We start from the raw sequence: 115,058 nt of genomic DNA on the forward strand, positions 1-115,058 counted from the left end.
GTCGATCCGAACCTCGACCCGAACACACCGGCGCCGAACATCGACCCCGATCCGCTGCCCGACGATCTGCCCGACGACCCGCAGCCGCCCGCCGGCGATCCGCCCGCGAGCCCGCCGCCGATGCAGGCGGCACCCGTCAAAACTGATGCATCATCCCCACATACGCGCCGGTCTGCGAATCGCCGACAAGCGGATTCGTATTGCTGCTCGAATCGCGCGGCGACGCCTGCAGCGAGAAGTTGGAATTGCTGCCGTTGCTCACATAGCCGACGGTGCCATACAGGAAGGTGCGCTTCGTGATGTTGTAGGTCGTGCCGAGCAGATACATCATTGCGTGACCGGAAGGATCGTGCGCGGCATCGCCGGTGCCGGCGCCGACATGGATGTAGTAGCCGCCGGCGGTCACCGCCCAGCGCGATTGCGGGCTGTAGGTCGCGCCGAGCCAGTAGTGATCGGCCTTATCGGCGACCCCGGCCGGCGAGTCCGGCGCCGAGTAATGCGTATAGGCGCCCTGGATCTTCACCTCCTGCAGATGCACGTTCGCGCCGACGAAATATTCGCGCGACGCCTGGAAGATATTGCTGAAGCGCCCGCTGTTGTCGCGTAACTCGTCGTAGATGCCGCGCATGTCGAACAGCGGCGAATGATAGGTCAGCATGATGCCGTTCGAGCGGCCGAATTCGCCCGGCGCGCCGCTGTTGAACGCGCCCGGCTGATTGCCGAACGCGTATTGCCCCTGCACGTCGAAGCCCCAGAACACCGGGCTCTTGTATTCGATGTTGTTGCTGGTCTGCTGCCAGTTGCGCCCGCGCACCAGCGACGCCGACGAGAACGCCTGCTGCACGAACGGATCGAATTCCCACACGCCGTCGCTGTCGATAAACAGATTGCGGCCGGCCTGCAACGTGCCCCACTGCTGGCTTTTCAAACCGGCGAACGCGCGCCGCGACCATAGCCGGCCGCCGCTGGTGGTGCCGTCCATCACCTGCAAGCCGGTTTCGAGGTTGAAGATCGCGGCGAGACCGCCGCCGAGATCCTCGCTGCCTTTCAGGCCGAGCATGCTGGTGCCCCAGTCGCCGCCCTGCGCGCGCCAGCGGCTCGCACTGCCGCCCGCGCCGTCGTTGATGTGATTCATGTATTCGAGGCCGCCGTCCAGACGCCCATACAGCGTTACGCTGGTTTGCGCGTGGGCAGTGGACGCCGCGGCCAGCGCGCCCGTCAGCAGCATGGAGTGAATGATGATCGGTCGTTTCATCGAATTGTCGTGGTCCGGTTGGCGCGATGCATGGAAGATCGAACGCTGCCCACGATAAGATAGCCGTCAATTCGGTCAGCGCCAAACCGAAATGCAGGGTTTGGCTTCCACATTCGAGTTTATTCGTCGAGTTTATTCGCAATGAGTTCGCCCGTTCCGATCGCTCCAGAAGACAGCAACGACGACGACTATCTCGGCGTGTATCGACGCGAGAACGCGGACGGCACCGAGTGGTGGCGCGTGAGTATCGGCGAGCGGCCGGCCACGTACCGGCTCGAACATGGGGTGGATGGCGACGCGGACACGGCCGGCGGCGGCGCCGTCGATATCGATCTGGTCGTCGATGCGGAGAACCTGCGCGCGAAACTGAAGAAGTGGCGGCGTGAAGACTTCGTGCGCGACAACGAAGACGCGGCGGACGACGGCGACGCGCCGTCGCGCATCGCATTCATGCCGGAGTTACAACGCGCGTCGGCCCGCATGCTCGCAGCGCGACGGCGCGAAACCGAGGCCGCGGCCGCAGCCGCACAGCAAGCGGCCAATCAGGGCGCGCACGAAGCAGCCGCCGACAGCTCACCGCAAAGCGTGCGCATCGGCACCGTCGAAGTCCCGTACGGCGCCGCCCACCCGCTGGTGCCGCGCATCAACCCCGCCTATCTGTTCTCGCCGCGCTTTCACGATATCGTCGCGGACATTGTCGAGAATCGTCGCGTGATGCTGATCGGCCATACCGGCGTCGGCAAGACCAGCCTGATCGAACAGATCGCCGCGCGCGCCCGGCATGGCGTGCTGCGCTCGAACATGAATGGCCAGACCACGGTCGGCGATTTCGTCGGCTTCTGGACCGTCAAGGGCGGCGAGACCTTGTGGGTCGACGGCGTGCTGCCGACCGCGATGCGCGAGGGGCTATGGCTGATCGTCGATGAAATCGACTTCGCCGAGCCGTCCATTCTCGCCGCGTTGACCGCGGTGCTCGAACCGCACGGCGCGCTGGTGCTGAAGGAAAAAGGCCACGAGATCGTCGCGCCGCATCCGGACTTCCGGTTGTTCGCGACCGCCAACGCGGTCGGCGCGATGAGCCAGTTCCGCCATCTGTACCAGGGCGCGAATCTGATGAACGAGGCGTTTCTCGATCGCTGGCGCGTGTACCTGCTCGACTATCTGACGCCGGCCGAGGAAACCGACGTGCTGCTGCGCACGCTCGCGCCGCACCTGACGCGTCCGCTCGCCGCCACCCTCGCCGCGATCGCCGCCGACTGCCGCGCCGCGTTCGCGCGCGAGGACCTTGCCAGCGCGTTCTCGACCCGGCGCCTGCTCGACTGGGCCGAGCTGATGCTGCGCACTGGCGACCCGGAACGCGCGGCGGGCCCGGCGATCTACGCGAAGGTCAGCCCGGAGGACGCCGCGCTGATTCGCGGGATCGTCCGTCATCACATCGCGCCGGCGGGCTGAGCGGCGCGCGCATCGGCCCCCTGCGTTTTCACACCGGCGATGAACCCACGGCACCCCGCTCACCTGCAACGCGACATCCAGGGCTTCTCATTCGAATCGACGCTCGGCAAGGTCGCGCGCGTGCTGACCGGGCAGTACGGCGTGAGCGTCGTGTTCAGTCCGGAGGGGCCGCGCGTCGAGCCGGGCCGCATCGTGATTCCGGACTACGAAGCGCACGGCGGCGTCGAGCGCGACGTGCTGATCGGCTATCTGGACCTGCTGGTCGCGCGCGCGAAGCATGCGTCGCTCGCGCAACTCGATGCGCTGCCCGCCGGCATCGCCGCGCAACTCGCGCAGGTGATCGACGATCGGCGCGTGTGCGCGCAACTGCTCGACGAATATCCGGGCGCGCGCTGGTTCATCGGCAAACTGCGCGAGCATGCGGCCGGGCGCGTGCGGCAGCGCTGGCCAAAGCTGCATTGGCGCGACCGGCTCGCGTGGCTGATCGAACGCGCGCTGTGGGACGAGGCGCCGGCTCGTAGCGAAGCGAGTCCGTCGCTGCTGGCCGCGTTGCACGCCGCGCACGATCTGCTCGACGACGCGCGCGCAAGCGGCTCGACCGCCCGCAGCATCGCGCTCGCGCACGAACTCGTGGCCCGCGTGCGCTCGCTGTCGGCCGGCGATGTCAACAACATGATGTTCACGGCCGGCCCGGCGGAAGACCTCGATACGCAAACCGCTACGGCCTCCGAATCATCCGGCGAGGCTGACGACGCGCGGCCCACCGGCGACGGCGCCATGCCGCCCGCCGAGTCCGAACACCCGGCCGGCGCGCCATCCGACAACCCAATCGGCATGGGCCAAACCCTCGGCGACGGCCACCAGCAGCCTTCCCGCGACGCCGCCGCGACCGGCAAGCCCGGCGCGCATCCCGCCCGCCTGCTGCTATCGATCCCGCTCGCCACCGAATTCGACGTCATCACCGATCTCACCGGCCAGGGCGACAGCGCCGCGTGGCGCACACTGCGCGCACAGGCCCGCGCGGACACCGCGCCGCTAAAACAGAAACTCGAACGCGCGCTCTGCGCCGACGAACGCATACGCTGGCGCCGCGACCAGGAACGCGGCGAGCTCGACCGCAGCGCGCTCGCGAAACTGGCGACCACGCCCGGCTATCGCACGCCGTTCCGCACCCAGCGCGTCACGAAGGGGCGCGACGTCGCGGTGAGCCTGCTGATCGACCGCAGCGGCTCGATGGCGGGCCGCAAGATCGAACTCGCGCGGCTGTGCGCGAGCGCGCTGTGCGATGCGCTGACGCAACTGTCGTTCGAATGCGAAGTGCTCGGCTACTGCTCGCTCGAAGCGCCGGAAATGAAGCAGCTGTACGAACGCCAGCGCGCGGCCGGCGCCGACCTGCGGCGCTACAACCGCTTCGTCGAGCGGCTCGATCTGAAGGTGTACAAACGGTTCGGCGCGACCGATCTGAGCGGGATCGCGCGGATCGATTGCGGACACGAGAACCCGGATGGCGAAGCGCTCGCGTGGGCGGCGACGCGGCTCGCCGCGCAGCCCGCCGCGCGCCGCATTCTGATGGTGTTTTCGGATGGCTATCCGTCGACCGGCGACGGCGATCCACAGGTGTTGCGCAGCGATCTGCGCGAACGCGTCGCCGCGATAGGACAACGTGGGATCGAACTGGTGGGAATCGGCGTGCTGACCGACGCGGTCGAGGACTTCTATCCGCGCAACGTGGTGATCAGCCGCCTCACCGAGCTGCCGTCGACGGTGTTCTCGGTGCTCGGCGCGATGCTGCTCACGCGCTGAGCACCGCGCGAGACTTGAGCCGGACAGCGGCCCCGCCCTCGCGGCGCTAGTGCGCGGCCGGCGGCATCGTCGCGATCGGAATCAGGAATTCCGACACGCCGGTCAAAATGATCTGCACACCGATGCACAGCAGCAAAAACGCCGACACCCGCAGCGCGACCTTGGTCCCTTCCACGCCCAGGTAGCGCGGGAACACGGTCGCGCGGCTATAGACCAGATACACGGTGGCCGCCACCAGCAACGTGATCGCGACCGACGCGATGCTGGACGCGACGAACGCCGACAGCTTGTGGGTGCGGTTCGCGGTCAGCGCGATCGCGGTCGCGATCGAGCCGGGCCCGGTGGTGAGCGGGATCGTCAGCGGAAAGAATGCTTTCGACATCGCGTTCTCCGCGTCGACGCGTTTCACGGCGGTCTGATCGGCCGCCGGGGTGTCCGGCGCATTGAGCATCTGCCAGCCGCCGACCGCCAGCGCGAGCCCGCCGCCGATCCGCAGCGCTTCCATCGAAATACCGAAGAAATGCAGCACCGGCGTGCCGATAAAGAACGCCACCAGCAGCACGCAGGTGGCGTTGATCGCGATCTTGCGCGCGAGCGCGGTGCGCTCCTCGCTCGTCAGCGATGCGGTCCGGTCGAGAAACACGAACGCGCCGCCGATCGGATTGATGATGCTGATCAAGCCGGTAAAGCCAAACAGAATGTCCGAGATCAGGCTTTCGACCATTTACGTGTCCATGTGTCCGCGAGTGAGCGTTGCTGAAGCCGGCGCGCCACGCGCGGTCCGGAAAATGCTGCAGTGCTGGCAGATGATATCGCGCCGCGCCGGCCGCACAGCAAAAAACCGCATCGCGCGCAATCTCCTCGGGCGAGCGACGCGCGCAGTACCCCGCCTTGCAGCGCAGCAATCCGCGCAAAAAGATGCACACGCAACTTTCGTTAAGCCGACATTTATTTTGATCGACTTTACGGGGCGCGAGTATCAGGCATACAGTCTTTCGCGAAGCCGGACTTTCACGACACCAATTCCTACGAAACGATTACTAGTCGAGGAGCTGCCCTCATGTTGCTTCGTGTACTCGCCGCACTGCCGTTCATCGGCATGCTGGTCGGCATAGCGTTTGTCAACCGTGTCGAGCCGCTGGTGCTCGGCATGCCGTTCGTGCTGGCCTGGATCGTGATGTGGGTGATCCTCAGCTCGATCATCATGGCCATCGTCTACAAGCTCGATCCGTCCAATCGTCATGTCGCCGTCGACGGCGAGGAGGTCCGCCCATGAGCGCACTGATCATCATCGCGGCGGTCACGCTGTTTGCGCTGTTCCTCGGCGTGCGCGCCAGACGCGGCCATGACATGAGCCTCGAGCAGTGGAGCGTCGGCGGCCGCAGCTTCGGCACCGCGTTCGTGTTCCTGCTGATGGCCGGCGAAATCTATACGACCTTCACGTTCCTCGGCGGCAGCGGCTTCGCGTACGGCAAGGGCGCGCCGGTCTACTACATCCTCGCGTACGGCACGCTCGCGTACATCCTGTCGTACTGGATGCTGCCGCCGATCTGGCGTTACGCGAAATCGCACCGCCTCGTGTCGCAACCGCACTTCTTCTCGCGCAAGTACGACAGCCCCGCGCTCGGCACGCTGGTCGCGCTGGTCGGCGTGGCCGCGCTGATTCCGTATCTGGTGCTGCAGCTGAAGGGCCTCGGCATCATCGTCGCGACCGCGTCGTACGGCGCGATCTCGTCGACCGCGGCGATCTGGATCGGCGCGGTTGTCGTGACCTCGTACGTGATCGTGTCGGGCGTGCGCGGCTCCGCGTGGAACTCGGTGGTCAAGGATCTGCTGATTCTCGCGATCGTGCTGTTCCTCGGCATCTATCTGCCGCTGCACTACTACGGCAGCGTCGGCGAAATGTTCCGCGCGATCGACACCGCCCGTCCCGGCTTCCTGACCTTCCCGGCGCGCGGCTCCAGCGTGATCTGGTTCCAGTCCACGGTGCTGCTGACCGCGCTCGGCTTCTTCATGTGGCCGCATACGTTCGGCTCGATCTTCACCGCCCGGGACGAGCGCATCTTCCGTCGCAATGCCGCGGTGCTGCCGCTCTATCAGCTGATTCTGCTGTTCGTGTTCTTCGTCGGCTTCGCGGCGACGCTGCGGGTGCCGGGCCTGAAAGGCGCGGACATCGACCTCGCGCTGTTCCGCCTGTCGCTGCAGACCTTCGATCCGTGGTTCGTCGGCGTGATCGGCGCGGCCGGGATTCTGACCGCGCTGGTGCCTGGCTCGATGATCCTGACCTCGGCCTCGACGCTGCTCGCCAACGACGTCTATCGCGGCATGCTCAATCGCAACGCGTCGGATGCGACCGTCGCGACGCTCGCGCGGATGATGGTGCCGGTAGTCGCGCTGGTCGCGGTCGGCTTCACGCTGAACGGCGGCGAGACGATCGTCGCGCTGCTGCTGATGGGCTACAACTTCGTGACTCAGCTGTTCCCGGCGGTGATCTGCAGCCTGTTCCCGAACAATCGCGCGACCAAGCAAGGCGCGTTCTGCGGGATCCTGGCCGGCGTCGTGGTGGTGGCGCTGACCACGATGCTGCACTGGAGCGTCGGTCAGCTGATGCCGTTCCTGCCGGAGCCGCTGAAGGACGTGAACATCGGCTTCCTCGCGCTGTTCGTGAACGTGATCGTGTTCGTGATCGTCAGCGCGGTCACGCAGCCGCGCGCGGCCGAGCAGAAGAGCCACGCGTCGGTGCATTGAGGACAACGCATCGATGTCTTACGTTCTGTACTACTCGCCTGGCGCGGCCAGCATGCCGGTGCACTGGATGCTGGTCGAACTGGGCGTGCCGTTCGAGGCCCGCCTCACCGATATCGACGCGGGCCGCCAGCGCGACCCCGAGTATCTGCGGCTGAACCCGGCCGGGCGGGTGCCGACGCTGGTGGTCGACGGCGTGCCGCGGCACGAGTCGGCCGCGCTGCTGATGCTGCTCGCCGAGCGGCATCCGGACAGCGGTCTCGCGCCCGCGCCCGGCACCGCCGAGCGCGGCGCGTGGTTCGAATGGATGGTGTTCCTCGCGAACACGCTGCTGCCGGCGATGCGCGACTGGTTCTACGCGGCCAGCGACGGCGATCCGGCCGGCGCCGAGGGCGTCCGCGCGCTCGCGTGCCGGCGCATCGAGAATGCGTGTGCGCGGCTCGATGCGCATTTCGCGGACGGGCACGAGTATCTGGTGGGTGGGCGGCTCAGCACCGCCGATCTGCTCGCGCTGGTGCTGCTGCGCTGGACCCGCAATATGCCGCGGCCGGCGACGAGCGGCTGGCCGCATCTGGCCGCGTATATTCAACGGCTGCGCGCGTTGCCGTCGTTTATCGAGGTCAATGAGCGGGAGGGGTTGACGGAGTGGCGGAACGAAGATTGAGATGCACCGCCCGATCCGGCTCGACCTGAAAACCGCCTGTCCGCTTGCCGGCTCGAGTCCGGTCCCCTGCACCAACGCGCCGCAGCGCGTTCAGTTGCGCATCGCCTCGCCTCACGCCGGCGCCTGCCGGCCGCCATGCGTCGCGAACGCATAGCCGTTCTTGCCGCCGCGCTTGACCTGGTACATCGCCGCATCGGCGACCGCGAGCAGGCGCCGGTGATCGTCGACATCGTCGGGAAAACTGGCGATGCCGATACTCGCTCGCACCAGCCCCAGACCCATTTCCTCATCCGTGTCGATCACGCAGGCGATCAGCCGGCGCGCGATCTCGGCCAGTTCCCCCTGACTCGAAAACGCCGGCACCAGCACCGCGAATTCGTCGCCGCCGATCCGCGCGACCAGATCCGTCTTGCGCACCGACGCGAGAAAGCGCGCCGATACCGCGGCGAGGAATTCGTCGCCCGTCCGGTGACCGTATGAATCGTTGACCTGCTTGAAGCCGTCGAGATCGACATACAGCACGGCCATCCGCGCTTCCGCGAGCGGGCCCGGCGCGTCGCCGGCGGCGCCGTCGAGTGCGGTCTGCAGCTTGCGGCGGTTCGGCAGACCGGTCAGCGCATCGTGCAGCGACGCGTGCTCGAACTCGTGCGACTGGCCGACCAGCTGCCGGTTGCGCTTCGCGTACATGCCGAGCGCGCTGAACAACATCAGGAACAGCAACGCGGCTAGGGCGATCAGCACGCGCGCGACGTGAGTGACGCGCAAACGTAGATCGGCGCTCGATGCATCGCGTTGCGCGCGCCAGTAGGCGGCGACGCCGCGCAGCACGATGGCGGCGTCGGCGGTTGGGGCGGGGCTCGGGTTGGGAGGTGGGCCCGTGCCGGGGGACGGCCTTCGGTCTGCGCCCCCGGCTCCGCTTCGGCCTGCGTTTTCGCGCGGGGGCGCGGCGGCGCCCGTGTCGCTGCGCGGCGTCGCGCCCGCGGCGGCCGCGGCCATCAGCTCGCGCGGCACATGCGGCGCCGGCGCCGGACTCGCGTTGACGAGCGCGGCGAACGACGCGAAGTGTCGCGCGTATTCGGCGCGCGCGTCGCCGTATCCCTTCGCGAACTCCGTGTCGTGTCTGGCCAGCGCGGCGGGCACGCGCTGCCACACCGCCCACTGCTCGCGCGCGCTGTCGGCGCGCGCGGCCGCGTCGAGCACGAGCGCCGCGTACTCCTGCCGCAACTGGTCGGAAAGCACCATGCGGACCTGGGTCGCCAGATACAGCAGGCCGATCTGCAGACACACCAGCGCGACCACCGCGATGCTGGTGGGACCGGGCCGGATCAGCCATGCCGGCAGGCGCGCGCGGGCCGGGGAACGTGCGCGCGCGGCGTCGTCGGGAGTGCCGGGCGCGCCGCTGGCGCGCTTACGGATGCGAGTAGATGTCCTGTTGCTGGCGGCCACTGTGATGTTGACGGTAGCTCGCGCGGCGGAAGAACTGGCCCACCCGCGCAAACAGATTGGTCGAGTGCTTCGCGTTCGACGGCGCCGCGCGCCGCTCCTGCGCGAGTCGCGGGTCCTTCGCCGGACGCGCGTTCGCCGGTTGTTGTGCCGCGGCGACGTTTGCGGCGTTTGTGGCGTTTGCGGCGGACGGGTTGAGCGGAGACGGCGGGTAGAGGTCGAGGGCTGTCGGTGCGTCGGCTGGGTCGGAACTACTAGTGGCCGTGTTGTAAGCGGTAGTGTCGGCGGTGCTCGTACTGTTGCTGGCGAGGCTGTCGGGCGGGTTGTCAGTCGTGGCGGCGAGCGTGCTGTCGGTGGGTTGGCCTGTGGCCTGATCGGGCCGACTATCGGCAGTGTTATTAGCCGCGTTATTGGCCGGGCGCTCGGTCATGGTGTCGGATACCGTCGTACCCGGCGCATCCTGGCTGATCTGCCCGGCCCACGCGTCCCGCCCGGTGCGGTTTTCATGCCGGCCCGCGAGTTCGAGGTTTCCGGCGCTTGGCGTGGGCTGCGCCGCCGCAACCGCGGGCGGCGTAGCCACGCGCACCTGCCCCGCGGTCGATGACCCGAGTGCCGCGCGCGCACTCGCGATCGCGTCCGCATAGGTCTGCTGGTCGTGATTGAACCAGACGCTGTAGGCGACCGTGCCCATCACGCCGAAGGTCAGCGCCGTGGCCGCCGCGATGCACAACGCGAGACGCCCGAAGCGCGGCGGCGCTGGCCTCGTCGCGCGCGATCCGTAGAAGTCCGTATCGAAATCCGGGCTCTCCGCAGTGGAACGACGCAGCTCAATATCGTCGAGATCGGTAGCCATCGCACACGCTCCAGGGTTCTGTCACATCCGGCTGATTCCCGTTTCAAACGCCCCGCCCGGCCGCGCGCCGGATCGGCTGAAAAAAACGTGCAACGCAGGTAAAAGCTTCAATGGCAGCCACCCGCGAGATGCCCCGCATCGGCCCGACACGCGCAATGCGACGGGCTTTCGGCGAAATGCGCCAACGACGCCGCCCTGTGGTGAGCAACAATTACGCCTGTCAGGCCGCATGCGCCAGAGCGATGTGGCGGGTCGCTTGAAACAGGTTGGGAAGCCCGCGCGCCCGGGGTAGCCTGCGCAAGGGCCGGTCGCGTTGGCGCCGCGCCGGCTGCCGAAATTGTCGTCGGCTAGTGGTAAGGTCACGTCCGCGCGTCGCGCGAAGCCGTGCGATGCGCGCTTCCCAGTCATCGTCAGCACAAAAATCATGTCCAACGTGTATCTGCACAAACCTCTCACACCGTGGCACCGTGCGCTCGCGCGTTTTTCGCTGTCGGAGACCGCCAAATACGCGAAGCTGACGCTCGGTCTGTGGATCGGTTTCGGCATTCCGTACCTGCTTGGCTATCCTGACGCCGCGGTGCCGCTGGCCGGTTCGACGATGCTGACGCTGGCGCTCGGAAGCTCGATTTCGGCGGCCCGCAGCTACTTCTACAAACGGGTGTTTTCGAACGTGGTCGCGATGCCGATCGGCACGCTGCTGATCTGGCTGACCGCGCCGCATCTGTGGCTCGGCGCGGCGCTGTTGCCGGTGGTGATTTTCAGCATCGTCGCGCTGCGGCCGTCGCTGTTCCAGATGACCAGCATCACGGTGCCGATCACGCTGGTGCTGTACACCGGCGAGCACCTTCCGCTGCTCGAACAGCGGCTGATCGGCGTCGTGCTCGGCATGTTCCTCGGCTTCGTGTTGCAGCAGATCGCATTTCCGCCCGATCACGGCTTCTGGGCGAACACGCTCGTCAACGACGGCAATGACCAGGCGACCAGCGTGGTCGGGCAACTGGCCGAAGGCAAACTCGACAAGGCGCAGATCAAACCGGCCGCCGCGAAGCTGCGCGCGCTGAGCACGAACCTGAAGCAGGCGCATCAGCTGCTGAAGAACGACCTCGATCAGGCGTGGGTGTCGCCGCATCTGGCACGCAACGAGGTGCGGCTGCCGGTGTTCGCCGCTTATCAGGAGACCTTCGATTCGCTGGTCAACTTCCTCGAAACGATGGACACGTTTCACGACCAGTTCGCCGCGCTCGATGCGGGCTGGCGCGAAGCGTTTCTCGCGCGCCTCGCGGTCCTCGTGAATACGCACCGGCAACTGGCCGAGGCGGCGGATTTGCGGGTCGAGCATGAAGCGCTCGCGTCGCCGCCGTTGCAGATGGAGGATTTGCGGCAGTTGACTGAGGATTTGCCGGCGTCGAGTGTGTTTACCAGTGTGTATCTCGGTCATTTGACCGGGTACGGGATCATGCTGTGCCGGTTGAGTGATATGCATGCGGCTTGAGAGGGTTTCGCATTACGCTTAGTGCAGGGCAATTAGCAGAAAAAATAAAAATCCCGCCACCGGCGGCTGATTGTCGATTTAGTGCACCTAAAGTAATATTTCCACCGTCAATCCCACGGAGACCCGGAATGGTGAAGGCGGCATTGAAAGTCATCGGAAGACCGATTTGGAAGCGAATGCAATTCCGTATCAATGCCGCGATCGACAAGCGCGTCGAAAATGATCGTGCCGAGGTAGTCCAACTCAGACAGCTGGCGAGCGACCTGAAAAAAGAAATCGATTCGCTGCAGATCGAAAAAAACCAGATCGTCCTGCATGCCGATCTCGACCAAAGAATTGCTGAAATGGTCCGGAACGTCGATCTCGACAAACGGATTGCCGACATGATCGGGCAGCGGATTTTCGTTCCGCCGCACGCACCGGCTGATACCGGCATCCCGTTCATGCGAAATTCGACCTGCTCGGTATCCGATCTGATGCATCCCAAATACGAGGAAATATGCAGGCGAATTAAATTCCCGCCGCATTTTCATCGAAAGCTTTGGGAATGGGTATTCGTTATTCACCACCTCGAACAGCAAGGGATGCTGACCGCCGGAAAGCGGGGCTTATGTTTCGGCGTTGGACAGGAACGTCTACCGGCTCTGTTCGCCAGCTACGGATGCGACATCATTGCGACCGATGCACCTCCCGAAATTGGTGTCGCGAACGGCTGGGCGGAAACGGGACAGCATTCCAACGCGCTGGAAGAACTGCGCTGCGGCGAAATCATTGACGACGCCGAATTCGACAGGCGTGTCTCCCACCAGTTTTGCGACATGACGGCGATCCGGGACGATCTGACGGGCTTCGATTTCACGTGGTCGTCCTGCTGTTTCGAGCATCTGGGAGACCTCGAGGCCGGCATTCAGTTCGTGATCAACAGCGTGGAGAAAACGCTGAAACCGGGCGGCGTTGCAGTCCACACGACCGAATACAACCTGCTTTCGAATGACGAGACGCTCACGAGCGGACCCACCGTCATCTATCGCAAGCGAGATATCGAAGATCTCGCATCGAGATTGCGCGCCCGCGGACATGATGTTCAGCCGATCATCATCGCCCCGAACGATTACCCGCTCGATTTTCACGTCGATGCGCCGCCGTATATCGGCAACCCTCACCTTAAACTGCGGCTGGCCGAACACACGGCGACGTCGATTGGCCTCGTCATCAGAAGATCGATGAACTAGCTTCGGAAAGTTGGGGGTTGTGACGGCTTGATGGGTTACGACGGGGTTATTGTCGATGCCGTTACTGAACTTGCCGGAGTCGGGTCGCGAGACCCGACGTCGTGACGGGGCCATTTGCGGTAAATCCGGCAGCACCAGCCAGGCGCATCGATTGCTCGCTAGCGTGGTTCACCACTTAACGATCCTTTTCAGTTTGTCAGTCGTTTGTATGCTTCCATAGCGCCCCAGACCAAGGCGGAGGAAGCATGTCGTTTCCTGAATGGGGTTGTTCGTATAACGCGCTGCACGTGCCCCTCACGAGCGACTGGCAATGCTCGCTGGTGCCGGCTTGCGAAGTCGAGGACGTGGATCGCGGCTGGCAGCTCTCATATGAGGAGCGCCAGAGAGTGCGCAAGGAACGCGAGGAACAGATCGAACAGGACCGGCAGGATTTCGACCGGCTCTTCCGGGTTTCCACTTGTCGTCACGCGGCCCGCTCCTGTAGCGACTTCGCCACTTATGCGGCATTTATCAGCGAACACCTTCGCATCTCGGGCTTGAGCGCGCCCGTCGATGGCGATGGCGTGACACGCATTCTTCGCGATGCGGTACGCGATGGCCGCCTCGTTCCGGCTATCAATCGCGCGTGGCGCGGCAGTCGACGGGTTGCCCGGCCCTACGGGCCGCAGAGCTGGCCAAAGCGAGCGCCGGATCCGCAGCCGACTGTCTATGCCCTCCGTGACGGCCAGTTCATACCGCTCGACGCAAACGGACGCATGATCGATCGCACGCCATATGTTCCATCCAACGGTGGGTTTGATTGGCTTGGCGCGGTCGGAGCAATGTCGGGGGTGGCACTCGGCAGCGCGGGGCCTGGTTTTAATGGCAGTGACGGCGCGAACGCGACACTACTCGGCGATGCGCAGCCGTTCGAATATGGTTCGAGCGCGGAAATCGGCGCTACGACCGAAATCGCAGCGCGCGGCGTCAGGATGACCGGCAACAAGCCCGGCGGGTATCGCCTAAACCCCAATGGCCAGGACGTAGACTACTTTGATTCTCATGGCAACATATGCGCGCAATTTCACGCGAGCCACGGTGATCCTCATGGCCATAATTTCGATTGTGGAATTAGAGACGACACGCACCTCCCGATGTCGCCGATAAACTTTGATTGATGAGAGGTCATACTGTGGTCAATGAATCCAGCACGTGGGGTTGGGAACTCGCCGAAAACAACGATCTTTTGCTTAAGGCCTTCGGCTATTACCCTTCGTTTCATGATTCGGCGGTCGTGAGCGTTCGGTTCCTGAGAAACCGGCGCAGCCATGAAAGTACGACAGGTGAGCGGTTGCCACATGGACAGATGCGCTACCTTCTCGACATTCAGTTAGAAATATTGCATGGCCGCTATTGCGCTCCCCCCGAGAAAGGGAAAGCCGATTATCTGGTCATCGTTGACCTCCTGGATATCCGAAATTCGGAGATCGACGTAAACGTGATGCTTGAAGATGCCGCAATTGCCGACATCAATCTATTCGCTGCGCCGGGCGGACTAGTAGGCTTCGATCTGATGCCGAGCATTGGGCTTGATATCAAGGTGACCTGCAAGAACGTGGCTGTTGCGGGTATCAAACCATATCAGCGCACCGATTTTTAGCCCTTGGGCGCCGCGTGCTCATCCGCCGTGCGCCCATCGGATCACTGCACGGTAATAGTCGCCTTCATATTCGGATGAATGCCGCAAAAAATCTTGTACACCCCCGGCTTATCGAATTTGAACTGATACGTGTCGTTCTGATCCAGCGCGGCCGAGCGGAACATGCCGGCATCGTTGACGACCGTATGCGGCTCGCCGTCCAGGTTCTTCCATGTCACCGTGGTGCCGGCCTTGATGGTCAGCGCCATCGGCGTGAACATGAAGTTCTTGATCGTGATCGCGTTCGGCGTGTCCGCCACGGTTTGCGCATGCGCGGGCATCGGCATCGACATCGTGGTCTGCGCGACCCCAGCCGCCGCCGACATGGCCAGAATCGCAAGACTCCCCAGCGCCACCGGCAGCGCGCGGCTTATCAGATTGAATAACATCGCGGATCTCCTCAAGAGCGTTTAAAAAGCGCATGCGCTCAGGCAAGCGTGGTGTCGTCGAGCGTCGCCTTCAGCGGATGACGCGCGATGCTGACGCTGGTCACGCCCAGCATCTTCGGCAACTGGTCGCTCGCGACTTTCAGCGGCCCCGGGCCTTCGCCCTGACCGGCGACGGGCTGCGGATACGCGGTCGAACGCGCGGTATGGAACGTGACGTTGCCCTCCACTTTCGTGACGATCTGATGGATATGGCCGTTCAGCACCGTCACCGAACCGAAGCGCTTCAGATAACTCATCGCCTGGCCGGCGTCGCCGGTGCCCCAGCCCCACGGTTCGTAGATCGTCCACATCGGCATGTGCGCGAAGACCACCACCGGCGTGCTCGACGAGCGTCCCTTCAGATCGTTTTCGAGCCATTCGAGCTGCTCGTCGCCGAGACCGCCCAGGCCGTTCGGCTTGAAATGCATCACGTTGACGAGGCCGACGAAGTGCACGCCCTGGTGATCGAAGCTGTAATAGCCGCGGTTCTCCGACGCCTTGCCGAAGCGTTTGAAGTATTCGGTGCCGGGGCCGTCGGTGACGTCGTGCTCGCCGGGCACCGTGTGCAGTTCGGGGATCTTGAGCCCGCCCAGCAATTGCGCGGCGAGATCGAATTCGGACGCTTTGGACAGATGCGTGATGTCGCCGGTGTGGATCGCGAGCGGCGGGCGGGCCGGCATCGCGTTGACCAGATCGATCGTTTGCTGCAGCGTGGCGGCGACGTCGGGATTCGCTTCCTTGTTGAAACCGATGTGGGAATCGCTGATCTGCAGGAAGAGCGGCACGCCGGCCGCCGTGTTCTTCGCATCGGCGGCGAGCGCCAGTTCGACCGGCGTGAGCACGCCGCCCGACAGCATGAAGACGGTGCCGAGACCGCCGAACGCAAGGCATTTCAGCGCGCCGCGTCGCGCCGGATCGAATGAATGATGTGACGACATGGTGACCACCTCACGATAGGAATTCGCAGAACCGCAGCCGGTTCGTGAGGCATGACTGATGTCGTGGGGGTTTTATTCCCGGGTAGTGCGAAGTGCGTAAGGTGGTGTTGCGCGCGCGGGCCGGCAAGCCTGGCGCCGCGGTGCGTGTTGTTGATGGTGGTTAATTGAAAGGCGACGGTTAGCGCGCGGACAACTGACTCGCGCCGAGTTAGCCGAGTTAGCCGAGTTAGCCGAGTTAGCCGAGTTAGCCGAGTTAGCCGAGTCAGCCGAGTCACCCGCCGCTGCCTCAGCCCTTCACCGCCGCAACGATCCGTGCGCGCATCGCGGCATCCGGCAACGGCCCCGAGCCGGCGCGCACGTTGTCCGCCATATATTGCGGCCGCCCGGTGCCCGGAATCACGACCGTCACCGCCGGATGCGCGAGCACGAATTTCAGCAGCAGTTGCGCCCAGCTCGTGCATTCGATCTCTGCCGCCCACGCGGGCAACGGCGTTTTCATCACGCGCGCGAGCAGCCCGCCGCCGCCGAACGGCTGATTGATCACCACGCCGATCCCCAGCTCCGCCGCGAGCGGCAGAATGCGCTGCTCGGCGGCGCGGTCGTCGGCCGCGTAATTGATCTGCACGAAATCGGGTTTTTCGCTGCGCATCACGGCGGCGACCTGGTCGAACGCGCTCGACGTGTAGTGCGTGATGCCGATATAGCGAATCCGGCCCTGCGCCTTCCACGCGCGCAACGTCGCGATCTGCGTGCGCCAGTCGAGCAGGTTATGGATCTGCATCAGATCGATACGCGCCTGCTGGAAGCGCTCGAACGACTGCTCCATCTGCGCGATACCGGCCTCGCGCCCTTCGGTCCAGACCTTGGTCGCGACGAACGCGCGGCGATGCGCGTCGAGCTGCGTGAGCAACGCGCCCGCGACCGCTTCGGACGAGCCGTACATCGGCGACGAATCGATCACCGAGCCGCCCGCCGCGAACAGCACGCGCAGCACGTCGGCGAGTCGCGCGCGATCGTTCGGGTCGTCGCCGACATCGAACGTGCGCCAGGTGCCGCAGCCGATCACCGGCAGACGCTCGCCGCTCGCGGGGATCACGCGCTGGTTCATCTTCGGCAAAGCGGTGAGATCGGGCAGCGTTTCGGCGCGCGCCGCCGCGCCATGCAGCAGCGGCGGCAACGCAAGCGAAACCGGCACGCCCAGCGCGCCGCGCAGAAACCGGCGCCGGCTTTCGGGATTCGATCGCAGTGTCATAACTCGAGGGCGCCACGCGCTCGCGCCACCAGCAGTTCAGGAAACGCCCACGATACTGCAATCCCGCCGACGCCGCGCGTCCCGTCACGCGTGCGCGGCAGCCTGCTCCGCGCGCTCGGGAAACGGCTTGCGCCATGCGTCGAACTCGTTCAGCTGATCGTGCCAGCGGCGTACTTCGGGAAATTCATCGAGCGGCATCGCCGCGCTTTGCGCATACGGCAGCGTCACGCCGACCGAAAAATCCGCCACCGACAACGCGTTGCCAAGCAGCCACCTGCGCCCCTTCAGATGCTGATCGAGCACCGCCGCATGCTGGCGGAAGAAGCGTTGCGATTCGGCGACTTTCGCGTCGTCCGGCGCGCCGAGCCCGACCCACTTCTTGATCAGGTGTTCGAAGTAAAGCGCACCCGCATGCCGGTACAGATGCTGGCTGTTCCAGCTCATCCAGCGCACCACGTCGACCTGCTCTCCGGCATCGCGCGGCCACAGCGGCGAGTCGGCGCGCTGCGCGAGATGGCAGATGATCGCGTCGGCTTCCCACAGCTTGCGCTCGCCGTCGACCAGCACCGGCACCTTGCCGTTCGGATTGATCGCCAGATAAGCGGGCTGCGTGTGTTCGCCGCGGCGCAGATCGACGAAGACGTAGTCGATTGGCAAGCCTAAATATCCGGCCACCGCACAGGCTTTGCGCGGTGCGAGCGTTTCGGCGTAATAGAGCTTCATGTAGACCTCGGTGTGGATGGAAGGAAGCGAAGCGCGCGGCACCGCTCAACCGGTCTCGCTCGCCAGCTCGCCAAGCAGCGCGTCGAGCTTATCGAACGCACCGCTCCAGCCGATCCGGTGGCCGTCGCGCGCGGCTTCGTCGAAGAACTGCGCGTGCGTGAAGTTCAGCTCGGTGCCGCCGTCGATTGCGCGCAACACGATCGTCACCAGCGACTGCCGCTCCGGCAGCGTGACCCACTGCCACGTGAACACCAGCTTGCGATCGCGCTCGACCTCGCGGTATTCGCCACGACAGTCGTGCGTTTCGCCGTCCAGCGTCTGGAACACCACACGAAAGCGCCCACCCACGCGCGGATCGGCCTCGGCGCTGAGCACCGGACCGCCGTCCGGTCCCCACCAGCGCGCCATCAGTTCGGGCCGCGTCCACGCCGCGTAGATTCGCGCAGGCGGCGCCTTCAACTGCCGCACGATCGTCAGACTGGGTTTGTGCTCGATCATTCGTCCGCTCCTTCGACAAGATCGGTCAGCCGGTCCAGACTCGCAGACCAGAAGCGCTCGTAGCGCCTGAGCCACGCCATCGCCTCGGCCATCGGCGCGGCCACGAGTTCGACCGACACGGTGCGACCGCTCTTCGTGCGCGCGATCAGCCCGGCCTCGCTCAACACGTCGAGATGTTTCATCACCGCCGGCAGCTTCACCGGCAACGGCCGCGCGAGTTCGCTGATCGACAGTCCTGGCTCGCGTTCGAGACGCGCGAGGATCGCCCGCCGCGTCGGGTCCATCAACGCGGCAAAGGTTCGGTCGAGTTGGCTGACTGGATACTTCACCATGCGGTGAACTATAGACGCCAGGTCGCCGAGGTCAAGGTCTTTTTCGCGAGCGGGGGGAAGAACGCGGCTGCGCAAAGCCACGTAGAAGGAAGGAACAACCGCTGGGGAAGCGGCGCTGGATCAGCGCCGCTTTAGCGCCGCAATCGATGCAGCATTTAGCGCAGCCTCAATGCTGCACTTCGCTCTCTTCGCCGTAACGCATCCCGTGCGCGGCGATCAGCCGGTACAGCGTCGCGCGCGAAATACCGAGTTCGCGCGCGGCATCGGCCGAGCGTCCGCGATGCCGCAACAGCGCGAGTTCGATAGCCTGGCGCTCGGCGGTTTCGCGCGCCTGTGCGAGCGTCGCGCTGGACGTGCGCGCATACGCGGACAGTTCGAGATCGTCGGCGGTGATCGAGCGTCCTTCCGACATCACGATCGCGCGCCGCACCCGGTTGATCAGCTCGCGCACGTTGCCCGGCCAGTCGTAGCCGTGCATCGCCATGATCGCGTCGGGCGAGAAGCCGTACAGGCGCCGGCTCGCATCCTTGCGATAGCGTTCGAGCACGTACAGCGCGAGCAGTTCGATGTCCTTGCCGCGCGCGCGCAGCGGCGGCTCGTCGATGCGCAGCACGCACAGCCGGTGGTACAGGTCGGAGCGGAAGCGCCCTGCTTCGATCGCGGCCTCGATATCGACGTGGGTCGCGCAGATGATCCGCACGTCGACCGCGATCGAGCCCTGGCCGCCGAGCCGGTCGATGGTGTTTTCCTGCAGGAAGCGCAGCAGACTCGCCTGGCTCTCGTACGGCAGATCGCCGATTTCATCGAGAAACAGCGTGCCGCCGTGCGCGCTCTCGACACGGCCGACGCGCCGCTGGTTCGCGCCGGTAAACGCGCCGCGCTCATGACCGAACAGCTCCGACTGCAACAACGCCGGCGGAATCGCGCCGCAATTGATCGCGACGAACGGCGCTTTGCGGCGCGCCGAGCGCGCGTGAATCGCCGCCGCCGTCAGTTCCTTGCCGGTGCCCGACTCGCCGGAGATGAACACCGGCGCATCGGTCGCCGCGACCTTGTGAATGGAGCGGAACAACGCGAGCATCGCATCGCAGGTGCCGATCATTTCGCCTTCGGCGCTCGACGCATCGAGAAACGTGGGCTCGCCGAGCGCGATCATCCCGCACGCGTGACCGACGGTATCGACGATCCGCGTATTGGCCGCGGGCAGCGTCACGTAATCGAAGCAGTAGTCGCGCACCAATCGGCGCGTGGTGGGGTCGTCGAGTTGCGGGGTTTCGGCCATCGCAACCCAACCGACGTTCGGCAGCGCGAGGCACGACTGCAACGCGTGGGCATCGTGCGATTCGAGCACGCTGGCGAGATCGACGAGACCGCCGGCCGGCGCTCCGTCCTGCACCGCGTGACGCACGTTGTGCAACGAGTCGATAACCTCGACTGCCCAATCTCGTTGCTGGATATCCGCGAGCAATTGCGGAGCCGGGTCGCGCGTGAAATAGATCACGCGCCTCGGGTAGGCCTTCACTTTCTGCATTTTTGCATCTCCTGCTGCGCGCCGAAGCCGCTTGCCTGCCGCGTCGTTGCGGTGGTCCCCGATCTCGTGTTCAGTCCGCCTCGCGGCGGGACTCTCGGCAGGGAGCAGCTCGTGGGGGGTGGCGCACAGGCCGACAACGGCCCGCTGTATAACGAATGACGAATCGATCATACGTGGCGTTGTCGAGCCTTCCACACGTTCTGACGATATTTAATCTTTGGTTTCGCTATTGGGATGGCGGCATCTTGCGAAGCGTTTTCGACCGCGCCGGCGCTCAGCCTTCGATTTGACATTTATCAAATCGCAACCATCGCTGATACATATTTTGGCGTACCTGTAGGCATTTTTTTGCACGCAGCGGTGCTCGCCCGAAGCTACTTCACCCCGGGCGCCGCACGCCGGATCACTGAGCTACTCAGCCCGCGGCTCACACAGTTTTCGCCCGCAACGGCCTGAAGAACCTGCGAATCTCGGCGGCCAGCAACGCGGGCTGTTCCAGCGCCGCGAAGTGGCCGCCCTCCGCCATCTCGCTCCATTGCACGACGTTGAAGGTCCGTTCGAGCCAGCTGCGCGGCGGATGATTGATCTCGTGCGGAAAGCGCGCGAAACCGAGCGGCGTATCGATTCGCTGGCCGGCGGCGAAACGCATCGGCTGCAGACGGTTCTCCCAGTACATCTGCATCGCCGGACCGATGCACTGCGTAAACCAGTACAACGAAATATTGGTGAGCAGCTCGTCCTTCGTGAACACGCTTTCGACCTCGCCGCCGCAATCGCTCCATGCGCGAAACTTCTCGCCGATCCATGCGGCGAGCCCGAGCGGCGAATCGTTCAGCGCGGCGGCGACGGTCAACGGTTTGGTGCCGTGCAGATGCGCGTAGCCGCCTTCAAGCGCGGCCCAGTCGTTCTTTTCGCGCAGATAGTCGTGTTCGGCCTGGGTCAGCGGCTCGCGGCCCGCATCGATTGCCGGCTCGTACGAACTCGGCAGGAAGTTCAGATGCACGCCGTCGACCGCATGCGGATGACGCGCGGCCAACGCGATCGATACGCCCGCGCCGAGATCGCCGCCCTGCGCGCCGAACTGCCGGTAGCCGAGGCCGCGCATCAGCGCCGCCCACAAATCCGCGACCTGAAACGCGGACATCCCCGCTTGCGCGGGCGCCGGCGAAAACGTGAAGCCCGGCAGCGACGGCGTGACGACGTCGAACGCATCGGCGGGATCGGCGCCGAACGCGGCCGGGTCGCACAACTGGTCGAGCAGCGCGCGAAACTCGCAGAACGAGCCGGGCCAGCCATGCGTGATCACCAGCGGATAAGGTTTGAATCCCGGCACGTTGCCGGTGCCGCGCCGATGCACGAAGTGCACGGTCTGGCCGTTCACGTCGGCGAGAAATTGCGGCAACTGGTTCAGCCTGCGTTCGGCTTCGCGCCAGTCGAACTGTTCGGCCCAATAGGTCGCGAGCTCACGCAGCCAGCCGGGATCGGCGCCCTGCTGCCACGCGGGCGCGGGCGTGGCGGGTGCCCAGCGGGTCGTGCGCAGGCGGCGGCGCAAATCGTCGAGCTCGCGATCGGCGATGGCAATCTCAAACGGGTCTATCTGCATGGCGGCGAGTCCGGTAAGGAGGGGCGCGAACGGCGAACGGCAGACTGCACCGCCATCCTACCCGCGCCGGGCGAAAGCCCGATAATGAGCGTCCAACTTTTCACTTCCCGCTTGCCACTCACACGAAAGGAGATTGACGCGATGTCCGCTGCCGAATCCAAACTGCCGCGCGTGCTGCTGACCAACGACGACGGTATCGACGCGCCCGGCCTCGCCGTGCTCGAAGCCGTCGCCGCGCAAATTGCGCACGAAGTCTGGGTGGTCGCGCCCGAGCACGACCAGAGCGGCACCTCGCATTCGGTCAGCCTGCACTCGCCGCTGCGCGTGAGCCGCAAGGGCGAGCGCCGCTTCGGCGTGAGCGGCACGCCCGGCGATTGCGTGGTGATGGGGGTGCGCCACCTGATGCGCGACGCGCCGCCTTCGCTGGTGCTGTCGGGCGTCAATCGCGGCGCCAATCTCGGCGTCGAAACGATGTTCTCGGGCACCGTCGGCGCGGCGATGACGGGGCTGCTGCTCGGGCTGCCGTCGTTCGCGCTGAGCCAGGCCTTTCGCGACCGCGAACAGGTGCGCTGGGACACCGCGCGCACGCTCGCGCCCGGCGTGATCCGGCAGTTGCTGGCGATCGAGCACGCGGCGCCGACCTGTCTGAACATCAATTTCCCCGACGTCGACGCGGCCGCCGCCGGCCCGCTCACACTCACGCGGCAAGGAGTCGGGCTGGTCGAGGGAATCGACGTGGAGCCGCTGGTGGACCCGCGCGGGATCGACTATCACTGGTTGAGGTTTCAACGCGGCGCCCGCGCGGACGATCCCGACAGCGAAACCTCGGCGATCGCGGCGGGCCGGGTGGCGGTCACGCCGCTCGCGTTCGAACGCACCGACGACGCCACCTTCGCGCGGCTCGCGGCGGCGCTGCGCTAGGCGCGTTCACGGATGGTCGTAAATCGACTGGCCGGGCATCCCGCCGGGGCTCGGATTCGGATTGCCGAACGCCGGCATGGTGCCGTCCTTGCGGGCGCGCGCCAGTTCGGCGACGACCTCGGCGCGGGTCTTCGGCCGATTGTTCGCGTACACGGGATGGAGCCGCTGACGATCGTTCAGCAGCCACGCCTGGCTGAGCCCCGATACCGGCCCGGACGGCGGCGCGGCGCGCGGCGGCCGCTTCGGAAAGCTCGCTGCGCGTTTGACCTGTTCGCGCAGCGCCGCGCGGCTATCGCGCGACGGCGCGCTCTTCACGGCCGGCGCTTGCAGCGAGCCGGCCGAGCGCTGCGCGAGCCCGGTCTCCGGCGGCGCCTGCAACGGCTCGGCGTCCACGCGCGGCTCGACCGGCTCCAACGGATTGATCGCGCTCACATCGCTGCGCAGCGTGCTCCTGCGCTGCACGTGCGTGTGCTCGGTGGCGTCGTCGAGGCTGAGCACACGGCCGGACGCGGCGGTGCCCCGGATGCTGTCACCGGACAGGATCCGCAACTCGTCGCCCGACAGCCAGCCGCCGTCGGACTGCGTAACGTACGCGCCCAGCGCCAACGCACCGACCACGAGACCGGTAAGCACCGCCATTCTTTGTTCGCTGTACAAGACTGACTCCCCCTCTCCTGAGCCGGCGTGCAAGCTGCAACCTTCCACGCCAAGTCTGACCGATCTCCCGCCGCCAGTTTTCGCTTTATGCGTATCAAACGACGAATCGTCGGTTGCGGCCGTGGGTGTGTCCGAAACTGACGGCGCGCGAAAACCACTTCGCAAAAAACGGACCCGTCCCGCCGAACCGCTTCAGTTCGCGTCGCCCCAACAGTCCGGGTATTCACCGATACTGCGCGCGCCAACTAATAATATTATTCATAGCGATTTCTTTGCCTCACCGACACGCCCTCAAAGCGGTCGGCGCTATGCGCTTTTAATAATAATTATGACCATCAATTAAGCGGGGACCTCAGGAGATAAAGGTGCGTAATTACTTTGTGCTGGCGACGCTCGCGATGCTGAGCGCGTGTGGCGGCAACGACGGGTCGAACCCGGTCGCGTCCGCGAACAAGCAGGTCAATGCGGTCGATGCGACCGCCGCTTCATCGGCGTCGAGCGCCGACGCGGCCGATGTGAAAAACGAGTTCAAGCACGCCGGGCCGCTGCCGGTCGGGATGAAAACGACCACCCCGGCGGTCGTGATCGCCGATCCGACGCTGAACCTCGCGCCCTACACGCCGCCGGCCGCGCCCGCGCCGACCGCGACCACCACGCTGCAATTCGGCGACTTCACGCCGTACCTCGCCCCCGGTTCGGCCAGCACCTGGCACGCGGGCGCGAGCCCCGCGACGATCGCGATCGATGCGCCGCCCGCCAACGGCACCGGCGCCGGCGACAAGGCCGTCGCGATGGCCAGCAGCTACGCGAGCGCATCGTACGAGGCGGACGTGACGGTCAGCGATCCGGTCGGCACCGGCGCGGCCAACGCGGGCTTTATCGTGCGCACCACCAATCCGACCGCCGGCGGTCCGGACAGCCTGACCGGCTACTTCATCGGCCTCGACACCGGCACGCACACGGTCGTGGTCGGCCGTCAGAACAACAACTGGACCAACTTCATCCAGTACCCGGTCGCGTCGGTGGTCGGCGGCAGCACCCATCACCTGAAGGTGACGACGAGCGGCAACGCGATCCTCGTCGACCTCGACGGCACGCGCGTGATCAGCGTCAACGACGCGACCAATGCACTGCCCGCGGCGTTCCAGAAAGGCAGCTTCGGGCTGCGCCGTTTCGGCGTCGGCGCGTCGTTCAGCAACATCAAGATCAGCACCTATCCGACCGTCACCTCGCCCGCCTACGACTTCTCGAAGGTGGTCGGCGCGGTCTACGTGCCGTCCAACGCGGTCAACGCGATCGACTTCTGGCAGAACTACGACCCCGAGATCGTCAACCGCGAGCTGACCTACGCGCAGACCTACGGGATGAACACGATCGCCGTGTATCTGCACTACCTGACGTGGGCCAACGATCGCGTCGCATTCCTGAGCAAGTTCGAGAACCTGCTGACGATCGCCGCGCGTCACGGCATCAAGGTCTCGCCGATCTTCTACGACGACTGCTGGGACGCGAATCCGCAGTACGGCCCGCAGGCCGCGCCGGTGTGGGGCGTGCATAACAGCCGCTGGGTGCAGTCGCCGGGCACGCCGGTCGAGCAGGCGTACTTCCAGCCGAGCGCCGCGAACTCGGCGATCACCTACAAGCAGAGCCTCGCGAGCTACATCACCGACTTCGTCGCGCCGCATCGCAACGACTCGCGCATCATCTTCTGGGAGACGATGAACGAGCCGGGTTGCAGCGGTAACGGCTCGCTGCAGAACACCCGCGCGGTGCTGATGAACGATGCGCGCATCGCGATCCTGAACGCGGGTGCGACGCAGCCGATCAACGCGCCGCAGGTGCAGGAAGACGAAGGCACGTACTTTTCGGACTTCTATGCATTCCATCCGTACAACAACCCGTACACCGGTCCGGCGAACGGCAGCAGCATCAGCGCGCTGAACTCGGAAACGCTGCAACGCGGCTTTACCGGCACCGCGGGTCAAACGATGCCCGGGATCGTCGCGAACTATGGCGGCAGCACTGGCTTCGTCGTGTGGGAGTTGATGATCGGGCGCACCAATACGCGCTTCCACTGGGGCCAGGTGCCGGATGCGCCGGCTACCGTCGAACCGGCCACGCCGTTCCAGGGCACCATCTACCCGGACGGCCACCCGTGGCAGACCTCGGAAGTGCAGGCGCTGACGGGCGGCTTCGACGTCAAGCTGCCGGTGCTGCAGGTCGCGTACTACAACGACCCGACCTTCGCGGCGGCGCCGGTGAAGACGTCGATCACGCCGATGATCGACTTCGATCTGAACACCGAGCGCGGCACCGATTCGCCTGACGCGTCGGCCGGCGTCAACGCAACCAACTACGGGGTGCGCTGGACCGGGGCGATCCAGGCGAGCGAGAACGGCAACTACACGTTCACGGTCAATAGCGACAACGTTGCGCGGGTGTGGATCGACGGCAACAAGGTGATCGACAAGACCTCGACGACGCAAGGCAGCGCGTCCGCGAAGGTGAAGTTCAGCGCGAATCAGCGCTCGACGATCAAGGTCGAATACGTGCACGGCACCGGCGCGGCGAGCATGCATCTGCTGTGGTCGAACCCGTCGGCGAGCGGCCCGACTTCGCTGCGGATCGTGCCGTCCGATTCGCTGGTGACGACGAACTGATAGCAGGCGCCGGCCATGTAAGAACGGCCGGCAAAAAGAAAACGCGGCGCCCGAATTATTCGGTGCGCCGCGTTTTTTTATTGCGTGTCTGAAAAGCGCTTTTTACCTGCGCCGGCCGTCAGCCTCAGCCGTTAGACGGCATAAATTTCCGGATTGTCCGCGAGCGGCAAAAACTTACCGGTCTGGCCGTCGAGCGCGGACATCTCGCCGCTTTCGATATTGAAGATCCAGCCATGCAGGCGCAGCGTTTTGTTCACCAGCCCGACCGCGACCGACGGATGCGTGCGGATGTTGCCGAGCTGTGCGATCACGTTGTCCTGCACCAGCGCGGCGAGCCGCTCCGCATCGGAGCAGTAATGACGCGACGCATTGATCGCCTTGGCGGCATCCGCGTGACGCAGCCAGCTCTGGACCGCCGGCATGTGTTCGAGATTCGTGCAGGTGGAGATCGCGGTCATCGCGCCGCAGTTCGAGTGGCCGCAGATCACGATGTCGGTGACGTTCAGCACTTTCACCGCATATTCGACGGTCGCCGACACGCCGCCCGGCTCCGGCCCGTACGACGGCACGATGTTGCCCGCATTGCGGATCACGAACAGCGAGCCGGGCTCGGTCTGCGTCAGCAGCTCGGGCACCACGCGGCTATCCGAACAGGTGACGAACAACGTGCTGGGACTCTGCGCGGTCGACAAACGCTTGAACAGCGCGCTTTGTTGCGGAAAGACCTCGCGTTGAAAGCGGATCAAACCTTCGATGATTTCCTGCACGATATGCTCCAGAAAAGCGAAGAGACGATTTGTTGGTTGCCGCGACTATACCGCAGCCGCCCTCTCGCCGCGCGAATCGTCGTGCTAATCGCGGCGCGCAATGAGCGGCCGGCGCATGACGCGCGTCGATAAAAAAAGCCCCGGCTGTTGCCAGCCGGGGCCAACTCTCTCGCTACACACCGGAGACGATGCGTGCACTGCCTACTGTACCGATGCGGGCGACGCGGATATAGACGCTAGCGTGGAAGAGTCCTTTCCACCGGTATCCGGATCAATGCAAAATCGCCGCCACGCGCACCGATCCCGCAACGATCTCAGCGCGCGGCCACGCCGCTGCCGCTGGCTGCGACTGCCGGGCGGCCCGCTTCTACCGCGCCCGCCGCCGGTCCGCCATACGCGTTAGCGGCGGCGTTCTGCGCGGCGACGCGGGCTTCGGCCTCCTGAACAGCTTCCGGATAGTGAGCCTGATCGCCGTCGCCGACGTGATAGCCGTTGTGCTCGAGCTGGATCAGTTCGGCGCGAACCTGAGCGCGCGTGACCGGCGCATTCGACTGTGCAAAAACGGTAACCGAGGAAACGAGCGAAATGCCGATGACAGCGGCCTTGAACAAACACTTCATGATGAAACGAGCTCCGTAGATTGAGGGGTCCGCGGCGGCCGTCTGGCGTTCTGGTTACGCTGGGCCGCTGGTGACACTCAATATAGGCGCTGCTTTTCGATTGAATAACGGCCGTGCGTCGAACGGAATGTTCCCGATTCTGGAGAAGTGGATCAACGTGCGGGTTCAAGTGAGCGCCCCGGCCGCGCTGCGGGCTTCGGGTGCCTGATGCGCGCGGCAGCCGTTGCGGCTCCGCGCGCCGGATCGCGTCGACTAGTCGAAGTCGCGCGTTTCGAGTTCCACGGACCGCCCGCCATTACGTTCGAGCACCTTCTTCGTAGCATTTTCAATGCGCGCGCGGTTCGCCTCGAAGGTCCCCACCAGATCGTGGGCCGACGGGCTGCCGTTGCCGAAATGGTCGTTGAGCGCGTCGAGCGACACGCTGCACCATACGTCCTTCCCATCCACATTGGCCTCGTAGGCGACGCGCGCCGCTGCCACCACCTCCCGGCGTCCGGTGAATTCGATCCTCATAATGGTCCTCCATGTGTCAAAGGGAATTCTGACTACGCAACGCACGTGCCATCCCGGACCGAGGCTTCCGGCCCGCGAGCGACAGGCGCGCATTCTGCACACGGTGCATCCTCGATTGCGGCCGTCTCGCGCGACCGCGCCGCTGCGCCGCGGCAAAGCTTCCTCGGGCCGCCGCCGGACGCGTACAACACATCGATACTACGCTTTTCGCGTGGCGCGCCGGGTAATCTGGTCTGGACTACGAATGGCCGGGCGCCGCGCCGCCCGCGCAAACGGCACTTGAAATAAACATCCGCGCAACCCAGAATGGCGCCACGCTACGCAAGCACACACAAAAAGAACACTGAGAGAAGGCGATCAAATGGATCGTATCGAACCCGCATTCGGAGCGTCGGGCCGCGCTCCGCGCACGGCCGGTTTTGCCGCATCGGCTACATCTCCCGCGGCAGCGGCAGCCGACGCGTATGCCGTCGCCCCCGACGACCCCGCACCGGTGTTCCGCGTGCGTTACTCGATCGGCCCACGCCGGCCCTGTCCGCTGACGGCGCTTCGCAATGCATTCGGCATGAAGGGCGATCTGTCGATCAACGGCGACTTCGTCACGCTGCATCGCTCGAACAACAGCGAACCGCGCACCTTCTACCGCGCCGACATCTTCGACATCGAATTTCGCGAGCGGCGGGTCGGCTTCGATCTGCACCTGAGCGCGCACGACATACAGCATGTGAGTCTGAAAGCGCGCAACGTCGCGCAAGCGCAGCGCCTCGTTCAGGCGCTGCCCGCGCAGATGACCGCCCGCTTCGCGGCCGAACGCGTCGCGCTCACCACGTTCCCGCAGCGGCTCGCAGCGTTGACGCCGGTGCCGTGGTTCACCTACGCGCTGATCGCGCTGAACGTCGCGATCTTCTTTGCGATGTGCGCGAGCGGTGTCAACGCGATACGCCCCGACCACGCCGCGCTGCTCGCGTGGGGCTCGAACTTCGCGCCCTATACGATCGCCGACGAGCCGTGGCGCCTGCTCACTTCCGCGTTCATTCACGTCGGCTTTGTGCATCTGCTGTCGAACATGCTCGTGTTGTGGCTGCTTGGCCGCACCACCGAACGCCTGTACGGCAATCCGCGTTTTCTCGCGCTCTACCTGTTCGCCGCGGTGACCGGCGGCATCACCAGCCTTCTGGTGCATCCGGCGGTCAACAGCGCCGGCGCGTCCGGGGCGATCTTCGGCGTGGCGGGCGCGTGGCTCGCGTTCGTGCTGCGCTATCGCCGCGAGTTGCCGGCCGAGCTCGCGGCGCGCAACCGCCGCGCGATCGTCGTGTTCATTCTGTTCAGCCTGTATAGCGGGCTGCTGCAGCATCGCGTCGACAACGCCGATCATATCGGCGGACTGCTCGGCGGCATGCTGATCGGCGCGCTGCTCGCGCGGCCTCTGGCCGGCGACGCGCGCGAGCGCAGCTCCAGTGCCAGCGCGATTGCGGCGAGCGCGGCAGCGATGCTGTCGCTCGGCGCGCTCGCGTATCCGCTCACGCATCTGAGCCCTGCCCGCCTTCAGGAAGCCAACTTCGACAGACTGCTGGTCGAATTGCAGCCCGCGCAACAGAAGGCCGTCGCGGACGCACGCGCGTGGAGCCGTTCGCGGATGGCGTCGCAACTCGAACGGGACGCGGCGTCGAACCGGATCATCACGCAGATCCTGCCCGAATGGGATGCGATCTACGCGAAGGTCGACAGCGCGCCGCTGCCGCCGCACTCGCGTTATCTGCCGCTGCGCGCGGCGTTGCTGCGCTATCTCGACGACAACCAGCGGATGTACCGGCTCGCGGCGGTGCTGCTCGCGCATCCGCAGGAACTGGATGCGGCGGCGTTCGCGCCGATCCGTGCGCTGGCGCAGGACGCGCGCGAACAGGCCGCGCAGATCAGGCAGTTCGCCGCGCAGGCGCACCCGAAATAAACCGTTCGGCGCGGGAATAAGCCGCGCGTCCTCCTCGTTCAATCAGCGTAACGGCTCTCGACGAGGAGTACGGCCATGAAGTCCCTACTTGCTGCTTTAGGGGTCCTGACAGGCGGCGCGGCCATCGCGATTCTCGCGTCCTGCGGAGGTGGCGGCGACTCCAACGGTTCGGGCCCGCCCGCCCCGTCGATGTTCAGCGCCACGGCGCTCGTATCGGACGGCGCAGTGCCCGCCGCGCACGTCGACACGAATCTGAAAAACGCGTGGGGTGTCGCCTTCAATCCGAAAGGCTTCGTCTGGGTCGCGGACAACGGCACCGATGTCGCCACGCTGTACGACGGCAACGGCGTGCCGCAAACGCTGGTCGTCGCGATACCCGACGGCACGAACGGCTCCGCGGCGCCGACCGGCATCGTGTTCAACGGCACCTCCGGCTTCACCGTCGCGCAGAACGGCAAATCCGGCGTCGCCGCGTTCATCTTCAGCGGCGAAGGCGGCACCATCACCGCATGGGCGCCCGCGGTCGGACCGACCAATGCGTTCGTCATGTACGACGACGGCACCGGCGGCGCCGTCTACAAAGGTCTCGCGCTCGCCACGCTGAACGGCGGCAATTTCCTGTACGCGACCGACTTCCACAACAACAAGATCGACGTGTTCGACAGCACGTTCGCGAAGATCAACCTGCCCGGCAGCTTCAAGGATCCGGCGCTGCCGGCCGGGTTCGCGCCGTTCGGCATCCAGGCGATCGGCTCGAACCTGTACGTCACCTACGCGATGCAGGACACCGCCAAACACGACGACGTCGCGGGCGCGGGACTCGGCGTCGTCGATGTATTCGACACCGCCGGCAATCTGAAGCAGCGCTTCGCGACCGGCGCCGCGCTCAACGCGCCGTGGGGCATCGCGCTGGCGCCCGCGGGCTTCGGCTCGATGAGCGGCGCGATCCTGATCGGCAATTTCGGCGATGGCCGGATCAACGCGTTCAATGCGGCGAACGGTCAATCGCTCGGGCCGCTGAACGGCAAGGACGGCAAGCCGCTGGTCGAGCCCGGTGTATGGGGGATCGCGTTCGGCAACGGCCTGAACAATCAGCCGGCCGCGACGCTGTTTTTCGCGGCCGGTCCGAACGACGAAGCCGATGGCCTGTACGGCAGGATCGATCTGCTGCCGGCGTCGAGCACGGAGACCAGCGGCGGGTCGGGGTCGGGTACCAGCAGCGGGGGCGGCGTGAGCGTCGGAATGTAGCGCGCACGATGGCAAGGATGCCGAAGCATCATGCAAGCAGCCGCAGCGCCTGTTCGATCGACAACACCGTGCTGCGCGAATCGAACGCGGTCGCGAACAGGTGGTCGTGGACCACCTGATCCGGGTCGTAACAGCAGTCCTTGACCGTGTACAGGCGGAAGTCCGCGTCGCTCGCGTACGAGAGCGACGACAGCACCACGCCGGTCGAAGCAATACCGACCATGATCAGCGAATCGATCCCGCGCGCGGCGAGACGTGCCTGCAGATCGGTGCCGAAGAATACGCTCGCGCGCTGCGCGGCGATCAGCGGTTCGTCGGCCCGTTGAGCCAACTCGGGCGCGGTGCGGTCTTCGACAAACAGACCGAGCCGCTTGATCCCCTGACCATTGCGGTTCAGCGGACTGACTTCCGGATAGCCGGGACTAAAGCGCAGATTCGCGAAATAGACGGCGACGCTTTTCGCGCGGGCCGCGTCGCACAAGCGCCGGGTATTGGCGAGCAACGCCGGCGCGACCGCCGGAAAGAGTCCGAGAATGTCGGTCTGGTAATGCATGACGAGCAGCGCGGTGTGCGCCGGCCTGATAGATGGGATTTGAGGTGGGATTTGCTCGCCTGGATCGAGTGTTCCGGCGCTGACGTCCGGGTGATTGGCGATGCCGTCGGGACTTGCGTTGCCTGTCATTACGTCACCTTTGTGCGGGTTCACGTGCTGTGGTCGGAACGGCTGCTGCGAAGTCGTTCCGATCATACTGGAATGCTTTGCGCGAGCTAAACTATCCGCCGTTCGCCGGCACCGCTGCACGGGCAGTGGATCACTAGCGACGCACATCGCACATCAGGAGACAGGCATTCAAATGACGCTTTCGACGAGAAAATTGGGACGTACCGGCTGGACTGTGTCCGAGATCGGTTTCGGCGCATGGGCTATCGGCGGCTCGTGGGGCGATGTCGCGGAAGACGACGCGAAGGCCGCGCTGAACGCCGCGCTCGATAACGGCGTCACCTTCATCGACACCGCCGACGTCTACGGCGACGGCCGCTCGGAGCGCATCATCCGCGACGTACTGCGGCAACGCGGCGGCGACCGTCCGGTGGTTGCCACCAAGCTCGGGCGCCGGCTCGACCCGCACGTGACCAGCGGCTATCTGAACAAGCGTGAACTGGCGGGTTTTATCGACCGGAGTCGCGAGAACCTGGGCGTCGATACGCTCGATCTCGTGCAACTGCATTGCCCGCCGAGCGAGGTTTATTACCGTCCCGAAGTATTCGATGCGATGGACGAGTTCGTCGCCGACGGCAAGATCCGCTACTACGGCGTGTCGGTCGAAAAGGTCGAGGAAGCGCTGAAGGCGATCGAATATCCGAACGTGGTGTCGGTGCAGATCATCTACAACATGTTCCGCCAGCGCCCGGCCGATCTGTTTTTCAGGCAGGCGCGCGAGAAGAACATCGCGGTGATCGCGCGGGTGCCGCTCGCCAGCGGGATGCTTACCGGCAAGCTGTCGGCGCAGTCGACGTTCGCGGCGGACGACCATCGCGCGTTCAATCGGCACGGCGAGGCGTTCGATGTCGGCGAGACGTTCTCCGGCGTGCCGTACGACGTCGCGTTGCAGGCGGTCGACGAACTGCGCGGGCTGGTCCCCGTGGATGCGTCGATGGCGCAACTGGCGCTGCGCTGGATTCTGATGGAAGAAGCGGTCTCCGTGATCATTCCGGGCAGCAGGAACGCGGCGCAGGCTGAGTCGAACGTCGCGGCGGCCAATCTCGCGCCGCTGTCCGATGCCGTGATGCAGACTGTGCGCGAGGTTTATCGGCAGCATATTGCGCCGCATGTGCATCAGCGCTGGTAAAAACGTGGGCGGCCCACGCATCTGAATGGCCTGGCCGGATCGTCTAGCAGGATTCGGCCAAGCTTCCGAAAAGGTCCGCCGAAACGCTATCGCAAGCAGCGCGCGCACTGGACCTTTCAATTTGAAAACCCTATAAAAACAACGTGCACGCGCATTCGAGGACCCGAGAGCCGACGCGCTCCGCCTCGCCCCGATCCACTGCCACCTCGAAGACATCGATCGCCTCCGGGTAACGGTCTGCCCGGGCGATACCGCACGCCTGTCACTTGACCGCACACGTCATCGAAAACAGTGTGGAGGTTGACGATCATGAAGAACAACAGCAATGCCGGCCAGTCGCTCGCCTGGTTGCTGGCGGGAGTTGTTATGGGATCCTATGCGTTGGGCGCGGCGGCCCAGACGCTGCCCAAGCGCGGCACCATCGAGGCCACCTATACGGCGGCCGGCGCCGATGTGAGGAACATCAGCGTCAGCGGCGACGATGCGGTCTATCTGTTCGAGGCGACGCTGCTGATGGCGCACAACGGCAATTCGCCTTTGATGCAGAACGTGACCGCGCGCTGTGTCGAAGCGGGCTTCAGCGCCGGCACCGCGACCGGCTACTGCGTGTACGCGGACAAGGACGGCGACAAGTTCATCGAAGCGTTCACCTATCAGGCCGGCTCGACCACCGGCAAGGGCACGCTCGGTTCGGGCACCGGCAAATACAAGGGTATCGAAGGACAGTTCGACTGGCAGCAGGTGCGCGCGTTGCCGTCGGATAAAGGTACTTATAACTACGTCGGCAAGAAGACCGGGAGTTATCGGATTCCGTGAGTTGTCGCGGCGAGCCGGGCTGGGTGCCGTGGGTCGCCGTTTTTTTTCTTATTCCGCGAAGACTTCCTGCAAGGTGCGAAGACTGTAGGACAACGTATCTGCACCTACCGAGCCTTCTTTCTTGATCAGGCGTATCTTATCCACCGCACGTATCTGGTCCAGAAGAATCAAGCCTTGCTTGCGCTTGAACGTAACCGGTACTCGAAAAGGCGCCGGACGTCCCTTCGAGGTCATGGGCGCGACGATGACCGTTCGCAAGTGGTCGTGCATTTCAGGCGGCGAAATCACTACACAAGGGCGAGTCTTTTGAATCTCACTGCCCAGGGTCGGATCGAGCGCGACCAACCAGACTTCCCCGCGGATTACCATGCCGACTCCGCGTCGTCGGCATTCGGAAATTCACCCATTACCAGAGCATCATCGCCGCTTTCCGCGAGAGCCTTGCTTGCCTCGGCCCAACCTTCGCGAACTTTGTGCCTAGGACGTCGCAAGATAATCGAGTCGTTCTCGACTTCCATCTCCACTTCGTTTTCCAGCCCCAGTTGCGCCAGAACCGGCTTCGGGATCAGCACTCCCTGCGAGTTCCCCATGCGACGGATCGTCGTTCTCATAGCACCTCCGTTGGAATCACAATGTTATTACACTTCAAATCGAATGTAAACACAATGTTATTACTCGGCATCGGGTGCAGCTTCGGAAGCCTCTTTCTGATACAACGTCGAATCCGCAAACCCCTCCGCCGCCAGCACCTGGCCCACCAGAATCAGCGCGGTCCGCTCGATCGCACTGCCCTGCACTTTCGCGACGATATCGTCGAGCGTGCCGGTGATCTTCTCTTCATCCGGCCAGCTCGCGCGATAGACGACCGCGATCGGACACGCGCCGCCGTAATGCGGCCGCAATTCCTCGACGATACGCGCCAGATGCCGCACGCCCAGATGAATCGCCATCGACGCGCGATGCCGCGCCAGATCGCCCAGTTGCTCGCCGTCGGGCATCGTCGTCTTGGTCGCGTAGCGCGTCAGAATCAGCGTCTGCGACACGTCGGGCAGCGTCAATTCGCAGCCGAGCGTCGCCGCGCAAGCGGCCGTCGCGGTCACACCCGGCACGATTTCGTAAGGAATCCACAACTCACGCAGCCGCCGAATCTGCTCGCCGATCGCGCCATACAGCGACGGATCGCCCGAATGCACACGCGCGACGTGCTGCCCCTTCGCATGCGCGGCCGCCAGCAACTCGACAATCCGGTCGAGATCGAGTTCGGCGGTATTGACCACCAACTCCGCGCTATGCCCTTCGAGCACCGCCGCCGGCACCAGCGAGCCCGCGTACAGGATCACCGGGCAACTACGCACGAGGCGCTGCCCTTTCACCGTAATCAGCTCCGGGTCGCCCGGACCCGCGCCGATAAAAAACACCGTCATTCAGGACTCCAATTATTCAATGCCATGTTCGCCGAGCCACGCGCAACGCGTCCTGCAGCTCGGCCAGCCCGGCGAATTCGCGCTCGACCGAAGGCAACGCCGGCCGCCGCAGCATCACGACCGGCAAGCCGCGTTCGCGCGCAATCTCGAGTTTCGCTTCGGTCGCGCCGCCGCCGCTGTTCTTGCTGACCACCACGTCGAAACCTTGCAACGCGAACAGCGCGCGTTCGCCGTCGAGCGTGAACGGCCCGCGCGCCGCGAGTATCCGCGCGCGCGGCGTATCCGCCGGGCCATCGAGGCAGCGCACGGTCCAGAACTGATGCGGCGGAATTTCGTCGAGATGCGCGAGCGGTTCGCGCCCGAGCGTAAACAGCGGGCGCCGGAACAGCGCGAGCGCGTCGATGAGTTCGTCCCAGTCGCCGACCATGCGCCAGTCGTCGCCGGCTTGCGGCTGCCATGCGGGACGACGCAGCGCCCAGCACGGCACGCCGGCCGCGCGGCTCGCGTGCGCCGCATTCGCGCTGATTTGCGCGGCATACGGATGGGTCGCATCGATCAGGAGACCGATGCGTTCGTCCGCGAGATAACGCGCGAGCCCTTCGCTGCCGCCGAATCCGCCGACGCGTACTTCACAGCGCAGATCGTCGGGCACCTTGCCGAGACCGGCGAGGCTGTACACATGCGCGGGCCCGAGTTGGCGCGCGAGCTTCAGCGCGTCGCCGGTGCCGCCGAGCAGCAGGATTCGCGTCATCGCGCGACTCCGACCACGTTGCCCTGGCGGTCGATCGCGAAGATTTCGACGCTGACCTGGGGCGGAACGATATCGCGCGCGACGGCCAGCGCGCGCCGGCAAACGATCTCGCCGAGCGGCACCTGCTGCGCGTGCGCCAGCGCGAGTGCCTGCTGGCTCGTGTTGGCCGCGCGCATCGCCGCCTGCAACGCGTCGTCCGCGCCATGCTCCGCGGCCCACGTCGCGAGCTGTTCGAGATCGATGCTGGAATTGCGGCTGTGCAGATCGAGGTGGCCGGCCGCGAGCTTGCTGAGCTTGCCGAAGCCGCCGCAGATGCTCAGCCGCTCGACCGGCGCGCGCTTCATATGCTTGAGCACCGCGCCGACGAAATCGCCCATTTCGATCAGCGCGATCTCGGGCAGTCCGTAATGCGCGCGCATCGCGTCCTCGCTCGCGTTGCCGGTGCACGCGGCCAGATGCGTGTAGCCGTTCGCGCGCGCGACGTCGATGCCCTGATGGATCGACGCGATATACGCAGAGCACGAAAACGGTCGCACGATGCCGGTGGTGCCGAGGATCGACAGTCCGCCGAGAATGCCCAGGCGCGGGTTCATCGTTTTCAGCGCGAGCTGCGCGCCGCCTTCGACGCCGATCGTCACCTCGAAGCCGCCGCGATACGCGTGCTGCGCGGCGAGTTCGTCGAGATGGCGGGTCATCATCTGGCGCGGCACCGGGTTGATCGCCGGTTCGCCGACCGCGAGCGTGAGCCCCGCGCGCGTGACGGTGCCGACGCCGGGCCCCGCGCGAAACCGCACGCCCGGTTCGGCCACCAGACGCACCCGCGCGAATACGACAGCACCGTGCGTGACGTCGGGGTCGTCGCCGGCATCCTTGATCGTGCCCGCTTCGGCGACCCGGCCCGAGTCGCCGGGTTCGCCGGTCTCGAGCCTACGGCAAAACGTAAGCCGCATCGGCACCCGCTGCCCCTTCGGCAACACGATCTCCGCGACTTCGCTGACTTCGCCCGCGAGCAGCAGCCGCGCGGCCGCGAGCGACGTCGCGGTCGCGCAACTGCCGGTCGTGTAGCCGCTGCGCAGCGGCGCCGGCTGTTCGGGCGTTTCGTCGCGCATCACGACTCGGTGGCCGGCGCGGCCGGCTTGGTCACGTCGAGCAACGTGATCGGCAACGCCTGGCGCCACGTATCGAAGCCGCCGAGCGGTTGCGCATGGGCGAGCGCGATGCGCGTCAGCGTGCCGCCGTGCTGCTCGCGCCACGCGGCGAGCACCGCTTCGCCTTGCAGCGTGACCGCGTTCGCGACCAGCCGGCCGCCGTCGCGCAAGCGCGCCCAGCACACGTCGAGCACGCCCGGTTCCGTCACCCCGCCGCCGATAAACACCGCATGCGGCGCCGGCAATCCCTGCAACGCGGCGGGCGCGCGCCCGGCCACCAGTTGCAGGCCGGGCACGCCCAGCGCATCGCGATTGAGTTCGATGAAGCGCTGCCGCGCGGTGTGCGCTTCGATCGCGATCGCACGGCAGTTCGGATGCGCGCGCATCCACTCGATGCCGATCGAACCGCTGCCCGCACCGACATCCCACAGCAATTCGCCGGGCGCGGGCGCGAGACGCGCGAGCGTGATCGCGCGCACGTCGCGTTTGGTGAGCTGGCCGTCATGGATAAAAGCGTCGTCGGGCAGGCCGCAGGTCAGCGGCAAACGCGGCGCATCCGCGGTCGCGCGGCATTCGAGCGCGATCAGATTGAGCGCCGCCAGTTCGCCTTCCGGCCATTGATCGGCGCGGCCGTCGATCCGCCTCTCGCGCTCGCCGCCGAGATGTTCGAGCACCGCGATGCGGGTCGCGCCGAAGCCGCGCGCGGTGAGCGCCGCCGCCAGTTGCGCGGGCGTGCGGCCGTCCGCGCTCAGCACGAACAGACGCGCGCCGTCGTGCAGATGCGCGTTCAACGCGGCGAGCGGCCGGCCAACCAGCGACACCGTCGCGACCTCCTGCAACGGCCAGCCGAGCCGCGCGGCCGCGAGCGACAGCGACGACGGCGCCGGCAGCACCCGCAATTCACCGGCCGGCAGATGCCGCGCGAGCGTCGCGCCGACGCCGAACAGCATCGGGTCGCCGCTCGCCAGCACGCACACCGCGTGCGGCCGCTCGGCCAGCAGCGGCGCGAGATCGAACGGCCGAGGCCACGCGGCGCGGCGCGCGGCGAGCCGCGCGGGCAGCATCGCCAGATGCCGCTCGCCGCCGTACACCACCGACGCGCCCAGCAAAGCACGCCGCGCGGGCCGCCCCAAACCGGCGAAGCCGTCGTCGCCTATGCCCACCACGGTCAGCCATACCGGCATGCATCCATCCTCATTCTGTATCGTCGACCTGATCCGGCGCCCGCGCGCCGCCGCACGCGGCAATAGCACGCGGTGCGCGGCGCGGGCGCTTTGAAAGCACGCATGATACCGCCGCGACGCGGCCGGCGGGACTCGCGACAGACCGCGACGGCGCCGCCGCCCGCACTGCCGGCGAACCGCCGGGCGAACCGCCGAGCCGGCCGCCATTCCCCGCCGCGGCGGATAATAATCACGATGCGTATTTCATTTCGCCGCTTCACAATAGCCGCACCGCGAAAAACCCTCCGTCACCGTTGCCAATTAAAAAGAATTAGAAAATCGGCACCGTGAAATCGTATTACTTAGATAATCTCACCGCTGCTCGTAACAAGTGTAAGAATTAGTAAATGACGCCGACGCACCCCCCGCATTAATTCGAATATTAATTCATCCGACAATTGCTCCATATATTCAGGATGGCTATATCATGCGCCTTTTATTCACGAACGTGGTTGACAGCCGGTTTCATGCCTGATGCATGAAACAGCGGCGGGGGCTGCGTCCTGTGACGCAATGAATGAAAATGCACAAAACAGAATAATCGGTTCGAGCGAAGTGATGCTCACGTTATTGCGAATAATTCATAAGGTCGCAACTGTCGAGGCACCGACTCTTATTCTAGGAGAAACCGGAACCGGCAAAGAACTGAGCGCCCTTGCCATTCACGAACTTTCGGCGCGCCGCAATGCGCCATTCGTGGCGGTGAATTGCGGCGCAATACCGAGTCAATTACTGCAATCGGAGCTTTTCGGTTACGAACGCGGCGCGTTTACGGGCGCGATGCATCGCAAGATCGGGCGGATCGAAGCCGCGACCGGCGGCACGCTGTTTCTCGATGAGATCGGCGACATGCCGCTGGAAAGCCAGGCGAGTCTGCTGCGCTTCCTGCAGGAAGGCCAGATCGAACGGCTCGGCGGCAACGCGCCGGTCGCGATCGACGTGCGGGTCATTTCCGCGACCCACGTCGATCTGCTGGCGGCGATCGCCGCGAACCGCTTTCGCGCGGATCTGTATCACCGGCTCTGCGTGCTGCAGATCGAAGAGCCGCCGCTGCGCGCGCGCGGCAAAGACATCGAGCTGCTGGCCGGGCATTTCTTCGAGCAGTTCAAACGCGACGCCGGCCGCAAGCTGTACGGCTTTTCGCGCGACGCGGTCGCCGCGCTGTACGACTACGACTGGCCCGGCAACGTGCGCGAACTGCACAACCGCATCCGTCGCGCGATCGTGATGTCGGAGGGTCGCCGGATCACCGCGCGCGACCTCGGTCTGCCGGCCCAGGTCGAGATCGAACCGGCGACGCTCGCGCAGGCGCGCAAGGCGGCCGAGCGCCAGGTGATCGAACGCGCGCTGCTGCGCAATTGCGGCAAGCTCGGCGATACCGCGCAGCAGCTGGGGGTGTCGCGGGTCACGCTGTACCGGCTGCTGAGCGCGCACGGGATGCGTCATCCGAATGGCGAGAACGCCGAAAACTGGCACGACGCGCTGCCGGCCGAGGCGCCCGCGTAAGCCCGGCGCCGTCGCGGCAGTGACGCCGATGCGCGCGCGCAGAGCGCCGATAAAGCGGCGCCGCGGCCACATCGTAAAGATATAATGGCCGCTTTGATTGCTCACGGTTCGCCCGAAGCGCTTCGGGCCGCATGCTTCACGCCGCTCCCCGCGGCACGATCCAGCGAAGCCGTGGCCATGTCCATCGCGCGACGCTAAACCCGGTGTCCTCTTGAATCGAGCTTCGCCCTCCACCGTTTTGCCCCACGCGCTCACCGCATCGCGACCCTCGGCCTGCCCGGGGCTTCTGCGCATCGTCGCCGCGCGCGACGGCGGGATCTGCCGGATCAAACTGCCCGGCGGCGAACTGGCCGCGGTGCAGGCGCGCGCGATCGCCGACGCGAGCACGAAGTACGCGCACGGCGTGATCGAGCTGACCAATCGCGGCAATCTGCAACTGCGCGGCGTGCGCGCCGGGCATGAAGCGGGGCTGAGCGCGGCGCTGCTGCGCGCGGGGCTCGGGCCGGTTATCGCCGCTGGAACGGCGGCTGAGTTTGCTGAGCCTGTCGAGTCCGTGGAGTCCACCGAATCCGCGGCGTCTGTGGAGCCCGCCGAATCCGGCGCTTCCTTCGCGGCGAACGACGCCGGCACACCCAACACCGCCGCGCTCAGTTCCGCCGACGACGTGCGCAACCTGATGATCAGCCCGGTCGCCGGCCGCGACCCATACGCGCTAATCGACACCGCACCGCTCGGCGCCGAACTGCTCGCGCTGTTGCAAAGCGACGCGCGTTTCGCGGCGTTGTCGCCGAAATTCGCACTGCTGCTCGACGGCGGCGAACGGCTCGCGCGGCTCGACCATCCGCATGACGTGTGGCTCGCGGCATCGAATGGGGAAGACGGCGTGCGCTTCGTGTTCGGGCTTGCCGGCTGTCCGGGACCGGCGGGTGTGGCTGATGTAAATGCGCACGGCGACGCTAATGCGGACACAAGCGCGGATGCCGCCGCCCCGCGTGATGCAAACGCAAACGCAAACGGCACCGGCGCGCTCGCGGCGGTATTGCCGTCCCACGTGCCCGCGCTCGTGCGCGCGATACTGCACACCTTCCTCGACCTCGCGCCCGCCGACGCGACCCGCATGCGCGACCTGCTCGCGTTGCAGTCCGCCGACGCGCTGCTGCAACACGCGCAACGCTACGTCGACTTCCCGCTCGCGCGCGACGCATCGCTCAGCCACTGGCAACGTCCACACGCCGCCGATGCCGCGCGGCGTCTCGGCGCGCACGCGCAACGTCACGCGGGGTTGTGGCACGTCGGCGGCCAGCCGCCGCTCGGCCGCCTCGACGCGGCCACGCTGCGCGCGCTCGCCATGCTCGCGCAGCGCCACGGCAACGGCCGTCTGCACGCGACCCCGTGGCAAAGCGTGCTGCTGCCCGAGATCCCGACCCGCGCGGTGCCTGCGGTGCTGGCCCGGCTGATCGCGCTCGGCCTCGCGTGCGATCCGGCCGAGCCGATCGCGCACGTGATCGCATGCGCGGGTTCGAGCGGCTGCGCGAAAGGCCTCGCCGACACCAAGAGCGACGCGCTGCAACTTGCCGCGCAACTGCCCGCCGGCATCGACGTGCACCTGAGCGGCTGCCCGCGCTCGTGCGCGGCCGCGCACTGCGCGCCGTACACGCTGCTCGCGAGCGCGCCCGGCCGCTACGACCTTTATCAACGCGACGGCGGCCCCGGCTTCGGCCGCCGCGTCGCCAACCAACAGACGATCGACGAGGCCGCCGCGCTGCTCGCGCGCCTCGCCCGGAGTAACCCCAATGCTTGATTACATACGCGACGGTCAGGAGATCTATCGCCAGTCGTTCGCGACGATCCGTGCCGAAGCCGACCTCGCGCGCATCCCCGCGGACCTCGAAAAACTCGCGGTGCGCGTGATCCACGCGTGCGGGATGGTCGACGTGATCGACGACCTCGCGTTCTCCGCCGGCGCCGGCAGCGCGGGCCGCGCGGCGCTCGCGCAAGGCGCGCCGATCCTGTGCGATGCGGGGATGGTCGCGCAAGGCATCACGCGCGCGCGGCTGCCCGCCGGCAACGAAGTGATCTGCACGCTCACGCACGCCGAGGTGCCCGCACTCGCGCGCGAACTCGGCAATACCCGCTCGGCCGCCGCGCTCGAATTGTGGCGCCCACGCCTCGCCGGCAGCGTCGTCGTGATCGGTAATGCGCCGACCGCGCTGTTCCATCTGCTCGACATGCTCGACGCGGGCGCGCCGAAACCCGCGCTGATTCTCGGCTTTCCGGTCGGCTTTGTCGGCGCGGCCGAATCGAAAGCGGCGCTCGCCGCCGATAGCCGCGGCGTGCCCTACGTGGTCGTGCACGGCCGGCGCGGCGGCAGCGCGATGGCCGCCGCCGCGGTCAACGCACTTGCTACGGAGACCGAATAAATGACGGATTGCGTGGCGACAATGAGAACCGCAACGAAGACGCGCGGCACGCTGTTCGGCATCGGCGTCGGTCCCGGCGACCCCGAATTGATCACCGTGAAAGCGCTGCGTCTGCTGAAGGCCGCGCCGGTGGTCGCGTACTTCGTCGCGAAGGGCAAGAAAGGCAACGCGTTCGGCATCATCGAAGCGCATCTGCACGACGCGCAGCAGCATCTGCCGCTGGTCTATCCGGTGACCACCGAAGCGCTCGAACCGCCGCTGTCGTACGAGGCGATCATCGCGGACTTCTACGACACCGCCGCCGAGATCGTCGCCGGCCATCTCGACGCGGGCCGCGACGTCGCGGTGATCTGCGAAGGCGATCCGTTTTTCTACGGCTCGTACATGTATCTGCACGACCGGCTCGCCGCGCGCTACGACAGCGAGGTCGTGCCCGGCGTGTGCTCGATGCTCGGCGGCGCGGCGGTGCTCGGCGCGCCGCTCGTGTATCGGAATCAGAGCCTGTCGGTGCTGTCGGGCGTGTTGCCCGAAGCCGACCTGCGCCGCCGGCTCGCCGATGCGGACGCGGCGGTCATCATGAAACTGGGCCGCAACTTCGACAAGGTGCGGCGCGTGCTCGACGAACTCGGGCTCGCCTCGCGCGCGCTGTATGTGGAACGCGCGACGATGAGCAATCAGCGTATCGTGCCGCTCGCCGACGTCGATCCGATGGCGTCGCCGTATTTTTCGTTGCTGGTCGTGCCGGGGCAGAAATGGCAAGGATGAACGCACCCGCGATCGTGATTCTCGGCGCGGGTGCGCTGCAAACGGCACGGCGGATCCAGGCGCTGTATCGCGAGCGCGCGGCCCATACGCCGTTTGCGGATCATACGGATTGCCAGGTACATGCGTTGCAAGGCCGCGTCGACGCCGATGTGTCGTACCGCGAACTCGGCGCGCATCTGTGCGAGCTGTACGCGCGCGGCACGCCGATCGTCGCGTTGTGCGCAGCCGGCATCGTGATCCGTTGCGTTGCGCCGCTGCTGTCGAACAAGGGCGCGGAGCCGCCGGTGCTCGCGGTCGCGGAGGACGGCAGCGCGGTGGTGCCGCTGCTCGGCGGCCTCGCCGGAGTCAATCTGATGGCGCGCGAGATCGGCGCGGCGCTCGCGGTCGCGCCCGCGATCACGACGAGCGGTGAGCTGCGTTTCGGGACCTGCGTGCTCAATCCGCCGGAGGGGTATGCGTTGGCCGATCTGGGCCAGGGTAAGCGCTTCGTGTCGGATCTACTGGCTGGGGAAAGCACGCGGATCGAAGGCGCGGCGCCGTGGCTCGACGATGCGCAGCTGCCGCGCGCGGCCGATGCGCGGCTCGCGATCCGGGTCACGCCGCATGCGTGGGATGGGCGTGAAGATGAGTTGGTGATTCATCCGCGTTGCGTGGTGGCGGCGGTGGCGGTGAATGCCAACCGCGTTGGCGGCGATGCGACTACCGATGATGCGGCGGCCGCCGAAGCAATCGCCGCAAGCGTGCGCGCGGCACTCGATGCGCACGCGCTTTCGCCGCTGTCGCTCGCCGCTTTGCTCGCGCCCGCCGCGAGCATGGCGGACCCGGCATTGACTCAAGCCGCTGCGCTGCTCAATGTGCCGCTGCGCTTCGCGGACACAAGCGCCAACGCAAGCAGCCCCGCAAGCGCTAAAGACAACGCCGAATCACCCACTGCTGCGAACACGGCAAACGCCACGGACAACACCGGGCCAACCGCCGCCGCGCTGCTGCGCGGCGCCCTGCGCGTCCCGCATCAAACCCTGCACGCCGCCGCGCCACCCGCAACCGCCGCAACAATCGAAGTCGCCCTCGCGCTAGCCCCCCTCGCCATCGATCCCGCGACCCTCGGCCGCCCGCGCGGCCGCCTGACCGTGATCGGCCTGGGCCCCGGCCGCGCCGACCTGATGGTCCCCGCCGCGCGCCACGCGCTGAACGAAGCGACCGACATCCTCGGCTACGACACCTACGTGAAAATGGCCGGCCCGCTGCGCGCCAATCAACGCGTGCACGGCACCGACAATCGCGAGGAAATGCAGCGCGCGCGCCACGCGTTCGAACTGGCGAGCGAAGGCCGCTCGGTGGTGATGGTGTCGTCGGGCGATCCGGGCGTGTTCGCGATGGCGGCCGCCGTGCTCGAAGCACTCGAAGCATCGCACAACGAAGCATGGGCGGCCGTTGAACTGGCGATCGTGCCGGGCGTGTCGGCCGCGCTCGCGACCGCCGCGCAGGCCGGCGCGCCGCTCGGCCACGACTTCTGCATGCTGTCGCTGTCGGACAACCTGAAGCCGTGGACGATCATCGAAAAGCGTCTGCGCCACGCGGCCGAAGCCGATCTGGTGATGGCGTTCTACAACCCGATCTCGCGCGCACGGCCCTGGCAACTGGACAAGGCGCTCGACATCGTGCGGGAATATCGCGCGGCATCGACCCAGGTCGTGCTGGGACGCGACATCGGCAGACCGGGTGGGACGCTGCGCACGCTCACGCTCGGCGAACTGCACTCCGCTGATGTCGATATGCGCACGATGGTGATCGTCGGCTCATCGCTGACGCGCAGTTTTACCGCTGCCGGCGCGCACGGCGCCGAGTGGGTTTATACGCCGCGCTGGTACGAGTGAGCGGGCGCGCTCACGCAACCCTCAGATCCGCCACCGCCCGCTGCCTCACCCCCAGGTCATCCCACAGCTCCGGATGACACGTAAACACCAGAATCTGATGCCGCGTGGCCGCATCGAGCAACGCGCGCTTCAGCGCGTCGCGCCGCGCGGCATCGGTATGCACGGCCGCGTCGTCGAGCATCAGCAGCGTCGGCCGCCCCGAAGCCTGCAACAGGTCCGCGTACGCGAGCCGCGTCAGAATCCCCAACTGCTCGCGCGTACCGAAACTCAGCGCGTCGAGCAGTTCCGAGCGCCCGTCGCGATCGAGCATCGCCGGACTCAGATCGTCGCCGAGCGCGAGGCTCGACTGCGGAAAAATCCGCTTCAGATAGTGGCCGAGCCGCTCGGTCAACGGCGCGCGCAGCTGCGCGAGCGCCGCGTCGCGTTCGTCGACCAGCACTTCGTCGAGCAGACTCAGCGCGCTCGCGCGCAGACTCAGTTCGTCCTTGCGGCGGCTCGCCTGCTCGACCTGCGCTTCGAGCGCGGCGAGCCGTTCGCCGAGCCCCGACGCGCCCATCGTCTCCAGCTGGCTGCGCAGCTGCGCGATCCGCACCTGGCGCTCGTGCTGCTCGCCGCGCGCGAGATCCGCCGACGCGCGATAGCGCTGCGCCTCGGCGGCCGGATCGTCGAGCCGCGCGGCCTCGAGTTCGCGTTCGCGTTCGCCGCGCTGGTTCTTCAACGCATCGACCTTCACGCGCTGCTCGACGATATGCGCCTGCCACTGCGCGCGATTGCGACGGAACGCGTCGTCGCTCAACTGCGCTTCCTTGCGTTGCAGTTGCGCGGCCAGCGAATCGGCCTGCGCGACGCCGGTCGAATAAACGGTCGCGGCCTGCGCGAGCACCTTGCGCGCGGCCTCCAGCGCGTCGCGCGCGATCTGCGCATTGCGCCGCGCCGCATCGAGCGGCAAGGCGGCGGACACGTCCGGCAAACTCGCCAGCCGTTCGCTCGACGCCTGCCAACGCGCGCCCGTCGATGCCAACGCGGCCCGCAACGCATCGATCCCTTGCGGCGCATGCACCGCGAGAATTTTTGCGTGACTCTGCTGTTGCGCGACCAGCGTCTTCCATTGCTCGTGACGCGCCTGCGCGGCGCTCGTCGATGCAACGCCGAGCGAGCGCAGCAACTGCGCATGCTTCGCATCGAGCGTCGCCAGTTCCGACAACTGCGCGGACAGATCGGAGACGCCCGGGATCACCCGCAATTCGCCGAGCGCGCCCAGTTCGATGCGCTTTTCCTCATCGACGCGCAGCACGCCGGTGCCGCTGAGCGTCTGCTCGCCCACTTTCACATCGCCGTTCAGCCGGTATTCGATGCGCGTCATCGCTGCGTCGGTACGCGCTCGCAGCACGGTCAGTTCGCCATCGAGCGCGATCAGCTGCTTCAGTTGCCGCTCGTCGATTTCGAGCGCGGCCGCTTCCTGCGCGGCTTGCAACACCGCCGCATTGGCCTTGTCCGCCTCGGCGATCGAAGCTTCGAGCCGCTCGCGTTCCGCGCGATAAATATCGATCTGCCCGCGCAGATCGGCGGCGCTCACCGCCGCGTTCGCGAGTTCGAGCGCGCGGTTCGCATCGGTGGCCGCCTGCTCGGCTTGCGCGACGCTGCTTTCCGCTTGCGCATGCGCGGCCTGCGCGGCGCTCACTTCGACGCGCACAGCGGCAAGCTGCTCGCGATCGCGCGCGAGCGCGGCTTCCAGTTCGAGCGCGTTCTGCTCCTGCTGCACCGACACCGCCAGCTCCGCCTCGCCGACCCGCAACGACTGGTCGAGCCCTTGCAGGTTGCGCTCCAGCTCCGCGACCGCCGTCGCGCGCTGCTGCGCGGCGGCGGCCTTCTGCTCGTGCAGCTCCCACGGACGACGCCGCTCGGCGTCATCGAACGCTTCCTGCTGCGCGGCAAGACGCGCGATGTTCTCGTCGAACTGCTGACGCTGCTGTTGCAGCTCGTCGCGGCTCGCGCTCAAAGCGACAAGCTTCTGCTCCGCTTCGGCGAGCGGCCCGGTCGCCTTTTGCGTGCGGGCGGTCAGCAGTTGCCGCAATTCACGCTGCACGGCCGCGATCAGCGCATCCTCGCCGGCCGACTCGCGCCCGCCCGACAATTGCGTGAGCGCGTCGCGCAGATACTGCGCGGCGTGACCGGTCGAATCGCGCAGTTCCTGGGTCGCCCCCTGCTGCACCCACAACAGCCCCGGCACGCCGGCGTTTTCCGCTTTCAACGGCCCGCGCGCGGCGCGCGAAAAACCGAGCAGCGCGGCGAGCCGGTCTTCGGCTTCGTCCTCGCTGAAGACCGACTGCCCGATCCGCAACTCGCAGCGCTGCCGCGACACGAACTGCTTCGACAGCCGGCACGCGATCCCGTCGAGTTCGAAACTCACCTCGACCGACGGCTGCCCGTTCGCGAGCCCCCAAGGCAGCAGGTCCTTCAGATGCGAAGCCTTATAGCGTTCGAGAAACACCGCGCGCACCGCTTCGGCGATCGTGCTCTTGCCGGCTTCGTTCGGGCCGACGAACAGATTCAATCCCGGTTGCAGATCGTCGATTACGAGCTGCCCGCTGAACTGCCTGAATTCGCGGATCGCAATACGTTGCAGTTTCATGCGGACCTCGCTTCGGACGACAGAGCGAGCTGTCCCTGTTGTCGTTCGCGCGCTGAAGCGGGTTGCTGTTCACGCTGAAAGCGCGCGAGCAGCAGCAATGCTTCCGCCGCCCGTTTGACCTGCTGCGGATCGGCGGCCGGGTCTTCCTGCAAACCACGCAGACGCGCGACCACCTTCGCCAGATAACCGCTTTGCGCGCCGAGTTCGGCGAGATCGTCGGCGGTCGGCAGCACTTGCAGGCCGCTCAGATCGGCCCGCAGCGCGCGCACCCGCGCACGCGTTTCTTCGACCGCGACATGCAGCGCTTCGGCATCGGCAAGCGCCGCGGTGCCGTCGACCGCGATCCGCAGCACGTCGTGGCGGCCCAACGCGGCGAGCCGCGCCTTCAACGCATCGACGTCGGTCGGCACCGCGATCGTCTGATCCCAGCGCTGCCATTGATACTGACCGACGCGCACCGGCTCGACCCGCGGCACCGCGCCGGGCTCGCTGACGGTCACGTCGAGCACGAAGCCCGGCTCGTTCGCGCGGAAGCGGTCCTGCTCGTGCGTGCCCGCATACCAGGTGCGTTCGTCGACCCGCAGATGGCCGTGCCAATCGCCGAGCGCGAGGTAATCGAGGCGCGCGCTCGCGGCCCGCGTCGGCGCGATCGGATTCGACGAATCGATGCTCTCCTGCAAAATCCCGCCGACGCTGCCATGCCCGAGGCCGATCCGGTGATAGCCGGGCGGCGTGTCGGCGGCATCGAAGAATGCGGTGGTGTCGTCGTAGGTGATGCGCTGGGTGAGCGGCGCGCACAGCAGCGCGGCGCGGCATGCATCGAGCAGCACGACGCCGGGTTCGAGCACCACGCGCACGTTCGGCGCGATGCAATTGAGCCGCTGCGCGCGGGTCCATACGCTTTCGACCAGCGCCGCGTCGTGATTGCCCGGCAGCAGGAGCCACGGCCCCGCGTACGCTTCGAGCGCCGCGAACAGACGGCGGATCACGGTGTCCGACACGGTCTGCAGATCGAACACATCGCCGGCGACCAGCACCGCGTCGACGTTGCGCGCGCTCGCTTCTTCGGCGATGCGGCGCACCGTGTCGAAGCGCGCCTGCGCGAGATGCGCGGCCTCGTCCGGCTCGAACTGGCCGAACTGCGTGCCGATCTGCCAGTCCGCGGTGTGCAGAAACCTGATCACTGTGCCTCCATTGCGATTGCGTTGCCCCGGGTTCAAGCGCGCCATGTTACCTTGCCGGGCCCGCGCCGCGAAGGCAGGCTGGACGCCCGCGCCGCGGCTGTCGCATGATGACGGCGAGGCGGCCGCGCCGCCGCCCGCAAGGACCCCGCCCCGATGGATAAAAGCACCGAACTGAAGAAGGCCAAACGCACACCGTTATTGCTGCTGCTCGCGGCCGCCTGCGTGTTCGTCGTCACCGCGTTCCTGCCGCGCGGGCTGTGGATCGACGGCATCAAGGCGGTCGCCGAGGCCGCGATGGTCGGCGCGCTGGCCGACTGGTTCGCGGTCGCCGCGCTCTTTAAGCGCGTGCCGATCCCGCTGGCATCCGCGCATACCGCGATCATCCCGCGCAACAAGCACAAGATCGCCGACAACCTCGCGCGCTTCGTGCAGGACAAGTTTCTCGACGTGCCTTCGCTGGTCGGGCTGATCCGCCGCCACGATCCGGCGCAGACGATCACCGCGTGGCTCGGCGAGCCGGCCAACACCGCGCGCCTGGGCGACTACGTGGTGCGGTTGACCGGCGGGATTCTCGATGTGGTGGACGATGCGCGCATTCAGAGCTTTATCCGCGGCGCGCTGCGCGACGTGCTCGCGAAGGTCGATCTGTCGCAATCGGTCGGCTCGATCCTCGACACGCTGACCCGCGACGGCCGTCATCAGCAGTTACTCGATACCGCGATCGAACAGGTGATCGCAGTGCTGCGCGAGGAACCCGCGCGCGAATTCATCGCCGCGCGGATCGTCGACTGGATCAAGGGCGAATATCCGACGCTGGAAAAGATCCTGCCGACCGCGCTGCTCGGCGACAAGGGCGCCGACGCGATCGCCAGCGCCGCGAACCGCGCGCTCGCGCAGATCGCCGACAACCCCGCGCACGAATTGCGCGAACGCTTCGACGCGGCGGTGCAGAAACTGATCGCGAAGCTGAAGACCGATCCGGCGTTCATCGCGCAAGGCGAGGCATTGAAGCACTACCTGGTCGAAGGCGACGCGTTCAGCGCGTACGTGAAGGACATGTGGGGCGATCTGCGCGCATGGCTCAAACGCGATCTGCACAGCGACGACTCGGTGCTGCACGCGCGGGTCGCCGCGATGGGCCAGTGGGTCGGCCGCGAACTCGCGAACGATCCGGCGCTGCGGCAATCGTTGAACGATCACCTCGAAGAAGCGGCGCGCGCAATGGCGCCGGATTTCGCGCACTTTCTGACCCGCCATATCAGCGATACGGTGAAGAACTGGGACTCGCGCGAGATGTCTCGGCAGATCGAACTGAACATCGGCAAGGACCTGCAGTACATCCGGATCAACGGCACGCTGGTCGGCGGCTTTATCGGCTTGCTGCTGTATCTGAGCTCGCTGCTGCTGGACTGGCTGCGGGTGTATCTGGTCTGAGCGCGGCTGCGGACCGGCGCGCGCAACGCCGCGCAACGCCGCGCAACCCCGCGCCAATCGGCCAACCCATCTCTAAAACGCCTACAATTCCAGGCATATGTCTTGCTGACGCGCAATGCCGCAGAACGGCCGGCAGCGCGTCCCCAACCGGAATCCTCTGTTCACATGAAAATATCGCTCCCGCCGCCGCATGGGCGGCCCAATCGCGTTTACCCGCCGGGCACGCCGGGCCTGCATGGGCTCGTGTCGCTGATCACCGGCGTGGTGGTCGTCTGCGGGCTGTACTTCGGCAGGGCGGTGCTGATTCCGATCACGTTGTCGGTGCTGCTGAGCTTCCTGCTCGCGCCGCTCGTGCAGATGCTGCGGCGGCTGCACATGGGGCAGTTGCCGTCGATCTTCATCGCGGTGCTGTTCGCGCTCGCCTCGCTGCTCGCGGTCGGCGCGCTGATCGGCGCGCAGCTCGTGCAACTGGCCGGCGATCTGCCGCAATACCAGGAAGCGATCGAACAGAAGATCGAGACGGTGCAGGAAAAAACCATCGGCCGCGCGGATTCGCTGATGAGCAGCGCGGCCACCGCGCTGCAACGGATGGCGCCGTCGCGGCCCGCGCCGCCGCGCCCGACCGGCCGCGCCGCGCGCAACGCGCCGCCGGTTCCGCAGCAGGTCGAGGTGCATACGCCCGCGCCGACGCCGGTGCAGCTCGCGCAGCGCGCGCTGTCGCCGGCCATTGCGCCGCTCGAAACCACGTTCATCGTGCTGGTCGTGACGATCTTCATCCTGTTGCAGCGCGAGGACTTGCGCGACCGGCTGATCAGCCTGTTCGGCTCGCGCGACCTGCACCGCACGACCACCGCGATCAACGACGCGGCGGTGCGCCTGTCGCGCTACTTCGTCGCGCAGCTCGGCGTGAATCTGAGCGCGGGCGGCGTGATCGCGATCGGCCTCGCGATCATCGGCGTGCCCGGCGCGCTGCTGTTCGGCGTGATCGCCGCGCTGCTGCGCTTCGTGCCGTATATCGGCATCTGGATCGCGGCGATCCTCGCGTTCTTTCTCGCCGCCGCGATCCAGCCGCAATGGACGATGGCGGTCTATACGCTGATCCTGTTCATCGTCGTCGACGTGGTCGCCGGGCAGATCGCCGAGCCGCTGCTGTACGGCCATCGCTCGGGGCTGTCGCCGCTCGCGGTGGTGGTCGCGGCGATTTTCTGGAGCTGGCTGTGGGGCCCGATCGGCCTCGTGCTGTCGACGCCGCTCACGCTGTGCGTGGTCACGCTCGGCCGCTACGCGGACCGCCTGAACTTCCTGACCGTGCTGCTCGGCGACCAGCCCGCGCTGACGCCCGCGCAGAACTTCTATCAGCGGCTGCTCGCCGACGATCCGCACGAGGCGATCGTGCAGGCCGAACGGCTGCTGCGCGAGATGTCGCTGATCGACTACTACGACAAGGTCGCGCTCGAAGGACTGCGGCTCGCGCGCAACGACGCGCTGCGCGGCGTGCTGATGCCGGACCAGTTGCAGCGGATCAACGATGCGCTGGTCGATATCGTCGAGAACCTGGAAATCGCCGACGGCCTGCCCGATACGCTCGCGCGGGCCGAGCCGCTCGATGCCGGCCACGCGGTGCTGGCCGCCGCGTCGGTGCCGGGACCGGCGGCGGCCGCGGTGGCGGCGGGCCACGGCTCGGAGCGGCACGACAGCCATGTGCTCGCGCGCTCGCGGCAGTCGGGCGGGACCGGCAAGACCACGGTGCTGTGCGTGCCGGGCCGCGGCGCGTTCGACGAAGTGACGACCTCGATCGCGGTGCAGCTGCTCGGCCGTCAGGGCTACGCGCCGATGATGGCGACCCACTCCGGTTATCGCCACGCACGCGCCGACGAGCCGAGCTTCCGCGATACGCCGGTGATCTGCATCGTGTCGCTCGACGCGCCGGAGTCGCCGCCGTATCTGCGCAACATGCTGCGGCGCACCCGCGAATGGCGGCCGGAAGCGACGCTGGTGATCGGCGTCGGCACCGCCGAAACGCTGGACGATACGGTCGAACTCGATGCGAACGGCGAGCTGCACGCGTCGCCGACGTTCCGCGCGATGCTCGAAGCGTGCCGGGCCGCGACCGATGCGGTCGAGATGCGGCAGCCGACGCCGACGGCCTGAACGGCGCGAACCGGACCGGTTCTTCACACTGGCGTAAAACCGCGCGGCCGCGTAAGCACCGCGCGGTTTTTTTATGTCCGCGCGCCGCGTCGTACCCAAAATGAGGACAGCGGCGTGCGGGCGCTGCTGCATACTGAGTCGAACTACAGGCATGACCACAGACGCCTGAAAAAACCGGAGACAAGTATGACCCGCCCGTTTACCCCCTACCCGTTCGAGCCGCGCCGCTACCCGGCCGAAGTGCCGCCGCTCGTCGATGGCCGCGACCCGGCCGCGCGCGCCGTCGCGATCGTCGGCGGCGGCCCGGTCGGCATGACGCTGGCCCTCGCGCTCGCGCGCCAGGGCGTGCGCTCGGTGCTGCTCGAAGCCGACGACAGCGTCTGCACCGGCAGCCGCGCGATCTGCATCTCGCGGCGCAGCCTCGAAATTTTCAAGCGGCTCGGCGTGGTCGACGGCTTTCTGCAAAAAGGATTGCCGTGGACCGGCGGACGCAGTTTCTATCGCGACGCCGAAGTATTCCGCTTCACGATGCATCAGGACGACGAACAATCGCTGCCGCCGATGATCAACATCGCGCAGTACCAGATCGAACAGCTGCTGCTCGACGAGATCGAACGGCACCCGGAGTTGATCGAGGTGCGCTGGCAGACGCGCGTGACCGGCATCGAGCAACATCCGCAAGGCGGCGCGACGCTGACGCTGCGCAGCGGCGGCGCTGCTGGCGATGTGGCCTGTGCTGCGGAGTCCGCGGGCACCAGCTGGCAAATGGACGCGCAATGGGTGGTCGCGTGCGACGGCGGACGCAGCACGATCCGCGATCTGCTCGGCCTGAAACTGACCGGCACCACGTACGAAGGCCGTTACGTGATCGTCGATATCGAACTCGATACGACGCGCGCGACCGAACGGCTCGCGTACTTCGATCCGCCGTCGAATCCCGGTTCGACCGTGCTGGTGCACAAGCAGCCCGACAACGTGTGGCGCATCGACTACCAGCTACGCGACGACGAAGACCCCGACGCCGCCGTGCTGCCCGAAAACGTGATGCCGCGCGTGCAGAGCGTGCTCGATTCGATGGGCGAAACCGGCGCATGGTCGCCGATCTGGATCACGATCTACAAGGCCAACGCGTTGACGCTCGAACGCTATCGACACGGCTCGGTGCTGTTCGCCGGCGACGCCGCGCATCTGGTGCCGATCTTCGGTGTGCGCGGCGCGAACTCCGGAATCGACGACGCCGACAATCTCGGCTGGAAGCTCGGCTGCGTGGTCAACGGCTGCGCGTCGGCGGCGCTGCTCGACAGCTACAGCGACGAGCGCGTATATGCGGCGCGCGAGAATCTGAGCTACGGGATGAAGAGCACCGAGTTCATGGCGCCGCCGACCTTCGCGTTCGACCTGATGCGCACCGCCGTGCTCGGTCTCGCGCAGCAGCATGCGGCGGTGCGGCCGCTGATCAATCCACGGCAGACGCATGCGATTGCTTATCGGCTCTCGCCGCTCAATCTCTCAACGGAGCAAACGGTCGCGTTCAGCGGCGGGCCGGCGCCGGGCACCGTGTTGCCCGAGTGCCGCTTGCTCAAGCCTGGGCTTGGAAGCGATGGAACGCCCGTCGGCATTCATCTGACCGATCTGCTCGAACCGTGCTTTACGGTGCTGCGTTTCGGCGCGGCGTTGGATGCCGGCAGCGACGCCGAGAGCAACGCCGATGGCGCCGCATGGCGGCAGTTGCAAAGCGCGCTCGCGGGCAGGAAGGTTCCGCTGCGGCTCGTCGATATCGTCGCGGCCGATACCGATACGCATGTGGAGCCGATCGGCACCGTCGCGCTCGACCCGGACGGCCACGTCCAGCGCATGCTCGACGCGCAGCCCGGCAGCGTCTATCTGCTGCGCCCCGACGGCCACGTGCTCGCGCGCTGGCGCGAAGGCAATCCCGAGGCCGTCCAGCACGCGCTCGCCGCGACGCTGAAGATCTAACGCGCAAGGACACTCACCATCATGACCGATAGCGATCTCGACCTCGTCTATACGACGCTGTGCAACACGCTGAGCCACGAAGGCGAAGCACAAGCTTCGCTGTATCTGGCGCGCCTCGCGCTGCTGTGTCTGACCGAACTCGACGACCCGCGACGCGCGCTGGCGTTGATCGAGTCGGCGAAGTTGCGCGCGGGGGCGGCGGTGACGGCGTGACAGCGCCCGCGTGACCGCCCGCTTCGATCAGGATTCCGACGCATCCCGGAACGGCGGCGGGCGACTCACGTCACGGTAGCCGCGAATGCGACCGCTCGACTGTGCGCCGCAAGCTGGGTTCAGGCATGGCCGCCACAGCCCGGCGAGTAGCAATGGGCTTCACGCCAAACCCATCACCTCGCGGGTCCGCGCGAACTCCTCCCGGTAGAGAGCGGCCAGACGGCTGGCCGTGCGCGCCAGCAATTCGCGGTCGCTCGTCAGCGCAGTGAAAACGGCTTCGGCCAACGCATCGATCCCGACGCTGCCCGGCACGCCCGCCGGTTCCCACGTCTCGGCAAACGCGGATTGTTTGGTCGTGTCATGCGCGCGTGCCGGATGGACGAGATTGACGCGCGGCAAACCAAACGCCATCGCGACGATCCTCCCGTGCAGGCTGCTGCCCGCATAAGCGCTCGCATGTGCGATCAATGCGCAGATGTCCCACAGGTCCAGCGAGCGGAAGATTGCTGTATCCGATGTTTTCATCTTTGCCGCGATTCGCTCGTAGCACGCCGGATCGTCATGCCACGGCGCGGCGCCCGCCTGGAAAAACACGATGCCAAGCCCGCTCTCTTGAGACACTCGATCGAGTTCGCGCGCCAGCATGCCGAGCGTCCGGTCGTCGCCGAAATCGGCACTGAACTGCACCGCGATGTAGCCGTTTGGAAACGCTCTGCGCAACCGCGCCACGCCGCTTTGCTCGCTGCGCGCGCGAATTCGCGAGCCGAATAGCTCGGCCACCATCACTGCCGGGTCCGGAACGAGACGTGCAGTGACGCCTGCGGCGGCCAGCACGTTGCGGGTGTGGACGTCGCGCACGCTGACAGCGTCGGCTTGCTTGAGCTTCGCCAGCGCTTCGGCGCGCATGCCGGCATCCAGCCGATCAAAATCGACGCCGCCGGCCGCCAGATACGTGATGCTCGCCGCGCGCGGAAACATCGCGCGAGATGCCATGTACGGAAGCAGCGCATCGAGCCCCGTCTGCGCATGCGCCCACGCGCGCCGTTCGTCGCTGTGTCGATCCAGTCGCGCGATGACCTGCCGCGCTTCGTCACCCGCCAGCAGCATCACCGCGGCTTCCCAGTCGGAGCACGTGAGGATTTCGCCGCCTGCATGCACGACATGCACGCGCTGGTGGCCGAGTCGCGCGGCCAGTTGCGCGAGCGACTCGACCGCGTGGCCGCCGTATGCGCGCATGTCGCGCCGCGCGAGCCCGGCGAAGATCAGGTCGTCACGCAGGTCGTCACGTTCGAATAACTCGGCCGCGATATGCGCGAACAGCAGGTCGCCGAAGTTGTGGCGATCGAACGCGCCGAAGATAACGACCGGATCATGCTTTGCAAGTTGTTGCCTCACGGTTCACGCCCCGTCCTCATCCGCCACCGTCTCACCGGCCCCGCGCCGCTTATCGCGCCACTCCACCACCTGCCACGCGATCAACCCCGGCAAAAAAACGATGATGTCACGAAACCGGCGCGCGCCCGCGAGCGCGAGACAGGTCTGCGGATCGAAGCCCAGCGAACGGAATTTGCCGCTGGTCATGCGATTGAAGAGTTTGCTCAGGCATACGAACGGGCTCCCTGACACCGCTGCGCTACGGCGGCGGCTTCGATCTGATCCGTGCTGCTAACTAAATGCTTCCTGGGCTTCAGCTGCCGTACGGATCGAACTGAAAATACTTGCCTGCCAGACGCTTATACGTACCGTCGGCCAGCATATCGGCGATCGCCTTGTCGATCTTGTCCTTCAGCTCGACGTCGGATTTGCGCAGGCCGATCCCGGCGCCGTTGCTCGCATACACATTGCCGCCGGAGAACTTGAAGTCGGCCCCTTGCGGCGTGCGCAGAAACCCGTATTCACCGACCGCCGCGTCCGTAAAGCAGCCGTCCAACCGCCCGGCCGACACGTCCGCGAACACCTGATCGAAGTTCGGATAAGAGACCACGCGCGCGCCGGCCGGCGCCCAATGTTCCTTCGCATAGCTCTCGGGGACCGTCCCTTGCTGGAAGCCGATCGATTTGCCCTTCAGCGACTCGGGAGTCGGTTCGAGCGTGGTGTCCTTGCGCACGATCAGCTTGTTGGGCGTCTTGTACAGCCGCGACGTAAACGCGATCACCTGTTTGCGTTTATCGGTGATCGACATCGAAGCGAGGATCGCGTCGAACTTCTTCGCCTGCAGCGCGGGAATCATCCCGTCGAAATCGTTCTGCACCCATTCGCACTTCGCGTTGATCCGCTTGCAGATCTCGGTGCCCAGATCGATATCAAAGCCGATCAGCTTGCCGCTCGCGTCGCGCGACGAGAACGGCGGATGCGACGGGTCCACCCCGTAGCGAAGCGTGGACCAGTCTTCGGCGCCCGCATGCGCCGACATCAGCGTCGACGCGCACAGCAGCAAAGCGGACATGAACCTTTTCATGATTGAGAGTCTCCAGTTGCCAGCGTGAATAGGTGTGGGTGAAATCGGCGGGTTGCGTGAGCAAAGCATCACGCGGCCGACAGAAAGCGTCGCAGCCGGCTGTTCGCGGCGTTCGAGAAAAGATCCTGCGGCTTGCCCTGCTCTTCGATTTTTCCTTCATGCAGGAAGATCACTTCGCTCGACACATTGCGGGCAAAGTTCATTTCGTGCGTGACGACGATCATCGTGCGGCCTTCGGCGGCGAGCTTTTGCATCACCTTCAGCACTTCGGCGACCAGTTCCGGATCGAGCGCGGAGGTCGGCTCGTCGAACAGCAGTACTTCGGGGTCCATCGTCAGCGCGCGCGCAATCGCGACGCGCTGTTGCTGACCGCCGGACAGATGCGCGGGATAGCGCGACGCGATATTCGCGCCCAGCCCGACCTTCTCCAGATTCGCGCGGCCGCGCTCTTCCGCTTCCTTTCTGCTCAAGCCGAGCACATGAACCGGCGCGTGACTAACGTTGTCGAGCACCGTCATATGCGGCCACAGATTGAAGTGCTGGAACACCATCGCGAGCTTCGAACGGATCCGTCGCAACTGCTGCTTGTCGGCCGGCCGCAGCACGCCGGCTTTATCGCGCTTCATGCGGATTTCCGCCTGGTTGACGATGATGCGGCCGGCCGAAGGAAGTTCGAGCAGGTTCATGCAGCGCAGCAGCGTGCTTTTTCCGGATCCCGACGAACCCAGGATACTGATCACGTCGCCGGCGTGCGCGCTGAGCGACACGCCCTTCAGAACTTCATGCGAACCGAAGCTTTTATGCAGGTCGTCCACGACGACCTTCGCGGCGGTGCCGGCCGGGCTATTCGAGCTGTGGTTAATCATTTTGCGGTTTCAGATAAGCGAGCCAACGGTTTTCCGCCTGACGGAATAGCCAGACCAGCGCAAACGTGATGGCGGTATAGATCACGAATGCGATGCCGAACGCGGCGAACGATTGATAGGTGGCCGAATTGACGTCGCGCGCGACCTTCAGCAGATCCGGCACGGTGGCGGCGAACGCCACCGAGGTCGAATGGAACACCAGGATCACTTCGTTGCTGTAGCTAGGCAACGAGCGACGCAGCGCCGACGGCAAAATCACGTGCAGGTACAGCTGAAACCTCGACATACCGGCTGCCAAGCCCGCTTCGATCTCACCCGCGGGTGTCGCCTTGATCGCACCGGCGAAGATTTCGGTCGTGTACGCACAGGTGTTGAGGACGAACACCAGCAGCGCGCAGCGCATGCCGTCGCGAAAGAAAGTACTCGTCAGTTCGTGATTGCGGATGATCGCGAGGCTGAACAGCCCCGTATAACAAAGCAGCAATTGCACGAATAGCGGCGTGCCGCGAAACAGATAGGTGTAGAGCCACACGCTTCTCGACACCAAGCGGTTGGCGGAATTACGGGCGACGGCCATCGGCACCGCCAGCACCGAGCCGACCACGACCGAAAACAACAGCAGCCAGATCGTCACCACGAGGCCGGTGAACTGATAGCCGTCCGTGTAGAGATAGGCGCGCCAGTACTCGCGAAAGACGTCGATCATACGGTCACCTTGCGCACGCCGACGTTGTAGCGTTTTTCGAGGTACAGCAGCACGAAATTGGAAATCGTCGTAATCAGCAGATAAACGAACGCCGCCACCGCGATAAAGAAGAAATAGCGCGTAGTGCTTTTGCCGGCATCCCGCGCGGCCTTGACGACATCGGACAAACCGATGATCGACACCAGCGCCGTCGACTTGACGATCACCTGCCAGTTATTGCCGACCGCCGGCAGCGCGAAGCGCATCATCTGCGGAAACAGGATGTGCGCCAGCACATGCGCTGGCGACATGCCGAGCGAGGTCGCCGATTCCATTTGGCCGCGCGGTATCGCGAGAAACGCGCCGCGGAAAGTTTCGGTGAAATAGGCGCCGTGGATCAGGCCCAGCACGATCACGCCGGCGGCGAAAGGTTTGATATCGATCTGCGTCCAGTGCATCCGTTCGGTCAGGCCGTTCAGCAGGATCTGGATGCTGTAGTAAAGCAGCAGCATCAGCACCAGATCCGGCGCGCCGCGCACGAGTGCCGTGTAGCCGTGAGCGAGCCGTGCGATCACGCGCGAGCCGAACAGCTTCGCCGACGCGCCAAACAAACCGATCACGAAAGCCAGCGCCAAAGAACATAACGCCAATTGCACGGTCTTCAGCGCGCCGTCGAGAACGAGGCCGCCGTATCCATCAAAAAGAGTTTTCATCGAGTGCATTCGTTGCCGCCGGTGAGTGGTTCACGGGTCGCGTTCGCATGGCGTCCCGGTACGTTGCATTTGAGCGCACCGAAAAGCTTCTGTCAACAAAGTACCGACTAGTGGAACTACCAAGGTCCGTTTAATGGAATATAATGAAAAACCCTGACTGTGGCCGTGGGCGCACGACTGTTCCGCTGCCAGCCAGCGGCCGTGCATCTGCCGCACCGCGCTGCTGCGGGATGTAAGTTCCATTTACCGGAACCAGTCGTTTGACAACGGATATGACGCTACGGACAATCCGTTGCGATCGAGAAGCGCGAGCGCTTAACCTGCTTGCGCTTCGGTACGAACCAAGGAGACACGCATGATTGTTAACCGGACGCCATTACTGTCGCCGGCCATCGGCACTCAACGCGAGCTGGTGAGTTTGACTTTCGGCCCGCAAGGGGCCGCGAAGAAGATTTATATGCAGGCGTCGCTGCACGCGGACGAGACCCCGGCGATGCTCGCCGCGACCGTGTTGCGCAAGAAGCTTGAAACACTCGAAGCGCAACGCAAGCTAACCGCGGAAATAGTCCTCGTTCCGGTCGCGAACCCGATTGGCCTGAGCCAGCACGTAATGGGTCAGTTCTTCGGCTGCTTCGATCTGAACGGTTCGCAGAATTTCAACCGGGGCGTGCGCCGTCCTTCCGAGTTGCTGACCGGACTCGACGGGCGCCTCGGCGACGACCCGGCCAGCAATAAAAAGATCGTGCTGGATGCGATGCGCGAAGTGCTGGACGCGCAAAAGCCGACGACCGAATTCGAGTCGCTGCGCGTGACGTTGCAGAAGCTGTCGTTCGATGCGGACATCGTTCTCGACATCCACTGCTCACTGGAAGCGGTGATCCACCTGTACACGACCAACGCCGCATGGCCGCGAATCGAACCGCTCGCGCGCCATCTGCAATCGAAGGCGCAGATGTTGAGCGACGACACCGGGCTCGGCTTGTTCATCGAAGGCACGAATCTGCTGTGGGCGGACGTGAAAGCGCGCTTCGGCGACCGCTACGCACTGCCTGAAGGCCCCGTCGCCGCGATTATCGAATGCGGCGGCGAACGGGAAGTGTCGTACGAGACAGCGGAACACTACGCCAGCGCGATCCTTGCGTATCTCGCCGACCAGGGCGCGATAGCCGGTAGCGTGAGCGACGCACCGGCGCTGCTGCACCCGGCGACTCAGCAATCGGCCAGCGAGCATTTCTACGCGGCGAGCAGCGGGATCGTCGTGTATCGCAGCGAGATCGGCGCGCGGGTAAAAGCCGGCGACCCGATCTGCGACATCGTCGATCCGATCAGCGGTGAATCGACAACGCTGACGAGCCATTCGGAAGGGATGTTTTATATGCGGCGGGCCATCCGGTTCGCGACCGCAGGCGCCGAGATCGGCCGGATTACCGGCGGTTAAGCCGCGCCTGCCGCGAACTCGCAAGCATCGCTAACGGTTTAGTGCTGGGCGGTTAATGCGTCACTTCGCGGATCGGGCCGCGTTCAGCGCGAGCCCGGTCCACGAAGAACAGCGCGAACCGCTGCCTCACGAGCGCTTGCGTCGAGCCGGCTTCGCTTCGGTTTCGGCTTCGTCCGCGCCGCCGTCGAGCACGCTGAGAATCCGCGTGATCCGCAACGCCGCGGCCTGCAGCGTCGGCACCAGCAACGTGATTTCCTCGAGCGATTTGCGCGCCTTCGGCGCCGAGATGCTCAGACACGCGATCAGCCGGCCATTCGGTCCCGCGATCGGAACCGCGGCGCCCACCACGCCGATCGCGAATTCGGAATCGTTGGTCGCATAACCGTTCTTGCGCACCAGCTCGATCTCCGGGCGCAGGCGGTCGGGATCGACGATCGTATAAGGGGTGATCGGTTCCCACGGGCCGCTGAGCAGATACGCGTCGAGCTGCTTTTTCTCCATGTTCGCGAGAAACACCCGTCCGCTCGACGTGCAATGCACGGGCGCCCGATGCCCCTTCTGGAAATTGAGCGTCAACGGCGAGTTGCCGATCGCGCTGTCGATATAGACGACCTCCGAGCCGCGCATCACGCCGAGGCTAATCGTCTCGGCGGTGCGCCGCGACGTCTCCACCAGCAGCGCGTGAATCGGTCCATTCGAAGTGGACGCCGCGAGGATATTGGTCGCCAGTTCCAGCAGCCGCGGCCCGACCTGATAGCGGCCGCGCTCGACGCCATGTTCCAGAAATCCGAACTCTTCGAGATTGCTGACGAGACGATGGGCGGTGGTCTTCGGAATGCCGAGCGCGGTGACGATGTCGGCGGTGGTCACGCGGCCAACCTGGGCGGCCATCTCGATGATGTGAAACGCGCGCTCGGTCGGCGACACTTCCGACTCTGGCGCTTCGGGGACGGGGCTTTCTTCCGTGCGCATATCTGCTGGTTCGGTCTCGATGAATGAAGGGATGAACGTTCCGTCGTGAGTGGCCGCGCGGCGGGCGGACGCCTAGCATAACCGATCCGGGCCGGTTGCCGGCACAGTCAGGTTCGGCCCGGCACCGGTCGCCGCTGTAGTCATCACGGCCACCATTTTCCATAAAAATACCGAAAATTGGAACTTCAATAAACCACTTATCGGAATTCATTATTGACAGCGACGGATGATGCTCGTCTAATGCGTGCACCGGTGCGCGGTCCGGCGCCCTCCCCGATCACATCCAGAAGTGAGACTTCGCCCCATGATTCCGACTGAAACGCTTGCCGCCGTTCGTGAACAGTTCCCGGTCACCGCACGTCAGCTGTACCTCGATTCCGCGCATCAGACTCCGCTGTCGCTCAGCGTGCGCGACGCGCTCGCGGCGTTTCTGTCCGAGGGCTACGAGATGGCGGGACCGAAGACGCTGTGGCTGCGTCGCGTCGAGGAAACCCGCGCGACGGTGGCCGGCTTCTTCAACGCCGCGCCGTCCGAGATCGCGTTCACGAAGAACACGTCGGAAGGGCTGAACATCGCCGCGAACGCGGTGCCGCTGAAGGCCGGCGACAACGTCGTGCTGATCGAAGGCGATCACCCGAACAACGCGTATGCATGGCTGAATCTGAAACGCAATGGCGTGGAGGTGCGCTTCGTGCCGCTGCGCGACGACGAGATCGCCACCGCGCAGACCTTCGAGCCTTATATCGACGAGCGCACCCGCGTCATCACTCTGTCGCACGTGACGTTTCACGCGGGCCAGGTTCACGACCTGATGAGTATCGGCAAGCTGTGCAAGGAGCGCGGCATCTATCTGGTCGTCGACGCGATGCAGTCGGTCGGCGTGATTCCGCTCGACGTCAAGGCGCTCAATATTTCGGTGCTCGCCGCGGGTACGCATAAGGGGCTGCTGGTCCCGCAAGGGTTGGGCGTGCTGTATATCGCCGACGGTCTCGACGAATTGCAGCCCGCGTATCTGGCGATGTCGAGCATGGCCAATCCGCCGGCCGATTACGTGGCGCGTCCGGACGACCTCGCGGTGCGCAAGGACGCGCTGCGCTTCGAATTCGGCAACGTCAACCTGCCGGACGTGCATGCGCTGTCGGCGGCGATCCGGCTGATCGAAAGCGTCGGCGTGCCGGACATCCAGAATCATGTGATGGAACTCGGCGATCTGCTGCTCGCGCATCTGGACCGGCTGGGCGTCGCGGTCGTCGGGCCGCGCGAGCGCGGCCAGCGCAATCACATCTATGTGCTGAAGCTGCCGGTCGAGCAATGGGCGGCGTTCTTCGCCCGCAACGACGTGCGGGTGTCGCCGGAGCGCGGCGGCATTCGTATTTCGGTGGCGATGTTCAACAACGTCGAAGATATCGAACGGCTGGTCGACGTGATCCGCACCGGCCTGGAGAACGACCTGCCGCGGCAGGCGGGACGCTGAAGACGATCCGGAGAACCGGGCACGGCTGCCCGCAAACCGCCGCGTGCTTACTTAATGGTTGCGCCGCGTTTTGGGATCAGCCGCCGGTTTTCCGCGCATCGGCGCGCCGCCATTCATGCGAATGTTCACGCGCCAACCGATGTTCCGTAGTTCTAACATCGCGCACCAGATTAGCTGCTATCTTCAGAAGGATGCCTGTCCGGCATCGCTAAACCCGCTGCGGATAGCGTGATGGCACTCCTCTGCTCCCGTGCCCCCGGCGTGGTCTCTCTCACACGTAGGAGGAAGCCGAAATGTTCCATGTCGACATACCGGGTTCGCGCGACATCGCCAGACTCTTCGGGATCAAGTCGGACGCATGCGTGTCGCTCTATCTGGCTACCACGCCGGTCACGAGCGAAACCGCCGGGAGCCGGATCGAATTTTCCAATCTGATTCGCGACGCGATGAGCCGGCTCGAAACGCGCGGTCTGGACAAACGCCGGCTGTGGCAATTGCACGAGCTGCTGGCCGAAGTTCAGGAAAACGAAGTCTTCTGGCGCTATCAGGCCAACTCGCTCGCGGTGCTGGCCACGCCGGACGAGATTCACACGTTCAGGCTCGCGAACCGCCTCGAATCCGAGGTCGAAGCATCGGATCGCTTCAATATCAAACCGCTGTTGCGCGCAACCACGTTCGATCACTCCGCCTATGTGATCGCGATCTCCGAGAACAGTTTGCGAGTGGTGGAGATTTTCGCCGACCTGCCGCCCGAGGAAATCCGCGTGCCGGACCAGCCGACCGACATGGCCAGCGAACTGCGCTTGAACGATCGCAACGACAGTTCGATCAATAGTGGCGATCTGCACAAATTCAATCTGACCAAATACGCGCGGCGTGTCGATGCGGCGCTCGCGCCGCTGTTGCAGCACGGCGACGTGCCGGTGATCGTGATGGCCGCGCAGCCGATCGCGTCGATTTTTCACAACCTGTGCCGCGCGCAGAACCTGCTGCCGCAGATCCTCTCGCATAGCCCCGATCGTCTGTCGCCCGGCGAGATCGCCGCCGAAGCGCGCAAGCTTCTGGACGTTCATTATCAGAGCGTGGTCGCCGGCCATCGGGAGCACTACCAGGGGCGTCTGCACAACCGCCGCGCCAGCGACATGCTGGAGGAAGTCGCGCGCGGCGCGACGCAAGGCGCGATCGAAACGCTGTACATCAATATCGACAGCGATCTCAAAGGCACGCTCGACGAGCAGACCGGCGCGGTCGACTATGGGACCGCGGGACCGGCGGTGGCGTATAGCCTCGTCGGCGAAGTCACGCGGCGCGCGCTGGCGGCGGGCGCGAAGGTGGTCGCGTTGCGGCGCAACGACCTGCCGGCCGGCGCCGATGTCGCCGCCACGTTCCGGTTTCCGATCTGAGGAAGCGGCGTAGCGCGCCGCCAAACACCGAACGCCAGGCGGACGCTTCGCCCGCCCCGCCCCGCCACCCAAACCAACGCCGCGCGTCCAGTTCGAACCGGACGCGCGGCGTTGGTTTTGTTGGGGCATTACAGCTTCGGATACAAACCCAACGTGCTCGCATGCAGCCGCGCGAGCCCAAGCAACGCATCGGTATAAGGCGTCGCGACGCCGGTCAATTGCCCCAGCTCGCGCACCGCGCCGACCAGCGCGTCGAGTTCGACCGGCTTGCCGGCCTGCACGTCCTGCAGCATCGACGTCTTCATCGCGCCGAGCTTTAGCGTGACCGCGTGACGATCGTCGGGCGCCTGATCGATCGGGATTCCGAAGCGTGCGCCGATCTCCTTCGCCTCCAGCATGATGTGCGTGACGAAGCCGCGCGCGAGCGGGTCACCGAGGATTTTGTCCGTCGTCGCGCCGGTGAGCGCGCTGACCGGATTCATCGTCATGTTGCCCCACAGCTTGTACCAGACGTCGCGCTGGATCTGCGCGGCCATCGTTGCATTGAAGCCCGCCGCCTGCAGCAGCGCCGCAAGCCGCTCGACCCGTTCGCTCGGCCGGCCCGACGCCTCGCCGACAATCAGGCCATTGCCCTGGTGATGGCGGATCACGCCGGGCGCGTCGATCAGGCAGCTCGCATGCACGACGCAGCCGACCGTTTGCGCGGTCGGAATCGCGGCGGCGATCGCGCCGTCCGGGTCGATCGTCTTCAGCCGCTGGCCGGCGAACTCGCCGGCGAGGCCGTCGCAGAACCACCACGGCACGCCGTTCATCGCGGTCAGCACGCTCGATTCCGGTCCGATCAGCGGCGCGATCCGCGCGGCCACCGACGCCATCGCGGGCCCCTTCACCGCGACCACGACGAGATCCTGCACGCCGAGATCGGCGGGCTTCTCGCTCGCCTTGACCTGCTCGGCGTAGATCACGCCGCCTTCGATCAGCCGCAGCCCGTGCTGGCGCACCGCGTCGAGCGTCGCGCCGCGCGCGACCACGCTGACCTCGTGCCCGGCCTGCGCGAGCTTCACTCCCATCCAGCCGCCGATCGCGCCGGCGCCGTAGATCGCTACTTTCATTGCTTGTCCTTGCTGGTTGCCGCGTGCGCTCCGCAGCGGTTCGTTCGCTGAATTCTAGTCAATCATTGCCGGTAGCTGGCGTCGATCCGGTCGACCCGTCGCACCAACGCGTCGAACACGTCCTGCCCGGCGCCGTGGCGCGGGTCGAACTGCAGCGAGTCGCGCGAGCAGCGGATCGCGACCTCTTCCGGCACCGGCCGCGCGCGGCCCATCGAGAACGTCGCCATCTGGATTTCGCACGCGCGATTGAGCGTCCACAGAATCGCGAAGGTCTGCGCGAGCGTGTGCCCCCATGCGAGCAAGCCGTGGTTGCGCAGAATCACCGCCTGTTTGTCGCCGATATGCGCGAGCAGCCGCGGCCCCTCTTCCGCATGAATCGTGATGCCCTCGAAGTCGTGATACGCGATCCGCTCGTGCAACTGCGCGCTGTAGAAGTTGGTCTGCTGCAAACCGTCTTCGAGACAGGCGACCGCGACGCCGGCCGTGGTATGCGTGTGCATCACGCAGTGCGCGTCGGGCAGACCCTCATGGATCGCCGCATGCACGACGAAGCCGGCCGGATTCACCGGATACGGCGAGCCGTCGAGCACCCGCCCGTGCGCATCGATCTTCACCAGATTGCTCGCGGTGACTTCGCTGTAGTGCAGCCCGAACGGGTTGATCAGGAAGTGCCGCTCGTTGCCGCTGACGCTCGCCGGCACGCGCAACGTGATGTGGTTGTAGATCATCTCGGTCCAGCCGAGCAGATCGAAGATCCGGTAGGCCGCGGCGAGTTGCACGCGGGCCTGCCATTCGTCCGGATGCATGCCGGCCGTTGGCGGCACGCTCGCCGGTTGCGCTTCGAGGATGGTGCTCATCGGGTCGTCTCCATGATTGTCGTTCTGGCGGTGTGAGGGTTGACCGCGGCGCCGCGCATGCGTGTGCGCCCGGTCCATATACGCGTGTGAGCACCGAGGCCGCGCCGCCCGCGCCAAGCCGGCACGGGCGGCTTACCGACGCGCGTCAGGCAGCGCCGGACACCACCGCCGCGATCGACGCCGCCACGTATTCCGCGTTGCGTTCGTTCAGACCGGCGACGCACATCCGGCCCGAGCGCAGCACATACACCGCGTATTCGTTGCGCAGCCGTTCGACCTGGCTTTCGCTCAGACCGGTGTAGGTGAACATGCCGCGCTGCGCGACGTAACGCGTGCGCATCACTTCATCGACGCGCCCTTCGAGGCCCGCGTAAATCGTCTGACGCATCTTCAGGATGCGCTCGCGCATCGCGCCGAGTTCGGCTTCCCACGATGCGTGCAGCGCCGGATCGGCGAGCACGTTGGCGACGAGGCGCGCGCCATGCGTGGGCGGATTGCTGTAGTTCGCGCGCACCGCCGCCATCAGCTGACCGGCCACGCGGGCCGCTTCGTCCGCGCTCTTGCAGACCACGCTGAGCGCGCCGACGCGCTCGCCATACAGCGAGAAATTCTTCGAGAACGAGTTCGCGACGATCAGCGGCACCTCCGCGTCGGCGAGCAGACGCACGCACGCGGCGTCTTCTTCGAGGCTCGCGCCGAAGCCCTGGTAAGCCATGTCGACGAATGCGATCAGCTTGCGGCGTTGCAGGACCGGCACCAGTTCCTGCCATTGCGCCGGGCTCAGGTCCACGCCGGTCGGGTTATGGCAGCACGCGTGCAGCAGCACGACGCTCTGTTCCGGCAGTGTGTCGAGCGCGGCGAGCATCTCGGCGAAACGCAGCCCGCCGGTTTGCGCGTCGTAGTACGGATAGGTGTTGACCGTCAGGCCCGCGGCTTCGAATACCACGCGATGGTTTTCCCAGCTCGGATCGCTGATCCACATCTGCGAGCCCGGGAAATAGCGTTTCAGGAAATCGGCGCCAACCTTCAGCGCGCCGGAGCCGCCGAGCGTTTGCAGCGTGGCGATGCGGCCGGCCGCGCGCGCCGCGCTATTCGCGCCGAACACCAGCGCCTGCGCGGTGTCGCGATACAGCGGCAGACCGGCCATCGGCAGATACGAGCGCGGGCCGATCGATTCGAGCAGCGCGGTTTCGGCGCGGCGCACCGCGTCGATCACCGGCAGCTTGCCGGCGTCGTCGAAATAGATGCCGATGCTCAGGTTGACCTTGTTCGGCCGGGGGTCCAGCTGGAAATCCTCGTTCAGGCTCAGAATCGGGTCGCCCGGATAGGCGGGAATATGGTCGAACATCACGGGTCCTTGAAGACGGCCTCGGAGGCCGGTTATGCGGCTAGCCGCGCGGCGCCGCAACACCCGCAAAAACAGGTGGCAAGCGCGTCGGCGGCGCACGGCGGGGCAAACCTCAAGTCTAAGCGGGTTTGTCGCGCTGCGTCGACCGGTACGAGTGTCGTCGCTCACGCCGCCGCGCACAATCAATCGATTTTTCACGATTCGTAAGTTTTTCTTTAGAATCGCCCGCATGGCTCTTACCCGCGTCACCATTCGCCAGTACGAAGCGTTTCTCGCGATCGTCGATCTGCACAGCATCGGCGCGGCCGCGCAGCGGCTCGGGCTGACGTCGTCGGCGGTCAGCCAGTTGCTGGCCGAACTCGAAACCGAACTCGGCTTCCGGCTGTTCGATCGCACCACGCGGCGCGTCGCGCTCTCCAGCGCGGGACAGGATTTCCTGGCCTCGGCCGAATCGGTGCTGCGCCACGTGCGCGCGGCCGCCCAATCCGCCGACGATATCCGCAACCGCGCGTCCGGCATCGTGCGGGTCGGCGCGCCGCTGGTGATCGCGGCGACCGCGTTGCCGGCGGCGATCGCCGACTACGCGCGCGACAAACCGAAAGTCGTCGTGCGGATCTTCGATACCGGGGTCGAGCAACTGGTGGAGCGGGTCGAGAGCGGCGACATCGATCTGGCGATCGGGCCGGACCGGCAAAGCGGCTCGCACGTGCGCGCGGAAACGGCGTTCGCGAGCCCGTGGGTGATGTGGTGCGCGGCCGCGCATCCGCTGGCCGCGCGCCGGCGGGTGCAGTGGCAGCAGCTGCGCGACGTGCCGATCGTCGCGACCGGCCGCGATCACGAACGCGCGGTCGATCAGATGCGCGCGAACCTGCCGCCGGAGGCGCGCATCGTGCCGGTCGACGTGGTCGATAACGTGACCACCGCGTTCGGACTCGCCGCGCAGGGGCTCGCGGTCACGCTCGCGCCGGCCTATGTCGCGCCGCTCGCGCGCACGTTCGGACTGGTGATGCGGCGCATCGTCGATCCGGAAACGATTCGCGAAGTCTGCGTGTATCGCTCGACCGAGCGCGCGCTGTCGCCGTCCGCCAGCGGCTTCGCGGACTTCGTGATGCCGTGGCTGAAGCGCTGGGATCGGGAGATGCAGGGGCGCGGCAAGCGGACTAAAGCGGAAGTTGTGAAGCGTTAGGCCGGCTCGGGCGCTACGGCGAAATCTACCGCGCAACGTGCAACGCCAGCCGAATCCGCGAGCAAATCGCGCATGGCGTTCGCGCCGCTACGCCTGCATGCACAGCGCAAACAGTTGCCGCTGGTTCGAAATGCCGAGCCGCGCATACGCACGCTTCTGATAAGTCACCACGCTCGTTGCCTTCACGCCCATGCACCCGGCGATCTCGCCGGCGCTCGCGCCTTCGAGCGTGCCGCGCAGCACGTCGAGTTCGCGCGGCGTCAACGCCGGGCAGATACGGCGAAGCCGCCCGAGCATCGCCGCGGCGGGCCCTTGCTGATGCTGGCCGTTCAGCGCGTAATGCGCTGTCGCCGCGTGTGCGAACAACGGCGCGACGCTTTCGAGGTATTCCAGTTCGCGCGCCGCGAACACGCCGTGCGCGCGATCGCGATACAGGTTGATCGACAGCCACACGCTGTCGAGCGGCTGAACCAGCAACGACAGCCGGTCCGATACGTTCGGCTGCGCGTAGCAGGCCGCGCGATACGCTGCGTGTTCGATTTCGTCGCCGCGCTGCTGATGCAGCACCAGCGCATCGCGCGACGGCGGGCGTCGGTTCTTGCCGCCCGGGCGGCTGGCGTCGATGATCGCGCGGTTGCCGTCGAGCGCGTAGAAATGCGCGGCATAGCGTTCGGCGACCTCGCGCAGAAAGCGCCCGCCGCGATGGTCGGCCGCCGACACGGTGCGCGGCCGCGCGTCGAATTCATATGCGAAGACCGTGCATTGCGACACCGGCAGCGCGTCGCCAACCGTCTGCAGAATGCTCGCGGCGAGCGCGTCGGCGTCCGGCTGCGCAATCGCGGCGACGAGACCGGTCGCGCGCGCGGTGCTGAGCTGGCCGCTGCGCGGCGGTGAAGCGAGGCGCCAGGAACGCATGATGGAGGGCGGTTGCGGCTGCGTGATTGGGGTGCCGGCAAGCGTAGCACAGCGGGCCGCGCCAGCCGGCGTGCGCCGCTCGCCTCGGCCGCGTACGCCGGCCGAACCTCGCGCACGCCGCTGCACTGCTCGCGCCTACCGCCGCGTAAACGACCCCCTCTGCAACGCCACCGCGCGCGGCAGCGCGATCGTGAAGACCGTCCCCACCGCATCGCTCGACTCGACGCCGACCTCGCCGCCATGCATGCGCGCGATCTCCTGCACGATATGCAGACCGAGCCCGAGCCCCTCGCGCGAACGCGCGCCGTTGCCGTTCGCGCCGAACGCCTTGAACAGATGCGGAAACACCTCGGCCGGAATCACGCCGCGATTGGCCACCTTCAGCCGCACCACATCCTCCGCGGTGCCGTCGACCTCGACGCCGATATCGCCGTCCGGCGCGCCGTGATGCAGTGCATTGCTGACGAGGTTCGACACCGCCTGCCAGACCAGATCGGTATCCCACGCGCCGGCGGTATTGCCCGAGCAGTCGAACACGATCCGCTTGCCGCTCTTTTGCGATGCGAATTCGTCGATCACCGAACGGCACAGCGTCGCCAGTTCGATCGAGCGCGGCTGCAACGGCAGACGCCCGCCCTGCAAACGCGCGAGGTTCAGCAACTGGTCGACCATCCGCGCCATCCGCAGCGAGCTGTTCTTCACGCGCGCGGCGACGGTCGCGGCCTGCTCGTCGGCGGCGGTGCGCATCAGATACTCGGCCGACGCCAGCACCGCGCCGAGCGGCGTGCGCAGATCGTGGCTCAGCACCGCCATCAGCATCTCGTTCGCTTCGAGCATCTGGCGCGTGGTCACCAGTTGCGCGGCCAGCTGGCGCTTCTGCTGTTCGAGCTGCACGAACACGTCGACCTTCGATTGCAGGATGCGCGGATCGAACGGCTTGTACAGGAAGTCGACCGCGCCCGCCTCGTAGCCGCGGAACGTGCGCGACGCGTCCTGCGCGGTCGCGGTCAGGAAGATGATCGGCACGTGCGAGGTGCGCGGGCTGCCGCGCATCAGCGCCGCCAGCTCGAAGCCGTTCATGCCGGGCATGTTGACGTCGAGGATCGCCAGCGCGACTTCGTGCTTGAGCAGCAGATCGAGCGCGGCGGTGCCGGAATCGGCGACCAGCACCGCGACGTCGGGGCGCGTGAGCAGCGCTTCGAGCGCGGTGATGTTGTGGACGATGTCGTCGACGATCAGGATGTTCACAGGTGAGTTCGACATGGCATCGAATCAGATAGAAAGCGGCAGCGCGGCAAGCCGGCGCGCCAGGGTTTCGGGATTGTAGATAGCGTCGGCCGCGCCGCGCACGATCGCCGCGCGCGGCATTTCCGGCGCGCCGGCGCTCTCCGGCGTCTGCACCCACGCGGTGCCGCCGTGCGCGCGCACGCGTTCGAGGCCGGCCGCGCCGTCGTCGTTGGCGCCGGACAGCAGGATCGCGAGCAACCGCTCGCGATACACCGCGGCGGCCGATTCGAACAGCACGTCGATCGACGGCCGCGAGAAGCGCACCGCCGCATCGGTCGACAGCGCGACCGTGCGGTCCACCTCGACCAGCATGTGATAACCGGGCGGCGCGACGTGCACGCGGCCCGCCAGGATCGCCTCGCCGGCATCGGGTTCGAGCACCGGCAACGCGCAGCGATGCGCGAGCGCGGGCACCAGATAGCTCGGCGACCCGGCCGGCAGATGCATGACGATCATCACGGCCGCCGCGAAACGCGCGGGCAACGCGAGCAGCAAAATGCCGAGCGCTTCGATGCCGCCGGCCGACGCGCCGATCACGACAAGGTCGTACGTGCGCGGCGCGGCCTCGGCGGTGGCCGGCGCGTTGGAAGGTTGAACGTTCGAGCGTGGCATCGCGACCTCGCTAGCGTTTCTGATAGATGCGTTCGGGCGCGCGGAATTCGTCGAACGCTTCGTAGTGACGCGAAAAGCGCAGACTTTCCTTGCTGCCCAGCCCGAGAAAACCGCGCCGCACCAGCGCGTTTTCGAACAGCCCCAGCGCGCGATCCTGCAAGCCGCGATCGAAATAGATCAGCACATTGCGGCACGACACCAGGTGCGCCTCGAGAAATACTTCGTCGGTCGCGAGGCTGTGATCGGCGAACACCACGCGCTCCTTCAGCGAGCCCGAGAAACGCGCGCCGCCGTACGCGGCGTGATAGTAGTCCGACAGCGAACGGGTGCCGCCGGCCGCCAGATAATTCTGCGTGAAGCCCTGAATCCGGTCGAGCGAGTAGATCCCCGATTCGGCGCGCGCGAGCGCATCGGGGTTGATGTCGGTCGCGTAGAACAGCGTGCGCTCGGTGAGCCCCTCTTCGTCGAACAGGATCTTCAGCGACCACAGCTCCTCGCCGGTGCTGCAACCGGCCACCCACACCTTGATCGACGGATAGGTGCGCAGCCGCGGCAGCACGTGTTCGCGCAGCGCGAGGAAATAGGCAGGATCGCGAAACATCTCGCTGACCTGCACGGTCAGGTACTGAAAGAGCCGCGAGAACTGCTCGCCGTCGCGCATGATGCTGTCCTGCAATTGCGACAGCGTCTGCAGCCCGAATTCGTCGAGCGCCTGGGTCAGGCGGCGGCGCAGCGACGACATCGCGTAGTGGCGAAAGTCGTGCTGATACTTCAGATAAATCGCGTCGAGCAGCAGCTTCAACTCGATATCGAAGTCGCTCATGCGCTGCGGCGCGTCGGAGGCGGACGGGTTCATCGCGGGTTCCGGTTCCGTTTCAGCGCTGCCGCAGCCACACGCGGCACAGCGCGACCAGCTTGTCGACGTCGATCGGCTTGGACACATAATCGTCGGCGCCCGCTTCGAGGCAGCGCGTGCGGTCGTTCGCCATCGCCTTCGCGGTCAGCGCGATGATCGGCAGATGCGCAAAGCGCGGATTGCGGCGGATCTCGCCCATCGCGGTCAGCCCGTCCATCTCCGGCATCATGATGTCCATCAGCACCAGGTGAACTTCGGGGCCGTTCTCGAGTTCGTCGAGCGCCTCGCGGCCGTTGCGCGCGATCAGCAGCTTCGCGCCGAGCGGCTCCAGCACGTGCGACAGCGCGAAGATATTGCGCACGTCGTCTTCGGCGAGCAGGATCGTGCGACCCTCGAACGCGTTGTCGCGCTGCCGCACGGTGCGCAGCATGCGCTGCTGCTCGGGCGCCAGCGACGACTCGACGCTATGCAGGAACAGCGTCACCTCGTCGAGCAGACGCTCCGGCGATTTCGCGCCCTTGATGATGATCGACTTCGAATAGCGGCGCAGCCGGTGCTCCTCTTCGTCGGACAGCATCCGGCCGGTGTAGACGATCACCGGCAGCGCCGCGTGCGCGGTATTCGCCGCGAGCCGTTCGAGCAGGTCGTAGCCGGTGCCGTCGGGCAGCGCGAGGTCGGTGACCACGCAATCGAAACCGGAATTGGCCAGTTGCCCGAACGCGTCGGCGAGCGTCGCGACCGCGACGATCTCGGTGTTCTCGCTTTGCAGCAGCGCGCGGATGCTCTCGCGCATCGGTCCGTCATCCTCGATCACCAGCACGCGTTTGAGCTGTTGTTGCAGGCGCGCTTCGAGGCGGCGGATCGCGGCTTCCATCGTCGAGCGCGCGGTCGGCTTCAGCGTATAGCCGATTGCGCCGAGATGCAGCGCCTTGTCCGCATGATCGGTGGCCGACACGATGTGAATCGGAATATGGCGCGTGAGCGGATCGTTCTTCAGCCATTCGAGCACGGTCAGGCCCGAGCGGTCCGGCAGGCCGACGTCGAGCAGCACCGCGGCCGGACGCATGTCGCGCACCAGCGCGAGGCCGCTCGCCGCGTTGCTCGCGTGCACGAAGTCGAAATCGAGTTCGTGGACCAGATCGCGCAGGATTTCCGCGAACGCGAGATCGTCTTCGATCGTGACGATCAGGCGGCCGGCGCGGGTGCGCTGGTCGCGGTCGTCGGGGATCGAGGCGGTGGCGGGTTCGGCAAGGTCGGCGGCGGGCGTGGCGGGTGCGTTGTCCGCCTGCGCGCGCAGCAACGGCGCTTCGGTCGCCGGCGCCGGCGCCGCGCTGTGTTCGTGTACGTGCGCTTGCCCTTGCCCGTGTCCTTGCCCATGCGGCGCCTGCCCGTCACGCGCCGCGAGCACCGCGTTCACGTCGAGCGGCAGCCACAGCGTAAACACGCTGCCCTTGCCGACCTCGCTCGCCACCGTGATCCGGCCGCCGAGCAGCGCCGCGAACTCGCGCGAAATCGACAGTCCGAGACCGCTGCCGCCGTATTGCCGGCTGGTCGAACCATCGGCCTGCTGGAACGCCTCGAAGATCATTTCGAGCTTGTCGGCCGGAATGCCGATGCCGGAATCGCGCACGTCGAAGCGCAGCGCGCCGCCGTCGACCGGCGCGACCGCGAGCGTGACTTCGCCGTGCTCGGTGAACTTCAGCGCGTTCGACAGCAGGTTGCGCAAAATCTGCGTGAGCCGCTGGCCGTCGGTAATCAACGTGTCGGGCGTGCCCGGCAGTCGGTCGAAACCGAGTTGCAGATGGCGGGTCGCGGCGAGCGGCCGGAACAGTTCCTCCAGCGACTGCAACGTCGCATCGAGCGACACCGTTTCGGGCTCGATCGTCACCTGCCCGGCCTCGACCTTCGACAGATCCAGAATGTCGTTGATCAGCACCAGCAGATCGCTGTTGGACGCGTAGATCGTCTCCGCGTAGCGCACCTGCTCGTCGGTCAGGTTGCCGCCGCGATTCTGCTGCAACAGCTTCGCGAGAATCAGCGAGCTGTTCAGCGGCGTGCGCAATTCGTGCGACATGTTGGCGAGAAACTCGGACTTGTAGCGGCTCGACTGTTCGAGCCGCTCGGCGTTGGCCGCGAGATCGTCCTGCGCGCGCAGCAGATCCGACTTCTGCCTCTCGAGCCGCTGCGCGTATTCCTCCAGCTGCACGTTGGTCTGCTCCAGCTCGGCCTGCTGCGCTTCGAGACGCCGCTGCGAATCGAGCAACGCGCGGCCGCGCTCTTCGAGCCCTTCGTTGGAGACGCGCAACTCTTCCTGCTGGACCTGCAACTCCTCGTTCAACTGCTGGGTCTCGGCGAGCACATCCTGCAGGCGCTCGCGATACAGCGCGGCCTCGACGAAGTCGCCCATGCTGTTGCGGATCAGCTCGATCAGCTCTTCGTCGCGCGCGGTGACGTCGCGCAGAAAGCCCATTTCGACGACGCCGTTCACCTGGCCGTCGTTATCGAGCGGCGCGATCAGCAGATTGCGCGGCGTGCCCTTGCCGGTCGCCGACGCAACCTGCACGTAGTTCTCCGGCACCTCGCGCAGCACCAGCGTGCGGCGCGAGCGCGCCGCCTGGCCGATCAGCGTTTCGCCTTCCTCGAAGCTGAGCGGCGCGCCCTGCTCGCTGTCGCGGCTGAAGCCGTAGGTCGCGATGCGGCGCAGCGTGCCGTGCTGGCGGTCGCGCACGTACAGCACCGCGACCACCACGTCCAGATATTGGGCCAGGAATTCGAGCAGCGCGCGGCCCACCAGTTGCGGGCTGGTCTGGCCGACCACCTTGTCCGCCAGCAGGCGCTGACCCGAGCGCAACCAGACCTGCTGCTGCAGCTTGTCGGTCTGTTCGGCCTGCTGCTGCAACGCGGCGTCGTAAGTCTCGGACAGGCCGAGCAATTCGCGGCGCCCACGCCACGCGAGCAGGCCGCTAACGATCAGGCTGAACAGCAGGAACGCGCCGACCAGCGTCGCCGTCACGCGGCGCGTCGCCTCGCCGCGCTCTTCGCGCAGGCGCAATTCGACGTCGAGAAAATCGTTGAATTCGCGGCGGATCTCGTCGAATTCGACCTTGCCGCGCCCGGCCGCGATCGCGCTTTCGTAGTCCTGATTGCGTCGGCGCGCGTCAATCATGTCTTCGGCAAAGCGGCTCCAGCGCTGCTGCAACGCCTGAATCTGCTTGAGCCGTTCGAGTTGCGGCGGGTTGTCGGCGACCATCTGCTGCAGCGTCTGCAGTTGCGCCTTGAACTTCGGGCCGCCGTTTTCATACGGCACGAGGAAGCTTTCGTCGGCGGTGATCAGGAAGCCGCGCATCGACGACTCGCGATCCACCGCGAGCCGCAGCATTTCATTGGCGTTGCCGATCACGCGCTCGGAGTGTTCGGCCCAGCTCAGCGTCGACACGAGGTAGGCGATCAACCCGACGAACAACGCCATCGTGACGAGCCCGACGCCGAGCGGCAGAGCAAGGTTACGGCGAAGGATGCGGCGGAAACGAAGCTGATCGACGGCCGGCGCGGCGGTCATTTTTTCTGTCTTCGGCATGGCGAATCGAGTCGATGCGGAATATTTTTCGGATTTGCGTGCGGTAGTTTTCATCGCGATACGACCGCCGTCATCATACAAGGGCGAAGCTTATCTTGAAAACCGGTCGGACCACGCTCAGGCTTGCTGGGTACGGCTCGACGAGCGTCGGCGGGAGTCCGCGAAAGTGCCTCGCGCCGGCCGGGAGCGCAAAAAAACCTGGCCGGTTCGCACCAGCCAGGCTGTTTCCACTACCGCGCGTGCCGCGCCTGGCGGCACCGTTTCAGCACTTCGTGTGGCGCCGCGGACGCTCGCGCACTTGCCGTTTTACTTCGACATCCTCAGGTCACGCCGGCACCCCTTCCGCCTGCGCCGCGCGCGACCATACCCGATGCTGTTCGACCGCCTTGATGAACGCCTTCAGCACGTCGGCGGACTGCTTGTCGTCGCCGGTCACGACGCCGTCCGCCTTGGCGGGCAGTTGCGCGGCGCCGAGCAGGTCGCGCCCCGCGCCGAGCGCCGCGATCGCCTTCAGGTGCTTGAACGCCTCCAGCACGAAATGGCGCGCGTCGCCGGATTGCGCGAGCGTCTTCGCACCGGCCTCGCCGCCCACCACGATCACCGCGTCGAACATCACCGACGGCAGCCCGGCGATCGTCGCATCCGGCGCGAGCCCGTCGATCTCCGCGAGCGTCGGCGCGATCAGCATCGGCGTCGCGCCTTCGCCCTTCAGCGCCTGTTGCAGCTGCTTGATCGCGGCGCTGTCCGAGCCGGGCGCGGCGAGCAGCGCGATCTTGCGGGTCTTGATGCCGGGCTTCACGCGATTGAGCAGGCTCAGCGCGGGCGAGCTCTTCGGCCCGGCCAGTTTCGCGCCGCCCTTTTTCGGCGCCGGCAGGCCGAGACCTTCGGCAACCTGGGCGGCCAGTCCCGCATCGAAGTTCGCGAGGATCTCGTTGACCACCCGCGCGCGAATCTCGGGCTTCGTGACCTTGCCGAGTTCGAACTGATAGGCGGCCGCGATATGGTCTTTCTCCGGTTGCGACATGCTGTTGTAGAACAGCGCGGCCTGCGAGAAATGATCGGCGAACGATTCGCTGCGCACGCGAATCTTCACGCCCTCCACGCGCTCCTGATAGCTTTCGAAACCGCCATCGGCGTCAGCCGGGTCGGTTTCCTTCGGCCAGCCGTCGTTCAGCGAATTCGGTTCATAGGATGCCTGACCGACGTGGATCGCCTGCCGATGCATCGCGTCGCGCTGATTGTTGACCGACGGACAGACCGGCCGGTTGATCGGAATCTCGTGGAAGTTCGGGCCGCCGAGCCGGCTGATCTGCGTATCGGTGTACGAGAACAGACGCCCCTGCAACAGCGGGTCGTTGGTGAAGTCGATGCCCGGCACCACATGGCCCGGATGGAACGCGACCTGTTCGGTCTCCGCGAAGAAGTTGTCCGGATTGCGATTGAGCGTCATCTTGCCGATGATTTTCACCGGCACCAGTTCTTCCGGAATCAGCTTGGTCGGATCGAGCAGATCGAAGTCGAACTTGTGCTCGTCCGCTTCGTCGATCAGTTGCACGCCCAGTTCGAACTCCGGATAGTCGCCGCGTTCGATCGCTTCCCACAGATCGCGCCGGTGAAAATCCGGGTCCTTGCCGGCGAGCTTTTGCGCCTCGTCCCACAGCAGCGAGTACGAGCCGAGCACCGGGCGCCAGTGAAACTTGACGAAACGACCGTTGCCTTGCGCGTTGACGAAGCGGAACGTATGGACACCGAAGCCTTCCATCGTGCGCAGACTGCGCGGAATCGCGCGGTCCGACATCGTCCACAGCACCATGTGCGCGGACTCGGGCACCAGCGACACGAAATCCCAGAAGGTATCGTGCGCGGAGCCGCCGGTCGGCATTTCGTTCGGCGCTTCCATCTTCACCGCATGCACGAAGTCGGGAAACTTGATCGCGTCCTGGATGAAGAACACCGGCATGTTGTTGCCGACCAGATCGTAATTGCCTTCCTGCGTGTAGAACTTCACCGCGAAGCCGCGCACGTCGCGCACGGTGTCGGCCGAGCCGCGCGGGCCCTGCACCGTCGAGAAACGCACGTAGACCGGCGTTTCGAGCGCGGGGTCCTGCAGAAAGGCGGCCTTGGTGTACTCGCGCATCGATTCGTACACCTTGAAGACGCCATGCGCGGCCGAGCCGCGCGCATGCACGATCCGCTCGGGAATCCGCTCGTGGTCGAAGTGCGTGATCTTTTCACGCATGATGAAGTCTTCGAGCAGCGACGGGCCGCGCGGACCGGCGCGCAACGTGTTCTGGTTGTCGGCGATCTTCACGCCCTGGTTGGTGCGTAACGCCTCGCCCTGCGGGCTGACGCGATTGCGTTCGAGGTCCTGCGACTTCGCATCGTTCGCGTGGGCCGGCCCGGCCGACTTCGCGGCGCTCTTCTGGATACTCGCTTTTCCTGCCATGGGGATGGACTCCTAAGTTCGGGCACGCCGGCGCGACAGGCGCGGGCGCATGACCTGGAGTTCAGCAAACGATGTACCCGTGGGCGGGTCGGGGCGAAGTGGGCGGCAATGCGATGGATCGAACGGGAAGCGGCGCGGGTTGCGCCGTTCCTTTTACCTGCAGCGTGGATGCGCGCGGCTCAGAAGCGATAGTTGATCGACACGTCGGCGACACCGGTCGCGCGGGTGCGCACGATCGGGCTGTTGCCCGCGCCGCCGACCAGTTGCTCGAACGCGCCGTCGGCGGTTGCGAACCAGTGCTTGCTGAACAGCCACACCGCGCTGACGCCGAAGCCGACCGACTTGACGCCGGCGCTCGCGTGGTACTGCGAATACTGCGAGTGCGCGGCCTGCTCCTGATTGACGCCGAACCAGCTGTTCATGTACTTCGAGTCCGCGAACGACACGTTCGGCCCGGCGAACCAGAAGAACGTCTTCGAGCTGCCCGGCATCGGCATATAGGCGCCGAGGTCGCCGATCCAGCCGTTCGAGCCGCCGAAATAGCGGCGAATGTCGGCCCGCAGCACCAGCGGAAAGTTCTTCGAGATCACGTACTCGCCGGACAGCTTCAGACCCGGCGCAAAGTTGATGTTGCCGAGCCCGCTCAGTTCCTGCGGATCGTCCTGCGCGCGCCGGCCGAGATCGTAGACCGCCGCCAGACTCATGCGCCAGTTTTCGCCCTGCGCGAAATTCACGCCAAAGCCTTCGCCGGTCGACAGAAAGAACAGGTCCTTGTAGCGCACGTCGACGCTCGGGCCGCCGACCACGTGATAGCGGTCCGAGCCCTCGAAACGCGGCTGGAACGACGCGGCCGCGCCGAGCCGCACCTGCCAGTCGGGGATCGTCGGCTGGTACATCTTCTGTAGCGGGACGCCCACCGAGTACTGCCACTCGCCGAGCGGCGACGGCGTCTGCGCGTGTGCCGCGCCCGGCACGAAGACGATCCCGCCAAGAGTCGCGGCGACCAGCGAACCCGCCGCGATGCCGGTTTGTTTATTGCGAGGCGTCGCACCCCGCTTCTTTCTACGGCTGATCAACACCTGAAGCCTCCGATCTCGCGTGTCGCGATGAGGTTATGTTTGCGCCCGGGGTCCAGCGCGGACCCAGAAAGCTCGAGCGACCGCCGCGCTGCTACTGACGGCATGTAATTTTTTCAGTCGTCGTCGCGCGCCGCGCAACGCGTCGGGCCCCACGCGGCCCGCGCCCGCCCAAGGCCGCGGCATGCCGGTTCGCGGGTTGCGAGGAAGCGCCGGCGCTGCGATAACGCGGAAAGTGCGGTTCGACGGGCGAGTGCAGTCGCAAGATATGCGCCAACTCTGTGGACGATTGATGACGGCGGGCCGGCGGCTGCGGGGGGAGGAGCGCACCGGCGATTGGAGCGGGACTCGCGGCGGCGACGCGGCCGCGACTTTCGCTGCTCCTTTCCTCGCGACTTTCTCTGCTACCGACCCGCTTCGACCAGCACCGGTTTGTCGCGATACAGATTGGGAAAGAGGCGCTTCAGGCTGGCGACTTTCGGCATATCGTTCAGCGCGATATAAGCCGAGTCGGGATGCAGCGTCAGGTAGTTCTGGTGATACGGCTCGGCCGGATAGAAGCCTTTGTATGGCTCGATCTTCGTGACGAGCGGCGCCGCGAACGCATGCGAGCGATCGAGTTGCGCGATATAGCCTTGCGCGACGCGCCGCTGGATGTCGTTCAGCGGGAAGACCGCCGAGCGATATTGAGTGCCGCTGTCGGGCCCCTGGCGGTTCAGTTCGGTCGGGTCGTGAATCACCGAGAAATAGACCTGCAACAGCTGACCGTAAGTGACCTTGGCCGGATCGAAGGTGACCTGCACCGATTCCGCGTGACCGGTCTCGCCGCCGCTGACGATCTCGTAGTCGGCGCTCTCGCGCGAGCCGCCCGAATAGCCGGACACCGCTTGCGTGACGCCGCGCACGTGCTGGAACACGCCTTGTACGCCCCAGAAGCAGCCGCCCGCGAAGATCGCGGTTTCCGAGTGGGCGGTGCTGGCGGACAGGGGTTCGTCGAGCGCGGGCGGCGCGATGACGATCGCGGTTTCGCCCGCCACCGCCGCGGGCTGCATGAAGGTGAGCAGCCATGCGAGCGCGGCTGCTGGGGCTAGCAGACGGTGAAGCGTTGCTGTGGGCCTGTCCATGTCGCCTCTCCTCGTTCGACCGCGCGCGGTTTCCGACAGCATGCGCGTTTTCTCGCGTATCCGCCCGATCTGTCTATCGCTATAGCGGAAATTTCGTCGTCGACAGAATCTCCTTGAGCACCATGAACGAGCGGATCTGCCGCACGCCCGGCAGATACAGCAACTGCTCGGCGTGCAGACGGTTGAAGCTGTCGCTGTCGCGCGTGCGGATCGTCATGAAGTAGTCGAACTCGCCGGTCACGACGTGGCACTCCATGCAGCCGGCGACGTTCTGCGCGGCCTTCTCGAACTCGGCGAACGATTCCGGCGTCGAGCGATCGAGCACCACGCCGATGATCACCAGCATCCCCGCGCCGGCCGCCTTCGGATCGAGCAGCGCGACCACGCCGCGAATCAGCCCCGACTCCTTGAGCCGCTCGACCCGCCGTAGACAGGCCGGCGCGCTCAGCTTCACGCGGGCCGCGAGCGCGACGTTCGAGATCGACGCGTCGACTTGCAGTTGCCGCAGGATCGCGCGGTCGATGCGGTCAAGCGCGGTGTGGGCGGTGGCGGACGCGGTTGTGGTGGCGGGTGCAGCGGACGCCGTGGACGCGGCGGGGGGCGCGGATGGCGCCGCGGCGGTTGCGCTTTTGCCTCGTGGGGTGCTCGCCGGTTTGCTGGCGTTTTTGCTCGCGTTTTTGCTCGCGGTTTTGCTCGCGGTTTTGCTGGCGGTTTTGCTGGCGGTTTTGCTGGCGGCGGGTTTGCCAACGGTTTTGCCCATTTGCGCGCCAGCGGGCTTACCGCTGGACGTGGCGGCGGGCCTGGCGCGGGCAGTACGAACTTTTATTGCGTTCATAAGCGGAATGACAAGGTTTTATTAAATCGCAGCGCGATCTGAATTTTCAAAAGTACGTCCGGGCGATTTTTTTCGCAAGCTCATTTCTCGCGCTTTTTCCTACCATAAAGCCACCGAATCCATCACCACGGAGCTGCGATGAACCTGCAACGATTTCCCCGCTACCCGCTCACCTTCGGCCCGACGCCGATCCAGCCGCTCAAGCGCCTGAGCGCGCATCTCGGCGGCAAGGTCGAGCTGTACGCGAAGCGCGAGGACTGCAACAGCGGCTTCGCATTCGGCGGCAACAAGACCCGCAAGCTCGAATACCTGATCCCCGATGCGCTCGCGCAAGGTTGCGACACGCTGGTGTCGATCGGCGGAATCCAGTCGAACCAGACGCGCCAGGTTGCGGCGGTCGCCGCGCATTTGGGGCTGAAGTGCGTGCTGGTGCAGGAGAACTGGGTCAACTACTCGGACGCGGTGTACGACCGGGTCGGCAATATCCAGATGTCGCGGATGATGGGCGCCGACGTGCGGCTCGTGCCCGACGGCTTCGACATCGGCTTTCGCCGCAGTTGGGAAGACGCGCTCGAGAGCGTGCGCGCGGCCGGCGGCAAGCCGTACGCGATTCCGGCCGGCTGCTCGGACCATCCGCTGGGCGGCCTCGGCTTCGTCGGCTTCGCGGAAGAAGTGCGCCAGCAGGAAGCCGAACTCGGCTTCAAGTTCGATTACGTGGTCGTGTGCTCGGTGACGGGCAGCACGCAGGCGGGGATGATCGTCGGTTTCGCCGCCGATGGGCGCGCGGATCGCGTGATCGGCATCGATGCATCGGCGAAACCCGCGCAGACGCGCGAGCAGATCACGCGGATCGCGAAGCGGACCGCGGAAAGCGTCGATCTCGGCCGCGACATCACCGCGAAGGACGTCGTGCTCGACGAGCGCTACGGCGGCCCGGAATACGGTCTGCCGAACGACGGCACGCTGGAGGCGATCCGTCTATGCGCGCGGCTCGAAGGGGTGCTGACCGATCCGGTGTACGAGGGCAAGTCGATGCACGGGATGATCGATATGGTGCGCAACGGCGAATTTCCGGCGGGATCCAGGGTGCTGTACGCGCACCTGGGCGGCGTGCCGGCGCTCAACGCATATAGCTTTATTTTCCGCGACGGTTGAGCGCAAAGAACTGGTTAGCAAAGCGGCTTTGCGACGGACTGCAAAGCCGCTGAGGTCAGTGGCTTCGCCCTCACCCCGCCAGCGTCTTCAAATGCCTGCGCAAAAACTCGACGAACGCCCGGATCGTCACCGAACTCTGCCGGTGCTGCGGATACACCGCGTACACGCCGGTCGCCACCGGCAGAAACGCTTCGAGCACCGGCACCAGCTTGCCGCTCGCCAACGCATCGGCGACGATAAAATCAGGAAGCCGAACGATCCCGAGACCGGCGACCGCCGAGTCGCGAATCAGATCACCGTTATTCGCACGCAACGGCCCGCGCACTTCGACGCTCTTCAGCGCGCCGTCGACCTTGAACTCCCAGCTCACCGCGCCGCCGTGCCCATATAGCAGACACTCGTGATTCGCCAGTTCGGCGGGCAGCTTCGGCGTGCCGCGCCGGCGCAGATAGGCGGGACTCGCGCACGCGATCATCCGCACGTCCACCAGCTTCTGCGCGATCAGCGACGAATCCTGCAACGTGCCGATGCGGATCGCCATGTCGAAGCCCTCGCCGACCACATCGACGGTGCGGTCGCTCAGTTCCATATCGCAGCGCACGTCGCGATGCTCGCGCAGAAACGACGCGACCAGCGGCGACAGATGCATCATTCCAAACGACATCGGCGCGCTCACGCGCAGCAGCCCGCGCGGCCCCGCGCGCCGCAGCGACATTGCCTGCTCCGCATCCTCGACCTCGCCGAGGATGCGCCTCGCGCGCTCGTAGAACTCCTGCCCCAGATCGGTCACCGCCAGCTTGCGGGTATTGCGGATCAGCAACTGCACGCCGAGCGCTTCTTCCAGCGCCATCACGCGACGGCTGACGAACTGCTTCGACAACGCCAGCCGCTTCGCCGCGGCCGTGAAGTTATGGGCGTCGACGGTCGCGACGAAGATCCGCATGTCATCGAGCTGCATTGTCCACTCCAAAGCGACAGTGTTTCCGAGATAAGCATGATTATAACCATCCGGATTGACCTACACTCCTGTTCATCGATTGCAGCCAACTACCTGGCGGATCGCACGACAAACTCAAGGAGAAAAAAGATGCTCGAAATCAGACAAGCCAACCAACGTGGCCGCGCGGAACACGGCTGGCTCAGTTCGCGTCATACGTTCTCGTTCGCGCACTATCACGATCCGAAGCAGAACGGCTTCTCCGACCTGCTGGTGATCAACGACGACCGCGTCGCACCGGCCCAAGGCTTCGGCAAGCATCCGCACCGCGACATGGAGATTTTTTCGTACGTGCTCGAAGGCGCGCTCGAACACAAGGACACGATGGGCACCGGTTCGGTGATCGTGCCGGGCGACATCCAGTTGATGAGCGCGGGCACGGGCGTCGCGCACAGCGAGTACAACCACTCGAAGAACGAGCCGGTGCACTTCCTGCAGATCTGGATTGCGCCGGCGCAGCAAGGCACCTCGCCGCGCTATCAACAGCAGCATTTCAGCGCGGCCGACAAGCGCGGCGTACTGCGCCTCGTGTTGTCGCCGGACGGCGCGGACGGTTCGCTGCAGTTGCAGCAGGATGCGCGGGTGTATGCGGGTCTGTTCGACGGCGACGAAACCGCCACGCTCGAACTCGCCAGCGACCGCTATGCGTATGTGCACGTGGCGCGCGGCAGCGTCACGGTGAACGGTGTCGAGTTCCACGAAGGCGACGGCGCGCGAGTGCGCGGCGAAGAAGCGCTGACCTTCTCGCGAGGGCAGGATGCGGAAGTGCTGGTGTTCGATCTGCGCAATATCGAAACCTCGGCACTATGGGGCTAAGCGCTCCGCTTGCGCGGTTAATCGACTAACCTGAAATGAGCTCGCCGGATGAACGTTACCGGCGAGCGTCTCTCCCTACTCCTGCGGGAAAAATCATGCGTTACACACTGTTTGAAAAGCAGAAAGACGTCGTCGTTCTGGTCGCCCGTATTCTGTTGATGGTGCTGTTCGTGATGTTCGGCTGGTCGAAGCTGACCGGCTTCGCGGGCACTGTCGCCTATATGGCATCGACCGGCGCGCCGGCGCCGGCGTTGTCGGCGGTGATCGCGGTGGTGATGGAACTGGTGGTCGGCGTCGCGTTGCTGGTGGGATTTTTCACGCGGCCTCTCGCGTTGCTGCTCGCGCTGTACACGCTCGGCACCGCGGTCATCGGCCATCACTACTGGAACATGACCGGCGCGATGCAGTACGACAACATGATCCATTTCTACAAGAACATCGCGATCATCGGCGGCCTGCTGCTGTTGTGCGTGACCGGCCCCGGCAAGTACTCGTTCGACCGGCGATGATGCGGATTCCGCTGCGCTGACGCGACAAGGCCCGCTGTGATGCGGGCCTTGTCGTATGCGTGCGCACAAACAGAAACGGCGACCCGAGGGCCGCCGTTTTTACTACTCACAACATCGCACTACTGGATCAAACCGTTGCTTCGGCTTCCGCCTCGACTTCATCGTCCGCGCTGGTGCGGATCAGATGATCGAATGCCGACAGCGATGCCTTCGCGCCTTCGCCGACCGCGATCACGATCTGCTTGAACGGCACCGTGGTCACGTCGCCGGCCGCGAACACGCCCGGCACCGAAGTCGCGCCGCGTGCATCGACGACGATCTCGCCGTGCTTCGACAACTCGACCGTGCCCTTCAGCCATTCGGTGTTCGGCACCAGACCGATCTGCACGAACACGCCTTCGAGCTCGACCGTCTTCACTTCGCCGGACGCGAGGTCCTTGTACACCAAACCGTTGACCTTCTTGCCGTCGCCGGTGATTTCGGTGGTCTGCGCCTGGGTGACGATCTTCACGTTCGGCAGGCTGCGCAGCTTGCGTTGCAGCACTTCGTCGGCACGCAGCGTTGCGCCGAATTCGAGCAGCGTCACTTCGCGCACCAGACCCGCGAGGTCGATCGCCGCCTCGACGCCCGAGTTGCCGCCGCCGATCACCGCGACGCGCTTGCCCTTGAACAGCGGGCCATCGCAGTGCGGGCAGTAGGCGACGCCGTGGTTACGGTACTCGCGCTCGCCCGGCACGTTGATTTCGCGCCAGCGCGCGCCGGTCGCGAGCACGATCGTCTTCGCCTTCAGCACCGCGCCGTTGGCCAGACGCACTTCGTGGATGCGGCCCGGGATCAGCGCTTCGGCGCGCTGCACGTCCATGATGTCGACGTCATACGCCTTCACGTGCTGTTCGAGCGCGGCGGCGAACTTCGGCCCTTCGGTTTCCGTCACCGACACGAAGTTTTCGATCGCCAGCGTGTCCAGCACCTGACCGCCGAAGCGCTCGGCCACCACGCCGGTCGCAATACCCTTGCGCGCCGAGTAGATTGCCGCGGCCGCGCCCGCCGGGCCGCCGCCGACGATCAGCGTGTCGAACACCGGCTTGTTTTCGAGTTCCTTCGCGGCACGTGCGCCGGCATTGGTGTCGAGCTTCGCGAGAATTTCCTTCACGCTGCTGCGGCCCTGGCCGAACATCTCGCCGTTCAGGAACATCATCGGTACCGCCATGATCTGGCGCGCGTCGACTTCGTTCTGGAACAGCGCGCCGTCGATTGCGACGTGACGGATGCGCGGGTTGATCAATGCCAGCACGTTCAGCGCCTGCACGACTTCCGGGCAGTTCTGGCACGACAGCGAGAAATACGTTTCGAATTGATAGTCGCCGTCGAGCGAGCGGATCTGTTCGATCACCGCGTCGTCGAGTTTGACCGGATGGCCGCCGACCTGCAGCAGTGCGAGGACCAGCGACGTGAATTCATGCCCCATCGGAATGCCGGCGAAACGGATGCCGCTCGCCTTGCCCGCCTCGCCGATCGAGAACGACGGCTTGCGCTCGTCGTCGCCGCGACGCTCGATCACCGTGACGCGCTCCGACAACGTCGCGATATCGTTCAGCAAGGCCAGCAGTTCCTGCGACTTCGCGCTGTCGTCGACCGACGCGACGAGTTCGATAGGCCTGCTAACTTTTTCGAGGTACGTTTTCAGTTGAGTCTTGAGATTGGCGTCAAGCATGGCGTTACGATTCCGTGACGAGGGGTGGGTGTCCCGGCGCCGCAGGCGTCCGGATAGAACGCGTGGGGCCCGGGGGACGCGCGACACGCCGTATCAGGCGAGCCGCGCGGTGATGCGCCGGGGAGTCCCGGCTTGATGCTGACTACAGATGCAGCGTGTGCTGCGAGACCTTAGATCTTGCCGATCAGGTCGAGCGACGGGGTCAGCGTTTCTGCGCCCGGCGTCCACTTGGCGGGGCACACTTGACCCGGATGCTTAGCGATGTATTGCGCGGCCTGCACCTTGCGCAGCAGTTCGCCGGCGTCACGGCCGATGCCGTTGTCGTGGACTTCGCACAGCTTGATTTCGCCTTCCGGGTTGATCACGAACGTGCCGCGCAGTGCCAGACCTTCTTCTTCGATCAGCACGTCGAAGTTGCGCGAGATTGCGAGCGTCGGGTCAGCCAGCATCGGGTACTGGATCTTCTGGATCGTGTCCGACGTGTCGTGCCATGCCTTGTGCGTGAAGTGCGTATCGGTCGACACGCTGTAGATTTCCACGCCCAGCTTCTTGAATTCTTCGTAACGATCGGCCAGGTCGCCCAGTTCGGTCGGGCACACGAACGTGAAGTCAGCCGGGTAGAACACGAAAACCGACCACTTGCCCTTCAGGCTTTCTTCGGTGACGGTCACGAATTCGCCGTTGAGATATGCCTGCGCCTTGAACGGTTTGACTTGACTGTTGATGATCGGCATTTGCTGATTCCTCTGTGTGAGTGGTTGGGAAGTAGAGCGAGTATGTCAGACTACAATTAATAGGTAAAGCGAATTGTATTAATGAGATTGATAGTCTGGCACTATTTATCTTGCCGGTACAGACTATCGGATCCCATATGGGGGCGTTTCAGCCCTTTAGAAGTCGCCACAGTGTGGTTCGGCCGATCCCGAGCGCACGGCTCGCGGCGGCACGATTGCCGCCCGACTGTTCGAGGGCGCGGAGCGCGTCCTCGCGGGTGGGAGTGCTGCGTGGCAACGAACTGCCCGCGGCGGCTTCAGGCGGCGGGCCGGCAGGTCCAGCCGCTCCGGCCGGTCCTGCGAGTGCGGCCATTGCCGGGCCGAGCCGTCCGAACTCCGGAAACACCGCCTGCCAGTCTGGCAAGGCGGTGACAGGCGAGTTCCCCGCGGCATCATCACTGGAATCGATGGCCGGCTCGTGACCGCTGTCGCCGACGTAGATCGCCGCGCGCGCGAGCAGGTTTTCCAGTTCGCGGACGTTGCCGGGCCAAGCGTACTGCGCGAACAGCGGTTCGAGAAACGCGAGCACCCGTTCGAACGACGCCGCCGGCAGACCGTACTGCGACGCGCTGCGCGCCAGCAGATGCCGCGCGAGCGGCGCAATGTCGGCGCGGCGTTCGCGCAGCGGCGGCAATTTTATCTGAAGCAGGTTCAATCGAAAATATAGATCCGCGCGGAACGCGCCCTGTTCGACCAGCTCCAGCAAGTCGCGGTGAGTCGCCGCGATCACCCGCACGTCGATCGGGGTCGCGCGGCCGGCGCCGAGCTTCATCACCTCGCGCTCCTGCAGCACGCGCAGCAGCCGGCTTTGCAGCGCGGCCGGCATTTCGCCGATCTCGTCGAGAAAGATCGTGCCGGTGTGGGCGATCTCGAACAGCCCCGGCTTGCCGCCGCGTCGCGCGCCGGTGAACGCGCCCTCCTCGTGGCCGAACAGCTCGCTTTCGATCAGCCCCTCCGGCAGCGCCGCGCAGTTGAACGCGACGAACGGGTTGCCGCGCCGCCGGCTCGCATTGTGAATGCCTTGCGCGACCAGTTCCTTGCCGGTGCCGCTCTCGCCGGTGAGCAGCACGGTCGCATCGTGCGCGGCGCCCGCGTGGGCGAGCCGGCGCACCCGCGCAAGCGCCGGCGACGCGCCGATCAGGTCGTCCAGGCGATGGCGCGCGACCAGATGCTTCGGCCGCTGGCTGGTGCGCAACGAGCGCTCGATCCGCTGCGCGACCAGCGCGTCCTGCGCGGTCACGACGAAACCGGCGCGCGCGCCCTGTTCGACGATCGGCACGCAGTTCACGCTCAGCGCGCGGCCGCCGATCTGTTCGATGCGCTCGATGCGTTCGATACGCTCAATCCGCCCGTCGCCCGGCGCGGTCGCCGCGAGGGCTTCACGCAGCAGCGGCGCGAGCGCGCGGGCGACCTGCGCGTGAACGTGGTTGGCGCCGCGGGCTATATCGGATACAAGGCCGTCGCCGCGGGCCGCATTCGGTGCGAGGCCCCTGCCGCGGGTTGCACCGGGGGCGAGGTCATCGCTCGCCATCCCGGATACAAGGCCATCGCCGCGGGCCGGACCGGATGCGAGGCCGTCGCCGCGGGGCGGACCGGATGCAAGGCCGTCGCCGCGGGCCGGACCGGATGCGAGGCCGTCGCCACGGGCCGGGCCGGATGCGAGGCCGTCGCCGCGAGTCGCATCGGGTGCGACGCCCAGCAGTTCGAGCATCGCCGGATTGACCGCTTCGAGCTGGCCCGCGTGGTCGAACGCGGCGACGCCGTCGCGCAGATGCGCGACGATCGTATTGAGCCGTCGCCGCCTCGCCTCCTGCTGGCGGCTCACCCGCGCGAGTTCGACCGAGCGCTCGAACGCCTCCTCGACCGCGCCGAGCGAGTACAGGAACACGCTGTCGATGCCGGCCTGCTGCGCCAGATCACACGCCATCCCCGGCCCGATGATCACACCGCAACCGGCGGCGGCAAGCTGTTCGACCGCGAGCCGCACGTCGTCGGGCGAGCGATACGCGCGCTGGGTCAGCCCGACGTTCAGCCACGGGCCCAGTTCGTCGAGTTCGTGCGCGATCGTCTCGTACAGCACGAGGCCGATGCGCGCGCCGGGCCGGCTGGTGGTCGCGCGGGTGATCGCGTTCAGTACGTCGAAGCCGTTCACCTTGACCATTACGACCGGCACGCTCAGGTGGTCGCGCAGATACGCGCCGTTCGAGCCGGCGGCCAGCACGACGTCGACGGAACCGGCGTCCACGTAGGCCTGTAACGCGGCGACCGCTGCCGCGTAGCCCTCCCGGACCGGAAAAAATCTCGCCTGGCCGGCATAGCGCGGCGCGACGGTCTCGCAAAGCGACTGCAAGCGGCTGATACTGACGAGGGCGACGCCCGGCAGACCGGCGTTCGACTGGGCGACAAAGGGCGTGAAGGTGGACACCGCGGCTCTCCTGGCCAAAAACGGTTCAATCAGTATGGTTTGGCGTGTTCGGTGAAACGGTCCGTGAAACGCTACGCGGTGCGCACGAAACACTGCCACTTCATAGCATGAGCCGTCGCCCCGAACGTTCCGCGAATCGTTCCACGAAACGTTTCGCGAAACACTTCCGCGATTGTCCCACGAACGCCGCGTCCAACAAATAGCTCGCAAGTCCTTGATTGACAAGCCTTACCGCCGCACCGCCGGCGAACCGACCACCAATGGCACGCTTCCTGCAAAATACCGCCCGCGTTTCACACCCCCGATTTCTGTTCTGGAGACCCGCATCATGACCACCACTTCCGCCACCCGCCGCGCCGCGTTCCGCGCCAAGGTCAACCAGCGTCAGGGCCTGCTCGTGCCCGGCGCGTTCAACGCGATGAGCGCGCGCGTGATCGAGGACGCCGGTTTCGAGGCGGTCTACATCACCGGCGCGGGCGTCACCAATATGTCGCTCGGCCTGCCCGACCTCGGCTTCATCGGTCTGGCCGAAGTCGCCGAGCACACCGCGCGGATCCGCGACGCGGTCGCGCTGCCACTGATCGTCGACGCCGACACCGGCTTCGGCAACGCGCTGAACGTGCGCCAGACGGTGCGCGTGCTCGAGCGCAGCGGCGCCGACGTGATCCAGTTCGAAGACCAGGTGATGCCGAAGAAATGCGGCCACTTCTCCGGCAAGGAGGTCGTCGCGACCAGCGAGATGGTCGGCAAGATCCGCGCGGCCGTCGACGCGCGCGAAGACGCGAACCTGCAGATCATGGCGCGCACCGACGCGGCCGCGGTCCACGGGATCGAAGCGGCGATCGAGCGCGGCCATCGCTTCATCGAGGCGGGCGCCGACATTCTGTTTATCGAGGCGACCGAGTCGCTGGCCGACATCGAACGGCTGCCGGCGCTGTTCGACAAGCCGCAGCTGATCAATATCGTGATCGGCGGCAAGACCCCGGTGCAGTCGCGCGACGCGCTCGCCAAGCTCGGCTACGGCATCGTGCTGTATGCGAACGCGGCGCTGCAAGGCGCGGTGCTCGGCATGCAGCGCGCGCTCGGCTCGCTGCAGCAGAACGGCCGGCTCGACGAGGACGCGACGATCGTCGCGCCGTTCAGCGAGCGTCAACGACTGGTCAACAAGCCGCTGTACGACCGGCTCGACAAGCAATACGCGGCGAAGGACTGAGCGGCGGGCGTTAGCGGCACGTCAACGGCCGCTGAACGGCCGGTTCGCCAAAGACTACGTGGCGCGAAACGAGCCCGGCGCCGCACACACCTCCCCGGTGTGTCGCCATTTATTGCGTTACGATTCGGGGCCGGCCCGCGCGCCCGCAGCGCCGGCCCAAACGCAATCGAAAGGTAGTCGCAAACCCATGAGGTCAATCTTCTCGCGCGCCTCGCGCCGGCCCGTCAATACGCCAGCGGCGCGCATTCACGCACACGCCGCGCGCCCCGCTCCATGCCAAACGACGGAGCCCGTCCGATGAGCACCGGCACTCCCCGCAACGCGCACGTCGGCTGGCTGCCGTACATCGTCGCGGCCACCTTCTTCATGGAGTATCTCGACACCACGGTGATCGCCACCGCGCTGCCGCAGATGGCGCACTCGTTCGGCGTCGGCCCGAACAGCCTGAGTCTGGGCATGACCGCGTACATGCTGGCGCTCGCGATCTTCATTCCGGCCAGCGGCTGGGTCGCCGACCGCTGCGGCGCGCGCACCGTGTTCGTCAGCGCGATCGGCGTGTTCACGGTCGCGTCGATCCTGTGCGGGCTGTCGCAGAACGTCACCGAATTCACCGCCGCGCGGCTGTTGCAAGGGATCGGCGGCGCGATGATGGTGCCGGTCGGACGCCTGATCGTGGTCCGCAGCACCGAGAAAGCCCGCATGATGCAGGCCATCTCGACGATCACCTGGCCGGCCATCGCGGCGCCGGTGGTCGGCCCGCCGATCGGCGGCTTCATCACCACCTACGCGTCGTGGCGCTGGATCTTCCTGCTCAACGTGCCGTTCGGCCTCGCGGCGATCGCGGTCGCGCTCGCGATCGTGCCGAACCTGCGCGGCACCGAGCGCAAACCGCTCGACCTCGTCGGTCTGCTGCTGAGCGGCGTCGCGCTGACCGCGATCCTGTACGGCGCCGAACTCGCAAGCCAGCCGGCAACGAACCCGTGGCTCGCCGGCGCGGTCGTGCTCGGCGGTCTGATCGTCGGCGCAATCGCGTTCCTGCACGCGAAGCATCATCCGAATCCGCTGATCGATGTATCGACGCTGAAGGTGCCGACCTTCTCGGTGACCGTGATCACCGGCTCGTTCACGCGGATCGGCATCGGCGCGGTGCCGTATCTGATGCCGCTGCTGTTCCAGGTCGGCTTCGGGCTGTCGGCGTTCCGCTCGGGGTTGCTGCTGCTCGCCAGCGCGCTCGGCAATCTCGGCATGAAGGCGCTGACCACGCGAATCCTGCAACGCTACGGCTTCCGGATGGTGTCGATCATCGACGTGACGGTGGCCGGCGTGTTCATCATCGCGTGCGGGCTGCTGACGCCGAACGTGCCGCTCGCGCTGATCCTGTTCGTGGTGTTCGTGTACGGCGTCGCGCGTTCGATGCAGTTCTCGACGCTCGCCACCCTCGCGTACGCCGACATCCCGCAGCAGCAGATGAGCGGCGCCAGCACGCTGTGGAGCGCGGCCGCGCAGATGACCATTGGTCTGGGCATCGCGTTCGGCGCGGTGTCGCTGCGCATCGCGGCGACCTTCAACGGCGAGACGACCGGCCATGTGTTCACGCTCGACGATTTCCGTCTCGCGTTCCTGTTCGCGGGCGTGCTGACGCTGCTGTCGGTGCTCGGCTATATGGGGCTCGCGCGCAACGCGGGACAGAGCATCGGCGGCGGCTCGCGCGGCGGCGAAACCACCGCGAAGAGCTGAGCCGCTGAGCCAGTCCCGCGCGGAGCAACCGCGCGGCATCCATCACGGAGACACGCGATGCCAGCCAGCGAACTGACGATTTCGACCGACCCCGGCGCGCTCGATCTCGAGATGGTCTATACGTTTCTGTCACAGGAAACCGCGTGGGCGAAAGGGATGCCGCGCGAGACCTTCGAGCGGGCGGTCGCCGGTTCGCTATGTTTTGGCGGCTTTGTCGACGGCGAACAGATCGCGTTCGCCCGCGTGATCACCGATCAGGCGACCTTCGCGTATCTGTGCGACGTGTTCGTGCTGCCCGCGCAGCGCGGCCAGGGCCACGCGTCCGCGCTGATCCGCCAGGTGTTCGCCCACCCTGCACTGCGCGCTCTGCGCAGAATCGTGCTGGTCACCACCGACGCGCACCACGTATATGCGCCGCACGGCTTCACGTCGCTGGCGAATCCCGAGCGGTATATGGAGCTGCATCGGCCGGACGTTTATCAACCGTAAGCGCGCTCGCGCAGCCATTTGGTGAGGATCCATTTGTCGCCGGCGAGGACCGGCGCGCCGCCGTGCAGCGTCAACGGATCCAGCTCGCGCCGGAGGTTCAGGTAGCGGAAGAAGACCGCGCCGCCCGCGCACGCGGCGACCGACAATCCGACCGCCGGAAAAATCGTCGCGCCGCCGTCGATCACATCGTTCAGATAGATCACCAGCGTCGCGACCCGCTGGCCGCCCTGCGCGGTATGCATCGCGCTGCCGGGCTGATCGGGCGCGAAGTAGTCGAAATGCGGGCTGTATTCGCCGCTCCTGCCGTAATGCAGCACCTGCAGGCCCTCGCCGTTTTCGACCGGCCAGTTCGTCAGACTCGCGATGCGCGCCTCGAGCCGCTCGATCAACGCATCTTCGCCGCGCCGATACCAGACGCCCTCGCTGGTGCGGCTGCGGATCACGTCCTCGCTGCCGGTCACCGGATTGACGGTGGTCGAGCGTTGCAGCCGATGCCGCGAGCGTTCGATCAGCTCGCCGCATTCATCGGCCGACAGCAGATCGGCGAACACGACCAGTTGCGGCCGCTCGCAGCGCAGCAGCACGCGCACGTCGCGGTCGTGCGCGCGGATCAGATTGGCGCGCGCGATCGGGGTGTCGTCGTGCTGATATGAGGGTTCGTCATGGTCGTGATGGTCGGCGCGCGCGGCGGGGATCGTCACGGACGCGACTCGCGGCGGGTTGCTGCGGCGCTGGCCGAACGCTTCGTGGACCGCGACGCGGGCCTCGTCGGCGTCGAAGCCCGCCTGCACCATCGCATCGATCAGCGAGACCGGCGTGCAGCCGCGCGCGATATTGCTGCTCAACCACTGTTCCCAGGCGGCATCGACGACTTGCATGGCGCTCCCCGCGGGGCGGCCCGCCGGGATGCGGGCGCGCATGCTTTCCGATCATACGCGCGATAAGCGGCCGGGCCGGCCGCCGCACCCGCGCGTTTAATCGCGATGCAACTGCCCGCGATACATCAGCAAACCGCGCCGCGCCTGCTGCCTGAGCAACCGCCGCACGAACGGCGACCAGCCGAACAGCGCGCCGCGCACGCCCATCGCCTGACGCATCCACAGCCACAGATCGAAGTGATCGCGATGCTCGACGATCAGCCCGTCGCGGAATTTGAATTTCGCATCGATCCGGTTCACCACGTCGCGGCCGGTCTGGCTGAAGCAGTAACGCGCGACCCATTGCGCGCGGCCGGTGCGGTCGTCGGCTTCGATGCCGTCGAAAGTCAGCGAAAAATCCTGCGCGTGCTTGACCAGCATGCGCCACATGTCGCGCGCTTCTTCCCCGACCAGCTCGCCGAAGGCGGGATCGCTGAAGACGACGTCGTCGGCATAGCAGCGGACCATGGTTTCGGCATCGCGCCGCTGGAACGCGTCGTAGAAACGGGCGATCAGTTGGGCGTTCGGGTGGGTGTTGGTATCGCTCATTGAAGTAGTCGTGTGTGGCGGGAGCGCGGTCTCCGGCGCTCCGTAAAAAAGGGCCCGCGCGGCTATGCGGCGGGCATCGCGCACACGATAGCGGAAAACCGCGTCGCCGGGTGAATCCGGACCGATGCGGGGGGCTTCTCCCGCTACCTCGCGACGCTTTCGATCAGACCGCACCGCAACACGCGCACAGTCTTTCGTTATATCCTGTCGGATATTACGGTAGGCTCCGCCGCACGCCGCGGCGCAGCGCTACCGGCCAGTCACGCAGCAGCGGGAGCCATCAGCGGTGCGCAGTCGATCCACCTTGTCAGCTACCGGGCCACGCCCGGCGCACCCTATTTCGTCGGCGATCGTCGCGGTCCGGTCGGCGTCCGAGCGCGGCCGCGCAGAGTCGATTCGCGACGTCGTCGATGCGTATCGGCGTCTGTACGGCAGCGTGCAGCGCTTCGTGATGCTGCTCAGCGGCGAGCTGCTGAGCCTGAAGGCGATCGGCACGTCGGGCTCGCATTCGCTGAACCAGTTGCTGTCGATCCTCGCCGAACAGGCGCGCGGCACCGGCTTCGCGCGGCTGCGCGAACTGAAGGCGACGATCGAGGAAGCGCGGCTCGCGGAGTCGTTGCGCGACACGATCTTTTCCGATGCGTTCAGCAACGACCCGCCCGCGCTGCGCCGCGCTGTCGCCGAACTCGAACGGCTCGACGCCGCGATCGTCGGGCTGTGCGTCGGCCACGTGCTGGAGCAGCACAGCCGGCGCGCCGGCGTTCACCCCGACTGACCCGAACCGGAGCCGAGACCTTCATGCACACGCCCCCGTTTCCCCTTGCCCAGCCGCCGCGTCTGAAGCTATCCGGCGACGAGTTCGCGAACGCCGGCATCCGTCCGCGCGACGCGTGCTGTTCGCCCGTCAACGCGGCGCCGCCGCTCAACGCGAAGCGGCGCGCGCGGCTAGCCGAACTGGACAGTCATCTGCATTGCTCGATCATCGGCACCTGTCTGAGCACGCACGAATTGCGCAAGCTGGTGCCGAAATTCGCGGACCTCGACCGGCGCGACGCGAGCGACCTCGAGATTCACCACACCGCGGTGGAACTCGCGATCGCCGGCGGCCCCGGCGCGAAGGCACTGCACAAACTGCTCGACGAACGTTACGCGGGCGCGATCCGCCGCTTCGACAAAGCCGCCGATGAAACCGAGCTGCTGAACCTCTGGGACGACGCGCTGAAAAACGGCGACATCCCGCCCGCGTACTGGGCACTCGTCACGCATCCGTTCGCGACGATGCCGGTGCGCCAGAAAGCATTCGGCGAGCTGCACATGCTGTCGCATCTGGTCGGCGCGGCCAATCGCGCGGATATCCGCCGGCTGGTCGCGCTGGAACAGGAAAACGCCGAGCTGAAGGAAAAGATCGAGCGGCAGCAGAGCCGCTTGCAGCAGGTGAGCGTCGAGCGCGATGCGTCGATCGCGGCGCTCAACCAGCAGATCGCGCAACTGAATGCGCAGTCCGCGCGCCCGCTGCCCGCCGATGCGGCCGGCCTCGCGACCGAAGTGCAGCAGTTGCGCGAATGGCTCGATACCGCCGATCGACGCGTCGCGCTGCATACGAGCCGTCGCGAAGCGGCCGAGCAGCGCATGCAGCAGGAACAGGAAGCGGCGGCCGCGCTGCGGCGCAGCCGCGATCAGGCGCTCGCGCTGTTGAGGCTGGTGCAAAGCGAATGCGATGCGCTGGAACGCGCGACCGTCGACGCCGCCGATGCCGCCAACACCGCGAACGGCGCGGGCTCACGCCGCGCGAGTCTCGACGGCGTGCAGGGCAAGCGGATCGTCTATGTCGGCGGCCGGCCGGGCTCGAACGCCGCGCTCAAGCGGCTGGTGGAAGCGGCCGGCGGCGAACTGCTCGTGCATGACGGCGGCGTCGAGGATCGCAAGGGCTTGCTGGCGGCCGCGCTGCCGGGCGCGGATCTGGTGGTGTTTCCGGTCGATTGCGTCGATCACGATTCGATGAATACGCTCAAGCGGATCTGCGAGCGTCACTCGATCGACTATCACCCGTTGCGCACCGCGAGCGTCGCGAGTTTCGTCGATCTGATCGCGCGGCTGCATCCGGACCATGTCGCGCAGCTTCGTCAGGCGCCGGCTTCGGCGTTCTGTTTGCGGCACGGTTGAGGACGCTGCGCCGAAGCCGCGCGGCCCGCTTACGAACGGATCAGTTTCAGCAGTTCGGCGAGCGGCTTCGCGCAGCTGCGCCGCGCCTCTTCCTCGACGTCGCGATACAGACGGATGATGGTTTCGCCGACCGGCGTCAGCGTGCAGCCGCCGCCGCTCTGACCGCCCTGCTCCGAATGCGTGGCCGGCGACTTCAGCGAGCGGTTCAGTTCATCGATCAACAGCCACGCGCGCCGGTACGACATGTCCAGGCTGCGGGCCGCCGCCGAGATCGAACCGTATTCGCGCACCGCTTCCAACAGATCGACTTTGCCCGGGCCGAGCGCGACCGCGTCGCCGTTGCGGATACGCATTCTGAAGCGCACTTCGGGATGTGGGACCGCGCTCTTCGAGTTGTTTGATTTCTTCGCGCTATTCGCGTTGGCCGCGCTCGCTGGGCTGTCCGTGCCCTGCTTGTTGTGCGCGCTTTTTGCGCTCGGAGTGCTCGTTGCGCTCGTCAGATTTCTCGTGCGCTTCTGCGCCGGAGCGGTGTCGGGTTTCGCGGGTTTTGCGGTGTCGGCCATGCGCGCAAGCATACACGAACGGTCTTGCCGCGCCACCCGCGGCCAACCGGCGCCGCGCGCGTCAACGTGGCGCCGGAAAGCAGTAGCCGTAATCCTCGCAGCCGGGGCAGCCGGGCGCGGGCCGCGCCGGCAAACCCTGCGAGCGCGCGTACTGAGCGGCGAGAAATTTCTTCCAGCGCAGGTTATCGACGTTCAGCGCGACCAGCGCGGGGAAATAGCGCGTCAGCATCCACGTGACTTCATCGCGGCCCGCGAGGCCGAGATCGCGCCACAGATGATCGGGGCGCAGACATGCGTGGGCGATGATCGTTGCGACGCACTGCGCGTCGGCGGGATCGACCGCGCTGCTGGCGTTCGCCATCAGCAGCGCGCGTAGGCCGGCGACGAAGCCGGCGTGTTGGTCGAGCGTCATTTTCAGTGGCAACGGCTCGCCGCTCGCGCGCTCGAAATGCCGCGCGAGCAGGCCGCGCCATTCGGACTCGTGCAGGCCGAGCAGCGCGAGTTCGCCGCGCGCATCGCGCTCGGCGATCAGTTTCGCGAACAGGCGGGTGTCGGCTTGAGCAACCTGGCCGGCGTGGCCGGCCCGCGCCAGCCACGCGCGCATGCACCCGGCGGTGCGCGGATCGGCAGGTATCTGTAGCGTGAATTCGGACATGGCTAGCTAACGTCACCCGATAAAACGGTCACCCGGTAAAACGTGAATCAACCTTCACCGGCATGTGCGCGAGCGCGCACCTCGGCCAGCGACGTATCGACCAGCAACCGACCCGAATCGAACACCGTCACCAGCGCGTCGTCCCACTCGCCCGCGACCGTGTGTTCGTCCCACACGACCGGCAGCGTCACGGTCCGGTACTCGCCGCTACGGCGATGGCGCAGCAGCGTGAGGCGGCCTTTCATCGAGCGCTTGCCGTGATCGGTGAGCGGATCTTTCGACACGTCGTGCCACGCGTCGCCGAGCCGGATCGCCGAGCACTTCATCGCGAAGCGCTGGGTATCGCGGTTGATCTGCTGCAACAGCGCGCCGCCCATCCCGAACACGATGTTGTCGGCGGCAAAGCCGGCTTCGTCCATCGCGGCGAGAATTTCGACGATTGTTTCCGCGTTCACGCCGTCGCCCTGAATCACCCGCACGTTGTTCAGCACGCGGCGCCCTTTGCTATTGGTTAGCGAACCGAACGATCGGTCGAGCGCGTGCAGCGTCTGCAAGACGATCGTGCGCGGATCGCCGGAGTCCGGGCGAATCACCAGCGTGCCGCCGGAATCGAGCACCGCCTGTTTCAGTTCGCCGCCCCATGCGTCGAGCGCGGCGAACAGATCGTAGGAGTCCGACACGACCGACACGATCGCGCCCGGCTTGCCGAAGCGCTCGATCATGTTGCGGTACGCGTCGACCTCGCGCTCGCGGCCCCATGCGGTGATCGTGCTGTGCTCGGCGGCCGGCACCGAAAACGCGGCCATGCTGTCGTGGTAGTAATGATTCGCGGCCAGCACACCGAGCACGGTATCCGAACCCATGAAGCTGACGAGGTGCGCGGCGCCGCCGATCGCCGCCGACTCCGCGCTCGACACCCCGCGCGCACCGAAATCGTGCAGCTTGAACGGCAGTTGCGTAAGGTCATCGCTGCTTTTCAGCAGATACGCGCGGATCACTTCGCGCAGATGCCAGCTTTGGGTCGCGACGGTGATCGGATACCAGACCCGCAGCAGCATCGTCTCCACATATGACGCGAGCCAGAACACCTGCGGATCGTCGCATTCGACGGTGACCAGTACGTTATGAGTCGGCACCACCGAGCCCTCGGGCACCGCGCGAATCCGCACCGGCAGATAGCCGCCGTATTGATCGAGCACATGGCGCCAGCCCGCTTCGTTGAACGGTTCGCCATGCGCGCCGAAGAACGCGCGGGCCTGCTCGATCATCGCCGCGGTGATCGGCCGGCACAGGTACTCCTTCAGCAGCATCTGCAGTCCGAAGAACAGCGTGCGCTCGTAACGGCCGCCGCGCGATTCGATGTACGAGAACATCGCCGATGCATCGGGCGGGTATTGCAGATAGTGCGAGGCCTTGTACGAATCGGTGTTCAGAACCGGATTGGCCAGGATCGACGCAAGGTCGCTGAAACCCTGCGCTGGTGGGATGGACGATGCTGCGCTCACGTGATTGTCTCGCTGGAATGGACTGACGACGCGGTGCTGCCGCCGCGTCAAAATACGCCCGGAATGACCCGGAACTTCACCTTACTCCGGTACGCGCGGTAGCGCTCGTCGTCGGACAGCAGCTTTTCTTCGCGCAGAATGCGGCCGACCTGCAACGCGAACTGGCAGCCGTACACGATCACGTTCTGGATTCCGAAGTTGACCAGCAGAAAGCCGAGATCGAGCAGGAAATAGCCGAGGTACATCGGATGACGCACGAAACGGTACGCGCCGCCCGACACCACGCCGCGATTGGCCGGCAGGATCCCGAACGATCTGCGCAGCGACGCCTTCGCGAACAGCTCCCAGAAAATGCCGAACAGCTGCAACGCGGCGCCCGCGGCTTCGGGAATCAGTTGAATGCCGGGCGCCAGCCGCACCGCGAGGAAATAGAACGTGCCGCCGATCGCGCAGACGAATGCGAACGGCGTCCAGTCGCGCCGCAGCGGTACACGCGCGAACAGCGACAGCCCCACCGTGACGAACGCGCCGACCACCAGCAGCACCAGCGTGATGCGCGTCGGATCGGCGAGCCAGCGTTTGATCGCCGCATAGGCGAACAGACTGAGCAGCGTCGCCGCGGCCACGCGCGCGAGGATTTCGACCACGGCCTCGCGCAGGTCGAGCGTTTCGAGCGTGCGTGCGGCGGGGGCTGCGGACTGGGGGCGCTGGATGGAGTCTGAGGTGGCGTGGACGGTGCTATCGGGCATGGCAGCCGGGTTCGCTCCGGTTGCGCGGCCCGCGCATTCCGGCTGTCCCGATGAATCGATTCCGCTCATTGAATACTCGCTTCGACCTGCGAATTATTTTTCTACCCGGCGGCCCCGCGCGTGCCCGTTGGTGGGCTCGATGGCGGACCACGCCGGTCTCTCGGTGGTCGGAGCGTAGCAGCCGCGCCGGGCGCTGTCCACAGCGGCGGAGGCGGCAATAGCGGATTCTTTGCGGCAGCAGCTGGAGCGGTCTGCTCGGTCCGAGCGGTCCGAGCAGTCCGAGCAGTCCGAGCAGTCCGAGCAGTCCGAGCAGTCCGAGCGGCAAGCGCGGCTTCGTCGCCGCGGCGAAGCCGCCGCCCTCAAACCCCCGGCTTCAGTTGCGGCGGCAGGTTCGGCCACGTTTCGAGCAGCCGGCCCAGCACGCTCCTGCGGCGTTCGGCGCCGGCCGGCCACAGCATCTTCGCGAGCAGGCCGATGCCCTGCGCGAGCGCGCTGTCGCGCGCCGACGTGACGACCGGCACGCCGCGGCTCAGCGCGTCGTTCACGTGCAGGTCGTCGCGCGGCAACTGATGCGCGACCTTCGCGCCGAGCGTGCGTTCGAGCGTCGGCAGATTGATCTGCGCGTTCTTGTCGTACTGGTTGACGACGACCCGCACCTTGCCGGCCGGATGGCCGAGTTCGCGGAAGATGTCGAGCATGCGGCGCGCGCCGTGCAGATACAGCGGGTTCTGCCGCACCACCATGCAGATCGTGTCGCTGTGGTCGAGCGCGCGGATCGTCAACGGATTGACGCTCTGGCCGATGTCGATCAGCACCGCGTCGTAGCGCTCGCGCACCAGCGTCAGCAGCCGCTCCAGTTGCGCGGGCAGCAGCTCGGCGGCCTTCAGCGGATCGCCGGCGCCGGCCAGCAGATCGAGATTCGCGCGCACGTGCATCGCGCACGCGTCGAACAGCGCCACGTCGAGCTGCTCGTTGCGCGAACACAGGTCGGCGAGCGTCATCGGCGGCGGGCGGTTGGCCATCAACAGGCTCGCGTCGGCGAACTGCTGGCTCAGGTCGATCAGCAGCACGCGCCGCTCGCGCTGCGCGGCGAGCGCGCACGCGAGGTTGACCGCGATCGTCGTCGTGCCGCTGCCGCCCTTGCTCGACGCCAGCGCGACCACCCGGCCGCCGCGCCGCTCGGGCCCGGCCTCGGCGTCGCGGCGCTGCGCGTCGAGTTCGAGCAGCGCGGTGGCGATCGCCAGCGCATCGAGCGGCCAGCCCAGCACGTGCCGCACGCCGACCCGCAGCGCCGCGCCGAGCAGCGCGGTGGACGGCGCCGCCGTGATCAGCATGCAATGGAGCGCGGGCGCGCAGGCCAGGGTTTCCTCGATGCCGTCGAGGCCGCGCGCATTCAGATCGGCGTCGTCGACGATCAGCAGGTCGGCGCCGCGGATCACCCGCGCATGGGTCCGCAGTTGCCGGACCGAGCCGTACGCGGTGCGCAGCCGGTAACGCACGCCGCTGTCTTCGAGACGCTGGACGATGCACTGCGCGTTATCGATGCTGGCGGCAATCAGGAAGATGTCGATCATGGCGAGTCCGCGGCACGCTGAAGTCGTGATGGATGTATTTCTCGAAGGCACTTTCCTGGTCGAATGCTTGTTGGCCAGTCACGACCTTCGCCGTGCCACGACCCGCAGCGCTGACTGCCGCCCCGGGTCAATCGCCGGAGTCGCAATCGGCGTCGCTGCCGGCGTCACGAAGGCCGCCAGAGGCGTTGCCGTCCTCGTCGCGCGGGCGCCGCGGCGGCATTTCGTACAGCGCGTCGCGCAACAGCTCGTGACGCAGCTCCGCCTGGCTCTTGCGCCGGAGCGCATCGGCCACCACCAGCGCCAGCAGATCGACCGACGAAGCCGCCGACTGCGCGAAGAAGCGCGCCCGCGACGCCGCCACATGGCGCCGATAGCCCAGCGCGGTAGCGCCCGCCGCGGCCGGACTCGCCGGCGCACCAGGAATCGCGGCCGCATGTGCTACGGCCGGCTTGCGAATCAGTTGTTTCATGACACCCCCCGATATCGGTCAGGATTGCGCCGGGTCCGGCCGTCTCGCGCCGCGCCCGCCGCCGGGCCAGGTCGCCGTGCCCGTGCCAATGCACGGACACGGCTCCCGGTTCACCTCGTACATTCGTCCCTCTATGGAGACTGTGGCCTCTCTCCTCGCTTCCTCGCGCCGGCTGGTCCCGGCCGGCGCGGCCCCTTGCATCGTGTCGGTGCGTCGCTCGCAAACGTTGTCTGCGCGTCACCTGTCGTTATCGACATCCTTTTCGCGTCCGGCGGACAAAAAAGTCGAAAAGGCAAAACGGCGAAGTCGCTCTCCTGTCGTCGTCGGTTAAGAATGCCGATATGCGATCCGCCATTCGCCCGTTTTTATCCGACATATAAATTACAAGGCCCCGCCGCGCACCCGCAAAACCTAATGGCTTCCCCGACCGGTCCGCGAGTCAGCTGTATTGCCGCCGCTCTTTTTTAATGGTGGTTTCCCCGTACCGTCGAGCTGGCGGCAAACATTTTTTCTGTGCGCACCTTATTGCAACGGTTATGCCAGGCCGAGCCGCAATCAGCGCGAAGCCGTGCGGGCCTTGAGTGGCCGCGACAGCCGCGCGAATGCGGCCGCCGCGCCGGCAAGTCGAACTCGCCGGGCCGCGCGCATTGATTCGTTCCTGACACGTGAATTCGCGGCAGCACGGTCGTGCGGCCCGTCCCGGCGGGCCACGGCGCGGCGACGCGGGGCTGCCCCCACGCGCTTTGCGCGGCACCGGCGGCAAGCGGCGCGAGTCGCGCGGCATGGCCAAAGCCTTATGGCTGCGACTGCCCGAACTGTCGCATGTATGAAACACCGCGCTTCGACACTTCTGAATTTATGTCACGCTTAAACCCGTCACCGATTGCAACGCAATGTGGGATGCTTCACATAAACGGGCTTGACTGCTTATTCATTAGTGGTCCATGCAATTCCGATAACGCAAACGTCATTTGTTTATCCATATTTGTTTGTATGGCGCTTCCCCGTCGTTTCGCTTATCGTTAGACCATGCGCCAATCAGAGCGCCTGTATCAGGTCAACGAGGCAACTCGCGGTTCAAGTGGTTTTCACGATTCGGGGATAAAGTCGCCGGGCAGTTTCAGCAATGAACGCTAGCGCGTCGCATTGCACGATTCGTCCGTCCTGTAGCGCGTTGCGGTTCGCGCCGCGCGCACCCTGTTTTGCGAGCGCCGCTGCCGTGAATGAAACGCGGCCGGATTGCCGTGAGCAGTGAGTGCCGCTCCAGTACCAGGCCCGCAGCCGCGCGAACGGAGCGGGCTGAGCCGGCTGGCTGTAAGCGGCCCGTCTGTCCAGTACGTCGCATCGCAGTCCTGCAGCATCGAACCGGGGGAACCATGACTACAACTTGCACGCCTGCCGACATGGAACGCACCGTTCTATACGTCGCGAATGCGCCCGACCCCAAACTCGTCGAGTTTCTGGCCGCGTCCGGGTGGCAGGCGGTGCACGCGAAAAGCACCGCGCTCGCCGAACGCATGATGGAGCGCGAGAACATCAAGGTCGGGCTCGTTCAGTTGCCCGAAGCATGCACGTCGCAACAGTTGTCCGCGCTCGCGCTGTGCATGCGGCGCGTCGAAACCAACTGGGTCGCGCAGATCGTGCCGGGCCAGACCGACAACGAACTCATCAGCCGCTTCATCCTCGATTACTGCTTCGATTTCGTCACCCAGCCGTGGCTGAACGAACGGCTGGTGTTCGCGCTCGGCCATGCGCACGGGCTGTCGAGCCTGCGCCAGCCGCGCGTCGCGCCGGAGCCGTCGCTCGGCCGGCACGGCATGGTCGGCCAATCGGAGCCGATGCAGCAGCTGTATCGGCGCATCGACAAATGCGCGGTGACCGACGCGCCGGTGTTCATCGCCGGCGAATCGGGCACCGGCAAGGAACTGACCGCGCGGGCGATTCACGAGCGCTCGCGGCGCGTGAGCCGGCCGTTCGTCGCGATCAATTGCGCGGCGATTCCGCCGAGTCTGTTGCAGGCGGAGCTGTTCGGCCATGAACGCGGCGCGTTTACCGGCGCGTTGCAACGCAAGATCGGCCGGATCGAAAGCGCGCACGAAGGCACGCTGTTTCTCGACGAAATCGGCGACATGCCGCACGAATGCCAGGCGGTGCTGCTGCGCTTCCTGCAGGAAGGCACGATCGAGCGGCTCGGCGGCAACGGGCCGATCAGCGTCGACGTGCGGGTGATTTCGGCGACCCACGTCGATCTGGACCGCGCGGTCGAAGACGGCCGGTTCCGCTCCGACCTGTATCACCGGCTGTGCGTGCTGCGCCTTATCGAGCCGCCGCTGCGCGAGCGCGGCGGCGACATCAAGCTGCTCGCCAACTACGCGCTCAGCATGTACAAGCAGGACGGCGCGCGCAAATTGCGCGGGCTGTCGAGCGACGCGATCGTCGCGATGTCGAACTATCCGTGGCCGGGCAACGTGCGCGAGCTGATCAACTGCGTGCGCCGCGCGGTCGTGATGAGCGAGGGCCGCTTCATCACCGCGAGCGACCTCGGGCTGCCCGAGGCGGAGAACGCGCCGGCCGTCACGCTGGCGGAAATCCGCAGCAAGGCGGAAAAGGATGCGATCGAACATGCGCTGCTGCGGCACGGCTACAAGCTGTCGGACGCGGCGGCCGAACTCGGCATTTCGCGCGCCACGCTGTACCGGCTGATGCACGCGAACCGGCTGCATCAGGAGCCGTCGGCCAGCCGCGCCGCGAACAGCGGCGGCGGCGCCGATGCCGACGACGAGGCGGAGCGGCACGCTTCGTCGCTAGCTTGACGGCGCCGGGGCGCGTCGCACCCCGGCCGCGCGCGACGGCCTGAGCGCCGCATCTCGAACCGCCCGCCGCGCCCGCAGCATCTCCTCCCAACGCCCAACCGGCTCCCCTCCCGCCGGACCCGGGCAGGCTTTGTGCTACCTTCCGACGAGCTTACCGGTCGTCATCGGCAATCCTTACAAATTGCCTTCGCCACTCACGACGGCCCTGCCGTATCGCTCTGAAACCCGCCCCGCCGCGCGTCGCCGCAGGAACTTGTGCGCGCCGCGCGGAGTCGGTTCTGGATCGCTTCGCTGAAACACGCGCGCCGTTCCGGCACAATCTTCCGCTTTCGCCTGCTCCCGCTTTACACCCTATGCAAAAATTATTGCGTGTCTGGTTCTTCGTTCTCCTGCTTGCCGGCGCGGCTCCCGCCGTCGCCGCGGCAGCGCAGACCACCGCCGCGACACCCGCTTCCGCCCCGGTTTCGCTGACGCCGGAACAGGCCCGCGAAGCGCTCTCCGTGCTCAACGATCCGAAGCGCCGCGCGCAGGTCGCCGATACCTTGCAGGCGATCGCCGCCGCCGGCGCATTGAGCGCGCCGCCCGCCGCCGCGCCGGCGGCCGCTTCCGCGCCCGCGCCGGCAAGCGGGGTCGCCGCGCTGGTGCCCGACGCGCTGAAATCCAATGGCCTCGCGTCACAGATCGCGCGTCAGGGCGCGCATTGGGCCGGCTATCTGGCCAGGTCGCTGCGCGGCTCGGTCGCCGCGTTGTTCGACGTCGCGTCGGTGCGCGCGTGGTGGAACTGGCAGATGCACAATCCGCAGGCCCGCTCGACATTGTTCGATGTCCTGGGGTCGCTGCTCGCCGCGTTGATTCCCGCGCTGCTGCTCGAATGGATCGTCAAGCGGCTGTTGCGGCGCGCCTATAAGGCGATCGCCGCGCGCCGCGAACTCGGCTTGCAGGACGACAGCGACGACGCGCAAGCGTCGCAGCCGCCATCGAAACAACAGCTCGCCCCGACCCCGACGCCCGCCGCGCCGCTCGAACACGTGCCGACCAGCACGCCGCCGCTGCCGCCGGGCGTGACGCTGCCGCCCGCGCTCGAAGCCGAGGCGCAGGCCGTCGCGACCGGTCCGGCCGCGCCGTATGCCGCGCATCTGAGCCCGTCCGAACGAGGCCGCGCGAAAGAAGCCGAAGGCAAACGCAACGCGACCCATCACTGGACGCTGCTGCAACGTCTGCCGCGCGCGCTGCTGATCACGCTGGTGCGGCTGGTGCCGCTCGCGGCCTTCGTCGGCGCGGCGAGCGCGCTGATGTCGTTCTTCACCAGCAACGGCACGCCGCAGGACCGCGCGCTCGATGCGCTGATCGACATCTACGTGCTGTGCCGCTGCGTGGCGATCGTCGGCGCGTTCTTCCTGCAACCGAGCGCGCCGCGTCTGCGCCTGCTGCGCATGAGCGACGCGTGGGCCGCGTACGTGCTCAGGTGGATCGTGCGGATCGTCGGTGTGGTCGGCGCCGGTGTCGCGCTCGCCGAGATCGCTTTGGCGCTCGGCCTGAACGACGCCGCGCATCTCGCGCTGCTGAAGGTGGTCGCGCTGGTCGCGCACGTGCTGATCTCGATCCTCGTGCTGCAATGCGCGAAACCGATCGCCAACCGGATTCGCAAGCGCTTCTCCGCGCACGAGTCGCTGCAGATGTTCGGCAACGCGCTCGCCGATGCATGGGCGTGGGTCACCGTGGTGATCGTGATGGCGCTGTGGTTCGTATGGGCGTTCGACGTGCAGAACGGCTATCACGTGCTGGTCAACGTCGGCGGCATGACGCTGGCGGTCCTGATCGGCGCGCGGGTCGTGTCGATCGTCGTGTTCGGCGCGCTCGCGCGGATCTTTAATGTGCAGGACGAAGAATCGCGCTCGCTCGTGCATCAGCACGCGTACCGCTACTATCCGCTGCTGCGCCGCGTGATCGGCTGGCTGATCGGCATCGTCACCGCGCTGCTGCTGTTGCAGGCGTGGGGCATTCACGTGGTCGAGCTGTTCCGCGCCGGCACGATCGGTCACCGGCTCGCGTCGGCGCTCGCGACGATCCTCATCGCCGCGGTCATCGCGCTGGTGGTCTGGGAGGTGGTCAACGTGTCGGCCGAGCGGCGCCTCGATAACTGGACCAGCCGCGGCGACCTGGTGCGCGCCGCGCGGCTGCGCACGCTGATGCCGATGCTGCGCAGCGCGCTATTCGTTCTGATCGCGCTGATCGTCGTACTGACCGGCTTGAGTCAGCTCGGCGTGAATATCGGGCCGCTGCTTGCGGGCGCGAGTATCTTCGGCGTCGCGCTCGGCTTCGGCTCGCAGAAGCTGGTGCAGGACTTCATCACCGGCATCTTCCTGCTGATGGAAAACGCGATGCAGGTCGGCGACTGGGTCACGCTCGCGGGCGTGTCGGGCACCGTCGAATATCTGTCGATCCGCACGGTGCGGCTGCGCGGCAGCGACGGCTCGCTGTTTACCGTGCCGTTCAGTTCGGTGACGACGGTCAACAATACCAATCGCGGGATCGGCAACGCGGCGGTGCGCGTGAATATCGTGTTCGGCCAGGACGTCGAACGCGCGATCGACACGCTGAAGGAAATCGGCGCGTCGCTGCGCGAGGACGAGAAGTACAAGGACGGCATCCTGTCCGACTTCGCGTTCTGGGGCGTCGATGCGGTCGACGGTTCGGCGGTCACGCTGGCCGGTCAGATGCAGTGCCGCGACACCTCGCGCTGGGGCGTGCAGCGCGAATTCAACCGGCGCATTCTCGAACGCTTCAGCGAACGCGGCATCGAGATCGCCAATCCGCAGCGGCAACTGCTCACGTGGGATCCGGCCAGCAAGGCGGCCAAGGTCGTCTCCAGCGCGCCGCGCCCGCTGCCGCATCCGGCCGACGAAACCGCTACGGACAAGGACGACACCCACAAGGGCGACGCGCCGGTCGACGATCAGATTCCGGTCGATCCGACGCCGGCCGGCGGTCCGGGCACGCCGGGCAATCCGGGCTCGACGTCGCCGCACGCGTGAGGGTCAAGGCTGGCGGCGGCCTGAACCGTTGATCCGGGTTCCTGATTAATCCACCCGCCACCAACCCGGCAACAACCTGCGCACCTCGGGCCGGCGATAGCGGTCGTCGATCAGATGCACGACGCCGCGATCGTCCTCGGTGCGGATCACCCGCCCCGCCGCCTGCACGACCTTCTGCAAACCCGGATACAGGTACATGTAGTCGTAGCCGTGGCCGAAGCGCGCGTCGAGCGTGCGGCGCATCTGCTCGTTGACGTCGTTGATCTGCGGCAGGCCGAGCGTCGCGATGAACGCGCCGATCAGCTGCTGACCGGTCAGGTCGATTCCCTCCGAAAACGCGCCGCCGAGCACCGCGAAGCCAATCCCCTCGTTCATGGTCTTAAAGCGCGCGAGAAACGCGTCGCGCGCGGCTTCGTCCATGCCGGGCTCCTGGGTCCAGACCGGCAACTCGGGATGACGCTCGCGCAGCAGCGCGGCCACCTGCTGCAGATAGTCGAAACTGCTCAGGAACCCCAGGTAGTTGCCGGGCTGCGCGCGGTACTGCGCGGCGATCAGTTCGACGATCGGTTCCAGCGAGCGCTCGCGGTCGCGCCAGCGGGTCGACACATGCGCGGCCACCCGCACCTGCAACTGCTCCGCGCGAAACGGCCCTTCAACGTTAAGCCACTGCGTGTCGCCGGCGAGGCCCAGCGTGTCGCGATAGAAATGCTGCGGATTGAGCGTGCCGGAGAACATCACCGTGGTGCGCGCGGCCGCGTAGCGCGGCGCCAGAAACGATGCGGGAATCACGTTGCGCACGCATAGCGTCGCGGTGGTCTTGTCGCGCGGCGCGTAGCGGTCGGTGCCGAGCGTCACGTCGAACATCGAGTGTTCGCCGAACTGTTCGGCGAGCGCGACGAACTGCATCGCGTCGAAGAAAAAGCGCAGCGCGTGCTCGTCGATCGAGAGCGGCGCGTCGGCCAGTTGCTCGGTGACCGCGCCGATCAGATTCTGCGCGGCCGTCAACAGCTTGGCCGGCACGGCCGGATAGACCTGATAGCGCTCGGTCTGCGCGCGCTTGAGCGCGTTCCATTCGCGCTGCAGCCGTTCTAGCGGCTTGCGCAGCGCGGCCGGCGCGCTGGCGCGCGCGAGCCGGAACGCGCTTTGATCGAGCGACGCGCTGTACATGCGGCGCGCGCGTTCGAGCAGGTTGTGCGCTTCGTCGACCAGCACGCCGACGCGCCACTGATTGAGCTGCGTGAGCGCGAACAGCATCGCGCTGCCGTCGTAGTAGTAGTTGTAATCGCCGACGATCACATCGGCCCAACGCGCCAGTTCCTGCGCCAGATAGTACGGACAGATCTCGTGCGCGAGCGCCGCGTCGCGCACCGCCGCGCGATCGAGCCGCGGCGACGCCAGCGCGGTCACGCGCGCCGCGTCGAGACGGTCGTAGAAGCCGCGCGCGAGCGGACAGGATTCGCCGTTGCAGGCCTTGTCGGGGTGCTCGCAGGCTTTGTCGCGCGCGACCAGTTCCAGGGTTCGAAGCGGCAGCGCGGGCGAGTTCCGCTGGAGCGTATCGATCGCCTCCAGCGCGAGCGCGCGCCCCGGCGTCTTCGCGGTCAGAAAGAACACACGGTCGAGCCGGTCTTCGCCGCACGCCTTCAGCAGCGGAAACAGCGTCGCGACGGTTTTGCCGATGCCGGTCGGCGCCTGCGCCATCAGCGGCTTGCCGTCGCGTGCGGCCCTATAGACGGCAACCGCCAGCTCGCGCTGACCATGCCGGAATTGCGCATGCGGAAACCGCAACGCGGCGAGCGCCGCATTGCGCGCGGCGCGATGCGCGTCCTCCTGCACCGCCCAGTCGAGAAACCGTTCGCACTGGTCGACGAAAAAGATTTCCAGCTCGCGCGCGTCGTGCGACTGCGTGAGCACGGTTTCCTTCTGGCTGCCGATATCGAAGTACACGAGCGCGACGGTCAACCCGGCGAGCCCGCGCGCGCGGCATAGCAGATGCCCGTACACGAGCGCCTGCGCCCAGTGCAGCGCGCGATGATTGGCCGGCATCCGGTCGAGATCGCCGCGATAGGTCTTCACTTCTTCGAGCCGGTTCGCGAGCGGATCGTAGCCGTCCGCGCGGCCGCGCACCGTCAAGGAGCGATGGCTGCCGCTCAGCGCGAGTTCGCTTTCGTAACCGGCGGCTCGCCGCCCGGCGACCATCTGATGACCGGCGATCCCTTCGAGCGAGGTCGGCGCGGGCGTGAAGCGCAGATCGAGATCGCCGCGCCGCGCGGTGAATTCGCACATCGCGCGGACCGCGACCACGTAGCTCATGTGCGGCGCTCCACGATGGTTGATGCGCCTGCGCTCGCCGCGGCTTCGCGGGCCACTTCGCCAGCGGTTCCGCGCGCGGCGTCGGGAGCGACTTCATGCTCGGTTCCGTGAGCGGCTTCATCGCCCGTTTCGGCCCAACGCACGTCGATCACGCGTACCGGCATCCCGTGCTGCGCGCAGTACGCGAGCCAGCGCACCTGGTTGTCCTGCAGACGATCGCCGGGGCCCTTCACCTCGATCAGTTCGTAGCGACGCTCGGCCGGCCAGAAGCGGATCAGATCGGGCAGCCCCGAGCGGTTGCCGCGAATGTCGCGTAACAGCCTCTCGAACCACAGCTTCAGATGCGCGGCCGGCAGACAGTCGAGCGCCAGCGCGACGAGTTCGGGCGTGAGCAGCCCCCAAAACACGAACGGCGATTGCAGCCCGGCCTTGTCGCGCAGATGCCGGGCAATCGTGTCGCGATACGCGTCGCTATCGAGTTGCGCGAAACACGCGGCGAATTGCGCGGCGCGGCGCGCGTGAAAATCCGGCGCATGCAGATCGGCCGGTCCGCGCTGGAACGGGTGGAAAAACGCGCCGGGCAGCGCCGCGAATACCGGCTCCCAGCACAACAGGCCGAACAGCGAATTGATCAGCGCATTCTCGACGTAATGCACGGGCGCGGTCTCGCTGCTCAGATGATCGCGCACCACGTATTCGACCGCGAGCGGCGTGGCGGGCTTCGGCAGCACCAGCGTCGCGCGTTCGACCGGCCGCGCCGCCACCGCGCGCGGCGCCGGCTCGCCCAATTTGCGCCGCAGCCGCGGCAACATTCGCGCGACCCGCTGCGCTTCTTCTTCGCTCTCCGGCGCGGCCGCCGCCTGCACCGCGAGCGCGAACGCGTCCGCGCATTGTTCGCTGCGCTCCAGCACGCGAATCCGCCGATGCCGCGCGCCCGGCCACGCGCACACTTCATACACTGCGAGCGCGGCGGACCACCGCTGGCGACGTTCGCAATCCTGACCGATGCCGAATAGCAGCTTCGCACGGCGCGTTTCGAGCCACGGGTTCGCGGTTTCGATCGCGCGGACGGTGGCGATCAGTTCGTGCAGCGCGGCGGCGGCGCCGCCTTCGCCTTCGCCTTCGCCTTCGCCTTCGTCTTCATGCGGCAGCCAGTCGAGCGCTTCTCGGCACGCGTGCAGCGCGAGATATACGTCGACGTCCGCGCGTTGCTGGAACGCGCGCGACGACGGTTCGAGCGCGACTTTCTCGTACTGGAAGATGCCGAGATCGGCGAGCACGAATTCCGTCCAGTCCTGATGCAGATTGCCGAAGAACATCAGCCGCAGACGCTCGCACAGCGGCGCGATCGCGACGTGCAGCACGCGGTCGGTGCTGGCCTCGTGCCAGCCGGCGAGCGCACGCGGCGCAGCAGCGGTCGCGTCGCGGCCACGGTGGGCGCCATGGCCGTCGTGACTTTCGTGCTGATGCAGCGCGTGCAGCGTGGCCAGCAGTTCCGGCTTACGCAATGCCTTCGCGCCGGGAATTCGCGCGATGCTCTCCGCGAAAATCTCCAGCAATTGCGCGCGGGTGCTGAGCGCGAACAGTTCGTCGAGGGACAGCGGCGGCTCGGGGTCGATCCAGCCGTGCACGGTTAATGGCTGCGCCGCCTGCAATGGACAACCGATCTCTTCGTAGACGAGGCGGCTCGCGCGAAACAGCGTGCCCTCACGCATCAGCATGCGCACCAGCAACGCGCGCGACGCCTGCGGCAACACCGCGAAGGTTCGCAGAAACGCGTGTTCGTCGGCGTCGAGCAGATCGTCGTAACGCGCGGCGAGCCATGCAAGCGCGCGCTCGAAATTGACCAGGTAGTAAGGGACTTCGGAGCGGAACTCCGGGAAAGCAGCGGTTGCCACGGGGTTTTGCAGGACCTGTATGTTTATACAGTGATGATAGCAAAGTCCGGCATGGCAACCGGCGCCGCTTTAAGCGGCGAGCGTCAAGCCGCCAGCCACGCCACGGTCAACGACCGCACCCCCTGCGCGCCGCGAATCAGCACCCCTTCGATATCGGCGGTCGCCGACGGTCCGGTGACGAGCGCCGCATAGCGGGCGCTGAGAAAATCGTCGCGGCGATAAACGTCCTGCAAGCCGTCGAGCAGTTGCGACGGATCGAGCAGCACGACCAGATGCTGGACGATATAGCCCAATGCATTGACCACGTACTCGCGTTCGCTGAACCATACGGAGCCGGTCTCGGCGACGCCGAAACGCGCACGCACGACGCCCACGTCGACGTCCTGCAACGACGCGGGATCGGTCGCGGCGGAAATAGCGCGGGTGCCCGGCACTTCCGCCACCGCCGATGCAATCGATGCGTCCGCGCCGAAGCGCTCGCGAATCAACTCGCTCACGTCGCTCGCGTTCGCCGCTTCGACACAGCTGCCGCCCATCGTCTGCAACGCGGCCGTGAAACGCTCGCGCAGATCGCCGCCGCGCGCGTCGAATAGCGGCACATCGGGGCGCGGACGTCCCACCGGCTGCGCGGCGCGTACTTTGGCAAGAAAGTCCTCACGCGTTGTCATCGCCGCCTCCGCGATTCTTCTTGTACCACGCATGAAAAGTCATTTTCGGCGCGTCGGGCAACTCGCGTTGCCGCCCCCAGATGTTCAGCGGGTTATATAGAACGAAATTCGGCAGGCGCCGCAACGCGCTGCCCATCGACGCGACCGTCGCGCGATACAAGGTCGGACTCGCGAGCAATCGCCCCGCCATCTTCAGTACTTCCTGTTTCACGAACGGCACTTCATGATGCTCGGCAATCACCGCGCGCCATTTGTAGATCTGTTCGTGGATATTGATCTTCACCGGACACACGTTCGTGCAACTGCCGTTCAGCGTCGATGCGAACGGGAGCGCGCTATAGCGTTTCAGATCGAAAGTCGGATTGATGATCGCGCCGATCGGCCCCGAATAGGTGCCGCCGTACGAAAGCCCGCCGCTGCGTCGATAAACCGGACAGGTATTCATGCACGCGCCGCAGCGAATACATTTGAGCGAGTACCAGAAGTCCTCCATCGCGAGCCGCTCGGAGCGGCCATGATCGACGAGGATGTAATGCATCTCGGTGCCGGGGCGCGGCGCGCGGAAATGCGACGTGTACTGCGTGATCGGTGAACCCAGCGCGCTGCGCGACAGCATCCGCACGAACACGCCGAGATCGGCCACTTTCGGAATCAGCTTCTCGATGCCGATCGACGCGATATGCAGCGGCGGCACATTGGCCGACAGATCGGCATTGCCTTCGTTAGTACACACAACCACGGTGCCGGTCTCCGCGACCGCGAAATTGCAGCCGGTCATCCCGGCGGTTTTCTCGCGCACGAAATACGGTCGCGTATTCATTCGCTGACTTTCGGCCAGATAGTGAATGTCGCTATTGTGCGGATCGGTGCCGATGGTGCGGCCGAACAGTTCGGCCACGTCCGCGCGCAGTTTGTGCACCGCGGGCACCACCATATGACTCGGGTCCTGATGATCGAGCTGCTGGATGCGCTCGCCGAGATCCGTTTCCATCACCGTGATGCCGCGCGGTTCGAGGTATTCGCGCATCCGGCATTCGTCGGTGAGCATCGACTTGCTTTTCACCAGCGTGGTCATCCCGCGCTCGGACATCAGCCTGTGAACGATCGCGTTGTGCTCTTCGGCGGTCGCCGCCCAATGGACGACCACGCCATTCGCTTCGGCCGCGGCGGAGAACTGCTCGAGATAGTCCGCCAGATGCGACAGCGTATGTTCCTTGATCCCCGACGCGAGCGCGCGCAAGGTTTCCCATTCGGCGATTCCGTGCGCCTGCGCATCGCGCTTCTCGCGCAGATCCCACAACCGCCGGTCGTGAAACGCGACGTGCTCGGTCTTCTGGATAAACGCACCGGCCGCCTTCGCGTGATCGATGCGCGGTTCGCGTCCGCTCATACGCGCGCTCCATTGAGAACCTGCGCGATATGAATAAAGCGCGCGTCGGCCTTCATCCGTTCCGCGCAGCCTTGCTGATGCATCAGACACGACATGTCGCCGGAC

The 115,058-nt window shown here is 66.0% G+C and carries 98 protein-coding genes and 1 pseudogene (1 of these 99 only partly in view); 38 read left to right on the forward strand and 61 right to left on the reverse strand.

Annotated elements, in window-relative coordinates; all coding sequences use genetic code 11:
• Positions 1-136: 136 nt before the first annotated feature.
• Entirely contained in the window at positions 137-1,228 is a 1,092-nt protein-coding gene (locus BTH42_RS27190) for a porin (protein ID WP_075304364.1), read from the reverse strand.
• Between the two features lie 168 nt (positions 1,229-1,396).
• Between BTH42_RS27190 and BTH42_RS27195 the strand changes: the two genes are divergently transcribed.
• Both BTH42_RS27195 and BTH42_RS27200 read left to right on the forward strand, forming a co-directional pair.
• Positions 1,397-2,707: an AAA family ATPase gene (locus tag BTH42_RS27195; RefSeq protein WP_075304271.1), complete on the forward strand. Its 1,311-nt coding sequence runs from the start codon at positions 1,397-1,399 to the stop codon at positions 2,705-2,707.
• Between the two features lie 39 nt (positions 2,708-2,746).
• A complete protein-coding gene (locus tag BTH42_RS27200; RefSeq protein ID WP_075304272.1) occupies positions 2,747-4,510 on the forward strand; it encodes a cobalamin biosynthesis protein CobT in 1,764 nt (587 codons plus the stop codon).
• A 46-nt stretch (positions 4,511-4,556) separates the two neighbouring features.
• On the opposite strand, the gene BTH42_RS27205 is transcribed toward BTH42_RS27200, so the two are convergent.
• Positions 4,557-5,234 carry a MarC family protein gene (locus tag BTH42_RS27205; RefSeq protein ID WP_075304273.1) on the reverse strand — a complete coding sequence of 226 codons (678 nt, stop codon included), beginning with the start codon at positions 5,232-5,234 and terminating at the stop codon, positions 4,557-4,559.
• A 336-nt stretch (positions 5,235-5,570) separates the two neighbouring features.
• Between BTH42_RS27205 and BTH42_RS27210 the strand changes: the two genes are divergently transcribed.
• From BTH42_RS27210 to BTH42_RS27220, 3 genes are read left to right on the forward strand one after another with little or no spacing between them, the layout of a single operon-like run.
• Positions 5,571-5,786, forward strand: coding sequence for a DUF3311 domain-containing protein (locus BTH42_RS27210; protein WP_075304274.1), 216 nt, complete (start codon positions 5,571-5,573; stop codon positions 5,784-5,786).
• Positions 5,783-7,258, forward strand: a complete 1,476-nt coding sequence (locus tag BTH42_RS27215; protein WP_075304275.1) for a sodium:solute symporter — start codon at positions 5,783-5,785, stop codon at positions 7,256-7,258. Before BTH42_RS27210 ends, BTH42_RS27215 begins: the two co-directional genes overlap by 4 nt.
• Positions 7,259-7,271: 13 nt before the next feature.
• A complete protein-coding gene (locus BTH42_RS27220; RefSeq protein ID WP_075304276.1) occupies positions 7,272-7,919 on the forward strand; it encodes a glutathione S-transferase family protein in 648 nt (215 codons plus the stop codon).
• 111 nt (positions 7,920-8,030) lie between these two features.
• Here the strand turns inward: BTH42_RS27220 and BTH42_RS27225 are convergent, their stop codons facing one another.
• A complete protein-coding gene (locus tag BTH42_RS27225; protein WP_256702324.1) occupies positions 8,031-9,365 on the reverse strand; it encodes a diguanylate cyclase in 1,335 nt (444 codons plus the stop codon).
• On the reverse strand, positions 9,328-10,215 hold the full coding sequence (locus BTH42_RS27230; RefSeq protein ID WP_075304277.1) for a hypothetical protein: 888 nt from the start codon (positions 10,213-10,215) through the stop codon (positions 9,328-9,330). Before BTH42_RS27230 ends, BTH42_RS27225 begins: the two co-directional genes overlap by 38 nt.
• Before the next feature lie 424 nt (positions 10,216-10,639).
• Between BTH42_RS27230 and BTH42_RS27235 the strand changes: the two genes are divergently transcribed.
• The 4 genes from BTH42_RS27235 (at position 10,640) to BTH42_RS27250 (ending at position 14,578) form a co-directional block, all read left to right on the forward strand.
• Positions 10,640-11,707 carry an FUSC family protein gene (locus BTH42_RS27235; protein WP_075304365.1) on the forward strand — a complete coding sequence of 356 codons (1,068 nt, stop codon included), beginning with the start codon at positions 10,640-10,642 and terminating at the stop codon, positions 11,705-11,707.
• A gap of 128 nt (positions 11,708-11,835) precedes the next feature.
• A complete protein-coding gene (locus tag BTH42_RS27240; protein WP_075304278.1) occupies positions 11,836-12,939 on the forward strand; it encodes a hypothetical protein in 1,104 nt (367 codons plus the stop codon).
• 245 nt (positions 12,940-13,184) lie between these two features.
• The gene (locus BTH42_RS35645) at positions 13,185-14,096 is read left to right on the forward strand and encodes a hypothetical protein (RefSeq protein ID WP_178392249.1); all 912 of its coding nucleotides are present in this window, start codon (positions 13,185-13,187) and stop codon (positions 14,094-14,096) included.
• Positions 14,097-14,110: 14 nt separating this feature from the next.
• Positions 14,111-14,578 carry an immunity 50 family protein gene (locus BTH42_RS27250; protein ID WP_256702325.1) on the forward strand — a complete coding sequence of 156 codons (468 nt, stop codon included), beginning with the start codon at positions 14,111-14,113 and terminating at the stop codon, positions 14,576-14,578.
• 41 nt (positions 14,579-14,619) lie between these two features.
• Here the strand turns inward: BTH42_RS27250 and BTH42_RS27255 are convergent, their stop codons facing one another.
• The 8 genes from BTH42_RS27255 to BTH42_RS27290 form a co-directional block, all read right to left on the reverse strand.
• Positions 14,620-15,006, reverse strand: coding sequence for a cupredoxin family copper-binding protein (locus tag BTH42_RS27255; protein WP_083654939.1), 387 nt, complete (start codon positions 15,004-15,006; stop codon positions 14,620-14,622).
• A 38-nt stretch (positions 15,007-15,044) separates the two neighbouring features.
• The gene (locus tag BTH42_RS27260) at positions 15,045-15,983 is read right to left on the reverse strand and encodes a metallophosphoesterase (RefSeq protein WP_075304367.1); all 939 of its coding nucleotides are present in this window, start codon (positions 15,981-15,983) and stop codon (positions 15,045-15,047) included.
• Positions 15,984-16,269: 286 nt separating this feature from the next.
• The gene (locus tag BTH42_RS27265) at positions 16,270-17,235 is read right to left on the reverse strand and encodes an aldo/keto reductase (protein WP_075304280.1); all 966 of its coding nucleotides are present in this window, start codon (positions 17,233-17,235) and stop codon (positions 16,270-16,272) included.
• Between the two features lie 84 nt (positions 17,236-17,319).
• Positions 17,320-17,958, reverse strand: coding sequence for a glutathione S-transferase family protein (locus BTH42_RS27270; RefSeq protein ID WP_075304281.1), 639 nt, complete (start codon positions 17,956-17,958; stop codon positions 17,320-17,322).
• A 45-nt stretch (positions 17,959-18,003) separates the two neighbouring features.
• A complete protein-coding gene (locus BTH42_RS27275) occupies positions 18,004-18,456 on the reverse strand; it encodes an SRPBCC domain-containing protein (protein ID WP_075304282.1) in 453 nt (150 codons plus the stop codon).
• Positions 18,453-18,788 (reverse strand): helix-turn-helix transcriptional regulator, encoded by a 336-nt coding sequence (locus BTH42_RS27280; protein WP_075304283.1) that lies wholly within the window; start codon positions 18,786-18,788, stop codon positions 18,453-18,455. Before BTH42_RS27280 ends, BTH42_RS27275 begins: the two co-directional genes overlap by 4 nt.
• Positions 18,789-18,954: 166 nt before the next feature.
• Complete coding sequence (locus tag BTH42_RS27285) at positions 18,955-20,319, reverse strand: sigma-54 dependent transcriptional regulator (RefSeq protein WP_075304284.1); 1,365 nt, start codon at positions 20,317-20,319, stop codon at positions 18,955-18,957.
• A 427-nt stretch (positions 20,320-20,746) separates the two neighbouring features.
• A complete protein-coding gene (locus tag BTH42_RS27290; RefSeq protein WP_075304285.1) occupies positions 20,747-21,922 on the reverse strand; it encodes an epoxide hydrolase family protein in 1,176 nt (391 codons plus the stop codon).
• 141 nt (positions 21,923-22,063) lie between these two features.
• On the opposite strand from BTH42_RS27290, the gene surE reads away from it, so the two are divergent.
• On the forward strand, positions 22,064-22,843 hold the full coding sequence (surE, locus tag BTH42_RS27295; RefSeq protein WP_075304286.1) for a 5'/3'-nucleotidase SurE: 780 nt from the start codon (positions 22,064-22,066) through the stop codon (positions 22,841-22,843).
• Between the two features lie 6 nt (positions 22,844-22,849).
• On the opposite strand, the gene BTH42_RS27300 is transcribed toward surE, so the two are convergent.
• Positions 22,850-23,482 (reverse strand): DUF4148 domain-containing protein, encoded by a 633-nt coding sequence (locus BTH42_RS27300; RefSeq protein ID WP_075304287.1) that lies wholly within the window; start codon positions 23,480-23,482, stop codon positions 22,850-22,852.
• A gap of 383 nt (positions 23,483-23,865) precedes the next feature.
• Between BTH42_RS27300 and BTH42_RS27305 the strand changes: the two genes are divergently transcribed.
• Positions 23,866-26,160: a PA14 domain-containing protein gene (locus BTH42_RS27305; RefSeq protein WP_256702326.1), complete on the forward strand. Its 2,295-nt coding sequence runs from the start codon at positions 23,866-23,868 to the stop codon at positions 26,158-26,160.
• A 131-nt stretch (positions 26,161-26,291) separates the two neighbouring features.
• Here the strand turns inward: BTH42_RS27305 and BTH42_RS27310 are convergent, their stop codons facing one another.
• The 3 genes from BTH42_RS27310 to BTH42_RS27320 all read right to left on the reverse strand — a co-directional run bounded on the left by BTH42_RS27310 (position 26,292) and on the right by BTH42_RS27320 (position 28,060).
• Positions 26,292-26,927 (reverse strand): carbonic anhydrase, encoded by a 636-nt coding sequence (locus BTH42_RS27310; protein ID WP_075304288.1) that lies wholly within the window; start codon positions 26,925-26,927, stop codon positions 26,292-26,294.
• Between the two features lie 314 nt (positions 26,928-27,241).
• Positions 27,242-27,547 carry a DUF4148 domain-containing protein gene (locus tag BTH42_RS27315; RefSeq protein ID WP_075304289.1) on the reverse strand — a complete coding sequence of 102 codons (306 nt, stop codon included), beginning with the start codon at positions 27,545-27,547 and terminating at the stop codon, positions 27,242-27,244.
• 252 nt (positions 27,548-27,799) lie between these two features.
• Complete coding sequence (locus tag BTH42_RS27320) at positions 27,800-28,060, reverse strand: DUF1488 domain-containing protein (protein WP_075304290.1); 261 nt, start codon at positions 28,058-28,060, stop codon at positions 27,800-27,802.
• A 361-nt stretch (positions 28,061-28,421) separates the two neighbouring features.
• Between BTH42_RS27320 and BTH42_RS27325 the strand changes: the two genes are divergently transcribed.
• The gene (locus tag BTH42_RS27325; RefSeq protein WP_075304291.1) at positions 28,422-30,008 is read left to right on the forward strand and encodes a rhomboid family intramembrane serine protease; all 1,587 of its coding nucleotides are present in this window, start codon (positions 28,422-28,424) and stop codon (positions 30,006-30,008) included.
• Between the two features lie 75 nt (positions 30,009-30,083).
• Complete coding sequence (locus BTH42_RS27330; RefSeq protein ID WP_075304292.1) at positions 30,084-31,256, forward strand: TIGR03118 family protein; 1,173 nt, start codon at positions 30,084-30,086, stop codon at positions 31,254-31,256.
• Between the two features lie 28 nt (positions 31,257-31,284).
• On the opposite strand, the gene BTH42_RS27335 is transcribed toward BTH42_RS27330, so the two are convergent.
• A complete protein-coding gene (locus BTH42_RS27335) occupies positions 31,285-31,938 on the reverse strand; it encodes an isochorismatase family cysteine hydrolase (protein WP_075304293.1) in 654 nt (217 codons plus the stop codon).
• A gap of 172 nt (positions 31,939-32,110) precedes the next feature.
• Here BTH42_RS27335 and BTH42_RS27340 point away from each other — a divergent pair, with 172 nt between their 5' ends.
• Positions 32,111-33,106 (forward strand): aldo/keto reductase, encoded by a 996-nt coding sequence (locus BTH42_RS27340; protein WP_075304294.1) that lies wholly within the window; start codon positions 32,111-32,113, stop codon positions 33,104-33,106.
• Positions 33,107-33,415: 309 nt separating this feature from the next.
• Positions 33,416-33,922, forward strand: coding sequence for a hypothetical protein (locus BTH42_RS27345; protein ID WP_075304369.1), 507 nt, complete (start codon positions 33,416-33,418; stop codon positions 33,920-33,922).
• Positions 33,923-33,970: 48 nt separating this feature from the next.
• On the opposite strand, the gene BTH42_RS27350 is transcribed toward BTH42_RS27345, so the two are convergent.
• From BTH42_RS27350 to BTH42_RS27375, 6 genes are read right to left on the reverse strand one after another with little or no spacing between them, the layout of a single operon-like run.
• Positions 33,971-34,291 (reverse strand): type II toxin-antitoxin system PemK/MazF family toxin, encoded by a 321-nt coding sequence (locus BTH42_RS27350; protein WP_075304295.1) that lies wholly within the window; start codon positions 34,289-34,291, stop codon positions 33,971-33,973.
• Positions 34,285-34,533, reverse strand: a complete 249-nt coding sequence (locus tag BTH42_RS27355; protein WP_075304296.1) for an AbrB/MazE/SpoVT family DNA-binding domain-containing protein — start codon at positions 34,531-34,533, stop codon at positions 34,285-34,287. The genes BTH42_RS27350 and BTH42_RS27355 overlap by 7 nt, the downstream gene beginning before the upstream one ends.
• A gap of 60 nt (positions 34,534-34,593) precedes the next feature.
• A complete protein-coding gene (cobM, locus tag BTH42_RS27360; RefSeq protein ID WP_075304297.1) occupies positions 34,594-35,346 on the reverse strand; it encodes a precorrin-4 C(11)-methyltransferase in 753 nt (250 codons plus the stop codon).
• Positions 35,347-35,362: 16 nt separating this feature from the next.
• A complete protein-coding gene (locus tag BTH42_RS27365; RefSeq protein ID WP_075304298.1) occupies positions 35,363-36,097 on the reverse strand; it encodes a cobalt-precorrin-6A reductase in 735 nt (244 codons plus the stop codon).
• A complete protein-coding gene (locus tag BTH42_RS27370) occupies positions 36,094-37,206 on the reverse strand; it encodes a cobalt-precorrin-5B (C(1))-methyltransferase (protein WP_075304299.1) in 1,113 nt (370 codons plus the stop codon). The genes BTH42_RS27365 and BTH42_RS27370 overlap by 4 nt, the downstream gene beginning before the upstream one ends.
• The gene (locus tag BTH42_RS27375) at positions 37,206-38,429 is read right to left on the reverse strand and encodes a bifunctional cobalt-precorrin-7 (C(5))-methyltransferase/cobalt-precorrin-6B (C(15))-methyltransferase (protein ID WP_075304300.1); all 1,224 of its coding nucleotides are present in this window, start codon (positions 38,427-38,429) and stop codon (positions 37,206-37,208) included. Before BTH42_RS27375 ends, BTH42_RS27370 begins: the two co-directional genes overlap by 1 nt.
• Positions 38,430-38,966: 537 nt before the next feature.
• Between BTH42_RS27375 and BTH42_RS27380 the strand changes: the two are divergent.
• The 5 genes and pseudogenes from BTH42_RS27380 to cobJ form a co-directional block, all read left to right on the forward strand.
• Positions 38,967-39,974, forward strand: a pseudogene (locus BTH42_RS27380) (sigma-54 interaction domain-containing protein); the annotation flags it as partial.
• Between the two features lie 211 nt (positions 39,975-40,185).
• On the forward strand, positions 40,186-41,775 hold the full coding sequence (locus BTH42_RS27385; RefSeq protein WP_143752223.1) for an oxidoreductase: 1,590 nt from the start codon (positions 40,186-40,188) through the stop codon (positions 41,773-41,775).
• Positions 41,768-42,394, forward strand: coding sequence for a precorrin-8X methylmutase (locus tag BTH42_RS27390; protein WP_075304302.1), 627 nt, complete (start codon positions 41,768-41,770; stop codon positions 42,392-42,394). Before BTH42_RS27385 ends, BTH42_RS27390 begins: the two co-directional genes overlap by 8 nt.
• A 21-nt stretch (positions 42,395-42,415) precedes the next feature.
• Positions 42,416-43,159 carry a precorrin-2 C(20)-methyltransferase gene (locus BTH42_RS27395; protein ID WP_075304370.1) on the forward strand — a complete coding sequence of 248 codons (744 nt, stop codon included), beginning with the start codon at positions 42,416-42,418 and terminating at the stop codon, positions 43,157-43,159.
• On the forward strand, positions 43,156-45,036 hold the full coding sequence (gene cobJ / locus BTH42_RS27400) for a precorrin-3B C(17)-methyltransferase (protein ID WP_075304303.1): 1,881 nt from the start codon (positions 43,156-43,158) through the stop codon (positions 45,034-45,036). Before BTH42_RS27395 ends, cobJ begins: the two co-directional genes overlap by 4 nt.
• Positions 45,037-45,046: 10 nt before the next feature.
• Here cobJ and BTH42_RS27405 read toward each other — a convergent pair whose 3' ends face one another.
• Complete coding sequence (locus tag BTH42_RS27405; RefSeq protein WP_075304304.1) at positions 45,047-47,668, reverse strand: AAA family ATPase; 2,622 nt, start codon at positions 47,666-47,668, stop codon at positions 45,047-45,049.
• Positions 47,665-48,852: a DNA repair exonuclease gene (locus tag BTH42_RS27410; protein ID WP_075304305.1), complete on the reverse strand. Its 1,188-nt coding sequence runs from the start codon at positions 48,850-48,852 to the stop codon at positions 47,665-47,667. Before BTH42_RS27410 ends, BTH42_RS27405 begins: the two co-directional genes overlap by 4 nt.
• A 153-nt stretch (positions 48,853-49,005) precedes the next feature.
• On the opposite strand from BTH42_RS27410, the gene BTH42_RS27415 reads away from it, so the two are divergent.
• The 4 genes from BTH42_RS27415 to BTH42_RS27430 all read left to right on the forward strand — a co-directional run bounded on the left by BTH42_RS27415 (position 49,006) and on the right by BTH42_RS27430 (position 54,627).
• Positions 49,006-50,286 carry a DUF445 domain-containing protein gene (locus tag BTH42_RS27415; RefSeq protein WP_075304306.1) on the forward strand — a complete coding sequence of 427 codons (1,281 nt, stop codon included), beginning with the start codon at positions 49,006-49,008 and terminating at the stop codon, positions 50,284-50,286.
• A 165-nt stretch (positions 50,287-50,451) separates the two neighbouring features.
• Positions 50,452-52,437, forward strand: a complete 1,986-nt coding sequence (locus BTH42_RS27420; RefSeq protein ID WP_075304307.1) for an AI-2E family transporter — start codon at positions 50,452-50,454, stop codon at positions 52,435-52,437.
• Between the two features lie 186 nt (positions 52,438-52,623).
• Positions 52,624-54,414 (forward strand): FAD-dependent oxidoreductase, encoded by a 1,791-nt coding sequence (locus tag BTH42_RS27425; RefSeq protein ID WP_075304308.1) that lies wholly within the window; start codon positions 52,624-52,626, stop codon positions 54,412-54,414.
• Between the two features lie 21 nt (positions 54,415-54,435).
• Positions 54,436-54,627 carry a hypothetical protein gene (locus tag BTH42_RS27430; RefSeq protein ID WP_075304309.1) on the forward strand — a complete coding sequence of 64 codons (192 nt, stop codon included), beginning with the start codon at positions 54,436-54,438 and terminating at the stop codon, positions 54,625-54,627.
• A 159-nt stretch (positions 54,628-54,786) separates the two neighbouring features.
• Here the strand turns inward: BTH42_RS27430 and BTH42_RS27435 are convergent, their stop codons facing one another.
• The 6 genes from BTH42_RS27435 to BTH42_RS27460 form a co-directional block, all read right to left on the reverse strand.
• On the reverse strand, positions 54,787-56,022 hold the full coding sequence (locus BTH42_RS27435; RefSeq protein WP_075304310.1) for a polysaccharide pyruvyl transferase family protein: 1,236 nt from the start codon (positions 56,020-56,022) through the stop codon (positions 54,787-54,789).
• A gap of 3 nt (positions 56,023-56,025) precedes the next feature.
• Entirely contained in the window at positions 56,026-56,208 is a 183-nt protein-coding gene (locus tag BTH42_RS27440; RefSeq protein ID WP_075304311.1) for a hypothetical protein, read from the reverse strand.
• A gap of 106 nt (positions 56,209-56,314) precedes the next feature.
• Entirely contained in the window at positions 56,315-57,085 is a 771-nt protein-coding gene (locus tag BTH42_RS27445) for an ABC transporter substrate-binding protein (protein ID WP_075304312.1), read from the reverse strand.
• A gap of 68 nt (positions 57,086-57,153) precedes the next feature.
• Positions 57,154-57,951, reverse strand: a complete 798-nt coding sequence (locus BTH42_RS27450; RefSeq protein WP_075304313.1) for an ABC transporter ATP-binding protein — start codon at positions 57,949-57,951, stop codon at positions 57,154-57,156.
• Positions 57,944-58,657, reverse strand: a complete 714-nt coding sequence (locus tag BTH42_RS27455) for an ABC transporter permease (protein WP_075304314.1) — start codon at positions 58,655-58,657, stop codon at positions 57,944-57,946. The genes BTH42_RS27450 and BTH42_RS27455 overlap by 8 nt, the downstream gene beginning before the upstream one ends.
• Positions 58,654-59,349, reverse strand: coding sequence for an ABC transporter permease (locus tag BTH42_RS27460; RefSeq protein ID WP_075304315.1), 696 nt, complete (start codon positions 59,347-59,349; stop codon positions 58,654-58,656). The genes BTH42_RS27455 and BTH42_RS27460 overlap by 4 nt, the downstream gene beginning before the upstream one ends.
• 355 nt (positions 59,350-59,704) lie before the next feature.
• Here BTH42_RS27460 and BTH42_RS27465 point away from each other — a divergent pair, with 355 nt between their 5' ends.
• Complete coding sequence (locus BTH42_RS27465) at positions 59,705-60,787, forward strand: succinylglutamate desuccinylase/aspartoacylase family protein (protein ID WP_075304316.1); 1,083 nt, start codon at positions 59,705-59,707, stop codon at positions 60,785-60,787.
• A gap of 126 nt (positions 60,788-60,913) precedes the next feature.
• On the opposite strand, the gene BTH42_RS27470 is transcribed toward BTH42_RS27465, so the two are convergent.
• The gene (locus BTH42_RS27470) at positions 60,914-61,759 is read right to left on the reverse strand and encodes an IclR family transcriptional regulator (protein WP_075304317.1); all 846 of its coding nucleotides are present in this window, start codon (positions 61,757-61,759) and stop codon (positions 60,914-60,916) included.
• A 304-nt stretch (positions 61,760-62,063) separates the two neighbouring features.
• Between BTH42_RS27470 and BTH42_RS27475 the strand changes: the two genes are divergently transcribed.
• Positions 62,064-63,233 carry an aminotransferase class V-fold PLP-dependent enzyme gene (locus BTH42_RS27475; protein ID WP_075304318.1) on the forward strand — a complete coding sequence of 390 codons (1,170 nt, stop codon included), beginning with the start codon at positions 62,064-62,066 and terminating at the stop codon, positions 63,231-63,233.
• 293 nt (positions 63,234-63,526) lie between these two features.
• Entirely contained in the window at positions 63,527-64,636 is a 1,110-nt protein-coding gene (locus tag BTH42_RS27480; RefSeq protein ID WP_075304319.1) for a hypothetical protein, read from the forward strand.
• 128 nt (positions 64,637-64,764) lie between these two features.
• Here the strand turns inward: BTH42_RS27480 and BTH42_RS27485 are convergent, their stop codons facing one another.
• The 3 genes from BTH42_RS27485 to BTH42_RS27495 form a co-directional block, all read right to left on the reverse strand.
• Positions 64,765-65,748 carry a 2-dehydropantoate 2-reductase gene (locus BTH42_RS27485; RefSeq protein WP_075304320.1) on the reverse strand — a complete coding sequence of 328 codons (984 nt, stop codon included), beginning with the start codon at positions 65,746-65,748 and terminating at the stop codon, positions 64,765-64,767.
• 62 nt (positions 65,749-65,810) lie between these two features.
• Positions 65,811-66,605 carry a class II aldolase/adducin family protein gene (locus BTH42_RS27490; RefSeq protein ID WP_075304321.1) on the reverse strand — a complete coding sequence of 265 codons (795 nt, stop codon included), beginning with the start codon at positions 66,603-66,605 and terminating at the stop codon, positions 65,811-65,813.
• A gap of 145 nt (positions 66,606-66,750) precedes the next feature.
• A complete protein-coding gene (locus BTH42_RS27495) occupies positions 66,751-67,953 on the reverse strand; it encodes an amino acid aminotransferase (RefSeq protein ID WP_075304322.1) in 1,203 nt (400 codons plus the stop codon).
• A 229-nt stretch (positions 67,954-68,182) separates the two neighbouring features.
• Here BTH42_RS27495 and BTH42_RS27500 point away from each other — a divergent pair, with 229 nt between their 5' ends.
• The gene (locus tag BTH42_RS27500) at positions 68,183-69,139 is read left to right on the forward strand and encodes a LysR family transcriptional regulator (protein WP_075304323.1); all 957 of its coding nucleotides are present in this window, start codon (positions 68,183-68,185) and stop codon (positions 69,137-69,139) included.
• A gap of 87 nt (positions 69,140-69,226) precedes the next feature.
• Here the strand turns inward: BTH42_RS27500 and BTH42_RS27505 are convergent, their stop codons facing one another.
• The 9 genes from BTH42_RS27505 to BTH42_RS27545 all read right to left on the reverse strand — a co-directional run bounded on the left by BTH42_RS27505 (position 69,227) and on the right by BTH42_RS27545 (position 81,792).
• Entirely contained in the window at positions 69,227-70,054 is an 828-nt protein-coding gene (locus tag BTH42_RS27505; RefSeq protein ID WP_075304324.1) for a helix-turn-helix transcriptional regulator, read from the reverse strand.
• Positions 70,055-70,189: 135 nt separating this feature from the next.
• Positions 70,190-71,317: a hybrid sensor histidine kinase/response regulator gene (locus tag BTH42_RS27510; protein ID WP_075304325.1), complete on the reverse strand. Its 1,128-nt coding sequence runs from the start codon at positions 71,315-71,317 to the stop codon at positions 70,190-70,192.
• Positions 71,318-71,326: 9 nt separating this feature from the next.
• The gene (locus BTH42_RS27515; protein ID WP_075304326.1) at positions 71,327-71,953 is read right to left on the reverse strand and encodes a chemotaxis protein CheB; all 627 of its coding nucleotides are present in this window, start codon (positions 71,951-71,953) and stop codon (positions 71,327-71,329) included.
• Positions 71,954-71,963: 10 nt separating this feature from the next.
• Positions 71,964-72,809 carry a protein-glutamate O-methyltransferase CheR gene (locus BTH42_RS27520; RefSeq protein WP_075304327.1) on the reverse strand — a complete coding sequence of 282 codons (846 nt, stop codon included), beginning with the start codon at positions 72,807-72,809 and terminating at the stop codon, positions 71,964-71,966.
• A gap of 19 nt (positions 72,810-72,828) precedes the next feature.
• Positions 72,829-76,368 (reverse strand): response regulator, encoded by a 3,540-nt coding sequence (locus tag BTH42_RS27525; protein ID WP_075304371.1) that lies wholly within the window; start codon positions 76,366-76,368, stop codon positions 72,829-72,831.
• Positions 76,369-76,711: 343 nt separating this feature from the next.
• Positions 76,712-78,832 (reverse strand): catalase HPII, encoded by a 2,121-nt coding sequence (gene katE, locus BTH42_RS27530; protein ID WP_075304328.1) that lies wholly within the window; start codon positions 78,830-78,832, stop codon positions 76,712-76,714.
• 179 nt (positions 78,833-79,011) lie between these two features.
• Positions 79,012-79,911 carry a MipA/OmpV family protein gene (locus tag BTH42_RS27535; RefSeq protein ID WP_075304329.1) on the reverse strand — a complete coding sequence of 300 codons (900 nt, stop codon included), beginning with the start codon at positions 79,909-79,911 and terminating at the stop codon, positions 79,012-79,014.
• Between the two features lie 401 nt (positions 79,912-80,312).
• Positions 80,313-81,032 carry a peptide-methionine (S)-S-oxide reductase MsrA gene (msrA, locus tag BTH42_RS27540; protein ID WP_075304330.1) on the reverse strand — a complete coding sequence of 240 codons (720 nt, stop codon included), beginning with the start codon at positions 81,030-81,032 and terminating at the stop codon, positions 80,313-80,315.
• A 79-nt stretch (positions 81,033-81,111) separates the two neighbouring features.
• Positions 81,112-81,792, reverse strand: a complete 681-nt coding sequence (locus tag BTH42_RS27545; RefSeq protein ID WP_372237290.1) for an Lrp/AsnC family transcriptional regulator — start codon at positions 81,790-81,792, stop codon at positions 81,112-81,114.
• Positions 81,793-82,005: 213 nt separating this feature from the next.
• Between BTH42_RS27545 and BTH42_RS27550 the strand changes: the two genes are divergently transcribed.
• Positions 82,006-83,022, forward strand: coding sequence for a 1-aminocyclopropane-1-carboxylate deaminase (locus BTH42_RS27550; protein WP_075304331.1), 1,017 nt, complete (start codon positions 82,006-82,008; stop codon positions 83,020-83,022).
• 70 nt (positions 83,023-83,092) lie between these two features.
• Here the strand turns inward: BTH42_RS27550 and BTH42_RS27555 are convergent, their stop codons facing one another.
• The gene (locus BTH42_RS27555) at positions 83,093-83,980 is read right to left on the reverse strand and encodes a LysR family transcriptional regulator (RefSeq protein WP_075304332.1); all 888 of its coding nucleotides are present in this window, start codon (positions 83,978-83,980) and stop codon (positions 83,093-83,095) included.
• A 129-nt stretch (positions 83,981-84,109) separates the two neighbouring features.
• Here BTH42_RS27555 and BTH42_RS27560 point away from each other — a divergent pair, with 129 nt between their 5' ends.
• A complete protein-coding gene (locus BTH42_RS27560; RefSeq protein ID WP_075304333.1) occupies positions 84,110-84,835 on the forward strand; it encodes a pirin family protein in 726 nt (241 codons plus the stop codon).
• A gap of 95 nt (positions 84,836-84,930) precedes the next feature.
• A complete protein-coding gene (locus tag BTH42_RS27565; RefSeq protein ID WP_075304334.1) occupies positions 84,931-85,344 on the forward strand; it encodes a DoxX family protein in 414 nt (137 codons plus the stop codon).
• 127 nt (positions 85,345-85,471) lie between these two features.
• On the opposite strand, the gene ahpF is transcribed toward BTH42_RS27565, so the two are convergent.
• The 3 genes from ahpF to prpR form a co-directional block, all read right to left on the reverse strand.
• Entirely contained in the window at positions 85,472-87,058 is a 1,587-nt protein-coding gene (gene ahpF, locus BTH42_RS27570; protein ID WP_075304335.1) for an alkyl hydroperoxide reductase subunit F, read from the reverse strand.
• A gap of 170 nt (positions 87,059-87,228) precedes the next feature.
• Positions 87,229-87,792 (reverse strand): alkyl hydroperoxide reductase subunit C, encoded by a 564-nt coding sequence (gene ahpC / locus BTH42_RS27575; RefSeq protein ID WP_075304336.1) that lies wholly within the window; start codon positions 87,790-87,792, stop codon positions 87,229-87,231.
• A 148-nt stretch (positions 87,793-87,940) separates the two neighbouring features.
• Positions 87,941-90,256, reverse strand: a complete 2,316-nt coding sequence (gene prpR / locus BTH42_RS27580) for a propionate catabolism operon regulatory protein PrpR (RefSeq protein WP_083654942.1) — start codon at positions 90,254-90,256, stop codon at positions 87,941-87,943.
• Positions 90,257-90,584: 328 nt separating this feature from the next.
• Between prpR and BTH42_RS27585 the strand changes: the two genes are divergently transcribed.
• The 3 genes from BTH42_RS27585 (at position 90,585) to BTH42_RS27595 (ending at position 93,695) form a co-directional block, all read left to right on the forward strand.
• On the forward strand, positions 90,585-91,469 hold the full coding sequence (locus BTH42_RS27585; protein WP_075304337.1) for an oxaloacetate decarboxylase: 885 nt from the start codon (positions 90,585-90,587) through the stop codon (positions 91,467-91,469).
• 297 nt (positions 91,470-91,766) lie between these two features.
• On the forward strand, positions 91,767-93,206 hold the full coding sequence (locus tag BTH42_RS27590; RefSeq protein WP_075304338.1) for a DHA2 family efflux MFS transporter permease subunit: 1,440 nt from the start codon (positions 91,767-91,769) through the stop codon (positions 93,204-93,206).
• Between the two features lie 57 nt (positions 93,207-93,263).
• Entirely contained in the window at positions 93,264-93,695 is a 432-nt protein-coding gene (locus tag BTH42_RS27595; RefSeq protein ID WP_075304339.1) for a GNAT family N-acetyltransferase, read from the forward strand.
• Here the strand turns inward: BTH42_RS27595 and BTH42_RS27600 are convergent.
• Both BTH42_RS27600 and BTH42_RS27605 read right to left on the reverse strand, forming a co-directional pair.
• On the reverse strand, positions 93,686-94,573 hold the full coding sequence (locus tag BTH42_RS27600) for a 2OG-Fe(II) oxygenase (RefSeq protein WP_075304340.1): 888 nt from the start codon (positions 94,571-94,573) through the stop codon (positions 93,686-93,688). The genes BTH42_RS27595 and BTH42_RS27600 overlap by 10 nt on opposite strands.
• Positions 94,574-94,669: 96 nt before the next feature.
• Positions 94,670-95,161: a nuclear transport factor 2 family protein gene (locus BTH42_RS27605; RefSeq protein ID WP_075304341.1), complete on the reverse strand. Its 492-nt coding sequence runs from the start codon at positions 95,159-95,161 to the stop codon at positions 94,670-94,672.
• Positions 95,162-95,465: 304 nt separating this feature from the next.
• Between BTH42_RS27605 and BTH42_RS27610 the strand changes: the two genes are divergently transcribed.
• Both BTH42_RS27610 and BTH42_RS27615 read left to right on the forward strand, forming a co-directional pair.
• Positions 95,466-95,936 carry a hypothetical protein gene (locus BTH42_RS27610; RefSeq protein ID WP_256702332.1) on the forward strand — a complete coding sequence of 157 codons (471 nt, stop codon included), beginning with the start codon at positions 95,466-95,468 and terminating at the stop codon, positions 95,934-95,936.
• A gap of 23 nt (positions 95,937-95,959) precedes the next feature.
• On the forward strand, positions 95,960-97,324 hold the full coding sequence (locus BTH42_RS27615; RefSeq protein WP_075304342.1) for a DUF2325 domain-containing protein: 1,365 nt from the start codon (positions 95,960-95,962) through the stop codon (positions 97,322-97,324).
• Between the two features lie 29 nt (positions 97,325-97,353).
• Here BTH42_RS27615 and BTH42_RS27620 read toward each other — a convergent pair whose 3' ends face one another.
• From BTH42_RS27620 to BTH42_RS36140, 6 genes are all read right to left on the reverse strand, one after another.
• Complete coding sequence (locus tag BTH42_RS27620) at positions 97,354-97,677, reverse strand: winged helix-turn-helix domain-containing protein (RefSeq protein WP_075304373.1); 324 nt, start codon at positions 97,675-97,677, stop codon at positions 97,354-97,356.
• A 271-nt stretch (positions 97,678-97,948) separates the two neighbouring features.
• The gene (locus tag BTH42_RS27625) at positions 97,949-98,491 is read right to left on the reverse strand and encodes a nitrogen fixation protein NifQ (RefSeq protein ID WP_075304343.1); all 543 of its coding nucleotides are present in this window, start codon (positions 98,489-98,491) and stop codon (positions 97,949-97,951) included.
• Between the two features lie 98 nt (positions 98,492-98,589).
• Positions 98,590-100,047, reverse strand: a complete 1,458-nt coding sequence (locus BTH42_RS27630) for a nicotinate phosphoribosyltransferase (RefSeq protein ID WP_372237291.1) — start codon at positions 100,045-100,047, stop codon at positions 98,590-98,592.
• Between the two features lie 47 nt (positions 100,048-100,094).
• Complete coding sequence (locus tag BTH42_RS27635) at positions 100,095-100,796, reverse strand: isoprenylcysteine carboxylmethyltransferase family protein (protein ID WP_075304344.1); 702 nt, start codon at positions 100,794-100,796, stop codon at positions 100,095-100,097.
• Positions 100,797-101,155: 359 nt separating this feature from the next.
• Positions 101,156-102,370: an AAA family ATPase gene (locus tag BTH42_RS27640; protein WP_075304345.1), complete on the reverse strand. Its 1,215-nt coding sequence runs from the start codon at positions 102,368-102,370 to the stop codon at positions 101,156-101,158.
• 127 nt (positions 102,371-102,497) lie between these two features.
• A complete protein-coding gene (locus BTH42_RS36140) occupies positions 102,498-102,839 on the reverse strand; it encodes a hypothetical protein (RefSeq protein WP_075304346.1) in 342 nt (113 codons plus the stop codon).
• A gap of 1,376 nt (positions 102,840-104,215) precedes the next feature.
• Between BTH42_RS36140 and BTH42_RS27650 the strand changes: the two genes are divergently transcribed.
• Entirely contained in the window at positions 104,216-105,652 is a 1,437-nt protein-coding gene (locus BTH42_RS27650) for a sigma-54 dependent transcriptional regulator (RefSeq protein WP_075304347.1), read from the forward strand.
• Positions 105,653-106,005: 353 nt separating this feature from the next.
• Positions 106,006-108,687, forward strand: coding sequence for a mechanosensitive ion channel domain-containing protein (locus tag BTH42_RS27655; protein WP_075304348.1), 2,682 nt, complete (start codon positions 106,006-106,008; stop codon positions 108,685-108,687).
• 45 nt (positions 108,688-108,732) lie between these two features.
• On the opposite strand, the gene BTH42_RS27660 is transcribed toward BTH42_RS27655, so the two are convergent.
• The 5 genes from BTH42_RS27660 to BTH42_RS27680 all read right to left on the reverse strand — a co-directional run.
• Complete coding sequence (locus BTH42_RS27660) at positions 108,733-110,997, reverse strand: ATP-dependent DNA helicase (RefSeq protein ID WP_075304349.1); 2,265 nt, start codon at positions 110,995-110,997, stop codon at positions 108,733-108,735.
• Positions 110,994-112,895: a VRR-NUC domain-containing protein gene (locus tag BTH42_RS27665; protein WP_075304350.1), complete on the reverse strand. Its 1,902-nt coding sequence runs from the start codon at positions 112,893-112,895 to the stop codon at positions 110,994-110,996. Before BTH42_RS27665 ends, BTH42_RS27660 begins: the two co-directional genes overlap by 4 nt.
• Positions 112,896-112,978: 83 nt before the next feature.
• A complete protein-coding gene (locus tag BTH42_RS27670; RefSeq protein WP_075304351.1) occupies positions 112,979-113,563 on the reverse strand; it encodes an LUD domain-containing protein in 585 nt (194 codons plus the stop codon).
• Positions 113,550-114,953 carry a lactate utilization protein B gene (locus BTH42_RS27675; RefSeq protein WP_075304352.1) on the reverse strand — a complete coding sequence of 468 codons (1,404 nt, stop codon included), beginning with the start codon at positions 114,951-114,953 and terminating at the stop codon, positions 113,550-113,552. Before BTH42_RS27675 ends, BTH42_RS27670 begins: the two co-directional genes overlap by 14 nt.
• Positions 114,950-115,058: the end of a (Fe-S)-binding protein gene (locus BTH42_RS27680; RefSeq protein ID WP_075304353.1), read on the reverse strand. The gene runs 635 nt beyond the window's last position; the window shows 109 of its 744 coding nt (coding positions 636-744); its start codon lies off the right edge, out of view; it ends in the stop codon at positions 114,950-114,952. The genes BTH42_RS27675 and BTH42_RS27680 overlap by 4 nt, the downstream gene beginning before the upstream one ends.

The organism is Burkholderia sp. SRS-W-2-2016, assembly GCF_001931485.1.
Classification (GTDB): Bacteria; Pseudomonadota; Gammaproteobacteria; order Burkholderiales; family Burkholderiaceae; genus Paraburkholderia.

Coding starts and splice junctions, on each gene's coding strand:
- BTH42_RS27190 (WP_075304364.1), bottom strand. CDS start 1,228: ATGCTGCTGACGGGCGCGCTGGCCGCGGCGTCCACTGCCCACGCGCAA.
- BTH42_RS27195 (WP_075304271.1), top strand. CDS start 1,397: ATGAGTTCGCCCGTTCCGATCGCTCCAGAAGACAGCAACGACGACGAC.
- BTH42_RS27200 (WP_075304272.1), top strand. CDS start 2,747: ATGAACCCACGGCACCCCGCTCACCTGCAACGCGACATCCAGGGCTTC.
- BTH42_RS27205 (WP_075304273.1), bottom strand. CDS start 5,234: ATGGTCGAAAGCCTGATCTCGGACATTCTGTTTGGCTTTACCGGCTTG.
- BTH42_RS27210 (WP_075304274.1), top strand. CDS start 5,571: ATGTTGCTTCGTGTACTCGCCGCACTGCCGTTCATCGGCATGCTGGTC.
- BTH42_RS27215 (WP_075304275.1), top strand. CDS start 5,783: ATGAGCGCACTGATCATCATCGCGGCGGTCACGCTGTTTGCGCTGTTC.
- BTH42_RS27220 (WP_075304276.1), top strand. CDS start 7,272: ATGTCTTACGTTCTGTACTACTCGCCTGGCGCGGCCAGCATGCCGGTG.
- BTH42_RS27230 (WP_075304277.1), bottom strand. CDS start 10,215: ATGGCTACCGATCTCGACGATATTGAGCTGCGTCGTTCCACTGCGGAG.
- BTH42_RS27235 (WP_075304365.1), top strand. CDS start 10,640: ATGTCCAACGTGTATCTGCACAAACCTCTCACACCGTGGCACCGTGCG.
- BTH42_RS27240 (WP_075304278.1), top strand. CDS start 11,836: ATGGTGAAGGCGGCATTGAAAGTCATCGGAAGACCGATTTGGAAGCGA.
- BTH42_RS35645 (WP_178392249.1), top strand. CDS start 13,185: ATGTCGTTTCCTGAATGGGGTTGTTCGTATAACGCGCTGCACGTGCCC.
- BTH42_RS27255 (WP_083654939.1), bottom strand. CDS start 15,006: ATGTTATTCAATCTGATAAGCCGCGCGCTGCCGGTGGCGCTGGGGAGT.
- BTH42_RS27260 (WP_075304367.1), bottom strand. CDS start 15,983: ATGTCGTCACATCATTCATTCGATCCGGCGCGACGCGGCGCGCTGAAA.
- BTH42_RS27265 (WP_075304280.1), bottom strand. CDS start 17,235: ATGACACTGCGATCGAATCCCGAAAGCCGGCGCCGGTTTCTGCGCGGC.
- BTH42_RS27270 (WP_075304281.1), bottom strand. CDS start 17,958: ATGAAGCTCTATTACGCCGAAACGCTCGCACCGCGCAAAGCCTGTGCG.
- BTH42_RS27275 (WP_075304282.1), bottom strand. CDS start 18,456: ATGATCGAGCACAAACCCAGTCTGACGATCGTGCGGCAGTTGAAGGCG.
- BTH42_RS27280 (WP_075304283.1), bottom strand. CDS start 18,788: ATGGTGAAGTATCCAGTCAGCCAACTCGACCGAACCTTTGCCGCGTTG.
- BTH42_RS27285 (WP_075304284.1), bottom strand. CDS start 20,319: ATGCAGAAAGTGAAGGCCTACCCGAGGCGCGTGATCTATTTCACGCGC.
- BTH42_RS27290 (WP_075304285.1), bottom strand. CDS start 21,922: ATGCAGATAGACCCGTTTGAGATTGCCATCGCCGATCGCGAGCTCGAC.
- surE (WP_075304286.1), top strand. CDS start 22,064: ATGTCCGCTGCCGAATCCAAACTGCCGCGCGTGCTGCTGACCAACGAC.
- BTH42_RS27300 (WP_075304287.1), bottom strand. CDS start 23,482: ATGGCGGTGCTTACCGGTCTCGTGGTCGGTGCGTTGGCGCTGGGCGCG.
- BTH42_RS27315 (WP_075304289.1), bottom strand. CDS start 27,547: ATGAAGTGTTTGTTCAAGGCCGCTGTCATCGGCATTTCGCTCGTTTCC.
- BTH42_RS27320 (WP_075304290.1), bottom strand. CDS start 28,060: ATGAGGATCGAATTCACCGGACGCCGGGAGGTGGTGGCAGCGGCGCGC.
- BTH42_RS27325 (WP_075304291.1), top strand. CDS start 28,422: ATGGATCGTATCGAACCCGCATTCGGAGCGTCGGGCCGCGCTCCGCGC.
- BTH42_RS27330 (WP_075304292.1), top strand. CDS start 30,084: ATGAAGTCCCTACTTGCTGCTTTAGGGGTCCTGACAGGCGGCGCGGCC.
- BTH42_RS27335 (WP_075304293.1), bottom strand. CDS start 31,938: ATGACAGGCAACGCAAGTCCCGACGGCATCGCCAATCACCCGGACGTC.
- BTH42_RS27340 (WP_075304294.1), top strand. CDS start 32,111: ATGACGCTTTCGACGAGAAAATTGGGACGTACCGGCTGGACTGTGTCC.
- BTH42_RS27345 (WP_075304369.1), top strand. CDS start 33,416: ATGAAGAACAACAGCAATGCCGGCCAGTCGCTCGCCTGGTTGCTGGCG.
- BTH42_RS27350 (WP_075304295.1), bottom strand. CDS start 34,291: ATGGTAATCCGCGGGGAAGTCTGGTTGGTCGCGCTCGATCCGACCCTG.
- BTH42_RS27355 (WP_075304296.1), bottom strand. CDS start 34,533: ATGAGAACGACGATCCGTCGCATGGGGAACTCGCAGGGAGTGCTGATC.
- cobM (WP_075304297.1), bottom strand. CDS start 35,346: ATGACGGTGTTTTTTATCGGCGCGGGTCCGGGCGACCCGGAGCTGATT.
- BTH42_RS27365 (WP_075304298.1), bottom strand. CDS start 36,097: ATGACGCGAATCCTGCTGCTCGGCGGCACCGGCGACGCGCTGAAGCTC.
- BTH42_RS27370 (WP_075304299.1), bottom strand. CDS start 37,206: ATGCGCGACGAAACGCCCGAACAGCCGGCGCCGCTGCGCAGCGGCTAC.
- BTH42_RS27375 (WP_075304300.1), bottom strand. CDS start 38,429: ATGCCGGTATGGCTGACCGTGGTGGGCATAGGCGACGACGGCTTCGCC.
- BTH42_RS27390 (WP_075304302.1), top strand. CDS start 41,768: ATGCTTGATTACATACGCGACGGTCAGGAGATCTATCGCCAGTCGTTC.
- BTH42_RS27395 (WP_075304370.1), top strand. CDS start 42,416: ATGAGAACCGCAACGAAGACGCGCGGCACGCTGTTCGGCATCGGCGTC.
- cobJ (WP_075304303.1), top strand. CDS start 43,156: ATGAACGCACCCGCGATCGTGATTCTCGGCGCGGGTGCGCTGCAAACG.
- BTH42_RS27405 (WP_075304304.1), bottom strand. CDS start 47,668: ATGAAACTGCAACGTATTGCGATCCGCGAATTCAGGCAGTTCAGCGGG.
- BTH42_RS27415 (WP_075304306.1), top strand. CDS start 49,006: ATGGATAAAAGCACCGAACTGAAGAAGGCCAAACGCACACCGTTATTG.
- BTH42_RS27420 (WP_075304307.1), top strand. CDS start 50,452: ATGAAAATATCGCTCCCGCCGCCGCATGGGCGGCCCAATCGCGTTTAC.
- BTH42_RS27425 (WP_075304308.1), top strand. CDS start 52,624: ATGACCCGCCCGTTTACCCCCTACCCGTTCGAGCCGCGCCGCTACCCG.
- BTH42_RS27430 (WP_075304309.1), top strand. CDS start 54,436: ATGACCGATAGCGATCTCGACCTCGTCTATACGACGCTGTGCAACACG.
- BTH42_RS27440 (WP_075304311.1), bottom strand. CDS start 56,208: ATGACCAGCGGCAAATTCCGTTCGCTGGGCTTCGATCCGCAGACCTGT.
- BTH42_RS27445 (WP_075304312.1), bottom strand. CDS start 57,085: ATGAAAAGGTTCATGTCCGCTTTGCTGCTGTGCGCGTCGACGCTGATG.
- BTH42_RS27450 (WP_075304313.1), bottom strand. CDS start 57,951: ATGATTAACCACAGCTCGAATAGCCCGGCCGGCACCGCCGCGAAGGTC.
- BTH42_RS27455 (WP_075304314.1), bottom strand. CDS start 58,657: ATGATCGACGTCTTTCGCGAGTACTGGCGCGCCTATCTCTACACGGAC.
- BTH42_RS27460 (WP_075304315.1), bottom strand. CDS start 59,349: ATGAAAACTCTTTTTGATGGATACGGCGGCCTCGTTCTCGACGGCGCG.
- BTH42_RS27465 (WP_075304316.1), top strand. CDS start 59,705: ATGATTGTTAACCGGACGCCATTACTGTCGCCGGCCATCGGCACTCAA.
- BTH42_RS27470 (WP_075304317.1), bottom strand. CDS start 61,759: ATGCGCACGGAAGAAAGCCCCGTCCCCGAAGCGCCAGAGTCGGAAGTG.
- BTH42_RS27475 (WP_075304318.1), top strand. CDS start 62,064: ATGATTCCGACTGAAACGCTTGCCGCCGTTCGTGAACAGTTCCCGGTC.
- BTH42_RS27480 (WP_075304319.1), top strand. CDS start 63,527: ATGTTCCATGTCGACATACCGGGTTCGCGCGACATCGCCAGACTCTTC.
- BTH42_RS27485 (WP_075304320.1), bottom strand. CDS start 65,748: ATGAAAGTAGCGATCTACGGCGCCGGCGCGATCGGCGGCTGGATGGGA.
- BTH42_RS27490 (WP_075304321.1), bottom strand. CDS start 66,605: ATGAGCACCATCCTCGAAGCGCAACCGGCGAGCGTGCCGCCAACGGCC.
- BTH42_RS27495 (WP_075304322.1), bottom strand. CDS start 67,953: ATGTTCGACCATATTCCCGCCTATCCGGGCGACCCGATTCTGAGCCTG.
- BTH42_RS27500 (WP_075304323.1), top strand. CDS start 68,183: ATGGCTCTTACCCGCGTCACCATTCGCCAGTACGAAGCGTTTCTCGCG.
- BTH42_RS27505 (WP_075304324.1), bottom strand. CDS start 70,054: ATGCGTTCCTGGCGCCTCGCTTCACCGCCGCGCAGCGGCCAGCTCAGC.
- BTH42_RS27510 (WP_075304325.1), bottom strand. CDS start 71,317: ATGTCGAACTCACCTGTGAACATCCTGATCGTCGACGACATCGTCCAC.
- BTH42_RS27515 (WP_075304326.1), bottom strand. CDS start 71,953: ATGCCACGCTCGAACGTTCAACCTTCCAACGCGCCGGCCACCGCCGAG.
- BTH42_RS27520 (WP_075304327.1), bottom strand. CDS start 72,809: ATGAACCCGTCCGCCTCCGACGCGCCGCAGCGCATGAGCGACTTCGAT.
- BTH42_RS27525 (WP_075304371.1), bottom strand. CDS start 76,368: ATGACCGCCGCGCCGGCCGTCGATCAGCTTCGTTTCCGCCGCATCCTT.
- katE (WP_075304328.1), bottom strand. CDS start 78,832: ATGGCAGGAAAAGCGAGTATCCAGAAGAGCGCCGCGAAGTCGGCCGGG.
- msrA (WP_075304330.1), bottom strand. CDS start 81,032: ATGGACAGGCCCACAGCAACGCTTCACCGTCTGCTAGCCCCAGCAGCC.
- BTH42_RS27545 (WP_372237290.1), bottom strand. CDS start 81,792: ATGGGCAAAACCGTTGGCAAACCCGCCGCCAGCAAAACCGCCAGCAAA.
- BTH42_RS27550 (WP_075304331.1), top strand. CDS start 82,006: ATGAACCTGCAACGATTTCCCCGCTACCCGCTCACCTTCGGCCCGACG.
- BTH42_RS27555 (WP_075304332.1), bottom strand. CDS start 83,980: ATGCAGCTCGATGACATGCGGATCTTCGTCGCGACCGTCGACGCCCAT.
- BTH42_RS27560 (WP_075304333.1), top strand. CDS start 84,110: ATGCTCGAAATCAGACAAGCCAACCAACGTGGCCGCGCGGAACACGGC.
- BTH42_RS27565 (WP_075304334.1), top strand. CDS start 84,931: ATGCGTTACACACTGTTTGAAAAGCAGAAAGACGTCGTCGTTCTGGTC.
- ahpF (WP_075304335.1), bottom strand. CDS start 87,058: ATGCTTGACGCCAATCTCAAGACTCAACTGAAAACGTACCTCGAAAAA.
- ahpC (WP_075304336.1), bottom strand. CDS start 87,792: ATGCCGATCATCAACAGTCAAGTCAAACCGTTCAAGGCGCAGGCATAT.
- BTH42_RS27585 (WP_075304337.1), top strand. CDS start 90,585: ATGACCACCACTTCCGCCACCCGCCGCGCCGCGTTCCGCGCCAAGGTC.
- BTH42_RS27590 (WP_075304338.1), top strand. CDS start 91,767: ATGAGCACCGGCACTCCCCGCAACGCGCACGTCGGCTGGCTGCCGTAC.
- BTH42_RS27595 (WP_075304339.1), top strand. CDS start 93,264: ATGCCAGCCAGCGAACTGACGATTTCGACCGACCCCGGCGCGCTCGAT.
- BTH42_RS27600 (WP_075304340.1), bottom strand. CDS start 94,573: ATGCAAGTCGTCGATGCCGCCTGGGAACAGTGGTTGAGCAGCAATATC.
- BTH42_RS27605 (WP_075304341.1), bottom strand. CDS start 95,161: ATGAGCGATACCAACACCCACCCGAACGCCCAACTGATCGCCCGTTTC.
- BTH42_RS27615 (WP_075304342.1), top strand. CDS start 95,960: ATGCACACGCCCCCGTTTCCCCTTGCCCAGCCGCCGCGTCTGAAGCTA.
- BTH42_RS27620 (WP_075304373.1), bottom strand. CDS start 97,677: ATGCGTATCCGCAACGGCGACGCGGTCGCGCTCGGCCCGGGCAAAGTC.
- BTH42_RS27625 (WP_075304343.1), bottom strand. CDS start 98,491: ATGCGCGCGTGGCTGGCGCGGGCCGGCCACGCCGGCCAGGTTGCTCAA.
- BTH42_RS27635 (WP_075304344.1), bottom strand. CDS start 100,796: ATGCCCGATAGCACCGTCCACGCCACCTCAGACTCCATCCAGCGCCCC.
- BTH42_RS27640 (WP_075304345.1), bottom strand. CDS start 102,370: ATGATCGACATCTTCCTGATTGCCGCCAGCATCGATAACGCGCAGTGC.
- BTH42_RS36140 (WP_075304346.1), bottom strand. CDS start 102,839: ATGAAACAACTGATTCGCAAGCCGGCCGTAGCACATGCGGCCGCGATT.
- BTH42_RS27650 (WP_075304347.1), top strand. CDS start 104,216: ATGACTACAACTTGCACGCCTGCCGACATGGAACGCACCGTTCTATAC.
- BTH42_RS27655 (WP_075304348.1), top strand. CDS start 106,006: ATGCAAAAATTATTGCGTGTCTGGTTCTTCGTTCTCCTGCTTGCCGGC.
- BTH42_RS27660 (WP_075304349.1), bottom strand. CDS start 110,997: ATGAGCTACGTGGTCGCGGTCCGCGCGATGTGCGAATTCACCGCGCGG.
- BTH42_RS27670 (WP_075304351.1), bottom strand. CDS start 113,563: ATGACAACGCGTGAGGACTTTCTTGCCAAAGTACGCGCCGCGCAGCCG.
- BTH42_RS27675 (WP_075304352.1), bottom strand. CDS start 114,953: ATGAGCGGACGCGAACCGCGCATCGATCACGCGAAGGCGGCCGGTGCG.